The sequence below is a fragment of the Desulfovibrio sp. JY genome, assembly GCA_021730285.1.
Taxonomy (GTDB): Bacteria; Desulfobacterota; Desulfovibrionia; order Desulfovibrionales; family Desulfovibrionaceae; genus Solidesulfovibrio.
Map to the genome: position 1 here is coordinate 4,385,600 of CP082962.1, position 115,343 is coordinate 4,500,942.

At 62.2% G+C, this 115,343-nt stretch carries 96 protein-coding genes and 2 tRNA genes; 63 read left to right on the plus strand and 35 right to left on the minus strand.

Annotation, left to right across the window (positions count from 1 at the left end; translation table 11 throughout):
* Positions 1-310: 310 nt before the first annotated feature.
* From K9F62_19695 to K9F62_19790, 20 genes are all read left to right on the plus strand, one after another.
* Positions 311-667, plus strand: a complete 357-nt coding sequence (locus K9F62_19695; protein ID UJX40882.1) for a phage GP46 family protein — start codon at positions 311-313, stop codon at positions 665-667.
* A 2-nt stretch (positions 668-669) separates the two neighbouring features.
* The gene (locus K9F62_19700) at positions 670-1,734 is read left to right on the plus strand and encodes a baseplate J/gp47 family protein (protein UJX40883.1); all 1,065 of its coding nucleotides are present in this window, start codon (positions 670-672) and stop codon (positions 1,732-1,734) included.
* On the plus strand, positions 1,734-2,354 hold the full coding sequence (locus K9F62_19705; protein ID UJX40884.1) for a DUF2313 domain-containing protein: 621 nt from the start codon (positions 1,734-1,736) through the stop codon (positions 2,352-2,354). Before K9F62_19700 ends, K9F62_19705 begins: the two co-directional genes overlap by 1 nt.
* Positions 2,355-2,359: 5 nt before the next feature.
* Complete coding sequence (locus K9F62_19710; protein ID UJX40885.1) at positions 2,360-3,064, plus strand: phage tail protein; 705 nt, start codon at positions 2,360-2,362, stop codon at positions 3,062-3,064.
* A gap of 3 nt (positions 3,065-3,067) precedes the next feature.
* Complete coding sequence (locus K9F62_19715; protein ID UJX40886.1) at positions 3,068-3,793, plus strand: hypothetical protein; 726 nt, start codon at positions 3,068-3,070, stop codon at positions 3,791-3,793.
* Between the two features lie 257 nt (positions 3,794-4,050).
* Positions 4,051-4,248, plus strand: a complete 198-nt coding sequence (locus K9F62_19720; protein UJX43259.1) for a hypothetical protein — start codon at positions 4,051-4,053, stop codon at positions 4,246-4,248.
* A gap of 12 nt (positions 4,249-4,260) precedes the next feature.
* Positions 4,261-4,584 (plus strand): amidohydrolase, encoded by a 324-nt coding sequence (locus K9F62_19725; GenBank protein ID UJX40887.1) that lies wholly within the window; start codon positions 4,261-4,263, stop codon positions 4,582-4,584.
* Between the two features lie 2 nt (positions 4,585-4,586).
* Positions 4,587-5,597: a hypothetical protein gene (locus K9F62_19730; GenBank protein UJX40888.1), complete on the plus strand. Its 1,011-nt coding sequence runs from the start codon at positions 4,587-4,589 to the stop codon at positions 5,595-5,597.
* 100 nt (positions 5,598-5,697) lie between these two features.
* On the plus strand, positions 5,698-6,129 hold the full coding sequence (locus K9F62_19735; protein ID UJX43260.1) for a hypothetical protein: 432 nt from the start codon (positions 5,698-5,700) through the stop codon (positions 6,127-6,129).
* 9 nt (positions 6,130-6,138) lie between these two features.
* Positions 6,139-6,366: a hypothetical protein gene (locus K9F62_19740; protein ID UJX40889.1), complete on the plus strand. Its 228-nt coding sequence runs from the start codon at positions 6,139-6,141 to the stop codon at positions 6,364-6,366.
* A gap of 137 nt (positions 6,367-6,503) precedes the next feature.
* Positions 6,504-6,677, plus strand: coding sequence for a Com family DNA-binding transcriptional regulator (locus K9F62_19745; protein UJX40890.1), 174 nt, complete (start codon positions 6,504-6,506; stop codon positions 6,675-6,677).
* Between the two features lie 67 nt (positions 6,678-6,744).
* Entirely contained in the window at positions 6,745-7,395 is a 651-nt protein-coding gene (locus K9F62_19750) for a site-specific DNA-methyltransferase (protein UJX43261.1), read from the plus strand.
* 419 nt (positions 7,396-7,814) lie between these two features.
* Positions 7,815-9,038, plus strand: a complete 1,224-nt coding sequence (locus K9F62_19755) for a site-specific integrase (GenBank protein UJX43262.1) — start codon at positions 7,815-7,817, stop codon at positions 9,036-9,038.
* 91 nt (positions 9,039-9,129) lie between these two features.
* Complete coding sequence (locus K9F62_19760; GenBank protein ID UJX40891.1) at positions 9,130-10,029, plus strand: hypothetical protein; 900 nt, start codon at positions 9,130-9,132, stop codon at positions 10,027-10,029.
* Positions 10,030-10,100: 71 nt separating this feature from the next.
* A complete protein-coding gene (locus K9F62_19765; GenBank protein ID UJX40892.1) occupies positions 10,101-10,343 on the plus strand; it encodes a hypothetical protein in 243 nt (80 codons plus the stop codon).
* A gap of 593 nt (positions 10,344-10,936) precedes the next feature.
* The gene (locus K9F62_19770; GenBank protein ID UJX40893.1) at positions 10,937-12,061 is read left to right on the plus strand and encodes a hypothetical protein; all 1,125 of its coding nucleotides are present in this window, start codon (positions 10,937-10,939) and stop codon (positions 12,059-12,061) included.
* Positions 12,062-12,137: 76 nt separating this feature from the next.
* A complete protein-coding gene (locus K9F62_19775) occupies positions 12,138-14,408 on the plus strand; it encodes an AAA family ATPase (GenBank protein UJX40894.1) in 2,271 nt (756 codons plus the stop codon).
* Between the two features lie 11 nt (positions 14,409-14,419).
* On the plus strand, positions 14,420-14,959 hold the full coding sequence (locus K9F62_19780) for a conjugal transfer protein TraD (GenBank protein ID UJX40895.1): 540 nt from the start codon (positions 14,420-14,422) through the stop codon (positions 14,957-14,959).
* Positions 14,959-15,756: a hypothetical protein gene (locus tag K9F62_19785; protein ID UJX40896.1), complete on the plus strand. Its 798-nt coding sequence runs from the start codon at positions 14,959-14,961 to the stop codon at positions 15,754-15,756. The genes K9F62_19780 and K9F62_19785 overlap by 1 nt, the downstream gene beginning before the upstream one ends.
* Positions 15,753-16,430, plus strand: a complete 678-nt coding sequence (locus K9F62_19790; GenBank protein UJX40897.1) for a hypothetical protein — start codon at positions 15,753-15,755, stop codon at positions 16,428-16,430. The genes K9F62_19785 and K9F62_19790 overlap by 4 nt, the downstream gene beginning before the upstream one ends.
* Positions 16,431-16,546: 116 nt before the next feature.
* Here K9F62_19790 and K9F62_19795 read toward each other — a convergent pair whose 3' ends face one another.
* The 7 genes from K9F62_19795 to K9F62_19825 form a co-directional block, all read right to left on the minus strand.
* Positions 16,547-17,566 (minus strand): restriction endonuclease, encoded by a 1,020-nt coding sequence (locus K9F62_19795; GenBank protein UJX40898.1) that lies wholly within the window; start codon positions 17,564-17,566, stop codon positions 16,547-16,549.
* A gap of 2 nt (positions 17,567-17,568) precedes the next feature.
* Positions 17,569-19,029, minus strand: coding sequence for a type I restriction-modification system subunit M (locus K9F62_19800; protein ID UJX40899.1), 1,461 nt, complete (start codon positions 19,027-19,029; stop codon positions 17,569-17,571).
* A gap of 301 nt (positions 19,030-19,330) precedes the next feature.
* Positions 19,331-21,127 carry a helix-turn-helix domain-containing protein gene (locus K9F62_19805; GenBank protein ID UJX40900.1) on the minus strand — a complete coding sequence of 599 codons (1,797 nt, stop codon included), beginning with the start codon at positions 21,125-21,127 and terminating at the stop codon, positions 19,331-19,333.
* A 48-nt stretch (positions 21,128-21,175) separates the two neighbouring features.
* On the minus strand, positions 21,176-23,953 hold the full coding sequence (locus K9F62_19810; GenBank protein ID UJX40901.1) for a DEAD/DEAH box helicase family protein: 2,778 nt from the start codon (positions 23,951-23,953) through the stop codon (positions 21,176-21,178).
* A 17-nt stretch (positions 23,954-23,970) separates the two neighbouring features.
* A complete protein-coding gene (locus tag K9F62_19815) occupies positions 23,971-26,490 on the minus strand; it encodes a hypothetical protein (protein ID UJX40902.1) in 2,520 nt (839 codons plus the stop codon).
* 2 nt (positions 26,491-26,492) lie between these two features.
* Positions 26,493-29,663, minus strand: a complete 3,171-nt coding sequence (locus tag K9F62_19820) for a hypothetical protein (protein ID UJX40903.1) — start codon at positions 29,661-29,663, stop codon at positions 26,493-26,495.
* 229 nt (positions 29,664-29,892) lie between these two features.
* Positions 29,893-29,969 (minus strand) — tRNA-Arg (locus tag K9F62_19825).
* Between the two features lie 418 nt (positions 29,970-30,387).
* On the opposite strand from K9F62_19825, the gene K9F62_19830 reads away from it, so the two are divergent.
* The 9 genes from K9F62_19830 (at position 30,388) to K9F62_19870 (ending at position 39,306) form a co-directional block, all read left to right on the plus strand.
* The gene (locus tag K9F62_19830) at positions 30,388-31,848 is read left to right on the plus strand and encodes a DegQ family serine endoprotease (GenBank protein ID UJX40904.1); all 1,461 of its coding nucleotides are present in this window, start codon (positions 30,388-30,390) and stop codon (positions 31,846-31,848) included.
* Positions 31,849-31,907: 59 nt separating this feature from the next.
* A complete protein-coding gene (gene ispE / locus K9F62_19835; protein ID UJX40905.1) occupies positions 31,908-32,798 on the plus strand; it encodes a 4-(cytidine 5'-diphospho)-2-C-methyl-D-erythritol kinase in 891 nt (296 codons plus the stop codon).
* A 59-nt stretch (positions 32,799-32,857) separates the two neighbouring features.
* Positions 32,858-32,933, plus strand: a tRNA-Gln gene (locus tag K9F62_19840).
* A gap of 85 nt (positions 32,934-33,018) precedes the next feature.
* Positions 33,019-33,963, plus strand: coding sequence for a ribose-phosphate pyrophosphokinase (locus tag K9F62_19845; GenBank protein UJX40906.1), 945 nt, complete (start codon positions 33,019-33,021; stop codon positions 33,961-33,963).
* Positions 33,964-34,029: 66 nt separating this feature from the next.
* Entirely contained in the window at positions 34,030-34,662 is a 633-nt protein-coding gene (locus tag K9F62_19850) for a 50S ribosomal protein L25/general stress protein Ctc (GenBank protein ID UJX40907.1), read from the plus strand.
* 111 nt (positions 34,663-34,773) lie between these two features.
* Positions 34,774-35,397, plus strand: coding sequence for an aminoacyl-tRNA hydrolase (gene pth, locus K9F62_19855; GenBank protein UJX40908.1), 624 nt, complete (start codon positions 34,774-34,776; stop codon positions 35,395-35,397).
* 156 nt (positions 35,398-35,553) lie between these two features.
* Positions 35,554-36,066, plus strand: a complete 513-nt coding sequence (locus tag K9F62_19860; protein ID UJX40909.1) for a CarD family transcriptional regulator — start codon at positions 35,554-35,556, stop codon at positions 36,064-36,066.
* Positions 36,067-36,422: 356 nt separating this feature from the next.
* Positions 36,423-37,670 (plus strand): transcription termination factor Rho, encoded by a 1,248-nt coding sequence (gene rho, locus K9F62_19865; GenBank protein UJX40910.1) that lies wholly within the window; start codon positions 36,423-36,425, stop codon positions 37,668-37,670.
* A 166-nt stretch (positions 37,671-37,836) separates the two neighbouring features.
* On the plus strand, positions 37,837-39,306 hold the full coding sequence (locus K9F62_19870) for a M48 family metalloprotease (protein ID UJX40911.1): 1,470 nt from the start codon (positions 37,837-37,839) through the stop codon (positions 39,304-39,306).
* Between the two features lie 100 nt (positions 39,307-39,406).
* Here the strand turns inward: K9F62_19870 and K9F62_19875 are convergent, their stop codons facing one another.
* From K9F62_19875 to K9F62_19910, 8 genes are all read right to left on the minus strand, one after another.
* Positions 39,407-40,063, minus strand: a complete 657-nt coding sequence (locus K9F62_19875) for a CBS and ACT domain-containing protein (GenBank protein UJX40912.1) — start codon at positions 40,061-40,063, stop codon at positions 39,407-39,409.
* A 67-nt stretch (positions 40,064-40,130) separates the two neighbouring features.
* Positions 40,131-40,841 (minus strand): ABC transporter ATP-binding protein, encoded by a 711-nt coding sequence (locus tag K9F62_19880; protein ID UJX40913.1) that lies wholly within the window; start codon positions 40,839-40,841, stop codon positions 40,131-40,133.
* Positions 40,828-41,556 (minus strand): ABC transporter ATP-binding protein, encoded by a 729-nt coding sequence (locus K9F62_19885; protein ID UJX40914.1) that lies wholly within the window; start codon positions 41,554-41,556, stop codon positions 40,828-40,830. The genes K9F62_19880 and K9F62_19885 overlap by 14 nt, the downstream gene beginning before the upstream one ends.
* Positions 41,553-42,569: a branched-chain amino acid ABC transporter permease gene (locus K9F62_19890; GenBank protein ID UJX40915.1), complete on the minus strand. Its 1,017-nt coding sequence runs from the start codon at positions 42,567-42,569 to the stop codon at positions 41,553-41,555. The genes K9F62_19885 and K9F62_19890 overlap by 4 nt, the downstream gene beginning before the upstream one ends.
* Before the next feature lie 11 nt (positions 42,570-42,580).
* On the minus strand, positions 42,581-43,465 hold the full coding sequence (locus tag K9F62_19895; protein ID UJX40916.1) for a branched-chain amino acid ABC transporter permease: 885 nt from the start codon (positions 43,463-43,465) through the stop codon (positions 42,581-42,583).
* 72 nt (positions 43,466-43,537) lie between these two features.
* Entirely contained in the window at positions 43,538-44,785 is a 1,248-nt protein-coding gene (locus tag K9F62_19900; protein UJX40917.1) for an ABC transporter substrate-binding protein, read from the minus strand.
* Positions 44,786-44,827: 42 nt separating this feature from the next.
* Complete coding sequence (gene gabT, locus K9F62_19905) at positions 44,828-46,153, minus strand: 4-aminobutyrate--2-oxoglutarate transaminase (protein UJX40918.1); 1,326 nt, start codon at positions 46,151-46,153, stop codon at positions 44,828-44,830.
* 426 nt (positions 46,154-46,579) lie between these two features.
* A complete protein-coding gene (locus tag K9F62_19910) occupies positions 46,580-48,283 on the minus strand; it encodes a sigma 54-interacting transcriptional regulator (GenBank protein ID UJX40919.1) in 1,704 nt (567 codons plus the stop codon).
* A 335-nt stretch (positions 48,284-48,618) separates the two neighbouring features.
* Between K9F62_19910 and K9F62_19915 the strand changes: the two genes are divergently transcribed.
* Complete coding sequence (locus K9F62_19915; protein UJX43263.1) at positions 48,619-50,070, plus strand: NAD-dependent succinate-semialdehyde dehydrogenase; 1,452 nt, start codon at positions 48,619-48,621, stop codon at positions 50,068-50,070.
* Positions 50,071-50,280: 210 nt separating this feature from the next.
* On the opposite strand, the gene K9F62_19920 is transcribed toward K9F62_19915, so the two are convergent.
* Genes K9F62_19920 through K9F62_19930 form a run of 3 tightly spaced genes read right to left on the minus strand, consistent with a single transcriptional unit; the run spans position 50,281 to position 53,740 of the window.
* Positions 50,281-51,366 (minus strand): HlyD family secretion protein, encoded by a 1,086-nt coding sequence (locus K9F62_19920; protein ID UJX40920.1) that lies wholly within the window; start codon positions 51,364-51,366, stop codon positions 50,281-50,283.
* A 5-nt stretch (positions 51,367-51,371) separates the two neighbouring features.
* The gene (locus tag K9F62_19925) at positions 51,372-51,584 is read right to left on the minus strand and encodes a DUF1656 domain-containing protein (protein ID UJX40921.1); all 213 of its coding nucleotides are present in this window, start codon (positions 51,582-51,584) and stop codon (positions 51,372-51,374) included.
* 20 nt (positions 51,585-51,604) lie between these two features.
* Complete coding sequence (locus tag K9F62_19930; GenBank protein ID UJX40922.1) at positions 51,605-53,740, minus strand: FUSC family protein; 2,136 nt, start codon at positions 53,738-53,740, stop codon at positions 51,605-51,607.
* Positions 53,741-54,202: 462 nt separating this feature from the next.
* On the opposite strand from K9F62_19930, the gene K9F62_19935 reads away from it, so the two are divergent.
* Positions 54,203-54,817 (plus strand): TetR/AcrR family transcriptional regulator, encoded by a 615-nt coding sequence (locus K9F62_19935; protein ID UJX40923.1) that lies wholly within the window; start codon positions 54,203-54,205, stop codon positions 54,815-54,817.
* A 154-nt stretch (positions 54,818-54,971) separates the two neighbouring features.
* Here the strand turns inward: K9F62_19935 and K9F62_19940 are convergent, their stop codons facing one another.
* From K9F62_19940 to K9F62_19950, 3 genes are all read right to left on the minus strand, one after another.
* Positions 54,972-56,432, minus strand: coding sequence for an O-antigen ligase family protein (locus tag K9F62_19940; protein ID UJX43264.1), 1,461 nt, complete (start codon positions 56,430-56,432; stop codon positions 54,972-54,974).
* Positions 56,433-56,598: 166 nt separating this feature from the next.
* Complete coding sequence (locus tag K9F62_19945; protein ID UJX40924.1) at positions 56,599-58,797, minus strand: family 14 glycosylhydrolase; 2,199 nt, start codon at positions 58,795-58,797, stop codon at positions 56,599-56,601.
* A gap of 126 nt (positions 58,798-58,923) precedes the next feature.
* Entirely contained in the window at positions 58,924-60,378 is a 1,455-nt protein-coding gene (locus tag K9F62_19950; protein ID UJX40925.1) for an aryl-sulfate sulfotransferase, read from the minus strand.
* A 217-nt stretch (positions 60,379-60,595) separates the two neighbouring features.
* Between K9F62_19950 and K9F62_19955 the strand changes: the two genes are divergently transcribed.
* From K9F62_19955 to K9F62_19980, 6 genes are all read left to right on the plus strand, one after another.
* The gene (locus K9F62_19955; GenBank protein ID UJX40926.1) at positions 60,596-62,794 is read left to right on the plus strand and encodes a polysaccharide biosynthesis protein; all 2,199 of its coding nucleotides are present in this window, start codon (positions 60,596-60,598) and stop codon (positions 62,792-62,794) included.
* A 188-nt stretch (positions 62,795-62,982) separates the two neighbouring features.
* Positions 62,983-65,256: a PAS domain-containing protein gene (locus K9F62_19960; protein UJX40927.1), complete on the plus strand. Its 2,274-nt coding sequence runs from the start codon at positions 62,983-62,985 to the stop codon at positions 65,254-65,256.
* Positions 65,253-65,630 (plus strand): response regulator, encoded by a 378-nt coding sequence (locus tag K9F62_19965; protein ID UJX40928.1) that lies wholly within the window; start codon positions 65,253-65,255, stop codon positions 65,628-65,630. Before K9F62_19960 ends, K9F62_19965 begins: the two co-directional genes overlap by 4 nt.
* A 12-nt stretch (positions 65,631-65,642) precedes the next feature.
* Positions 65,643-66,764, plus strand: coding sequence for a response regulator (locus tag K9F62_19970; GenBank protein ID UJX40929.1), 1,122 nt, complete (start codon positions 65,643-65,645; stop codon positions 66,762-66,764).
* The gene (locus K9F62_19975; GenBank protein UJX40930.1) at positions 66,761-69,145 is read left to right on the plus strand and encodes a PAS domain S-box protein; all 2,385 of its coding nucleotides are present in this window, start codon (positions 66,761-66,763) and stop codon (positions 69,143-69,145) included. Before K9F62_19970 ends, K9F62_19975 begins: the two co-directional genes overlap by 4 nt.
* A complete protein-coding gene (locus K9F62_19980; protein UJX40931.1) occupies positions 69,142-70,644 on the plus strand; it encodes a response regulator in 1,503 nt (500 codons plus the stop codon). Before K9F62_19975 ends, K9F62_19980 begins: the two co-directional genes overlap by 4 nt.
* A gap of 115 nt (positions 70,645-70,759) precedes the next feature.
* Here K9F62_19980 and queC read toward each other — a convergent pair whose 3' ends face one another.
* From queC to queD, 3 genes are read right to left on the minus strand one after another with little or no spacing between them, the layout of a single operon-like run.
* The gene (gene queC / locus K9F62_19985) at positions 70,760-71,455 is read right to left on the minus strand and encodes a 7-cyano-7-deazaguanine synthase QueC (protein UJX40932.1); all 696 of its coding nucleotides are present in this window, start codon (positions 71,453-71,455) and stop codon (positions 70,760-70,762) included.
* Between the two features lie 10 nt (positions 71,456-71,465).
* Positions 71,466-72,098 carry a radical SAM protein gene (locus K9F62_19990; protein UJX40933.1) on the minus strand — a complete coding sequence of 211 codons (633 nt, stop codon included), beginning with the start codon at positions 72,096-72,098 and terminating at the stop codon, positions 71,466-71,468.
* Positions 72,098-72,472, minus strand: coding sequence for a 6-carboxytetrahydropterin synthase QueD (gene queD / locus K9F62_19995; GenBank protein ID UJX40934.1), 375 nt, complete (start codon positions 72,470-72,472; stop codon positions 72,098-72,100). Before queD ends, K9F62_19990 begins: the two co-directional genes overlap by 1 nt.
* A 116-nt stretch (positions 72,473-72,588) precedes the next feature.
* Here queD and queF point away from each other — a divergent pair, with 116 nt between their 5' ends.
* Positions 72,589-73,008, plus strand: coding sequence for a preQ(1) synthase (gene queF / locus K9F62_20000; protein UJX40935.1), 420 nt, complete (start codon positions 72,589-72,591; stop codon positions 73,006-73,008).
* A gap of 18 nt (positions 73,009-73,026) precedes the next feature.
* On the opposite strand, the gene K9F62_20005 is transcribed toward queF, so the two are convergent.
* Entirely contained in the window at positions 73,027-73,956 is a 930-nt protein-coding gene (locus tag K9F62_20005; GenBank protein UJX40936.1) for a hypothetical protein, read from the minus strand.
* A 94-nt stretch (positions 73,957-74,050) separates the two neighbouring features.
* On the opposite strand from K9F62_20005, the gene K9F62_20010 reads away from it, so the two are divergent.
* Together K9F62_20010 and K9F62_20015 are read left to right on the plus strand one after the other, a co-directional pair.
* The gene (locus tag K9F62_20010; GenBank protein UJX43280.1) at positions 74,051-74,215 is read left to right on the plus strand and encodes a hypothetical protein; all 165 of its coding nucleotides are present in this window, start codon (positions 74,051-74,053) and stop codon (positions 74,213-74,215) included.
* A gap of 123 nt (positions 74,216-74,338) precedes the next feature.
* Positions 74,339-74,494, plus strand: a complete 156-nt coding sequence (locus K9F62_20015; protein ID UJX40937.1) for a hypothetical protein — start codon at positions 74,339-74,341, stop codon at positions 74,492-74,494.
* Between the two features lie 84 nt (positions 74,495-74,578).
* Here the strand turns inward: K9F62_20015 and K9F62_20020 are convergent, their stop codons facing one another.
* Positions 74,579-75,529, minus strand: a complete 951-nt coding sequence (locus K9F62_20020) for an IS1595 family transposase (GenBank protein ID UJX40938.1) — start codon at positions 75,527-75,529, stop codon at positions 74,579-74,581.
* 185 nt (positions 75,530-75,714) lie between these two features.
* Positions 75,715-76,776, minus strand: a complete 1,062-nt coding sequence (locus tag K9F62_20025) for a hypothetical protein (protein ID UJX40939.1) — start codon at positions 76,774-76,776, stop codon at positions 75,715-75,717.
* Between the two features lie 340 nt (positions 76,777-77,116).
* On the opposite strand from K9F62_20025, the gene uvrA reads away from it, so the two are divergent.
* On the plus strand, positions 77,117-79,882 hold the full coding sequence (gene uvrA / locus K9F62_20030) for an excinuclease ABC subunit UvrA (protein ID UJX40940.1): 2,766 nt from the start codon (positions 77,117-77,119) through the stop codon (positions 79,880-79,882).
* Between the two features lie 168 nt (positions 79,883-80,050).
* Here the strand turns inward: uvrA and K9F62_20035 are convergent, their stop codons facing one another.
* Positions 80,051-80,851 carry a 4Fe-4S binding protein gene (locus tag K9F62_20035; GenBank protein ID UJX40941.1) on the minus strand — a complete coding sequence of 267 codons (801 nt, stop codon included), beginning with the start codon at positions 80,849-80,851 and terminating at the stop codon, positions 80,051-80,053.
* A gap of 77 nt (positions 80,852-80,928) precedes the next feature.
* Positions 80,929-81,105 (minus strand): nucleoside transporter, encoded by a 177-nt coding sequence (locus tag K9F62_20040; protein ID UJX40942.1) that lies wholly within the window; start codon positions 81,103-81,105, stop codon positions 80,929-80,931.
* 506 nt (positions 81,106-81,611) lie between these two features.
* Between K9F62_20040 and K9F62_20045 the strand changes: the two genes are divergently transcribed.
* The 4 genes from K9F62_20045 (at position 81,612) to purE (ending at position 88,598) form a co-directional block, all read left to right on the plus strand.
* Positions 81,612-83,945 (plus strand): PAS domain-containing protein, encoded by a 2,334-nt coding sequence (locus K9F62_20045; GenBank protein ID UJX40943.1) that lies wholly within the window; start codon positions 81,612-81,614, stop codon positions 83,943-83,945.
* Between the two features lie 245 nt (positions 83,946-84,190).
* Positions 84,191-86,527 carry a PAS domain-containing protein gene (locus K9F62_20050; GenBank protein ID UJX40944.1) on the plus strand — a complete coding sequence of 779 codons (2,337 nt, stop codon included), beginning with the start codon at positions 84,191-84,193 and terminating at the stop codon, positions 86,525-86,527.
* Between the two features lie 301 nt (positions 86,528-86,828).
* Positions 86,829-88,109 carry a phosphoribosylamine--glycine ligase gene (purD, locus tag K9F62_20055; protein ID UJX40945.1) on the plus strand — a complete coding sequence of 427 codons (1,281 nt, stop codon included), beginning with the start codon at positions 86,829-86,831 and terminating at the stop codon, positions 88,107-88,109.
* Positions 88,110-88,598, plus strand: a complete 489-nt coding sequence (purE, locus tag K9F62_20060) for a 5-(carboxyamino)imidazole ribonucleotide mutase (protein UJX40946.1) — start codon at positions 88,110-88,112, stop codon at positions 88,596-88,598.
* A gap of 169 nt (positions 88,599-88,767) precedes the next feature.
* Here the strand turns inward: purE and K9F62_20065 are convergent, their stop codons facing one another.
* The 3 genes from K9F62_20065 to K9F62_20075 form a co-directional block, all read right to left on the minus strand.
* Positions 88,768-89,175 carry a MucR family transcriptional regulator gene (locus K9F62_20065; GenBank protein ID UJX40947.1) on the minus strand — a complete coding sequence of 136 codons (408 nt, stop codon included), beginning with the start codon at positions 89,173-89,175 and terminating at the stop codon, positions 88,768-88,770.
* Between the two features lie 324 nt (positions 89,176-89,499).
* A complete protein-coding gene (locus K9F62_20070) occupies positions 89,500-90,216 on the minus strand; it encodes an EAL domain-containing protein (protein ID UJX40948.1) in 717 nt (238 codons plus the stop codon).
* Between the two features lie 159 nt (positions 90,217-90,375).
* Positions 90,376-90,534 (minus strand): hypothetical protein, encoded by a 159-nt coding sequence (locus K9F62_20075; GenBank protein UJX40949.1) that lies wholly within the window; start codon positions 90,532-90,534, stop codon positions 90,376-90,378.
* A gap of 91 nt (positions 90,535-90,625) precedes the next feature.
* Here K9F62_20075 and K9F62_20080 point away from each other — a divergent pair, with 91 nt between their 5' ends.
* The 13 genes from K9F62_20080 to K9F62_20140 all read left to right on the plus strand — a co-directional run bounded on the left by K9F62_20080 (position 90,626) and on the right by K9F62_20140 (position 106,799).
* Positions 90,626-91,969 carry a MiaB/RimO family radical SAM methylthiotransferase gene (locus K9F62_20080; GenBank protein ID UJX40950.1) on the plus strand — a complete coding sequence of 448 codons (1,344 nt, stop codon included), beginning with the start codon at positions 90,626-90,628 and terminating at the stop codon, positions 91,967-91,969.
* Complete coding sequence (locus tag K9F62_20085; GenBank protein UJX40951.1) at positions 91,966-92,535, plus strand: DUF4416 family protein; 570 nt, start codon at positions 91,966-91,968, stop codon at positions 92,533-92,535. Before K9F62_20080 ends, K9F62_20085 begins: the two co-directional genes overlap by 4 nt.
* A gap of 60 nt (positions 92,536-92,595) precedes the next feature.
* Positions 92,596-93,477: a YicC family protein gene (locus K9F62_20090; GenBank protein ID UJX40952.1), complete on the plus strand. Its 882-nt coding sequence runs from the start codon at positions 92,596-92,598 to the stop codon at positions 93,475-93,477.
* A 91-nt stretch (positions 93,478-93,568) separates the two neighbouring features.
* Positions 93,569-93,829, plus strand: coding sequence for a DUF370 domain-containing protein (locus K9F62_20095; GenBank protein UJX40953.1), 261 nt, complete (start codon positions 93,569-93,571; stop codon positions 93,827-93,829).
* Positions 93,819-94,448, plus strand: coding sequence for a guanylate kinase (gene gmk, locus K9F62_20100; GenBank protein UJX40954.1), 630 nt, complete (start codon positions 93,819-93,821; stop codon positions 94,446-94,448). The genes K9F62_20095 and gmk overlap by 11 nt, the downstream gene beginning before the upstream one ends.
* A gap of 86 nt (positions 94,449-94,534) precedes the next feature.
* Entirely contained in the window at positions 94,535-95,431 is an 897-nt protein-coding gene (locus K9F62_20105) for a tetratricopeptide repeat protein (GenBank protein ID UJX40955.1), read from the plus strand.
* Complete coding sequence (locus K9F62_20110; protein ID UJX40956.1) at positions 95,428-96,288, plus strand: HDOD domain-containing protein; 861 nt, start codon at positions 95,428-95,430, stop codon at positions 96,286-96,288. The genes K9F62_20105 and K9F62_20110 overlap by 4 nt, the downstream gene beginning before the upstream one ends.
* Positions 96,289-96,346: 58 nt before the next feature.
* Positions 96,347-98,071 carry a single-stranded-DNA-specific exonuclease RecJ gene (gene recJ / locus K9F62_20115; protein UJX40957.1) on the plus strand — a complete coding sequence of 575 codons (1,725 nt, stop codon included), beginning with the start codon at positions 96,347-96,349 and terminating at the stop codon, positions 98,069-98,071.
* A gap of 165 nt (positions 98,072-98,236) precedes the next feature.
* Positions 98,237-99,715, plus strand: a complete 1,479-nt coding sequence (locus K9F62_20120; protein UJX40958.1) for an outer membrane homotrimeric porin — start codon at positions 98,237-98,239, stop codon at positions 99,713-99,715.
* Between the two features lie 256 nt (positions 99,716-99,971).
* On the plus strand, positions 99,972-101,387 hold the full coding sequence (locus K9F62_20125; protein ID UJX40959.1) for an outer membrane homotrimeric porin: 1,416 nt from the start codon (positions 99,972-99,974) through the stop codon (positions 101,385-101,387).
* A gap of 271 nt (positions 101,388-101,658) precedes the next feature.
* Complete coding sequence (locus tag K9F62_20130) at positions 101,659-103,065, plus strand: outer membrane homotrimeric porin (protein UJX40960.1); 1,407 nt, start codon at positions 101,659-101,661, stop codon at positions 103,063-103,065.
* A 254-nt stretch (positions 103,066-103,319) separates the two neighbouring features.
* Positions 103,320-104,780, plus strand: coding sequence for an outer membrane homotrimeric porin (locus tag K9F62_20135; GenBank protein ID UJX40961.1), 1,461 nt, complete (start codon positions 103,320-103,322; stop codon positions 104,778-104,780).
* 537 nt (positions 104,781-105,317) lie between these two features.
* Positions 105,318-106,799 (plus strand): outer membrane homotrimeric porin, encoded by a 1,482-nt coding sequence (locus K9F62_20140; GenBank protein UJX40962.1) that lies wholly within the window; start codon positions 105,318-105,320, stop codon positions 106,797-106,799.
* A 110-nt stretch (positions 106,800-106,909) separates the two neighbouring features.
* Here K9F62_20140 and K9F62_20145 read toward each other — a convergent pair whose 3' ends face one another.
* Genes K9F62_20145 through K9F62_20155 form a run of 3 tightly spaced genes read right to left on the minus strand, consistent with a single transcriptional unit; the run spans position 106,910 to position 109,313 of the window.
* Complete coding sequence (locus tag K9F62_20145) at positions 106,910-107,365, minus strand: nuclear transport factor 2 family protein (GenBank protein UJX40963.1); 456 nt, start codon at positions 107,363-107,365, stop codon at positions 106,910-106,912.
* Positions 107,366-107,406: 41 nt separating this feature from the next.
* Positions 107,407-108,780 carry a trypsin-like peptidase domain-containing protein gene (locus K9F62_20150; GenBank protein ID UJX40964.1) on the minus strand — a complete coding sequence of 458 codons (1,374 nt, stop codon included), beginning with the start codon at positions 108,778-108,780 and terminating at the stop codon, positions 107,407-107,409.
* Positions 108,777-109,313, minus strand: coding sequence for a hypothetical protein (locus K9F62_20155; GenBank protein ID UJX40965.1), 537 nt, complete (start codon positions 109,311-109,313; stop codon positions 108,777-108,779). Before K9F62_20155 ends, K9F62_20150 begins: the two co-directional genes overlap by 4 nt.
* 213 nt (positions 109,314-109,526) lie before the next feature.
* On the opposite strand from K9F62_20155, the gene K9F62_20160 reads away from it, so the two are divergent.
* From K9F62_20160 to K9F62_20180, 5 genes are all read left to right on the plus strand, one after another.
* The gene (locus K9F62_20160; GenBank protein UJX40966.1) at positions 109,527-109,832 is read left to right on the plus strand and encodes a hypothetical protein; all 306 of its coding nucleotides are present in this window, start codon (positions 109,527-109,529) and stop codon (positions 109,830-109,832) included.
* 101 nt (positions 109,833-109,933) lie between these two features.
* Entirely contained in the window at positions 109,934-110,671 is a 738-nt protein-coding gene (locus tag K9F62_20165) for an EI24 domain-containing protein (protein UJX40967.1), read from the plus strand.
* A 227-nt stretch (positions 110,672-110,898) separates the two neighbouring features.
* Complete coding sequence (locus K9F62_20170) at positions 110,899-112,794, plus strand: KUP/HAK/KT family potassium transporter (protein UJX40968.1); 1,896 nt, start codon at positions 110,899-110,901, stop codon at positions 112,792-112,794.
* A gap of 304 nt (positions 112,795-113,098) precedes the next feature.
* A complete protein-coding gene (gene tatC / locus K9F62_20175) occupies positions 113,099-114,223 on the plus strand; it encodes a twin-arginine translocase subunit TatC (protein ID UJX40969.1) in 1,125 nt (374 codons plus the stop codon).
* Between the two features lie 441 nt (positions 114,224-114,664).
* Positions 114,665-115,198, plus strand: coding sequence for a 3D domain-containing protein (locus tag K9F62_20180; GenBank protein ID UJX40970.1), 534 nt, complete (start codon positions 114,665-114,667; stop codon positions 115,196-115,198).
* Positions 115,199-115,343: the final 145 nt, after the last annotated feature.

A 115,343-nucleotide genomic window follows, 5' to 3' on the forward strand; every position in this document is an offset into this window, starting at 1 on the left:
CGTTGTGGTGACGACTAGCCTAATGCACAACATCGACGGCGTCAAGTCTGCTCGTCAAACGAGGAGGTCCAAACATGGGCAACCTGGTTTGGAGGAACGGACGCCTTTACCGCGCGGTGGCTAGCTTTTACCACTGGCGGGCGAAGAAAGTCCTGTACGCCGCCGATTACGGGAAGAAGTGTTTTTTGATCCCCGTACGCTAGGCTGATTCTGCCAAAACATGGGCCGCTTCGTCGAGCGGCCCTTTTATTTCGTCTCCTGAACCCCTTCACCTATCCCACCACCCCGCACCGCCACTAAGGTGGCGGCCATGGGCATCGACCGAGGCATTGATCCATATACCGGCGAATATTTGCAAACCAGGATAAACCACCTGGGCAACGCCGTCTATATTCGTTTGGCGACACCGCTCAGCTCCTGGTGGGCGGACCCGTCGATCGGGTCGCGTTTGCATGAGCTGGCGCGCTCCAAGGACCTGCCCCGCATCGGCGTATTGGCCCGCCAATATGCCGCCGCAGCCCTGCAACCGCTCCTGGACGACGGCCGGGCGCGCTCCATCGACGTAGCCAGTGAACAGCCGCATGACGGCCGCTGTCTGCTCCGCATCACCGTTGTGGACGCCCTGGGCCGCCAAGCCACCTTTCAACATCCGGTGCGGGTGGCCTGACCATGTACGCCATCCCCAGCTTCGAGGACATCCGCGCCGCGTATCTGCGCGACATCAAGAACCAGCTTCCCGACGCGGCCACGGACGCGGACAGCGACTATGCCATCCGGGCCACGGCCGTGGCCGCCGCCGTGGACGGCCTCTATCAGCACCAGCTGTGGATCGCCCGGCAGGTGCTGCCCGACACCGCCGACCCGGAATACCTGGAGCGCCATGCCGCGCTTCGCGGCATCACCCGCAAGCCGGCCATCGCCGCCGGCGGCGACTTGGTTGTCCAAGGCACGCCCGGCGCGGTCATCGCCTCGGGCGAATCCGTGCGCCATGTGGCCACGGGCCTGACGTTTTTAACGACCGCCCAGGCCGTCATCGGCGCGGACGGCCGCGTGGTCGTTGCGGTCGCCGCCGCCAAGGCCGGCGTCATGCCCACCTTTGCCGGCGAGCCGGTGCTGTTCGTCCAGGCCCCGGAAGGCGTGCTGTCCCAGGCCGGGCTCACCCTTTCCGGCGGCTTGGCCGCCGAGACCGACGCCGAGCTGCTGGCCCGGCTGCTGGACTACATGCGGCACCCGCCAGGCGGCGGCAACGCCTACGATTACCGGCGTTGGGCGCTGACCGTGGCCGGCATCTCCCGGGCCTGGACCTTTCCGAACAGGCGCGACCTGGGTTCGGTGGACGTGGCTGTGCTCGGCCCGGACGGCCCGGCCACGCCCTCGGCCATCGCCGCCGCCCAGGCCGTGGTGGACGAAAAGCGGCCGGCCGCCTGCAAGGACGCCTGGGTGCTGTCGCCAACGCCCGTCAATGTCACCGTGAAGGTGGCCGTGCGCCTGGACGCATCGGTCACCACCCTGGCCCTGTATACCGCCCAGCTTCAGGACGCGCTGGAGGCCGCCCTGGCCGATCTTTCCCCCGGCGGCGTGGTCTACCGCTCCAAGATCGAGGCCGTGTCCTCCAGCCTGCCCGGCGTCATCGACCGACAGGTGAAGGTGCCGCAGGCCAACTTCGTGGCCGTGGTGGACGCCACGCGCCTGGAATGGCCGCGCCTGGGCCTGGTCGAAGCGGAGGCGCTGTGATGGCTGGGCATGCGGCGCTCCTCCAGGCGCTTTTGCCGGAAAGCTACGCCCCGACCGGGCTCATCGAGCCGGAATTGGCGGCCGAGGGCGTGGCGCTGGATACGGCCTTGCTGGTCAGTCTCGACCCGTTGCGGGGGCTTACGCCGCTGGCGGCGCTGGAATGGCTGGAGGATTACGAGCGCGTCTATGGCCTGCCCGGCGACTGCCGCCAACAGGGGTTGCTCCTGCAAGAGCGCCTGGCCTTGCTGGCCATCGCCCTGACCGAGCGGGCGGCCATCAACCGGGCCTATTTCATCTGGCTGGCCGACCAGCTCGGCTATGCCGTCACCATTGAGGAGTTCGACCAGTTTCGGGCCGGCTTCTCCCGCGCCGGGGAGCGCATCAGCAACTACGAGGCGCTTTTCGCCGCCGGTTGGCGCGCCGGGCAGTCGCTGGCCCAGGGCGCGCCCTGGCAATTCGTCTGGATGGTCCACGCCTCGGGCGAGCCGACAACGCTTTTTCGCGCCGGCGTCAGCGGCGCGGGCGAGCCGTTGGTCAGCTGGAGCAACCAGCTCCTGGAATGCGCCATCCGCAACGCCGCCCCGGCCCACACCATGGTCCACTTTGCCTACGGAGGATAACCGCGATGCACCGCATAGACGGCCCCGGAGCCGTGAACAGTCTTTTCACCGAGGGCGACCCCACCGTCCCGCAGATGGCCACGGTCGTTTCCGCCGCCTGGCTCAACGACGTCCAGGAGAACCTGACGCGCACCATCGAGGCCGCTGGCATCGCGCCGGTCAAGGGCGACTTCGACCAGCTGCGCCAAGCCATAAACCTGCTGTCCGGCGCGGGCGAGGTGGGCGAGATACGGGTCTGGCCCAGCGAAACCTTGCCGGCCAGCGGCGACTGGCTGGAATGCGACGGCCCGTCGCTGCTCATCGTCGATTACCCGGCCCTCTACGCCGTCCTCGGCACCGCCTGGGGCACGGCTCCCACCGGCTATTTCAGGGGGCCGGATTTGCGTGGCCTAGCCCTTCGCGGCTGGGACCACGGACGTGGCCTGGACCCGGACGCGGGTCTTCGCACCGGCGGCGACCATGTCGGTTCCACCCAGGACGACGCCGTCAAAAAACACAACCACCCCTTGGGCGGCGCGGTCGGCACGGCCGCCGGCCAGACCGGCGTGGTGGACGTGCAGGCCTGGGATAACGGCCCGTACAACTACTATTCCAAGGATTTTCAGGTGACGAGCGACAAAAACGGCGCGTCGGCCCTGGCCAACGTGCCCACCGCGTCGGAAACCCGCATGAAAAACGCGAACGTCATGTTCATCATACGCTGGAGGTAGGCCGTGAAACTGTATCTGTGCGACGCCCGGGGCGTGCTCCTGGGCGAAACCGAGGCCCGCGTGTCCCCGGCCCGGCCGCAAAACCCGGACGGCAGCCCCAATTACCTGTTCCCGGCCGGGAGCACGGCCACGCCGCCGCCCGCGACCGGCGACGGCCAGGTGGCGGTCTTCGACGGCCAGACCTGGCGCGTGGAAGAGGATCACCGGGGACAAACCGCCTACGCCACCGCCGATGGCAGCGCCCTGGCCATCCGGGCCGTGGGGCCGATTCCCGATGGCTACACACTCACGCCGCCGCCCGGCCGGGCCTACAATTGGGACGCCGCCTCGGCTTCCTGGCAACCGGACATGGCCGCGATCCGCGCCGCCGCCGAGGACGCCATCGACGCCCAGGCCGATGCGCTCCTTGCCCCCTACATGAGCCTCACCCCGGGCCGGGCCATGACCTACCTGGCCAAGGAGGAACAGGCCCGGCAGTTCCTGGCGGCGGAAAGTCCCGACCCGGCCGCCTATCCGCTCATTTCCGGCGAGGTGGGTATCACCGCCGACACGGGGCAAGCCGTGGCCGAGACGATCCTGGCCATGTCGCAAGCCTGGCATGCCATGGGCGCGGCCATCGAATCCGCGCGCCTGGCCGCCAAGAAAAAGGTCCGGGAGGCCGCGACGCCCGAAGCCGTCCAGGCCGTGTGCGACGCCATCGTCTGGCCCAAGGCCGAGGCCACGGCATGAGCGCCATCCCCACCGTGCCTGTCACGGTCCATTATCAGGACACAAAAGGCCAGGGCGTGCCCGGCGCGGCGGTCAAGGCCGTCCTGACCTGCCAGGAACGCTACCAGGGCCAGGACGTGGCCCTCGGCCCGGCCGAGGCCGCAACCGACGCCCAGGGCGAAGCGGTCCTGGAGCTGTTCCCCAACACGCTCGGCAGCGAGGGCAGCGCCTACAGCCTGACCGTGACCGACCCCTACGGCGGCAGCATTGTGCGCTTCGTGGCCATCCCCAATTCGCCTTGCGACGTGGTCCTCGGCCTGCGCGTGGCCACGGCCGTGACCGGCCCGCAAGGGGCCACCGGCCAGAAAGGCGAAAAGGGAGACAAGGGCGACAAAGGGGACAAAGGCGACCGGGGCGAGGCCGGCCCGGCCGGCGATATGTCCAAGGCCAGGCGGCTGGCCATCATTTTCGGGTAGGAGGATGGGAGTATGGCGCTGAAACCCTGGCCGTTAGCGAGCGTGGAGGCCGGCGTGGCCACCGACCTGGTCGTGCCGACGCCAAGCCTTGAGGTGGCCGTGATCGGCCTGATCGTCTGCAACACCGACCCGGCGGCAACCGCCGACGTGGTCGTGACGCTCACCGATGCCGCAGACGCGATCCTGGCCACCATCCTCATGGCGTCGCTGGCTCCCGGCGAATCCATCCATATCGACACCAAGGTCTGCATCGCCGCGAGCGTTGCCCCGGACAAGCTGCGGGCGCTCTCCAACGTGGCGGCGGTGTCGTTTCTGGCCTCGGGAGACGAGGGGTAGCCATGGGCGTCACCAGAATCACCGCGCCGACGTCCTGGACCCGGCGCATGCCCGTCGCGCCGGCCGGCGACGGGTTGCGAACACTCTACGGCATGTACGACGTGCGCCCCGAAACGGACATAGCCGGGACGCTGACCCTGCCGACCGAGCAAAACGGTCCCATGAAGGTCTTTGCCTTCGGCGACGTGACCTTAGATGGAGCCACCATTGTTCCGGCCTACGCCTGCCGCACGCTCATCTTGCTTTTTAAATCCCTGACCGTGGCCGGGGCGGCCAGCACGATCAGCATGGCCGGGATGGGAGCCATCGAGTCAACGAGCTGGCCGGTCTACGACCTTTCCTTTCCGCAAAGCGTCGACCTGGCTTCCGAGGCCATGACGTACAGGGAGATACAGCGCCAAATACGGGCGAACGGCTTTTTCCCGGGCGACCCAGTGCTGTGGCGGGAATGGCGCTCGCTGGTCGCCGCCGACATCAATCCCGGGACGGCCATCATCACCGCCGCCGGCTGCGGTGCCGCCGGCTCACGTCCCCATGCGCGGGATAACGACATAGGGAGCTATCCCGGCGGGGCGGGAGCGAAGGGGCCGGGTGGCGGCGCGAGCGGCAGCGCCACTCACGGCTACATGACGGACAGTTGGGGCGGCCTGGGGGAAAAAGGTTTCCCCTGGCGTGGAGGGTTCGGGGGCCAGTCCGCAGGCGCTGGGGCTGCCGGTTTAAGCGCCCAGGCGCTCAAGGCGACAACCAGCGATCCCACGCTTTTGTTGGGGCATCCCGGTGGGGTGCTCATCGTGGGGGGGCTGGGCGACGTGGTCGTCGGGCCTGGCCTGACAATAACCGCCAGCGCGGACGCCACCGGCCTCGCTGGCGGCTACGGCGGTCCCGGGGGCGGCCGGGCCGCACTCTATTACGGCGGGGCGCTGACCGGCACGCCGACACTGGCGGCGGCCGGCGTCAGCAATGGCGGGGCGGGCTACTGCGACGTGGCGACGTTCGCCGCGATGGGGTTGTAGTATGAGCAATATCACCATCCTGCATTCAATCTTTTCCCCGACTTCCCGGGCGTTCGTGGCCTCCCTTGGCGTGGAGGTCCCGGCGGGCGACGACGTGACCGTGGCCGTGGGCGACGACACTGTTCGGATCATCTCTGACCACGCCAAAGCGGTGGCCGTCTGCCCGGCATTCCCCGGTTATCCAACGGCCGTTGTCGGCGAAGGGGACGCGCAACGCATCTTACCTTTTCCGGCTGCGTGGGAAGAGGTGGCGACCTGGGCCGCTACGCCGCCGGCGGTGGCCGATGCGCCGAACCGTTTCACCGAAGCTGGGTTCATGCGCCTGTTTACCCAGGAGGAGTTTGACGCGCTCTTGGCTGTCGAAACCACGGACGCCGACGTGCGCCGCATGTGGGCCTTCATCCGGGCCGTCGGCTACGCGGACATGCACGATTCCCTGACCGTCAACTCCCTCGCCATCCTGCGCGCGAAAAACTTCATCCCCACAGACGAACGCCTCCAGGAAATCAAAGCCGGCGTGGCCAAGATGTAGGAGTATCCCATGAAACAATACATTTGGAACGTCCTGCTCGGCCTGGATCAATTTCTTTCCGTCCTGACCGGCGGCGATCCCGACGAAACGGTTTCCAGCCGGGTGGGCAAGGCATCCGCCGCCGGCAGCCGCATAGGACGCATGTTGGAAATCTGCCTGGACGCCGTCTTCGGAGCCGGCCATTGCCGGAGGTCCATCGAGGCGGACGAAGGAGGGCAACGGGTCGCACGTTATTAGAAGAGGAGCGGCAGGGCGGCAGCAACCGCCCCACCGACGCGATGTGGGGACATCGCGCCACGGCCGAAGCCGCGCTCCAAGCTCGTGCACGAGCGTTAGAGGGCTACAGCTTCCGGCCCAACCTTGTAAAGGCAAGCATGGAGATACGTTGCGGCAAATGCGGACGTCTTTTGGCCAAGGGCACTGGGACCATCGAAATCAAATGTCCCCGTTGCCATACCCTCAACCACGTGAGGGCCGCGAGCCCCGACAAAGAGAGCCTGAGAGCCCCGAAAAAGGAGCACTTGGGTGTCACCTCAAACGGTCTTTGACAACGGCGTCCTCTACACAGGCGACGCCCTGGCGGTTTTGAAAGAGCTTCCGGCGGATTCGGTGGACATGGTGCTCACCGACCCGCCGTATTCGAGCGGCGGGCTGCACTTGTCCGCGCGCCAGGCGACCCCGGCCTCAAAGTACCAACGCAGTGGGACCAAGAAGGTCTATCCACCGATGCTCGGCGACCTGAAGGACCAACGCTCTTTCGTCATGTGGGCGGCGCTGTGGCTGGGGGAATGTTGGCGGCTGGCCAAGTCGGGCGCGTCCTGCCTGGTCTTTTGCGACTGGCGGCAACTGCCGGCTATGACCGACGCGATCCAGGCCGCCGGCTGGCTCTGGAAGGGGATAGTGGTCTGGCACAAACCGAACGCCCGGCCGACCATGGGGGCTTTCCGACACGACGCGGAGTTCGTGATCCACGCCGTGAAGGAAAAGATGCGGACGCACACGCGACAATGCTTCCCCGGCGTGTTCCATTGTGGCGTGGACCCGAGGAAAAAGGTCCACCTCACAGGGAAGCCCGTGGCCCTGGTCAAGGACCTGCTGGCGGTGGCCGCTACGGGGGCAAACGTGCTCGACCCGTTCCTCGGTGGCGGCACCACCGCCCTGGCATGTGTGGAGACCGGCAGGCGCTTCATCGGCGTGGAGCTTTCGCCCGAATATGCAGCTCTGGCCGCCGAGCGCATCCATGCCGCCGAGGCCGCGTTAAAGTAGATTCCAACCACATGGCGGCGTGCCAAACCGCGCGCAAATCAGTGCCAAATCGCGCGCCGCCTTACATCACGCTCCTTTAATCCAACCACTATCCGCCTAACCGCTTCAACTGCCGCTAATGAACGCTCACAACCTTGGACCGGGGACCCATAGCGGACCCAAGCACCCCTCCAACGCAAAAGGGGTTGGACCGTATTAGTCCAACCCCTTAATTTTTATGGTGCTCCCGATGCGATTCGAACGCATGGCCTATCGCTTAGGAGGCGATTTTTTATCTTTCAGCTAATTTCAGAAGACTTCACAACTTCATTGACTTTCAGTATGTTAAGCCATATCCATCTTCACAACTCTTCACGCTTTTGCCCCTTGCTTCAGACTAAAAGGATGGACAGGGGATGGACAAAATCCGGGAGATGGACATGGCAACAAAATGGATTGGCACGAATTATCCTGGAGTTCGGTACAGAGAACACCCCTCCCGGAAGCACGGCATCCAAAAGGACCGCTATTTTTCCATCTACTATAAGGTCGGCGGCAAACGCCGCGAGGAAGCCCTTGGCTGGGCCTCGGAAGGTTGGACCGCCGCCAAGGCCGCTCAGACTTTGGCAGAACTCAAAAAGGCCCATACCATCGGGGAAGGACCATGCTCCCTGGCGGAAAAGCGCAAGCTAGCCGAGGAGAAGCGTCAGGCCGAGGAGACGGCACGCGTTATCGAGGCACGCGAAAACATCACCCTCTCCCAAGTCTGGAAGAAATACCTTCCTGTGGCCCAGGCCAACAAGGCCACCCATACGGCCTATGCTGAAGAAGCCGCTTACCGGCTCTGGCTCTCCCCTACCCTGGCCGACAAACCTCTACGTGACATCAAGCCCATACACTTAGAGCGCATTAAGAAGACCATGACCGAAGCCGGCCGTTCCGCTCAAACAGTCCGGCATGTCCTGGCCGCCTTGCGGCAGGTATTCAACTTCGCCAAGCGCCATGGCCTCTATGCCGGCGACAACCCGGTTTCTTTGGTAAAGAAGCCCATGACCGATTCCCGCCGTCTCCGCTTCCTGACCCACGACGAAGCCGACCGATTGCTTGCCGCCCTGGCCGAACGGGAATCCAACGTCCATGACATGGCCCTGCTCGCCCTGCATTGCGGCCTGAGGGCCGGTGAAATCTTTTCCCTGACCTGGGGCGACGTGGACATGGAACGTGGCGTCCTCATCCTGCGCGACACCAAAAGCGGCAAGACCCGGGCGGCCTACATGACCGAGGCCGTGGCAGCAATGCTCGCGGACATGGAACGCCGAGGTCCCGACGATCTCGTGTTTCCCTCCGCCAATGGTGGCCGTATCGTCCAAATTTCCGAGACGTTCAACCGCGTGGTTGCCGCCCAGGGGCTCAACAATGGTGTTACCGATCCACGCCAGAAGGTCGTCTTCCATACCCTGCGCCACACCTTCGCCTCTTGGTTGGTCGAGCAAGGCATCGATTTGTATTCGGTCAAAGAGCTTATGGGACATGGCACACTGGCCATGACGGAGCGCTACAGCCACCTTTCCCCGGACAAACTGCGCCGGGCGGTCAAAACTCTTGAAACCAGCATGAATACGATAAAGAGAGACGAACGCATTATGCACATGAGGGATAACTAGCCGAACAAATGCAGATTCCCTCATATCCACAACGTATATTTGACACACAACACAAGCAACAAAAAAATAAAAAACAAAGCAGAGCTTGCGCATGTCAAAAAACAAAAAACCACAAAAGCGACATAAAGAGCAACCCAAATCATCATTTAATCAGCACAATGAATTACTATACCCTGACAACGAAGAATCCAACCCGATAACATCATTTATAAACATGATATTATTTGAAACCTCGGCTGTAAATGCAAGATCAGCTGCAACCAATCTTTTTCCAATAGGAACAGACGCAACAATTAAATCATTAAAAATTTTCCAACAAGAAATTATAAATTGCATATCGACAAACAACGTATTGTCTTTTGAGCTTTGCCTCCTTTGTTGTGGACACAATAAAGATTTTATTAAAAATAGACAGTCTGGCTATATGTTAGATTACGATTCTCTAAAGAATCTAAACACAGAGACTGAAGAAGCATTTATCGATATGGCATCAGACGGAGAAGACCTTATACGCCGGTACAAGATTTTAGCATTCGCCGAGGCAATAAACGGAATTGATAGAATCATATGCGCATTAAATGGAAACAATCCCTCTGTAATCGTTTACGAAACCTTGCTATTCGCGAGAAACTTAGTACAATTTTCTAATGAGATAAAATTTTATAGATCATTTAAAACTTTAGCAGGCGCAAAAGACGGGGGAGGGAAGCACACTCCGAGAAAAGAATTAATAGCAATTTTCATTGATTCACTAAGCAAAAACAAAGAAATTACGTTCAAAGAAGAGTGGAAACGCATATCACACTATAATGAATCAAACAAACTTTGCCATGGAAAATATTCTTTCTACATAGACGAAGCAACCGAATCACTTATATACTCTTGGACTATACATAACAAATCCGGGGGTAGAGAGAAAGAAGAAAAGGAATCCTCAATCCTAAAAGCAACTGCCCAAATTTATTTTTCCGAAGCGAAAAAAACACTTTAAACAACCCCCTTGCTTTAAACTCTGGTCTGCTACTTCTTCGCAACTTCACTTAGTACGAGGAGGTAGCTCTTATGTCTTTTTCTAAAAAAAACGCCCGCCCTGTTGATCTCTCCACCCTCCGGGAAACTCTCCCGCCGATCTTGGCCCGTAAAAAGATTGACCGTTATCTCGGCGGCATCATCTCACAGGGATATTTAGCCAACCTCGATAGCGAAGGAACTGGGCCGAGGCGGGTACGCGTCGGTGGGACGGTCGGCTACCTTCGTGAGGATCTCATTGCCTGGCTTGAAGAAAGATCCTCCATGATTGACTAGGGCTGGGATTGCCATGAGTAACCCAGTTCTCGAATTTCAGGATGTGCTTAAACGTACTGGTCTCGATCCTGACGAGATTATCGCCGGAGGCAATCTCCATCAGTGCGGGCTCACTACTTGTAAGGAGCGTGGAGAAGATGGAGCGTATACGTTCCATCCTGCCCCGCCTGCTTCCGGTTGGTGGCAAAACTTCCAAACAAGCCAGGAAGACACCTGGACCGCACGTTCGTACCCAAAACTGCCCCCCAAAGAACGACACAAGCTCGACAAGTCAAAGCACAAAACAGAAGAGACTCTTCGTTCTGCCAATGGTCGTAACATAGCTGAACGCATAGTCTTTGTCTGTCTGCCTGCAGCAATGCCCCCCCTTACCGAGTGCAACTCCTTTCTCTCGGTTTACATCTTGCCCCAGGCGGCAAGGACAACAATCATCTTCATAGGTTTCTTTCTTTGCCGCGACCTAAGGCATGAACGCGTTGTGTCTTCAGGATTGGCTGATTCGGCGCGCGATTCGTCTTACTCGAAGCAACGATAGACAACGACCAAGGCGAGGAAATTCACTTTTCTGCTTCAGGTTAGCCACGAGAGCTCAAATGAACATAAAAAGAAAGGCAACAAAACTAGCAGGCCGCTTGGCAGCCAAGCCAACATCCGCCTCAACAGCCTCCACCTCAACCTCCCAAGCAGACAGGCGGCAAAGCAGGCGAGTAAACATCCTGCCCAACACCCAAGCACAAAATACCAAGAAGGCACGGAACCATCAACAGCCTGATATCTCAGAACTATCAACGAGCGACCTCCTGGCAGGCCTCAACAGCAACCAAATCTTAGTACTGAAGTTCATCATTATGAACTTGAAAAGGATAATTTCATATGACCAAATATCTATCCAAGTAAAAATCCCAAGAGGAACAGTAAGGGGAAACGTAAAAACGCTCTCACATCTTGGATTTATTAGGCCATATCCGAAAAGAACAGGGAAGATACAGGGATTGTCCTTCAAATTTAACATTAAACTTTGCACATTATTCTGCGAAGTTCATGGATTAGAATTCCCCCTTTCGCTCATCGACACTCCGCATGTCCAGACGATCTCGACACCCACCCCATCACCCTGTGACCAGATAGAAAGAAGTACATACACTATCAAAGAAAAAATCATGACCTTAACGCCTGATGACATTTCTCGCAGATATCCAAAACTAGCGGCGCACGGACTTTGTCCAAATCAAATCCGACAATTCGTCTCGACTCTTGAGAAACATGACTTCCCTTTGACCAATCTTCTTCTATCACTTGACCATCTCAATTGGGAACTTGAGCACGGGACTCTTATTGATGGAACTGGGAAAATTGTCGCGAAACCTCTTGGATATTTTTATAATTCTATTGCACAAAATGGATACTATCGCTCTCCCAATGGGTATGTCTCATCGGAAGATCAAATCATATTTGACCAAAAACACTCGGCTCACGCAGCCAAACAAGCCTACGACTCTGCTGCCAACGATTTATTCCAATTATGGGTGAACTCTCTTGAGCCATCAGAAAAAGAAAAACTTCTCGAGAAGAAGTTTGGTCCCGAAGTGCAATATCTAAGACACTATTGGAATGAAAACCACAAAGAGTCGATGCTGTTGAACCACAAAAAAATCCTCTCTAAAATTATTTCGGAATTTTCGGAACTAAAACGAAAGGCAGAAACACCCAAGACGTAGCGGCAGCAGACGCAATATACATTTTATCCTTCGGAAAAATGATTGCGCTCTGCGAGGCAGAAAGGGGAAACGGAAAATGGCGATAGCCTTTGCCAGAATGGAGATCATTTCCACCCGCAACGGCGGATCGGCGGTTGGGCTTTCCTCGTACCTGAACCGGGATCGAAAAATACAAAACTCAACCGGCAGGCAATTCGACTTCACGGAAAAGCTCGCTGACGAGCCCAACGAGTTTGTTCATTCTGAACTTCTTGTCCCTGAACAACTCAAGGAGAAATGGGTTTCAAGTGAAACGCTCTGGAACGCCGCTGAGGCGGCTGACCTGAAAAAGGACGGAACGATCAAGACAAACGCTCAGCTCGCCAAGCACATGGTTTTGGCCCTTCCAGCGGATGAGGGCCTCTCACGTGAACACGTGCTTGAACTGGCCCGGCAATTCGCCCGCGAGCATTTCACTAAACATGGCTTGGTCGTCGAGATGGTCTTCCACGACAAAGGGGACGGCAACCCACACGCCCATCTTCTCATCTCGACCCGAACTCTTGGCGAAAGCGGCTTTGGCCCCAAGGCGAGGCACCTGAACCCTGGCTTCGCCAAAGGAAAGTTTGTCCTCCAGAAGGACGATTGGGGCCAGGAATGGGCAAATTTTCAGAATGGTTATTTCAAGTCCCATGGTCTGGATCTCGAAGTGGATTCGATCGGCAAGATCAGCCAGAAGCATGTTGGCCCAGCCTGGCATCAAAAAGGCGGGCAGGCGGTCAAGCGGGAAATCAATGAAGGCATCCAGGCGGAAAACGCCGAACTCCCCCCCGAGGAAATGCTTACCCAACTGACCCGGAACAAATCCATCTTTAGCGAACGCGACATCTCCCGTCTGGTTTCCAAGGTCACCAGCACGCCCGAAGGCAACGCCAATCTCAAGAAAGAGATCCTTTCCCAGGAGAACCTCATCCGGCTCTACGACCATGATCCCGGCAAATTCGTGGGATTCACCACTCGGGACGTACTTGAACAAGAAAAGCGGGTCATGGACATGGCCAGGTGCAGGAATCAGGACGCCGCGCCTATGCCTCAGCCGAGAGCCATCCAACGCGCCTTGCACTCTAGAACCATGGACCCAGAGCAGGAACAGGCCTTCCGCCATGCCATAGCACCTGGGGGGCTAAAAATCATCGAAGGCCGAGCCGGAGCCGGCAAGTCCTACACCATGGGTGCCATCCGTGAGGCCTACGAGAAGTCCGGCTTTCGTGTCGTGGGGCTCTCCCCAACCAACACCGTGGCCCAGGACATGAAAACAGATGGCTTTGCCGAGGCCAGTACCGCCCATTCTGCCGTCTGGCATCAGGAGAATAACGCCAGATCGCAAAAGTGGGACCAGAGGACCGTCCTTCTCGTTGACGAGGCGGCCATGCTCGACACGGAAATCATGGAGAAAATTTTTAGCAACGCCACAAGAGCAGACTCCAAGGTGATCCTGATTGGCGACGACAGGCAGCTTGCCTCCGTTGCCAGAGGCGGCATGTTCACAGAATTTCGCCACAGATTCGGTTCGGCAGAGATCACCAAAGTTCGCAGGCAAGAGTCCGACTGGCAGAAAGAGGCCAGCGCCAACTTCTCCGAAGGCCGGTTCCTCGATGGCCTCAAGCGATACCAGGAACGCAAAGGCTTCCTTCATTGGCTACCAAATGCCTCAAGCCAGAAAGAAGCCCTCGTCAGGGAATGGACCAAGGACATGTCATGCGATCCGACCCAGGCGAGATTTGTCTACGCGGGGACCAACGCCGAGGTGAACGAGTTGAACATGCACCTGCGGGACATCCTGGCGAAGCGTGGCGACATCGTCGGCAACCATGAATTCGAGACCTGCAAGGGCACGCAGACCTTCGGCATCGGCGACAGAATTCAATTCCATGGAACGGACAAAAAGGCTGACATCTTTAACGGCTCACTTGGGACGATCAAATGGATCGACGGCGACAAAGTCAACGTACTCACCGACGCCGGCCAGGAAGTCGCCTTCAATGCCAAGGAGTTCCGGGACTTCGCCCTAGGCTACGCCGGAACGGTTTATCGTGGCCAAGGAAAGACCCAGACGACCGTCTACTGCCTGCATGGCCGCAACTGGGAATCCCGCACGAGCTATGTCGGCCTGACCCGCCACAAGGAACAGCTCAAATTCTTCATCGACCAATCCAACACCAGGGACTTACGTGCCTTGGCGATCCAGATGGGCCAAAAACGAGTTGCCAGGGCCAGCATCGGTTTTAGACCTGAGTTTTCAATGAAACGAGCTCCCAATCACGAACGCGTGAGGACCAAAGGACGAGAGTTTGATTTAGGCCGTTAAGGAGGAAGAATATGGAGAAAAACAAACTCACACCAGAAGAACAGCTCAAGCGCGCCTTGGAGCGGAAAAATCGCGCCATAGCGGCGGAAAACAGAGCAAAGGCCCAACTTCGCAAAGCGGAACAGCGAATCAAATACGAGCTTGGCGGATTGGCTGTCAAAGCAGGCTTCAAAGGCCTTTCCCTCAAGACGGTCTTTGGCTCTCTGTGCTTTGCCAGCGCAATGCTTCGTGTCCATTCCGCCGGAAAGGAAGTCGAAGACTATTTCCAGCGCCTTGGCTTGGCCGCATGGGAGCGGTTTGAAGTGGCGAAGGACCTCAAGTTTTTGAAAGATCTTTCGGAACAGGAACGTACGACAATTCTGTCAGAGCTGTTTGAGCTGATCCAGAGGCATCCTTTCCCCGGCAACGACCACACAGCCAGGCCAATGCCCGCGAGACCTTCTCTTCAGCCCCAGACGCAGAACCAGACGCCGGAGGTCGAATACAAGCAACCGGCAGGTCCTCCACTCACCCCTTCGGCAACACACGCCGGATTCGACGAGGAGACGTAATGCGACGCGCAATCTTCGTACTCAGCCAGAAAGGCGGCCCCGGCAAGTCCACCTTCTCCCGTGCCCTTCTCGATGTGCTCAGGTTTGACCGGAATATGACCGTTGGCGCCTTCGATGCAGATGGAAACGTCGGCCAACTTCTCCAATATTATGGAGAGCGAGGCGAGAATGGCAGGCTCATTCCGGATCAAGACCCCGTCCGAGGCGTTTTCCCCTTCGACATCCGGGACAAGGTGGGGCGAGATAACGTTGTCAACGCCCTGGACCTTGATGCCGACGTCCTCCTTTTCGACCTGCCGGGCGGCGCGGTTGATACTCTCACGACTATCATCAGGGCTGAAAATGGCATTCAGGCACTCGTCCAGGAATACCGGAACGCAGGCGTTGCCATCACTGTCGTCATCGTCATGTCCATCGTACACGCCTCGGCGAGCAATGTTGTCAAGACTATCAACATGTTCGGACCGGATGTCGATTATGTGGCCGTGAAAAACCTCTTCTTCGGCGCGCCAGAGGACTTCCTTTTCTTCGATGGTTTTACCGACGTTCAAGGGAACACGGTAGGTGGTCGAGGCAAGGCACTGCTCCATCAACATCAGGGTGCGCTTATAGCCATGCCGCAGCTACGTGGTCGGGAATACGCCCTCCTGGACCTTTACAACCTCGGATTTACCCCGGCCTTGAAATCCTCTCTGCTTCGCCGGGCAGAACGAAGCAACATCTTCCACTTTCTTGAAGGATTCAAACATGCCGTGACAACCGCTGGTATTTCTCTGGGCGTGGAGGAGAGCATATGACTTTACTGGATAAGCTGCTTCAAGGGCTCCCTGATGACGTGAAGAATCATGTCCAGCGCGTTGTCATCAATTACGAGCTCGACCCGAACAACCCAGAAATTCTGTTGGCCGTCCTATGCGGACATATTGAGTCCCTCGCTGGCAAAATTCCCGGCAAAATCGCCGAGCAAATCAACCGCTCAGCCAAGATCGCGGGCGACATTGCGGAGAAAAATATCGAACAACGCGAACGGGAGATTCAAGCACGGCTTGTCGATTTCGTGGTCGAAAACTCTGAGAAAGTCTTGAACGCAAGGATTCAAACGAGCCGTTTCAGATGGTTCTGCGTCGCTTGCGTCTTCACCGTTATCCTCGCGATAGGATCTCTCTATGGCGGGTACAAATGGGGGTTCGAGATTCGCGACGCGGATTATCGAGTTGAGCTTGAAAGACTCCCGGAAGTTGCATCCTGGACTGCTAAGGCTATTAAATCTCCAAGTGACATGGCCCTGGTCAAATGGTCCTTGTCGGAGGATGGGAAACTTGCCAATCGCTTTTCAAGGCTTAATGGCGGCATCAATAAATTCTTCGACTGCTATTCAGATGGGTCTACTGAGTGGAGAAGTAATCGCAAATTCTGCTTCCCTCAAGACAAAAAAGGAAGCATTTATGGATGGATTATTGACGAAAAATAGATTAATAGCATTATATAAAATCAAAAACAACGCCTGTCACACAAATTCACAACGCCAAATCTACACAAAACAAATAAATTTACTTTACACAAAGCATTAGACAGGCTATACGACGGTTATCCCTCGCCGCCGCCATCAATGGCTTCCGGCACGTAGACGCGCTTCAACGGGAATAGCCCTTTATACCTGGAATCGAATTGGTCGTAGTGTTGCAAGATCAAATCAACGAGTTCGTTCCCGTCAATGAGACGAAAGTTGCTTTTGGCCTTGGCAAAATTCCGCGCCTGATTCGTAAATCCGCCGAGCGTGACAAGGAGTCCGAATTCGCCTTGTGCGACCTTGCCATAGAGCGCTGACACGATGGGGTCGCCGATATTGCCCTCGGTGCTTTTCACTTGCACTTTGATGATAGGCGGTTCGAAGCCCAGTTCGTCCTTGTGGGCAACTATGTCCACGCCGCCGTCAGGCCCCTCGGGTGATACACGTGTGCGGTACCCCATCGTACCAAGCAGGTGGCCGACAAATTTCGCCAGTGGATGCCCCTTCAACTCCTGGGCAAGACGTTTGAGGATAAAGTCACGAGTGGTCTGCTCGATCTCTTCGGCCACCACTGCCACACTCTCGTCCTGATCGACCGGCGGGGAAGCGGTCTTGCCTTCCAGGGCGGCACGGAATTCCTCGGCGTAGTTTTTGATCTGAAAGAGACTCATGGCCGAGCCGATCTCGTAGAGCGCCCCCTGGCTGAAGCTCGTGCGGGGAACGGCCTTGAGCCATTTGACCGGGCGTAGATTGGGATATCCCGGCTCCAGTTTGGCGTCGAAGCGGTACTCCCCTTCCACGCGGCCAAGGTGAATCTGGCGGTCGCGCTTGGAGGGATAGGCCACCAAATCCCCGGTCTTCATCTCGTGGACAAAACGAAAAAGCTGCCCGGCATTGTTCGGGATGGCCCCGGGCTTTTTTTCCGGGTATGCCTTGGCCACGGCCGCCTTGTAGGCTTCACGATCCGGCGGGAGTTTGGCCAAATCGCCCAGATGGTGCCAGCCGATGGCGATGACGTTTTTCTTGAGAAAAAGCGTGTCGGCATCACCCGTCTTGCCAGCATGTATGCCCCACAACGTAATTTCGCCGTTGGCCATGGCTACACATCCTCTTGTTGATTCAACTCTTCCGCCACTGCCCGAAACTGCTCCAGAGCCGCTTCCAGATTTTCGACGATTTCGGCCGCGAGGATGGCCGGCGCGGGCAGGTTGTCCAGGTCTTCCAGGCCTTCATCCTTGAGCCAAAAGATGTCAAGATTCAGCTTGTCCCGGCTGACAAGCTCCTCATACGCGACGCACTTGAAGCGTTCCGTTTCTTTACGGGCGGCACGGTTATCGGTGCTGTAGCTGTCGATGAAATCGACCATGTCCGCGAGCTTCAAGGGGCGTTCGACCAACGTGAAATGGATGTTGGTACGGAAGTCGTAAATCCAAAGATTCTTGGTCCAAGGCACTTTGGCAGCGGGCTTCTTGTCGAAAAATAGCACGTTCGCTTTGACGCCCTGCTTGTAGAAAATACCCGTTGGCAGACGCAGCAGTGTGTGAAAATCAAAGGCGTCGAGGAGGCGTTTGCGCAAGCCTTCTCCGGCGCTGCCGGCCTCGAAAAGCACATTGTCCGGCAACACCACGGCCGCCTTTCCGTTTATGGCAAGGATGCTCATGACGTGCTGCAAAAAATTGAGCTGTTTGTTCGAGGTGGTGAATTTGAAGTCGTCGCGCTCGTAGCTGTCCTTTTGGGTCTTGATGTTCCCGTCTTCACCGACGATCTTGTAACTTGATTTCTTGCCGAAGGGCGGGTTGGTCAGGACCATATCATAGGACATGTTCGGCTTGCTTGCCAGAGCGTCGCCCTGATGGACGGGGCTTTCCCCATTGCCTATGCCATGCAGATACAGGTTCATGGCGCACAGGCGCACGACCTCGCCCACGATGTCCACACCGAAAAAAGTGTCTTCCCGAAGCTTGCGTTGCATCCCTTTGTCCCGGGATTGCTCCTTCATGTGCTCATAAGCGGCGAGCAGAAAGCCGCCCGTGCCGCAAGCGGGATCGCACAGGGTCTGCCCAATTTTCGGGCGCATGACCTCGACCATGGCCTGTATGACCGGGCGCGGCGTGAAGTACTGCCCTGCCCCGGATTTGACCTCGGCGGCATTGCGCTCCAACAGTCCTTCGTAGATCGCGCCTTTCACGTCCATTTGCATGCCGATCCAGGTCTCCTCGTTTATGAGGGAGACAACGCGCTTGAGCTTTGAGGGATCGGTCAGCTTGTTTTGGGCCTTGTGAAAAATCGTGCCGATGATGCCGTTTTTTTTCGCCAGACTTTCCAGTACATGCCGGTAATGCAATTCCAGTTCGTCGCCATCCTTGACGATGAGCGTCCCCCAGCGCAAATCTGTGGGTATGATCGACGGCTCATCCAGATAGTCGAAGCGTTCCTGATCCATTTTGAGGAACAGGAGATAGGTGATCTGCTCGACGTAATCGCCGTAGGATATGCCCTGGTCGCGCAATACATGGGCATAGCTCCAGACTTTGGAAACAAGGGAAGAATTCTCGGCCATGGCTATTTCGTCGTCCTAGATGCCGCTTGCGGCTCACAGCAGGCGTTCACGGATTGTATGGGCTGGGTTTCCACAACGCGGCCATCCTCCCACAAGACGAGGGGAGTTCTCATCTCGCGGGCGATTTTCTCGGCGCGGCCGGAGGCGCGCGTCAGGGCGATTTTGATATTGCGCCTGTGTTGATCGGATTCGGAGCCGTTAGGCTGCATGTGTTCGTCCCTCGTTGGGCAGATATTCCCGGGCGAAGGTGGTCTTGCCCGCGCCATCGGGGCCGGTGATGATGCATATGGACGGCATAGCGTTACAGCAGAGCATCCGGGCCGACGCCGAGCGCCTTGGCCAGGGCCTGCCGCTGCTCCTCGGTCACGGCGCGTTTTCCGGTTTCCATCTGCGATATATAGGCTTGGTTGAGGCCGACCGCCTTGGCAAGGGCCGCCTGGGACAGGCTGGCGGCCTTACGAAGTTGGGCCAAAGTCTGAATGGACCTTTTCGGGACAGCCGGAACAGGAGCAAAGGGCGTTGCCGGCACTGCCGCCGGGGCTGCTACTTGCACTGTCGGCTTGGACTGGGTTGTTTTCTTCCAGGGGCCGGTTGCACGGCGCGGGCGGGAATCCGCCTGGGCGGCCTTTTGCGCCGCTATACGCTTGAGCAGCTCCGAGGCAGGCTCGTCATTGGGGTCTTGCGGGACGAGTTTGCCGGTGAAAGCGGATTTGAGGATGGATTGGCGAAGAGAATCATTAATCCTCAAAATGCTACTAAATTCATTCGCGCTACGAACGCTCAACTCGTTTGACATTACAATCCGCTGAGCGATCACTTTCTGTTCATCAAGAGGTGGGATTGGGATAACAATAGACATGACTTGCGCTTGAGAAATTTTATATATACCCGCAGTCGTTTTAGCCATTAATTTTATCTGTTTTCTGACAAACATGCTTTCCCAAATATTTTGCACAAACTGACTAGAATTTGCAGCACTCAAAAATCTTAATCGTATCATAATATCTGGATATATAAAAAAACCATTCACATTTTGCGCCGTCGCACCTCTCCCCACAAGATCAACAGAACCATTCCCCCTCGCTATAAAGAAATCACCTTCTCGTACCTGAATATCCAAGACAGTATCTTCTGGGACTTGTAAATACTTTACTTTTGAAAAATCAATTCTACTATCACCAATAGCGTTTAACTTTAACGAAGGGACTCCGGGTGGAACAGTTGTCCCCTTAATTGAAAATCCCGTTTTCAATGGCTCTGAAAGTAACTGCCCCAAGCTTGCCCACGTCCACCCCTCCGGCAACTCCGGCAACCCCGCCGCAACCGGCCCCGCCGGCTCCACATACCGGGCCTCCCACGAGTCGTCTTTGGGCTTTTTCCCCTTGGCCTTCATCTTCGCCAACTCGGCCTTTTCCCAGGCCTCGCGGCGAGCTTTCAAGATACGCTTAAGAAGGGCTTCCCCACTCTCCAGGCGGTCCTTATTCTTCTCGCGCCATTCGCGGGTCAGTTCGCCCGTCACTGCCGCCTTGAGAACGGACTGACGGTACTTCTTGAGCAACGCCTGCGCTCGGCGCAAGGACTCTTCGCCCTTGTCCAGGTCGGTAAAGAGTTCTTTTATTTTGGAGACGATGCGGACTTGTTCGTTCGCTGGCGCTATCGGGACTGGCAGGGCCTTAAGCTTTGAGAGACTAATTGAAGCAAGATTCGTTGTTTGCTTTCCTTCATCAAAAAAATACTTCTTACCAAACGCATTTGTGTAAAACGATAAAAATTTAGAAGACAAATCCCCTAAAAAAGGCCGCGCACGAAATACATGATTTTGATGAATGCACACGGGCAACTGCCCTTGCCATACCCATCCTCTCCCGAGCTTATCTCTATCCCCGCCTTCATTCAAAAGAATGTCTCCAGGCATCAACTTTAATCTATCAACGATATCCGTTGTGACAACAATGCTTTTAACCTCACCAAGGTCAATATAGCCATCTTGAACATTAGCGACTCGAAGATAAGGGACTTCAACACCACCAACAACCGACCTTTTCTTATCAACCGTCACGCCACCTTTGATATCTACTACTTGTGCAAGCGACGCCACAATCCATCCTGGAGGCAAAGCACCTCCATCATTTAATTCCCAAATCACTTAAGCAACCAAAGCATCAGTCAAATCGTTCAAAATCCCCTCCAGCTCACCATCGAACGCTCGCCGCGCCGCCACCAGCCCGCCCTGGCCGTTGAGGCTCGGCGATTCCAGGAAATCCCGAGGCGCTATCTCCACGTTGGCGGACAGGTGGTCGCGGATCAGCCGCAGCCATCCCATCTGCTCCTCGGAGTATTCCTTGCCGGCCTTTTTCTGGCGGCCGATCCACAGATTGAAGCGCTGCTCCACCTTGACGCCGAAGGGCTCCAGCTCGGTGTCGCGGCCGAGGGCGAACCTGACGAGGGAAATGATATCCGTCAAGACCTTATCCGACGGCGCGCCCCGGACCCGGCTGGCCTCCAGCCGCTTATAGGCCTGCCAGACGTCGGCCGTGGTCAGATGAAACGGGCGGTCGCTGATCCGGTCGGCCAACTCCTTGACCGAGGCATAGGTCAACTGGCGCTTGGCATAGGGCTGATTGTAAAGCACTTGTAGGGCGAGCAGCTCGTCCTTGCGCTGCTCCATGAACTCCCGGAAACTCGTGATCTTTCCCCGGGCGATGTTGAGGTCATAGCCGGCCGACAAGACCTCGTCCGTAGCCGTCTCATGAATGATGAGCTGCGATTTCTGCCACAGGTCGATCAGCAGATTGCGCACCGTCGGATTATCGAAAACCGCGCAAGCCTCGTCCTTGAGCTGCTCCTCAATCTCCTGCCGCTGTGCTTCGGTCGCCTGGGCCGGGTCGCCATGCGTGTCCCGAACTGCTTGTTCAAGCCTGTCCGGGTCGATGGCACTCAAAAGGCCGGCCGCCATGCCGTGCAGCGAAAGCCCGCCCGTGGCGGCGGCAACACGCTGCGCGTCCTCAGGGTCGATCTTACGCTCCAACTGCGCCAGCCGCCCGACCAGACTCGAAATCCCGTCCGCATCGCGCCGCCCCTGGGCAACTTGGGTCAGGAGTTTGTCGAAGGCGACGGCCCGGACGCGTTCCAACGGCTGGGAAGCGGTCTTCTCGCTTTCCGTGACGCCGACTGCATCCACAAGCACAAAGCGCGTCTTGGTCCGGGCGTCCGGGGTCACGGCCTGCAAATCCGCAGCCTCAATGGAGCGCACGCCCCGGCCCTTCATCTGCTCGAAATAGCCAAGGGAGCGCACGTCGCGCATGAAAAGCAAAACCTCAATGGGTTTGACGTCTGTGCCCGTGGCGATCATGTCCACGGTCACGGCGATTCTGGGCATGGGATCGACCCGGAAGCCTTTAATCAACGCCTTAGGCTTGTCCGAGGTGTTCCGATAGGTGATCTTGCGGCAAAACTCGTTGCCCTCGCCAAAGACCTCCCGGACGATATGCACGATCTCTTCGGCGTGGTTGTCGTCCTTGGCGAAAATGAGCGTCTTGGGAACCCATTCCCCAGACCGGTCCGGGAAAAGCTCGGTAAACAGGGCATCCTTGAAGCTCCGAATGACGGTGCGAATCTGGTTCGGGACAGTGACCGACCGATCCAGCTCCTGCCCGGAGTAATCCATGTCCTCGTCAAGCTGCCGGTAACGAAGCGCCCGGGTCCGCTTGTCGCGCACAGGCACGGCATACCCCGCCTCCACCGTGTCGCCCTGCTCGGTAATCCGGGTTCTAATCCGAAAGACCTCGTAGCCGACGTTGACCCCGTCCACCACCGACCGCTCATACGGATATTCGGACACAAGATTTTGATTGAAAAAACCCAGCGTTTGCCGTGAAGGCGTGGCCGTCAGACCGATGATGTACGCATCGAAATATTCCAACACCTGCCGCCAAAGCCCATAAATCGAGCGGTGGCATTCGTCAGTTATGATAAAATCAAAAGTCTCAATAGGGATGTCGGGATTATATCTGACCGGAGGAATGCCCCCCTCCTGGCCGTTCCACGTCTCGAACGCCGACCCCTCCTCGGCCTCGTCGTCCAATTCCTTTCCCTGAAGCAGGGAGTACAGCCGCTGAATGGTCGTAATGACCACTTTGGCGTCCGGGTCGATACGATTGGAGTGCAAGTGCTGGACGATGTACGTGTCCGTAAAGCGGTTGGCAGCCCCGACAGGATGGTAATCCTGATATTCGCGCAACGTCTGGTCGCCCAGGTTCTTGCGGTCCACCAGAAAGAGAATGCGCCGCGCCCCAGCGTGCTTGATGAGCCGATAACTGAACGTGCAGGCGGTAAACGTCTTGCCCGCCCCCGTGGCCATCTGGATGAGCGAGCGGGGTTCGTCCCTGGCCAGGGACCGTTCCAGACCGTCTATAGCCTCTATCTGACAGTCCCGAAGCCGGGCCGGTTCAATCGGCGGCAGCGAAGCAAGTTTAGCCCGTAACGATGCGTCCTGCCGCAGCCAGGCAAGCAGGATTTCGGGGGTATGAAAGGCAAAAATGCGCCGGGAACGTGGCCTGGGGTCGCGCATGTCCTTGAATTGGACTTCCTCGCCGTTAGACTCGTAATCAAAAACGAGGGTGTCGGACCACTTGGCAAAATGTGATGGAACAGACCCCATATACCGATCAGACTGCTCGGCCACGCCGCTGAGCGTCGCGCCGGCCGCCTTGGCCTCAACAACGCCAGCCGCCTTGCCATCTACAAAGAGAAGATAGTCGCAAGGACCGGAAGAAAGCTGCACCTCGCGAACGGCAACACCAAGCGAAGCCTTGCGGTTCATATCCCCGGCATTCTGGATGACCCAACCCGCCGACGCCAGAAGCGCATCGATTTTTATCCGGGCAAGCTGCTCCGGTGTCTGGGCCGAGGCGGTGTTGGTCATAGTGGTGGCTTCACGAGTTAAATTTTCCTGGGAAGGCCCAGCCCGAAACGGTACCTGCGAGCGGTATCGTGGAGATCTTGAAGGATGTTGTTGGCCCTGGTCTCGTCCAGGCCTTCCATCTGACACAGCCCCTTGTGGATGAGTCCCATTTCGTTGCGCAGGTTGGTGGCGAAAATGCCCGGGTCGTCGGAGGCGATGACGACCGTAGGGACAGGGCGTCCACCCTTATTGTTGAGCCAACGGAATACGTGATGATCGTAGATGTGTTCATAGTCGCTGATGCGTAAATTACTGGTAGGCATCACCTCCACGGCGATGCATTTCTGGCATGTCATCTTTATCACAGCATCCTGGAGCACCTGTAGCACGGGGACGGTGAAAGGATGCTTGGAAACCGGTATGATTTCATTCCATTTTTTCTGCGGTTTGGTGTGGTAACGCTTGAAGATGTCGAAAGCCTCGGGGAGATTTCTCTTGCTTTGCCGAACCCTGTCGGCCTCGACATCCCAGCCGCCCAAGGACGGCATGTCTCCATCCAGACTGAGCGCAGCCAGGGGATCAAGGTGACGCAATTGCCAAGCTTCGATCAGCAGATCCACATCAGGGGCTGCCGTACCCCAGAGTTCGCGATACCCGGCTCGTATATCGTCGCGCAGTTGTTGGCAGGCGGACAAACAGTGCCCCTTGTACCGAAGGAGGCCGTAGGCCCAGATCAAATTGTCGAGCCACTCGCCCCGGGCGCAGTGGAGGGTATTGTTACGGCATCTCAACCAGTATCCAGGGTCCATGCCCAAGGCTGTGCCATGACCGATGCGATCGCCTGCTTGGAGTTCCAGAAAGTCGATGGCCTCATGCACGGCCCGTAGGCCCGAGGGAAGCGTGATGAAATCCTCCCCCACGTGGTAGGTGAACTTGCAGAGCCCCCCCCGGCGCAGCAGGCGGAACAGCGGAGCAAAGACTTCTGGAGGTGCGTCTAGTTCATTGTTGGCAGCGTCCGCACCGACGAGGCGTTTGGCGAACTCAGGGTGAAGTTGGCGCGTACGCAACAACGCTCTCCCCTTTTTCATTAAGCTTTGGCGGAGCTTATAGTGACGGCAAACTCCATCATCCTTTCCAGATTGCTGAGTTTTGATGAAATGTGCCACAAGGGCCAGATCGAAGGGTCGAGACGGAGTGCGCTCGGATAGCACCGTAACGGGTGGGCGGCATCGCGGACAAGAGGACGACCTTTCAGGAGTACGGAAGGCCTTGTCATATCCCTCACGAATGCCCTTCAACAAAAGAAAATTGCTTTTCCGTGTATCCTTTGGAGCAAATCGTCCCTCAACATAGCCCATAGTCGGGCCATGCATACCATGTAACTGGTGGAAACGGTCTTCGTATCTTTGTTCTACGCCACAACGTAGGTCATTTTCCGGTATTTTTTGAAACTGATCGAATCCGAATTGCTCGGCCTGCTGCACAATGAGCCGTTGGCAACGACTCTGTAAAAGCAGATAGATATGCAGCGCCCGATCAAACACATCATGGCCCCGGCCCAGATGGCGAAAGGCCCGGGCCAACATCAAAGCTTCAAGACGGACCAGCCGAACGGATTTACCCCCGCCGCAGGGAAACTGACAAGGGTAGGCCACAGCCATTGGATGATCCATGCCGCCCAACAAGGCGATCCAGGACGAGTCCATCGCGCCGGCTGCCGTAAGGGCATACTTGAGTGCTGCCCGACTGGAATAGCTATGTTCCGAATCGTCGCTCTGCCGCTCCTGGCCTTGACCGTTGCGGTACCTCCCTGGCCGATTGAGCAGGATACGGACGATAAAGTCGCGCAGACGACGGGCTTTCAACAATAGAAGGTAGTAGTCCCAGACACTGGTCAACTGGTGTTGGGCCAGAAATTCCTGAACGCGAAACTTTCCGTTGGCTGCCTTCCTGAGGTTCCAGGCCATCAGCTTGGGGCGGCTCAAGGCGAATTGCCATACGAAGTCGGCCTCGGTGGTGCCGTTGAGGTGCATATGCAGTTCGACAAGCCCCTCCCGGACGGCAAGGTCTTCCAAAAACGCGTTTTGCCCAGGGGGCAAAGTGGCATGAGAGAACGTCTGTAGCAGCATCTGTTCCCAGGTCGCGTATTCGCCGTCCCAGCGGGCACGAGGCCTCACTGTGTCGCTGGCAGCCTGAGAGACTCCAAATTGCAGCCAAGCGGCCACGCTGGCCAAAACTACTGGGGACATTGTCGTCAGCAAATTTTGCCAGTCAGCGAGACGCTCCTCGCGGACATACAGCTTGTCCCCACGAAACCTGAGATGGCCCTCGGCCAAATTCTGCAGACTGACGCGCACGGCCTGCCCTACGGAAGGGACATCATCCAGGGCAGCTTGCAAGCGATGCCTAATGGCGTGATCAGGCTGCCGTGTCTCAATGCGGCGTTCCGCCAGCAAGACACTGGTCTTAAACGCATCCAGGCGAGAGAATACATTCCGAAGGTAGATCGCCAGAATGTATTGATCAGTCAAGAAAATGCGATGAATACGTTCCGGCATGGCTACGCAGGAAGCTGATTGGGTTCTCGATTCATCTTAGGAAGAATGATGCTAGCGAAATTCGGAAGCAACTGTTTCACAAACCGGGAAGATGTGGGCTTAAGCCTGCTACTAGGATAATACAATTTTTCCAAAGGCATCCATAAATCATATATTTTATACTTATCGACCTCCGACTCAATGCCCTTTACGTCGAGTATTTTCGCGTATGCACATATGTCTGTGCTATAGTCCTTCAACATCTTTTTGTATGTGTCAGACCAAGAATTTTCCTCAAAGTAACTCAATTGCGCAGTAGATGGCCCGGCATATGAGTATGACAAGATACCCCCCCTCATAGTTGTATCTGACAAACCATCTCCCTCAACCGCACGACCACACATCATGTTCAAAGGCTTGTACATATTAATAGATCGGCATCTATCTTTCGACGAGTCCGCATAAACAACTTCAAGAGACTTGATGCATTTAACGTATGGTAGCTTTCCACCACAGCACTGACTTGAATGGATAATGTGTTGATTAAAAACATTGTAAGTATATCCATGCATGATTTTAGTGGGAGCCCGCAAAAACAGCCCCCACAGGGGACAACTAAAAAGCATTCTAAACAACCTAAAATCCTCTGAGTATTCAGTTGTGCCCTCTCTTATTTCCTCATTCTGCTCTTGCTCATAGGGATCTTCATTTTCGTCATAAGCAATGTCACAAGTAATTATGGGATCTTCCGACTCAAATTCAAAAGGCTTAGCCAAACCAAGCACGGCAAGATTTCGGGAAAAAATTCGATCAGAAGTAACTGGATTAGCCAGAGTCACACGCTCGGTCCCGGTGTCAACGCCCAGATGAAGATATTCCTCAACTAGCACGGCATTAAAAAAAGCAATTATACATCTATGCAGATATCGGCCAACAGGCGCTTTATCTATCGGGATGGCATTGTCGATGGACACTAGGGTGTAACAAAATCGAGTCATCGCCTTGGACCAAACTGCGACTGGCACCGGTCGCACCTGCTTTTTCCAATAGTTACCCCACAAAACTAAGTTCTTAATGAAATTTTCTGCCTCCTCGGCATATCCCATATCATAAAATATATCATCAACATCTTCTGCGACGATTGCACTAAGCGTTTGTTTTATTCTTGCCGATTTCTCTCCAGAAACTGGAGCGAAACCGAATACAGGATAAGATCGCAGCTGAGCCATATCTTCTATTTTATTACGAAATACCTTCACTTGTTCGTCAAACGACAAAGGTCCTGAACCACCAAGCGACAACAACTCAACCACTGCACCTATAATACTAAATATAGACACAAAAGTAAATTCACCACCGGAAGCAACAACCTTAGAGAATGGCAATCTTGCGTATTTTTTTTGCCATGATTTTATATAGTTCCTATAAGAAGAAGTACCTAGCGTCCCAAACTTCATCTTTTTCGCTGAACTATCACTTGGATTTTGTTGAATGTAACTGACGGAAAATCGAGCCACTTTAAGACTGTTAGCAATATCGGTCAGTCCGACATGCTTGACGTACTCCAGGACATCATCCTTGCCGCTCCAGCTCATCAACTCCTTAGTAAGGCTTACCTTCAGCATATATTCCAACCACAAAGCTGGATTGCTGGTCATCGCTTCTGCCCAGCAAGCTCCGAGAGCCAGCATGGCGTCGTTGGCCGCCTGTTCCGTAAACTCAGGAAGCAGACGAACTCCATGCTGAAACATACCATGCTTATGTAAATTCGTGATCAGGTCGCCAAACGATTGGGCTGAACCGATGCCTTGAATCTGATGAGTGGTAAAGCCAAGACGATGCAACGGGACATAGAAAATCTTTGCCAGTCCGGCATGAAAGGACTTCCTGGCAGGACTGGCCACCTTGGCTGGACTGATACCCTCGGCTGGGCCTAGCTTATCACCTCCCTTGGCGGCATCCGGCTTCACTTCCCATGAATCATCCGCAATCGAGCTATAGCACCTAAGAATCTCCACAACCGTACGAGCGGGATGGTCGGCAAGTACTCTGGCATAAACTTCAACTTCCGCTGACGAGCGATAGAACAGGCACTCTTTGACAATATATTTCAACACCATCAAGACATCTATGGCGACCTCTTTAGGGCCAACACTCTTGTTAACAAGAATACTTGTATCGACTCCACGCAGGTATTCTCCAAAGTTCAAGATATCTACCATGTTGCTTGGTTTAGCAACTTTCATAAGATACTGTCCGGTCAATTGATCTACTATACCTATGAGCTCATTTTCTCTCTCAGTATTACGGACATCATCCTTAGAATACTTTAGATTCAAATCAAATTGCTTCATCTGCTCTTTACGAACTACTGTTTCGTAAAGTCCAATATCTCCTGAAAGGAGCACAATCAACTCAGGTGTCGTCAAGTATTTTCTGATAACTTCAAGCACTTTCCACCCAGAGTCTATACGAGTATCAATATCATCAAACACTAGAACAAATACATCTCTTCCTATTAATGCCAAGCTATCATGTATAATATTACGAAAATCGCGTTCAAAATCACGTCCATGCTTGGCCTTGCTGATGCCCTCATGCAGCAGGAACTGCTCGTCCTCCCAAGAAACATCGGGGTTTTTCCCATTTCCGTTGTCGAATTCACCGACAACCTGCAGTCCCTTGGCCAGTCTGCGTAACTTTTCCTGCCATGACTCGTACCGTTGGTCGGAATGTTCCTCTAAAGAGGAGCAACGCTTCTTTCTGTGATCATCGACGGCCTGATAAATTCGCTGCAGAATTGTCAGCAACACCACTTCCCTGTCCCCCAGAAACGTGGGATCTATGACATCCAAGCAGTGAAAATTCTCCTTGGGAGCTAAGCCGTAATCACCTTTGGGCAAGAGTCCCTTGACCCCCTCGCTGTCTAATATTTTTAAAACACTAAGCACGAACGTAGATTTCCCCACACCTCGCTGCCCGTTGATGGTGATCACGTCGTGAGTGCGTACAGGGAGCCCCTTGTTATTACTATTAAGTGCTCTGACGTAATCTTCGCGGCGCTTTAGGATGTCGCCAATAAGCCGGGCAATGGTGCGCAGGGCCGGCTGATGAATAAGCTCTTCGGCTTTTAGGGCATTGGCTTCTCTGGATTGGGCAAGATCGATGACGACTTCACCATTTGCGCTGGACATGAGGGGCTCCTGAAGTTGAACAGGCTATTTCGGCAACCAGTTTATCGCCCAAACGAAACAATTCAAAGAGAAATTTATCAGTCGATATATGGGCAAAAGAACCACCAACAGTACCCGCAAATTCTGCAGAAGCACTATCCTCTTTCCCAAAAGGATGGACAGGAGATGGACAGAATCTCCCCCAAACGCAAAAAGGGTTGGACCCATTCAGTCCAACCCCTTGAAATTATGGTGCTCCCGATGCGATTCGAACGCATGGCCTATCGCTTAGGAGGCGATCGCTCTATCCAACTGAGCTACGGGAGCAGGGCAAGCGCATGAAACGATGTTCATGCAGCTTTCAGCTTGACCCGGACACGGGCCTGTCGCCACCAGCTAACATGGCGAAATTCAAAACTTATCTTTTCTGACCAATTCTTGCGAAGGCCGCTGTTTCGCGCCTCGGCACCAATTGACGCGCGCCGAACAAATTTTATTATTTGCCGAAGCGAAACTTGTCAATAAATCGGCATGCCAGACAAACGACAAGACGACATCGGGACACGGGCCCAACCGATGCCCCGAAACGGAAAAGTCCACGGACCCGGTTTACAACAACCTCGTACGGCGTATAACGAATAGCATCGCCACAAACCCCGAAACCTTCCGGTACGCGCCGGAAATCGCATCACCGCCCGGACCGGCTCCACAAGGAGAGCCCCCGGCAATGACGCAGGAGTCCACCATGGCCAAACGCATCCTCGCTCCCCTCACCGCCGCCCTGCTCTTTCTGGCCTGGGCCAGCCTGGCCGCGGCGCGCATCCCCCTGCCGGACATCACCGAACTGGTCGAGAAGGCCGGGCCGGCAGTCGTGAACATCTCCACCACCAAGACCATCAAGGCCCAGGAAAACATGCGCGACCTCTTCGAGCAGTTTCATAAGCGCGGTGGCGGGCCTATGGACGATTTCTTCGACCAGTTCCAAAAATTCTTCGGCCCCCAGGGACGCGGCGGCGGGCACCCCTACAAGCAGCGCTCGCTGGGCTCCGGTTTCGTCATCTCCGCCGACGGCTACATCGTGACCAACAACCACGTCATCGACAATGCCGACGAGGTGAAGGTCCAGTTCAAGGATAACGAAACCCCGGTCAAGGCCAAGATCGTCGGCCGCGACCCGGAAACCGACCTGGCCCTGCTCAAGGTCGACGGCAAGTCGAACCTGCCCTACCTGGAGTTCGGCGACTCCTCCAAGCTCAAGGTCGGCGCCTGGGTGCTGGCCATCGGCAACCCCTTCGGCCTGGAAAACACCGTCACCCTGGGCATCGTCAGCGCCAAGGGCCGCATCATCGGCGCCGGGCCCTTCGACAACTTCATCCAGACCGACGCCTCCATCAACCCCGGCAACTCCGGCGGTCCGCTGATCGACCTCGACGGCAAGGTCGTGGGCATCAACACCGCCATCGTGGCCTCGGGCCAGGGCATCGGCTTCGCCATCCCGTCCGACATGGCCAAAAACGTCATCGAACAGCTGCGCCAGGGCAAGTCCGTCAAGCGCGGCTGGCTCGGCGTCACCATCCAGGACATCGACGCGAATACGGCCAAGGCCCTCGGCATGGACAACACCAAGGGCGCCCTGGTCACCTCGGTCATCGAAGGACAGCCCGCCGCCAAGGCCGGCCTGAAAAGCGGCGACGTCATCACCGCCATCGCCGGCGAGAAGGTGGACAATTCCAACGAGCTGCTGCGCCGCGTGGCCGCGCTGAAGCCCGGCGAATCGACGGAAATGACGCTCCTGCGCAAGGGCTCGCCGGTCACCGTCTCCGTCACCCTGGGCCAGCGCGATGCCAAGAAACTGGCCGAACAGCGCGGCCAGGGCATGGAAGGCGACGAGTCCGGACCGGAAAACGCCACCACTGTCATCGGCATGTCCCTGCGCCCCGTCAGCGGCAAGGAGGCCAAGGCCCTCGGCATGGACAAGGCGCGCGGCCTGCTGATAACGGATGTCGCGGACGGTTCCGAGGCCGAGCAATCCGACGTGCGCCCGGGCGACGTGGTGCTCGAAGTCAACCAGCAGCCGGTTTCCACCCCCGAGGAATTCAAGAAGGTGGTGGACACCGACGGCAAGAAGAAGGGCGTCGTCATGCTGCAGATCAAGCGGCAGCGCCAGACCATCTTCCGGACCGTGCCCCTGAAGGAATCCAAATAACCAATCGCCCGCAGGCGCGGGGGACCTCCCCCGCGCCCGCGGCATGACAGGCTCGCCCCATGGCCTTGCTCCCCCACTGCGCCGAAGAAACCGCCCTCCCCGTTCCCTGCAAGGTCAATTTGCGCCTTGCCGTCGGCCCGCGTCGCGCCGACGGATACCACGACATCGAAACTTTTTTCCTGCCCCTGCCCGAACCGTGCGACGCCTTTTTCATCCGGCGCTTCGACGAGCCGGGCGACATTGATTTCTCCTGCTCCGACCCGGATCTGGAAACCGACGACAACCTGGTGGTGCGGGCCTACCGCGCCTTTGCCGCGGCCACGGGTTTTTCCCCGCGGCTCGAAGCGGGACTCAAGAAACGCATTCCCCACGGCGCGGGCCTTGGCGGCGGCTCCTCGGACGCGGCCGTCATGCTGCGCTACCTAAACGACCGGGCCGGCGACGACGCCCTGGCCGAACCCGACCTTTCCGCCCTGGCCCTGACCCTTGGCGCCGATATCCCCTTTTTCCTCCTCGGCGCGCCGGCCGTGGCCACCGGCGTCGGGGAACGCCTCGTTCCCACCGACCCGGGGCTGACCGGCTGGCACGCGGCCGTGGTCTGCGCCCACTGCCGGGTTCCCACGGCCTGGGCCTATGCCGCACTGGACGCCGCCAGAACTTTCCCCGTCAAACCCGGGGCCAAGCTCTTGACAAGCGTTTTTGACACTAATAGAAGGGCGTTTTGCGTGACCGGAGCGCCACTGCGAAACGATTTTGAACCCGTCGTATTCGCCGCCCACCCGGAACTCGGGCGGGTCAAGGAACGCCTGCTGGCCCTCGGGGCGGCGGGCGCCCTTCTTTCCGGCACGGGTTCCGCGGTGTTCGGACTCTTCAGGCAGCGCCAATCGGCCGTTTTGGCCCTGGCCGATCTGTCCGGAAGCGGTCCCCGCACCTTTCTCGCGTCGCTGTAGGCGGCGCGGCACGGATCACCGCGAATGAATGTATCCGCCCCCTGGGCGGAACGGCATGCTGGGGCGTCGCCAAGTAGGTAAGGCACGGGGTTTTGGTCCCCGCATTCGTGGGTTCGAGTCCTACCGCCCCAGCCATATTCCAGAAGCAACCCGGCCCGTCGGCGACGGCGGTCCCGCCGCCCGGCCATCCCGGCGGCCCATACCTTCCCAGAGGCCCGGCATGGCGCAAGGCGATCTGAAAATACTGACCGGAACATCCAATCCCGTCCTGGCCGCAGCCATCTGCGACCACCTCGGCTGCACCCTGCTCCCGGCCAAAGTCGGCACGTTCAGCGACGGCGAGATCCGCGTCGAGATCGGCGCCAACGTCCGTGGCTGCGATATCTTCGTGGTTCAGTCCACCTCCTATCCGGTCAACTACAACCTGATGGAGCTGTGCCTGATCCTCGACGCCTTAAAGCGCGCCAGCGCCCAGCGCGTCACCGCCGTGGTCCCCTACTACGGCTACGCCCGCCAGGACCGCAAAGTGGCCCCGCGCGCGCCGATTTCCGCCAAGCTCGTGGCCGATTTCCTCACCATCGCCGGCATGAACCGCCTGCTCACCATCGACCTGCACGCCGGCCAGATCCAGGGCTTTTTCAACCTGCCCGTGGACAATCTTTTTTCCGCTCCGATCATGGCCGAATATTTCAAGGAATTTTCCGGGGAAAACGTCTGCGTGGTGTCCCCCGACGCCGGCGGCGTGGAGCGGGCCCGGGCCTTCGCCAAGCGCCTGGGCGGTAGCCTCGCCATCATCGACAAGCGCCGCGACGCCCCCAACCAGGCCCAGGCCATGCACGTCATCGGCGACGTCACCGACAAGCTGTGCGTGGTGCTCGACGACATGATCGACACCGCCGGCACCATGTGCCAGGCCGGCACCGTGCTGCTCGAAAACGGCGCCCGCGAAGTCATGGCCGCCGCCACCCACGCCGTGCTCTCCGGCCCGGCCATCGAGCGCCTGGAGGCCTCGCCCTTTACCCAGATCGTCACCACCAACACCATTCCGCTCAATGAAACGGCCAAGGCCTGTTCCAAGATCAAGGTCCTGTCCATCGCCGGACTGCTGGCCAAAGCCATCCACAACATCCACACCGAATCCTCGGTGAGTGTGCTTTTCACGTAGATGCCGGCCATACGCCGCCTGACCCAAAATCATATTTCGCCCACGGGCGCAAAGGAGATACCCGCCATGAAAGAGACCCTTTCCCTCGCCGTCAAGACCCGCTCGGGCTTTGGCAAGGGGGCCAACCGGAAGCTGCGTGCCACGGGCATGGTCCCCGGTATCTATTACGACGACACCGGAGCCAACATCCCGGTCATGGTCGATCACCTTCCGCTGCAAAAGCTCTACGCCAAGACCGCTTCCTCCCACGTCTTCGAGCTCAAGATCGCTTCCGACGCCGGTGAGGAGACCAAGCCGTCCCTGCTGTGGAAGGTCGAGCACCACCCGACCAAGCCCCGCATCACCCACGTGGACTTCTACGGCGTGGATCTGACCAAGGCCATCCGCGTGCACATTCCCGTGGTCGTGACCGGCAAGGCCAAGGGCCAGGTCGCGGGCGGCGCCCTGGAAGTCTACCGCGAATCCATCGAGGTCATCTGTCTGCCCCTGGCCATTCCGGACAAGGTGGTCATCGACATCACCGACCTCGGCGTCAACGAAAGCGTCCAGATCGCCGATGTGGCCCTGCCCGAGGGCGTCAAGGCGGTTTACGAGGACAACTTCTCGCTGCTGGCCGTTGTCACGCCCGAGGCCGAGGATGAAGGGGAGGAAGAAGCCGCGGAAACGCCGGCTGCCGCCCCGGCCGCTGAAGAGGCCTAACCAGACGCACGCCAACGGCATCGCGCCTTTCGGGCGGGACGCGCCACCGGAATTCCGGGTGCGTCCCGCCCTTTTTGACGCCGCTGCCACTACCCGGGAAAAAAGCGACCCATGGCTGTTTCCGCCCTTATCGTTGGCCTTGGCAATCCCGGCCCCCGCTATGCCGCCACGCGGCACAATTTCGGCTTCATGGCCGTCGACGCCCTGATCGCCCGGGCGCGCGAACTCGGCGGCGCGCCCAAGGCGGCCATGACCTCCCACAAGGACATGGACGCCGTCGCCATCGCCCTGCCCGTGCTGCCGGGCGGCGCGTTCGCCCAGTTCGTGTGCGTCAAGCCCCTGACCTACATGAACTTAAGCGGCCGGGCCGTGCGTGCGGCCATGGCCTTTTACAAGCTCGCTCCAACCGACGTCCTGGCCATCCACGACGAACTCGACCTGCCGCTCGGGCGCATGCGGGCCAAGCGCGGCGGCGGCAACGCCGGGCACAACGGCCTCAAATCCCTGACCCAGGAGCTCGGCAGTCCGGATTTCGTCCGGCTGCGCCTGGGCATCGGCCGGCCCGAGCCGGGACGCGACGTGGCCGGTTACGTGCTCGAGCCCTTTCGCAGCGAGGAAATGGCCGTGGTGCGCCAGATCCTGCCGGCCGCCGTGGACGCCGTTTTCACCTATTTCGAGGATGGCCTGGAGACGGCGATGAGCCGGGCCGGGGCTTTTACCGCCGTATCCGGCTGAAAAGAAGGCCCGATTTCCCGCCCGGCGAGCCATATTCCCCCCCAGGCTTCGAGCTTCACGACCGAATGCGTGGACACATGGCGGCAAGTGCGCTATTTTGGCTCCTAGACGGCAATCGTGCATGCATGATGCGCGATTTCCGAAAGGAGTCGAACGGTGTTTTCCGAGGAACAACTTGTCGTGTATCCGGCCCAGGGAGTGGGCAGGGTCGAACGTATCGAGACCCAGGTAATCGGCGGGACCTCGGCTGATTTCTTTATCGTTCGTATCCTCAGCAACAACGTCACGCTCATGGTGCCGGTGGCCAACGCCGAAAACGTGGGCCTGCGTCCGCTCTGTACGGCCGAGCAAGGACTGGCCATTATCGAGTCCCTCAAAGACCGGTCGGATTTTACCGGCTATACCGGTCAAAACTGGAATCGCCGTTACCGCGAATATTCCGAAAAACTGAAAAGCGGCGACCTGGCCGACGTGGCCTATGTGCTCAAGGAACTGCTTTTGATCGGCCAGAACAAGGAACTCTCCTTTGGCGAGCGCCGATTGCTCGAACAGGCCACGAGCCTTTTGACCCTGGAGCTGGCCCTGGCCCTGGACAAGGACCAGCAGGAAATCAAGGACGTCATCAACGAAATCTTCGCCGACGTGCTGGCTCCGAAACCCGAGGAATGATCCGGGAGGACGGCTCTTTTCGAACAAGGGCCGCCCGTACGCTTGACAGACCCCGGAAAATGTATATGGATCGTTCCAGGCCGTTGTCGGTCTGTCCCCCACTGCCCTGGTCCCCGTAAAAAAGCGAGTTTATGCCGTTTCCCCTGTGGAGCGGCCCCACTGAACTCACGCTGCATCGGGTTTTTTCTTTCACTTCAATACGCGCCTCTTTGCGCCGGGCTATTTCTGTGAGCAACGCACCAAAACGCCGTGGACGTCCGCCCCAGTCCCCACCCCCTCCTGCACCTTCCGATCCCGTCGAAAGCGACGACATCCTGCAACCACCTTCAGCGAAACCGGGCCTGATGGAGACGTCTATGAACCTCTCCGAACTGAAGCTTAAGAGCATGCCCGAGTTGATGGACCTGGCCGTCCAATACAACGTCGAAAATCCCAACGGCATGCGCAAGCAGGAGCTGATCTTCGCCCTGCTGCAAAGCTGCGCCTCGCAAAACGGGGCCATTTTCGGCGAAGGCGTGCTGGAAATCCTGCCCGACGGCTTCGGATTTCTGCGTTCGCCCATGTACAGCTACATGCCGGGTCCCGACGACATCTACGTCTCGCCCTCCCAGATCCGCCGCTTCGGCCTGCGCAAGGGCGACGTGGTCTCCGGCCAGATCCGCCCGCCCAAGGAAGGCGAACGCTACTTCGCCCTCCTGCGCGTGGGCGAGATCGGCTTCGCCCCGCCCGAGGCCTCGCGAAACCTGGTGCTCTTCGACAACCTGACGCCGCTTTACCCCGACAAGCGCTACGTCATGGAAAACGGGGCGGAAAACTATTCGTCCCGGGTCATCGATCTCCTGACCCCCATCGGCCATGGCCAGCGCGGCATCATCGTCGCCCCGCCCCGCACCGGCAAGACCATGCTGCTGCAGACCATCGCCAACTCCATCAACGCCAACCGCCCCGACGTCTTCCTCATCGTCCTCCTGATCGACGAACGCCCCGAGGAAGTCACGGACATGGAACGCACGGTCAAGGCCGAGGTCGTCTCCTCCACCTTCGACGAACCGCCCCAGCGCCATGTGCAGGTCGCCGAGATGGTCATCGAAAAGGCCAAGCGGCTCGTCGAGCGCAAGATCGACGTGGTCATCCTGCTCGACAGCATCACCCGCCTCGGCCGCGCCTACAACGCCGTGACCCCCTCGTCCGGACGCGTGCTTTCCGGCGGCCTGGACGCCAACGCCCTGCAGCGGCCCAAGCGCTTTTTCGGCGCGGCCCGCAATATCGAGGGCGGCGGATCGCTGACCATCATCGCCACGGCGCTCATCGACACCGGCTCCCGCATGGACGAAGTCATTTTCGAGGAGTTCAAGGGCACCGGCAACATGGAAATCTATCTGGACCGTCATTTGGCCGAAAAGCGCGTCTTCCCGGCCATCGACATCAACCGGTCCGGCACGCGCAAGGAAGAACTGCTGCTCGAAACCGACGTGCTCAACCGCGTCTGGATCCTGCGCAAGCTGCTCGCCCCCATGAGCCCCATCGACTCCATGGAGTTCTTGCTCGACAAGATGCGCGGCAGCAAGACCAACCGCGAATTCCTCGACCTCATGAACAGATGACCGGGGAAGGCCCCGGTTTTTCACCCGCCCGGGGAGCGGCCGGCCCGCCGGCCGTTCCCCCCTCGCCGGGATTTTGCGCCCGCCTGCTCGAAAGCCGTATATTAAACATGGGTTAGGGAAACGCCTCCGACTTTCCTTCCCGCCTGTATCGGGATATGTACCGGCCATGTCCGTCCAACGCTTCCGCTTCGTGCCGGGCGGGTCCCGGCGTCTGGCCGCAGCCCTGGCCGCCGTCTTTTTCTTTGTGACCGCGGTCCTTGTCCCTGCGGCCCAGGCCAGCTTTTTCTCCTTTGACCTCAAGGACGAGCGCGAACTCGGTGAGAAGTTCAATGCGCTGATCCGCGCCCGGATGCCGCTGATCGAAGACACCGAGGTCAACGACTACATCCAGGGCATCATCAACCGGCTGGTGCGGGTCAAGCCGCCCATGGCCTTTCCCATCACCCTCGGCGTCATCAACAACAACGCCGTCAACGCCTTTGCCGGCCCGGCCGGCTACGTCTTCGTCTACACCGGCCTGCTGCTCCAGATGGATCACGAATCCGAGGTGGCCGGCGTCCTGGCCCACGAACTGGGCCACGTCAGCCAGCAGCACATCGCCAAGCGCATGGGCGAAATGCAGGCCCTGTCCATCGGCCAACTCGTCGGCGTCCTGGCCGGCGTGATCCTCGGCCAGACCACCGGCAACCGCGACCTCGGCAGCGCCGTGGCCATAGGCAGCCAGGCGGCCTCGGCCCATGCCTACCTGAAATATTCCCGCGACGACGAGCGCGAGGCCGACCAGGTCGGCATGAACACCCTCGTCGCCGCCGGCTACCGGCCCCAGGGGCTCGTCGACGCCTTCGAAACCATGCGCCGGCTGCGCTTCATGCAGGGCGGCGGCATCATTCCCACCTACTTAAGCACCCACCCCGGCCTCGAGGAACGCATGGGCTACCTGAGGGACCGGCTGAAGCTGCTGCCCAAAAACGTGCTCGACCGCAAGGACGACGACGTGGCCTTCAAGCGGGCCCAGATGCTGGTGCGCGCCCGCTACACCGATCCCAAGAACGCGGTGGCCTATTTCCGCAAGCTCGGGGACAAGGCCACCTGCCTGGACAAGCTCGGGCTGGCCATCGCCCTGTCCCGGTCCCTGGCCGACATGAGCCAGGCCAAACCGGCCTTCGAGACGGCGCTGGCCTGCGGCGGCAACGATGCGCTGGTGCTGCGCGAGTCGGGCCGGTATTTCCTGAAGATTCGCGATTTCGCCCGGGCCAAAAGCCTGCTCCAGGCGGCCCTGCGGCAAAATCCCCGGGATATCGACGCCAACTACGAATACGGCCGCATGCTGGCCCAGGAAGGCAACTACAAGGAGGCCGTGCGCTACCTGGACCAGGTGCGCATGCGCGTGCCGGAGAACCCGGAAATCCGCGCCCTCTACGGACAAATTCTCGGCCAGGCCGGCGACATCTTCCACGCCTACCTCAACCTCACCTACGCCGCCATCTACGAGAACAACCCCCGCCAGGCCAAATTCCAGATGGACAAGGCCAAGGCCGCGGCCAAAAGCGACGACGACCGCCGCGAACTGGCCCGGCTCGAACAGACCATGAAAAAACGTTCGGCCTACTGGAAGAAATCGCTTTTGGGAAATTAGCGCCGGAGCCCGAGGGGAAAGGCCTTTCAAACGCGAGCGGGGACGCCCTTCATAGGACGTCCCCGCTCGCGTTTCGACGTTCTTCCGTCCTCTCCCGGCCCTAGTCCCTCGTCCAGGAAAGCACCTGACAGTTTTTTTCCAGAAGCGTGTGCAGTTCGCGTTCGCGGGTTTCCGGCAGGCCCTGGATGCGGATGGAGACGTCGCGGCGCGAGGGGTCGGCCCGGTCGTAGGAGGACAGGATGCTGATGATGCGGGCCTCGTGGCCGCGCAGGGCGTCGAGCACGGGCTTGAGGCTCCCCTCGGCCGTGCCCAGGCGCAGCCCGATCTGAATCCCGCCCTGGTCGATGCCGGTGATGGACACGAGCAGCCGGAAGATGTCGGTGTCCGTGATGATGCCCACCACCTTGCTGTCGGCGTCGATGACAGGGAGGCTGCCTATCTTGAGGTCGCGCATGATCAGCGCCGCCCGCTCCACCGTGTCCGTGGGCCGGAGGAAGCGCGGCGATTTGGTCATGATGTTTTTGACCTTCATCTCCGAGAGCAGATAGGTCAGTTCGTACATGTCCAGGGAGGTGGCGTCCGAAGGCGAGGCCGCCTTGAGGTCGCGCTCGGCCACGATGCCGATGAGCTTGCCGTCCTTGTCCACGACGGGCAGGCGGCGGATTTTGCGTTCGCGCATCATTCGCCCGGCCTTGATCATGGACACGTCCCCGGTCGCCGTAACGACGTTTCGCGACATCCAATCCCCGACGAGCATGCTGTCTGGCTCCTTGCGCTAAAGGTGAGGCGGACCGGACCGCGCGGCCCGGCCCGCCGGGATATCGTCAAATGCCCAGATAGGCCGTCTTGATGTGCGGGTTTTCGAGCAGCTGCGCGGCCTCGCCGGCAAGGGCCACCCGGCCGTGCTCCAGCACGTAGCCCCGGTCGGACAGCTTCAGCGAATGATTCACGTCCTGTTCGACCAGAAGCACGGTGGTGCCGGTGTCGGCGATCTTGCGCAGCGTTTCGAAGATGGACTTGACCAGGATCGGGGCCAGGCCGAGCGACGGCTCGTCGAGCATGAGCAACCCCGGCAGGGCCATCAGCCCCCGGCCGATGGCCACCATCTGTTGTTCGCCGCCGGAAAGGGTCATGGCCATCTGTTCCTGGCGCTCGAGCAGGCGCGGCAGAAGCGCATGCACCTGGCGCAAGGTTTTCTCGCGCTCCTTGTAGGCCCGTGGCGTATAGGCGCCGATGGCCAGGTTTTCGGCCACGGTCATGAGCGAAAAAAGCCGCCGCCCCTCGGGCACCTGGACGATGCCGCGCTCGACGATGCGTTCGGGGGGCAGGTTCTGGATGGGCTCGCCCTTGAAGCGAATAATGCCCGAAGTTGGGGAAAGCAGGCCGGAGATGGTCTTGAGCAAGGTGGACTTGCCCGCGCCGTTGCCGCCGATGATGCTGACGACCTCGCCCTCCTCCACGGTCAGGGACAGGTCGTTTATGACCTGGACGTCGCCGTAGGCCACGTCGATATGTTCCACGCTAAGCAGCGTCATAGTCGCCTCCCAGGTAGGCCTTGATGACGTTCTCGTCCCTGGTCACCTCTTCGGGGGTGCCCTCGGCGATCTTCTGGCCGAACTGGACCACGGCCACCCGGTCGGACAGGGCCATGACGGCGCGCATGATGTGCTCGATGACGAAGACCGTCACGCCCCGGTCGCGCAGCCCCCTAATGACGGCGATCATGTCGTCGACCTCGGTCGGGCGCAGGCCGGCCATGACCTCGTCGAGCAGCAGCAGCTCGGGGTCGGTGGCCAGGGCCTTGCCGATCTCCAGGCGCTTGCGGTCGGCGATGGTAAGGTTGCCGGCCAGACGGTCGCGCAGGTGGTCGAGCCCCAGGATGGCCATGACCTCCTCGGCCTTCTCGCGGGCCTTGTGGGTCGTTTCGTTATGCAGGAAGGCGCCGACCATGACATTATAGAGGACCGTCTTGGAGCCGAAGGGCTTGACGATCTGGAAGGTGCGGGCCAGCCCCATCTTGCACAAGTCCCAGGGCTTGCGGCCGTTTATGACCTCCCCCTTGAAGCGGATGGTCCCCTCGGTCGGCGCGTAGACGCCGGCCACGAGGTTAAATACCGTGGACTTGCCCGCCCCGTTTGGGCCGATAAGGGCCATGATCTCGCCTTTGGCGATATGCAGGTCCAGGGCGCTGACCGCCGTCAGGCCGCCGAAGTTCTTGGTCAGGGCCGTTATTTCCAGGATGTTGCTCATGCGGCTTCTCCCTTGGGGGCGTCGTCGCGGGTGATCTTGCGGGCTATTTTGTCGTAGGCGGCGGCCAGCGGCGCGGTCAGGCCCTGCGGCTTGTAGAGCATGACCAGGATGAGGATGAGGCCGAAGATGACCAGGTGCAGGCCCGGCAGCATGTCGCTTAGGTAGATGCGGGTGAACTCGTTTAAGGGCCGCAGCACCAGCGCGCCGATGACCGGGCCGGCGATGGTGCCCCGGCCGCCGATGAGCGCGATAAAGGCGATCTCGAAGGAGAGGTCCAGGCCCATGAGCCCCTTGGGATAGAAGTAGAGCATGAGCTGGGCGTAGAAGGTGCCGGCCAGGGCGGTGAAAAAGCAGGACAGGGCCATGGCCAGCAGCTTGTAGTTGGCCACGTTGACGCCGAGCGCCCCGGCCGCTTCCGGCTCCTCGCCGCCGGCGGCCAGGTAGTAGCCGATCTTGGACCGGGAGATGACCCAGGTCAGCGCCAGGACGAGGACGAGCATGACGAGGATGATGTAATAATAGGGCAGCTTGGACATGAACTGGTAGCTCCAGAACGAGCCCTGCTTGAGCGGAATGAGAAGTCCCCGGGGACCGTTTATGTGCAGCGGTCCGAGGTAGTTGATGTTTTCGACGATGACCCGGATGCCCTCGGCAAAGGCGATGGTGCACAGGCAGAAATAGGCCCCGCGCAGCCGGAAGGTGGGGAGTCCCATGATGATGCCGACGATGGCGGCCAGCACCCCGCCGACCAGCATGCCGAGCCAGGGCGAAACGCCGTATTGCAGGGTCAGGATGGTCGAGGTGTAGGCCCCGATGCCGACGAAGACGGAATGCCCGAGAGGCAGCACGCCGGCAAAGCCGCCGACCAGGTTCCACGACGTGGTCAGGTAGGCGTAGAAAAAGAGCAAAATGAGAATTTGCAGGTAGGTTGGCGAGGTGACCACCAGCGGCAGCCCGAAGGCGACCAGGGCGGCCAGGCCCAGAAGCGACGTGTCGAGTTGTTTTCGGCTCACGATGTCCCCTCCTACCAATCCTGTTTGTTGCCGAAAAAACCCGAGGGTTTTACGAACAAAATAATAAGGAAAATTGCGTAGATGATTGCTTCGGTCCAGGTCGAGGCCATAAACTGGGAAAAGACCGATTCGACAAGACCGATCACCAGGCCGCCGAGCAGCGCCCCGGGAATGCTGCCGAGCCCGCCGAGCACCACGATGATGAACGCCCGGATGTCGAAGACCACGCCCACCGAGGGATAGACGTAGTAAAACGGGATGAGCACGCAGCCGGCGATGCCGGCGATGGCCGTGCCGAGGCCAAAGGCGATGTTGTAGACCTTGTACTGGTCGATGCCCATAAGGTTGGCCGCCTCGCGGTCAAGGGCGGTGGCCCGAAGCGCCATGCCGATCTTGGTCTTGCGCATGAAAAGGGCCAGCCCCACGGCGGTCAGGATCGCCACCACGAAGCCGGAAAATTTCGGGATCGAGACGATATACGGCCCCAGCGCCATGGACTTGTTGGAAATGGCCGTGCGCACGGTGCGGTACTCGGCGCCGAAGCACATGAGCGCCAGGTTGTCGAGGACGTACCAGACGCCGGTGGTGACGATGATGACCGTCGCCGGCTCGCGCACTTCCCGCTCGGACTTGAACACGGGCTTTATCACCACGTCCTGGAGATAGTAGCCGAAGAAATAGAGGATTGGTGGAACGATAATAAGGGCCAGGTACGGGTGGATGCCCGTGAGCTTGATCAGCCAGTAGGCGCTGAACATGCCGACCATCAGCAGGGAGCCGTGGGCGAAGTTGATCACCTTCATCACCCCGAAGATCAGGGTGAGTCCGAGGGCGGTCAGCCCGTACATGGCGCCCATCATGAGGCCGTTTATGATTGACTGTATCACCTCGGTCATGAGGCCTTCTCTCCGGACGTTTGCTCCGGACCGCCGGGAGGCGGCGATCCGGAGCGTTTGCGGCTTGCGGGGTTACTTGTTGGCCGGGAAGACCGGGGTGTAGCCAGCACGACGGGCGGACTTCGGCCACACGGTCACGCGCTGGGGCTTGCCGTCGACCTTGGCCACCTGGACGATGACGATGCCGGCATTCTTGTTCTGGCCGTTCTTGTCGAACTCGACGCCGTCGTAGGAGACAATCATGGCCGGGCCGGTGGTCAGCTTGGTGGTGGCCAGGGCCTCGCGAAGCTTGGCCGGGTCGGTGGAGGCGGCGCGTTCCAGGGAGTCGGCGATGACGTACATGGAGGCGTAGGCGTCCACGGATTCGCCGGTCATGTCATAGCCGTACTTCTTCTTGAACTTGGCGTTGGTTTCCTTGGCCCCGGGCTTGTTGACGTCGGTGTTCCACTCGACCTCGTCGAAAAAGCCCATGGCGTTGTCGCCGGTATTCTCCAGGAACTTGGGATCGGCATGGCCGCCGCCGCTGGTCAGCACGACCTTGGGCTTGAGCTGCATTTCGGCCATGGTGTTGGTGAGAAGGATGGCGTCGGCGGCGTTGGAGACGAGCATCACGATGTCGGGATTGGCGGCCTTAAGCTTGGTCACGACCGGGGTCAGGTCCGTGGCCGTGGACGGATAGGGCTCGTCGAGCACGACCTTGTAGCCGTCCTTTTCGGCCAGCTTGCGCCACTTCTCGGCAAAGCCGGTGCCCCAGTCGCCGTTTTCGAAGACAAAGGCGATGGTATTGAGCTTGGTGCCGGTTTCCGCCTGCATGTCCTTGAGGAAACGGAACTGGTCGCGCACCCACCAGGAATCCTTGGCGGCCACGCGGAAGATGTTCTTGAAACCGCGCTCGGTGATGGTGTCGCGAACGGCCACGGGCACGACAAAGGGGATGCCGTAACGCTCGGCGACCTGGGTGGCCGGATAGGTGACGGCGGAGTTCCAGCAGCCGGTCAGGATGTTGACCTTCTCGGTGTTGATGAGCCGCTCGGTCTCGCTGACGCCAACCGTGGGGTCGGACTTGCTGTCGGCATAGACGAGGTCGAGCTTGGCCCCGCCTAAGGACTTGATGCCGCCGGCAGCATTTATTTCCTCGATGGCCATTTCCCGGGCCTGCTTGCCCTGGACGCCGACCGAGGCCGACGGGCCGGACATGGGCTCGACGTTGCCGATCTTGATCACCTTGTCAGCGGCAGCGGCCGGCGATGCGGCCAGGAAAAGCCCCAGCGCCGCGGCCAGGCAGCAGGCTACCAGCGATCGTTTACCCTGCGATTTCATGCAATACCCCTTGGTTGACGGTTGCTGTCGGTCGGGCCTCGTCTATTTGCCGAGGTTTTTTGAAACCTCGCGGATGCCGCGTTCCATGATGTCCAGGCCGCGCGCGAGCTGCTCATCGGTGATGACCAGCGGCATGAGCACGCGGATGCAGTTGCCGAAGTTGCCGCAGGAAAGCACGAGCAGGCCATTGTCCTGGCAGTACTTGACCACGCCCTTGGCCGCTTCGGGACAGGGCGTCTTGGTCGCCCGGTCGGAGACGAACTCCAGGGCGCGCATGGCCCCAAGGCCCCGGGCGTCGCCGATGACGGGGAATTCGTCCTTCCAGGCCTCGAACCGGGTTTTGAGCGTGTCGCCCAGGCGCACGGCCGCGCCCAGGAGGTCGTCCTGCTCGAAGGCGTCCATGACGGCGAGGCCGGCCCGGCAGGCCAGCGGGTTGCCGCCGTAGGTGCCGCCGATGCCGCCGACATGGACGGAATCCATGATGTCCGCCTTGCCGATGACGCCGGCCAGGGGCAGGCCGCCGCCCATGCTCTTGGCCACGCTCATGAGGTCGGGCTCCACGCCGAAGTGCTCCATGGCGAAAAGCTTGGAGGTGCGGCCGAAGCCGGACTGGACCTCGTCGGCCACGAACACGATGCCGAACTCGTCGCAGATGGCCCGAAGCTTCACGAAGAATTCCGCCGGCGGCACGACGAAGCCGCCCTCGCCCTGGACCGGTTCGGCGATGATGCAGGCGATCTGTTCGGCGGCGGCGGTGCCGATGAAAAATTCGCGCATCTTGTCGGCGCAGGCCACGCCGCAGTCGGGATAGGAAAGTCCCAGCGGGCAGCGGTAGCAGTAGGCGTAGTACGGGTACTGGTAGACTTCCGCAGCCATGGGGCCGAAGGCGTACTTGTAGGGCTTGACCTTGCTGGTGAGGCTCATGGCCAGAAGCGTGCGGCCGTGGAAGGCGTTCTTCATGGACACAGCGCCGGGGCGGCCGGTGTGGCAGCGGGCGATTTTAACCGTGTTTTCCACGGCTTCGGAACCGCTATTGACAAAAAGGGCTTTTTTCGGGGCATCGCCGGCGGCGGCCTCGCACACCCGACGGGCCAGCTCCACGTACGGCTCGTACATGGTGATCATGGAGCAGGTGTGGAGGTACTTGTCGGCCTGATCCTTGATGGCGGCCACGACGCGCGGGTGGCAGTGGCCGACGTTTAAGACGCCGATGCCGCCGACGAAATCGATGAATTCGCGGCCGGCGACATCCCGCAGCAAGGCGCCCTGGGCGGATTCGACGTAGAAGGGCGTGCCGTTGGGGTGGCCCTTGGGAACATAACGTTCACGCAACGCTTGCAGTTGGCTCGCCTTGTCAGTGGTGTTCACGGAGCATCCTCGAAGTTGACGGTTGGGGGCAAAATCGCCGGTCTGCCATGAAGACCTAAACGTCAACTCGTTCTCGGAGCAAAAAACACGCCAGCCGATTCTTTTTAAAAAGATATTTAATTTTAGTATGTTATAAAACAGCCTTCCCGTTCAGGTTCCACGTCTGATTCGTTAATGAATCGCCAAATTTGTTAAAACAATTACAGAACAGGAAGTTACCCTTGATTCAATTATAAATCAAAAGAAACCCGCCCACCGGCCGCAGCCAAGGGACGCCCGGAAAACACCAGGCACCGGGCCGGCGGGCCAGATTGCAACGAAAACGGCAAACGTAGCGGGATGGTTGTGGAAAGACGCCTGCTGCACGATCGAAAGAGGTATCCCGCCGGAGGCGCGGCGGCGGGAAGAAGCTGATTCAGAAGTGAATCAATCCCGATTCAGGGCGTACCGTTTGAGCTTGCGTACCACGGTTGCCTGGCTCACGCCAAGATAGGCGGCCATCTCCCGGGTCGTGCGACAGGCGGTCATGGCTTCGCGCAGCCGGCGCAGGTTCGTCTGGTCCGTGGACTCGGCCAGACTGCGCGGCGCGGCGTCCGCCCCGCCCTCCCCGGCGTCTCCGGCGAGCGCCTCCTCCAGGGCGTCGGTGAGGTCGTCGTCCTCGCTCATGACGAAGGCCTTCTGGATCAGGCTCACCAGCTCGCGCACGTTGCCCGGAAAATCGTGGGCCTCGAGCAGGCGCATGGCCTTGGCCGAAAGGCGCTTGGCCTTGCCGTGGCGGACGTTTTGCTGGGCCAGGTAGAATTCGGCCAGGCCGAAGATATCCTCGCGGCGCTCGCGCAAAGGCAGGATGCGCACCACGAAGGTGTTGAGCCGGTAGTAGAGATCCTTGCGGAAAAGCCGCCGCTCCACCAGGGACTCCATGTCGCAGTTGGTGGCCGCCACCACCCGGCATTCCACCACCCGGGACTCGGCCCCGCCCAGGCGGCGCAACTCGTGGTCGTCGAGGTACTTGAGCAGCTTGGCCTGGACCGAGAGCGGAATGTCGCCCACCTCGTCGAGAAAAAGCGTGCCGCCCATGGCCAGCTCGATAAGCCCCGCCTTGCCGCTTTCCCGGGCTCCGGTGAAGGCCCCCCTCTCGTAGCCGAAGATCTCCGCCTCGAAGAGGTTTTCCGGCACCGCCGGGCAGTTGATCTGGATAAAGGGCTTCTTGGCCCGGGGGCTGACCTGATGCAGGAATTTGGCGAGCAGCCCCTTGCCCGTGCCGGATTCGCCAAGGAGCAGGATGCGCGTCACGTCCATCTGGGCGAGCTTCAAAAGCGTGCGCAAGGTCCGCTGCATCTGCGGACTGCGGGCCACGATGTCCTTCTGGGACAGCTCGTAGAGAGAGAGTTCGGCCAACTCGCTGCGGTAGCGCTCCTCCACCTTGCGGGCGTGCTGCAAGCCCTGGCGCAGGTTGTTGAGCTCGGTCACGTCGCGCTCGTTGACCACCACCAGGGCCACATGGCCGTCGGCGTCGAGCACGGGCGAGGCCGTGACCAGCAATTGTTTGCCCGTGCGGGTGATGTGCTGGATCATGCTGGCCTGCTTCTTGGTGGCCATGACCTCCACCGTGGCCGAGCGGTCCACCATGCCGTCGGCCACGATGCAGGCGACGTCCTTGCCGATGTAGGCGGCGGCCTCGATGGAATTGAGCCGCTCCGAGGCGGCGTTGATCTCCAGGATCACGCCCTCGCCCGTACAGATCCAGATGCCGTCGGACACCGAATCGAGCACCGAACGCAGCTGGTCGTCCACCACCGGGCCGCAGCCGCCCTGCGGGTCGCCGCACAGGATCGACGCACCGACGACGCGGCCATCCGGGCCGGCGATGGGCGTGATGCGGGCCGTGCGGACGTTGCCGGCCACGGCGAACGTGGCGCAGGCACCGTGCCCGCTGGCCAGGCAGCCGGCCGCGGCCTGCCACAGGTCGGGACGCACCAGGGGCAAGGCGACGCCCGGGGCGGCCGTCTCCGGCCCAAGCAGGTTTCTGGCCGCCGGATTGGCCATGACCACCCGGCCGTCGGCGTCCACGGCGAGCAGAGCGCCGGTCAGCGCGCGCAGGATGTCGGCGTCGGTGAAGGGGGCTGGCATGGAAGGTCCGCGAAAAATTTTTTTTCGGGGCGCGGCAAACGCGCCGTATCCCTGGCCGTAAACTGGCACACAAGCGCCTTCGGAGGCAACCGCGACATCTCCGTCACAGCCGTTGCAGCGGGGTGAAAAAGACTGCGCGACTCTTGCGCGCCGGACGTGTCCGGGCTTATACGCCTGGACCCAATGGCCCCCCGGGGCTGTCGCGCGCCGCTGCCTGACGCACGAAGTATACACTATCTTATTGATTTTTTTATTATTACGGCAGCAGTTACATCTCTGCACGCGACGAACCCGGGCGTCAAACGCGTCAACGCACCAACAGGGGGAAGATCATGTTGCAGCTTTCCAATCCGCACCTTTTCCGCGAAGCCTGCCTTGTCAACGGCCAATGGGTCGCGGCGGCCGGCGGCGAGACCATGGACGTGACCAACCCCGCCGACGGGTCCTTGGTCGGCCGTGTGCCCAAGCTTTCCGAGAAGGAGATCGAGGGCGTCATCGCGGCGGCGAGTGCGGCCTTTCGGCCCTGGGCGGCCCTGGCCGCGCCCCAGCGCGCGGCGGTTCTGGAAAAATGGCACGGCCTGATTCTGGAGGCCGCCGACGATCTGGCGACCATCCTCACCACCGAGCAGGGAAAGCCGCTCGCCGAGGCCAAGGGCGAGATCATGTACGCGGCGTCTTTCATCAAGTGGTTCGCCGAGGAAGCCCGCCGGGTCTACGGCGACGTGATCCCCGCGCCCACGGCCGACAAGCGCCTCATTGTGCTCAAGCAACCGGTCGGCGTCACCGCCGCCATCACGCCCTGGAACTTCCCGGCCGCCATGATCACGAGAAAGGCCGGACCGGCGCTGGCCGCCGGCTGCACCATGATCGTGCGCCCGGCCGCCCAGACGCCCTTCACCGCCCTGGCCCTGGCCGAACTGGCCGTGCAGGCCGGCGTGCCGGCCGGCGTGTTCCAGGTCGTCACCGGCTCCTCGCGCGCCATCGGCGCAGTGCTGACGGCCAGCGACACCGTGCGCAAGCTGTCTTTCACCGGCTCGACAGAGGTCGGCCGCCTGCTCATGGCCCAGTGCGCCCCGACCATCAAGCGCATCTCCCTGGAGCTTGGCGGCAACGCCCCCTTCATCGTCTTCGACGACGCCGACCTCGACGCCGCCGTGGCCGGGGCCATCGCCTCGAAATACCGCAATGCCGGCCAAACCTGCGTGTGCGCCAACCGGCTCTACGTCCAGTCCGGGGTCTACGACGCCTTCGCCAAAAAGCTCGCCGCCGCCGTGGCCGCCATGCCCATCGGCCGGGGCGACGCGCCGGGCGTCCAGATCGGCCCCATGATCGACGCCAAGGCTGTGGAAAAAGTGGAAAGCCACATCGCCGACGCCGTCTCCAAAGGCGCGAAAGTGGCCCTTGGCGGCAAGCGCCATGCCCTCGGCGGCAGCTTTTTCGAGCCCACCATCCTGACCGGCGTGACGCGCGAGATGCGCGTGGCCCGCGAGGAGACCTTCGGCCCCCTGGCCCCGCTTTTCCGCTTCGAGACCGAAGAGGAAGTCCTCGCCGCGGCCAACGACACGGAGTACGGCCTGGCCGCCTACTTCTACACGGAAAACGCCGGCCGGGTCTGGCGGGTGGCCGAGGGCCTGGAATACGGCCTGGTCGGCCACAACACCGGACTGGTCTCCAACGAAGTCGCCCCCTTCGGCGGCGTCAAACAGTCCGGCATAGGCCGCGAAGGCTCCAAGTACGGCATCGACGAATACCTGGAGATCAAATACGTCTGCAGCTGTATTGGGTAAGAGGGAAAGAAATGATGATGCGAGAGGGGAAACCCTTTGAAAAGGGTTCTCCCCTCTCGCGCTCTCCCTTTCCTAAACTTTTTTCTTTTTTATCAATGGGATAATAGCGTATCCTGCCTGCGGTTCAATCGGCACGAAAAAGGGCTGCGCCAACGTGACGCAACCCTTCGCGTCTCCTGTGGCGTCCGCGTGATCGCGGAGAAAAGCGGCTTATTTGGTCAGCACGAGGACCGAGGCGGTCGTACCGACCCGAAGCGCCACTTCCTGCGGTTTTTTCGTGATATGCACCCGCACCGGCACGCGTTGGGCCAGCCGGATCCATTCGAATGTCGGGCTGATGGAAGGCAGCAAGTCCTGTCCGGTCGAACCGTCCTCCTGGGCGATGCCCTGGCCGATGCTCTCCACCACCCCGGTAAGCGGCGTTTCCGGGTAGGACATGAGCGTCACCACGGCCTTGTCGCCTTTTCGGATATTGTTGATGACGGTTTCCCGAAAATAGCCGGCGACCCAGAAGCTTGACGCGTCGACCAGGGCCAGAAGCGGCTGGTTGGCCACGGCCTGGCTTCCCAGGCGCAGATTCAGATTCGTGACATACCCGTTAACCGGCGCCCTGACCTTGGTGAATTCGAGATTCAGCTTGGCCTGCTCCCACTGGGCGACCGCCTCCCGCAAATGCGGATTGTTTTCGCCCGGCGCGCCCAGGGCCGCCTTGGCCTGCGCCAGTTCCGCGCTGGCCTGGAGCTTGGCCGCGCCCGCCTTGTCGAGCTGGGTTTCGGCCTGATTCAGGGACGCCTGAGCGGTGATGGCGCTTTCCTGACTCAGATCGAAATCCCGTCTGGCGATAGTGCCGTTGTCCACAAGGGTTTTGTTGCGGCCCAGGTCCTTGTGCACTTCCTCGGAATGCGCCTTGGCGCTGGTCACGCCGAAGGAGGCGTTGCGCACCGTGGTGCGACTTTGCTCCAACGCCGCCTCCGCGCTTTTGACCTGGGCTTCCAGGTTCCTGATCTCGTCGCGGGTCTTGTCCAGATTGGCCCGGGCCTGATCCAACGCCGCCTGGTACGTCCGAGGATCGATCTCGAAGAGCACATCCCCCTTGTGGACGAACTGGTTGTCGATGACGGGCAGGTTCACGAGGGGCCCTGAGACCCGCGGCGCGATTTGGACGATGTTGGCCCGGACCTTTCCGTCCCGTGTCCAGGGATCGAGCATGTACTGGCGGTACTTGAAGACGACCATGCCCAGGGCGGCCATAACGACCACCGTGGTGAGAAGCACTTTCCAGGAACGCAATTTCATGGATGTCACCTTATAAAAAGCAGGGATTCTATCGCCCCGGTCAAAATGACGACCAGGGAGAGAAACACGAGGGGGGGCGCGGCAAAAAACCGGGAAAGCCGGTATCGGGTCAGGGCCCGGGTCAACCAATAGGACAGCAGCAGGCCAAGACCGCCCGCCACCAGCATGGGCGGCAGAAAAACCCCGGCCAGATTGACTTCATACGGTGAGGACAACATTTCCTTCTCCTTCGTCCGGTTCAAAAACGGGCTTCGCGCCACAAGCCCCAATCGATGTCCGCCGCCAGGCCGGCATGGGTGACGAGCGCCTTGTACAGCCTTCGGTAACTGCCGAGCAGCCGGTAGGCGCTGGCGTACTCATCCTCCGAGAACCCTTCCGGGATGGCGCGCAAGGTCCATTCCAGTTGCGTTTCCATGGCCGCCAGCCGCAACCGCAGCATGCCCGGGGAATCGACGTCGAAAAGCCCACGCGCCCAGGGCCCGAGCAATTCCGTAATGGCCGAGGCCCATTGCCCCACTTCGTCGGCGCAATACCGCCAGAGCGGTTGGGGGCGCTTTCCGGCATCGGCAAGCATCTTGAAGCGATAGGTGATGGTATTGAGGCTCGCCACCAAAGCGACGACCTTTTCCGGCGGATTGGCGGCCATCAACTCGTAATCGATGCCCGCGGCCCAACCGCCGACCTTGCCAACCGAGGTCTGCATGGCCCCGAGCAAAGGCGAAACGCTCCGCTTCCCGGCATCACGACCGGGGGATGGCCCGAAAATGGAGGCGACACGCTCGGCCTGGCGGAAGAAACGGGTCGTGACGCGCATGAACATCTTCTCCGGCCGCAGGGAAAAGGGAATGACGGACACCGCCCCGGCAAAAATCATGCTGCCAAGCATCGCCATGGCGTTATTGGCAAAGACGGCAAAATCGTACTGCTGCTGCGACTGCATATTGGTAAGCATGATAAACGGAATAATGGCGGCCATCTTCAGCATGGTCGCACGTGGGTCCCAAAAGACGTAATAAATGATGACCGTAAAAATAAAGAGCAGTATGGAGAGTTCGAAATAGCCGGAGAGACGCGGCATAACGAAGACGTAAAGCAAACTGGCCAATATGACGCCTACGCTGTTGGCAAAAATGAACTTCGGCCAGTTCATTTGCGGCGTCATCAACCCGATTAAAGCGTGCACGCCAACAAATACGACAAACATCATATCACCCGGTGGATCGATATAGATCCAGGCCAGCGCGCCCAGCCAGAGGCTGGCCATGATGCGTATGGCGGCCGCGAAGCTGTCGCCGTCGGCGCGGCGCGCGACGGCCGCGGGGAGCTGCGGCGGCTTGATGCGTTCGCGCGGCGGCAGCCGGATGATCCGCAGGCAATCGCCGATGTCGAAGCTGAGGCGCTCGACCCGCGCCAGGGTATGGACGACATCGCGCAGGGCCGTCTGCTGGAAATGCGGCAAGGCCGCGAACAAGCCCTTGTCGATGACCAGTTCCACCCGGGGAGGAACCGCCGGCGGATTTTCGTTTTCCTCGAACACGGTCAGTTTCGCCAGACGTTGCCGCAGCGCCTGGCGAAACGTCGGCAGGGCCGGCACCAGGGCGACGATGTCGCACCCGGCCAGTTCGGGCAGCTCCTCCCGCCAAAGCTCCAGGGTCTCCATCATGTCCTGGCACAAGGCGACCAGTTGCCACCACCACCCCTTGGCCTCGTGGATTTCGAATTGCTCCGTCTCGGCCGCATAGAGCCGCCGCTTCCATTGACTGAGAAGCTGCGCCTCCAGGCTGTACCAGTTCTCCGCGCCGTTCGGGGCATCCGGATGCAACATTCTGGAAAAATGGTGGTCCGCTATTTTCGCCTGGACGCCAAAAAGGCTTTTGACCAGGCGCTCGACATCGGAGGCACACTGTTGCGGCCAGATAAAAACCGAGACGATCGCATACACGATGATGCCGAGCGCCGTCTCCTCCATGCGGACAGTAGCCGTATAAAAGACCTGCTGCGAGCCGCCCGCCACATTGGCTCCGATAAGAATGGCGACATAGCTGGTGATGAACCAGAAATACACATAACGGGATATGGTGATTCGGTAGGCGCAAAACCCCATGACCAACGACAGGAATCCGATGAACGCCCAGCGCTCTTGGGGAAACAGGCTTACGCACAGTATGCCGAGAATGCCGCCGAGCAGGGTCCCGAGCAAACGGTGCGCGCCCTTGTTGATGGATTCGCCGACAGTCGGCATACTGACCACCGCCACGGCGAGGCCGGCCCAATACGGATTGGTCCACCCCATGCCCATGGCCAGGCCGCAGGCGATGCTGAGCGCCAGACCTGTTTTGACGGCTTCCCGAAACGGAAGCGAAAGCTGCGACATACGTCTTCGTGCCTCAACCGGCGGATGGCTTTGTCCGGACGCCACCCTGCCGGGTTGACTGTTCATGCCAAGGACCTGGCGGGCCGGGCCGCCGCATGTCCCCGGGAACGCCCCCGGGATGGCAACACGCGCACACGATGCACGCGCGCCCCACGGCGTGTTCCCTTTTTGCCCTTGTGGCCTTTTCCTTTGTAAAATCGGTAGGTCTGGTCAGATATTCCGAGATCGATTCCGAATGGTATAAGGCTGTGGGTCAACTTCTTCTACGGGTGTAGACCTCTTTTGACGGAATGTCTACGTTCGTATACATTAAAAATCTGCTACGCAACCGGGTACCAACGCACGGGGCCGCACCGCGAGAACCGCACACCGCCAAGGCTCTCGGGCGGCAAGACCAGAAGCCCCGCGCACACCACAGCCAGCGGGACGGCCCAGGCCGTTTCCAGGCTGCCGGAAAAAGTCGTGGAAAACACAATAAAGGCCGCACCGAAACAATCGCCCCAACGGCATCGCAACGCCCAGGCCACGCGTCAGGCGATTTTGGACTCGGCGCGCCTGGCCTTTACGCGTTTCGGCTACGACGGCGTCGGGGTGCGGGAAATCGCCAAGGACGCCGGCGTGACGGCGATGCTCGTCAATCGCTATTTCGGCTCGAAGGAATTGCTGTTCCAGGAGGTCGTCGAGGTGACGCTGTCCGGGCCCGGCGTCTTAAGCGAGATCATCAAGCCCGGGGACGATCCCGCGACATTGAGCCGGAATGTGGCCGCCCGCCTCATCGCCAAATCCGTGCCCGGCCTGACCCCGGACGGCATCCTGATCCTGCTGCGCTCGGCGGCGAACAAGCAGGCGGCGACGATCCTGCGGGAAAACGCCTTGCGCTACCTCAAACCGGTGGCCGACCAGTTCCAGGGAGCCATGCCCGAGATGCGGACCGCCATGCTGCTGTCGATCATCGCCGGCTTCCAGCTCATGCGCCAGATCATCGCCCTGCCGGGGCTGGCCGAGGCAAACCCCGACGACCTGACGGCCCAGCTCGAAGCCCTGATCCGCTGCCTTGCCGAGGCCAGGGAGAAATAGCCCGGCGCCATCCAGGCCGCCTCCCGATTCCGGCAGAGCGGCCGCTGCGAACGCCTTTTGGGGCGGCTTCGAAAACGAAATAGCGTCTTCTTCGTGGCCGCCATCCCCAGTGCGCCGTCCGGGAACCGAGACAAGCCTTCGGTCCCAGGCGACGCTACGCCATGTCTTTCCCCAAACGCCCTTCGGACGGAAGCCGACTGCCAACGGAGCCGTCCTGCGCCTCGGCCAGCCGCAAGACCACATCGTAGGCCGCCAGATACAAAAAGGCATAGCGGGAGACGAAGGACGTCAGGTCGTAGTCCACCAGACCGTGGATGGCCAACTCCGACACCACGGCCGTCAGCGTGGCGAAGAACATGACCAGGGTGAAATCCCTGGAGGCGCGAAAACCGTCGGGCGGCCGCAACAGCCAGATTTCATAGCGGTCAAACACCGGCCTGCCCCGCCAGATGAAGGTAACGATCCAAAAGGCGAGCAGAAACAGGCCGAAGATGCCCATGTCGAAGAAAAAGGCCAGATAGAGGTTGTGCACCTCGAAGACCTTGACGTGATAGGTGAATCCGCCCGCGCCAAGTCCGCCCAGAAGCGTGCCCGGCTCCTCGCCCATGTCGCGAAACCCCGCCTTCCAGATCTTGAAGCGCGTGGACAGGCCGGTGGCGTCGCTATCGCTGCTCGACGAGGCCTTCTTCTTGCTGAAAAGCAGTTCGCCGGTATAGCCGAAGCCCACCATGAGCCGGTCGATGTACTCGGGCGTGGTCACGAGAATGCCGACCACCAGCACCACGACAAAGAGCGTCGTTTTCTTGAGGAACCGCCGCCGGGTCAGGGGATGGACCAGCAAAAAAAGCACCGCCGCGCCGAGAAAGCCGAGCAGCGCCCCGCGACTGGCCGGCAGCAGCATGGTGCAGAAAAAATACATCGCGGCCAGGGCCCACACGATGCGGCGCCCCACGGTCCGGGCCAGCACGGCATAGCCGGCGGCCAGGATGCTGGCCACGGCGAGAAGGCCCGCGCTCTGGTTCCAGGATTCGATACCCCCGGCCCGGATCGTGTAGAAATGCAGTTCCAGGGCCAACTTCGAGGTGAAGTAGCGGTGCAGGTCATAGCTGTAGGTCGTTGCGGCGATGACGCCCGCCGAGGTCATCAGGGCGCTGGCCATGACCGTCTTGAAAAGAATGTCGGCCTTGCGCTCGCTATCCACGAGCAGGACCACGCAATAGTACAGGGCGACATTGAGAACGAGCCGGAACACGTTGGCCACGCCCCAGTAGAAATGCGGCGTCCACAGCAAGGTCAGGACCTCGACGCAGAAAATGAGCAAGATGACCGGCAGAAACGATGAAGCCACCTTCAGTCGCTGCCTGTGCAGGGCCGCCTGGCCCAGTATCCCCAGGCAGGTGCAGCCAAGCGGTATGTAGTAGGGATAAAAATGGATCTGTAGGGTGTTGACCACCAGGTAAAAGGCGTTGGCGGTCGCGATGATCAGGGTGAACACCGTCACCATCAGCCCGAAGACAGGGCTGACCATGGAGGACACACCCAGGGCCAGCACGGCCAGACCGGAAAGGCTGGCCCACCAGGGGACCTCCCACAGCACCGCCGCGACAAGCAGCAGCAGCGCCGCAGCCAGCACAATGCACGTCCGTTGGATCGATGTTTGCGGGTATGTTGCCAATATTGTAATGCAAAGGGGATGCGAGAGGGGAAACCCTTTAAAAAAGGATTCTCCCCTCCCGCGCGCTCCCCTTCCTCACATTTTTACCGGTGCGGCCATGCCATCACTACGGGGTCGTCGCGCCCGGAGCGGTCCCTCCGCAGTCCTGCGGACACACACCCTTGGAACGCTCGAAATCATCACACACGCCGTCGCCGCATTTGCCGGCCGGCTTGCCGGACAGGCCAGCCCCGCCGCCGGACGCGCTCATGGGGGCAGCGGGCGCATACGAACTTCCCCCGGATGGTTGGCCCGTCGTACTCCCGCAGTCCTGCGGGCACACGCCATGGGAGCGTTCGAAGTCGTCGCAGATCCCGTCGCCGCACTTGCCGGCCGGCTTGCCGGACAGGCCGGCCCCGCCGCCGGACGCGCCCATGGGGGCCGCGGGCGCATACGCGCTTCCCCCGGACGGTTGCCCCGTCGTAGTCCCACAATCCTGCGGGCACACGCCATGGGAACGCTCGAAATCATCACACACGCCGTCGCCGCATTTGCCGGTCGGCGCGCCGGAAACGCCCGGCCGAGACGACGTGGAAGGGGGCAGCGGCGAGGCTCCGGACGGCGCCAGGGGAGCGGCGGGCGCGCCTTGGGGCGCGTGTCCCCGGCAGGCGGCCAGCTCCTCGGGGGTCACCGTGCCGTCGCCGTTGGCGTCGCATTCGCGGCCGGTATGGCAATAGTTGAAATAGGCCAGGTCGATCAGGCCGCAGCCCTCAGGCCGGGACTGTCCGGCGTCGCAGCGATTTTGCCGGCGCAGTTCGCGGATCGGGTCGCAGGGGCCAGCCCCGGGCGCGGGTTTGTAGGCCGCGATGGCCCGCTCGGCCGCCTTGGCCTCGTTCGAAAACCAGGTGGGCAGCCAGTGATCGCTTGTGTCCGGGTCAAGCAGGTCCACGGCGTAACCCATGATGCCGCCCAGGCTTTTGACGCCATAGCCCAGGGCGGTGATGTAGTTGATTTGCTCGGGAGTCTCCCAGCGGCCGTTTACCGGCGTGCGCTGGGGACTGTTTTCCGCCGCCACCAGGGCCAGCTTGCCCTGCCGGACGATGCCCTCCACGGAATGGAGAATGGTGTAGAACTGGTTGACCTCGTGAAAAAGCGGCCTTCCGAAGAGCGGATGCGGGTTGAAAAAGATGCCGTCGATGTCCGGCTGTTGCCGGGCGCTGGCCCGGGCCCGGGCATTGAAAAGGAGCACATGGCGCGCATCGAGCTTTTTGATCAGCCCGGCGTAATAGGCCGTGTCCGATTCCCTTGCCTGGACGCGGAAGGCGTAGAAATCCATTCCCTTGGCCGTCAGCACCGTGGCCGGATCGATGCCGCGATCGATGGCCGGGTCCGGAAAAGGCGCCCGGGAAAAGGCGGCCGGGTCGCGCACAAGCTCTTGCGGAGGCGGCGTGCGGAACTTGGCCAGGGACACGCCGGGATCGTTCCAGGCCCGGCGCAGGGCCGCGTCGGAGCCGTATTTGCGCCGCAACCAGTCCCGGAAACGGGTAGTGAAATCCGACGAATAATCGGTGAACATCATGGGCTTGCGGCCAAGGCCACGGCCGCCGCCGGGCGCGTCCACAACGATGTAGTTGGGACCGTAGGCATCCTCGCCGGTGGGTCCCAGGCCAAAGGCCCAGCCGACAAGGGCCGGATGCGTCCGGTAGCGCGCGACCAGGGCCGAAAGAAACGGCGTGTAATCGCGGCGCACGGCCAGACTGCCCATGCTGGGGTTGCCATAGGCCGTGCCATAGGCGTCGGTCTCGCACAGGGCGCAGCGGGAATGCTCCTGATAGCCCGCGTTGGCGGGAAATCCCTGTTCGGCCAGCCACCACCCGGGCAGAAAGTGGTTGAGGGAGGTCTTGACCACCACCCCGACCCCGCGCGACCGGGCGTAGTCCATGAAGGCATCGAAGGGAGCGAAATCGTAGACCTTGGCGGGATTGGCCGGACGCCTGGCCGCGCCGTCCACATCGCCCCACCAGATGCTCGCCATGACCACCCGCACCCCTTGGGCAACGGCCGTATCGACCACGCGCCGCATGGCCGCGACCCAGCGGGGGTCCCGGTAATCCGGCTGGTTGGGTATCGGACGCCCCTTGGAGGGATAGTAGTAGACCTCGTAAAATCCCGTGGCGGGAGCCTCCCGGCCGTCCACGACAAGCCGGGGCAGGCCGTTTACGATACGCACGGCGCTGTCCGCCGCCAGACTCTCGCCGGGCGCGCCAGGCCCCAGGCAGGACAACGCCGCCACGGCCAACAGGATATGAAAAAGCTTCGTGCGCATCACGCTCCTCCGAACCGGCCCCATGGACGGTTCCCGACTGGCGTCATGTCCTCGAACGCCATCCCGGGAGATTGCGAGGACAACACGTTCGTGTCTTGCAAGGGGCGCGGCCCCTGATACGGCTCTCTAGCCCACGGCAACGGCGAGCTGCCGTTCCAGAGGGGCCGAGGTCGAAAAATCCAGCGAGCCCGGAAAGCCGCTCGAAACGAGTTCCCGCCCCGCCGTCAGGTCCTTGCCCAGAAAGCCGGTAAAATCGTAGCCGTACCACACGGCCCGAAACACGTTGTTGGCCCTGCCCTGCCCGTCGCCCGGGACCGCCTGCCCCTGGCCGAGCAGGCCTCTGTCGGTGTCGGGGTTGACGTATTTCCAGACCACGTTGCCGGCCGTATCCACCTCTTCGAAGGTGCCGGATGCGCCGAGGGTGACAAGCGTATTGCCGCTCGGCAGGCGCTGGGCTCCGGAAACGTAGGCGGAATAGAACTCCGGATCGTCGTATTGGGGATAGGTCCAGACGATTTCCGGGTCGGCAAAGGAGCCGTCCGCCTTCTTCAGGTAATTCCCCTCCTCGTCCACGGGCAGGCGCAGCTCGAGCACGTGGGAATATTCGCCGTCCGGGTTCTGCCAGCCATTGTCGAACACCAGGATGTCGCCGGCCCCGGGCAGGCCCTCGGCGATCCACTGGGCGTCGTGCTGGCCGTGGAAAAGCTGGTCCGAGGCGTCGCCGGCACCGGCGGCCTGGGGATTGCCGAAACGGTAGAGCAGGTCGCCGCCGTGGCCGGAATTCCCGCCGCTATGCCCGGCGGCTTCGGCCGTGGTGGTGCTGTGGTCGATGACCCAGACCTCGTTTAAGGTGTGCACGCTGATGAGGATCCGGTCGGTTTGCGCATCGTAGTCCACGGCGTTGACGTGGGTCCAGTCCGGGTCGGCCTCGCCGGTGCCCTTGACCGGCGTGCCGGTGTAATTGATGTCTATGCGCTCGGGATGGTCCGCGACCACGCCGTAGTTGGGCAGGCCGGGATTGATGTCCTGGATGAGGTGGTCGAAGGCATGCCATTCCCACACCTTCACGCCGGAGGTGGGGCCCGTCTTCTGGATCTCCGCGATGCTGTCGACGAGCAGCCCGCCCGAGGAGAGCGTCGCCGGGTCGCGCCCGGCGGCCATGGCCTCGGCGCTCGATTTGTGCTTCCAGGAAACGATCAGGATGTTGCCGCCCGGCATGACGCAGACGTCATGATGCTGGCTGTAGTCGTCGCCGATGTATTCGTAGCTCCAGACGAGATTGCCGGCCCAGTCGTACTCCTCGATCATGCCTCCCGAAGAGGCGTGGAGCGACAGGCTGTATTGGTTGAGATAGGCGATGCCGGTGCGCAACAGGTCGCCGTTGGCCAAGAGATAGGCCGGCCCGGCCGAGGTATAGTCGCTGGTCCAGGAATTGACGACCCGTCCCTGGTTGTCGAGCAGATACGTGCCATAGCCGAGCATGGTGTCATACAGGGTCAGCCCGGCGTCGGAAAAGGCGCTGTTCGTGAAGAGCCCGACAGTCTGGGCACCCACGTTCACGTTGGTTTTCGTATCAGGCATGCTCGTTTTTTAAAGCCAAAACGAGGTCGTGTCACGGGAAAACTGGCTTGACCGGGATCGCCTGACAACGCGGGGACAGGCACCGTCGGCACGTCCCCCGCCGGAGCCTCGCCTTGCCTAACCCGCTCGAATTCCCTAAAGACGCGTTATGCGCATCGGCCCGAGACGGACATGCCCGCCAGCAAACGCCCGACGCGGCATCCCGGCGGGCTGACCCATGGAACTGCGCCACTTTCTGCGCCTGCTCTGGCGACGTCGGCGGCCGATGTTTTGGGCCTTCGCGCCCGTCTTCCTCACCCTGGCCATCCTCGCCCTGCTCGCCGAACCCCAATACGTCGCCACGGCCAAGGTCTTCCTCGGCCATTCCCCCAACAAGGCCAGCCTGCTGGCCCAGTTGACCCTGAGTTCGACGACGCAAAACGCCGCCTCCCTCACCGCCACCGAGCGCGACAGCTACGAAACGTTGGCCAATACCGCGCTGGTGTTGCGGCCGCTGATCGACGAAGAGCACCTGACCCGCAAGCGCAAGTCCTTACAGGTTCTCGAACTCGTGCCCTTCGTGCGCGGGTTCATCGACCGCTTCTGGCCCCGGCTCGGCCGGCGCGACCTGACCTATGAGGAACTGGCCAACAAGTCGCTCGTCCACATGCTCTTCCCCCGGCCCTACGTCGCGGCGGCCATGGTGGAGGATGCCGACATCCTGGAATTTACCGCCTCGGCCGGGTCCATGGAGCGCTCCATCGCCCTGGCCAACGCCGCCGCCCGGTCATTCATGGCCCGCGAAAACGCCATGCGCCAGGAAGAATGCCGCGCCCTGGCCCAGGCGGCGGCAAACGCCCTGCCCCGGGCCCGGGCCGAGTACGCGAAACGCCTGGCCGCGGAAAGCGCGATACGCCGCCAGGAAAAGGCCGTGGACCTGTCCCAGGAAGCCAAACAGATCGTCACCCGCTCCTTCCTCCTGACCGGCGACCGCGACGCCAACCGCCTCGCCCTGCTCAAGGCCCGGGCCATGGCGGAGAGTGCGGCCGCGCAGCTGGCCGGCCAGCCGCAGCTTAAAAAGGCCACGACCGTCAGCCAGCGCTCGGAGACCGTCGACAGCATCAAGACGACCCTGCGCGACCTGTACCTGGACAGGGCCTCGGCCCTGACGCGGCTGACCGCCGCCCATCCCGCCGTCAAGGAGATCGAGGCCAAGATCGCCGAAGCCAAGCGCCGGCTCAAAAACGAGGCGTTGCGGGTTTTCGGCTCCGAAACCGCGTCCCAGAGCCAGACATCCCGCTTTCTGCACGAGCGTCTGGCCGCATACACGGCCGAACTCGCCGGTTGCGAGTCCCAGGACGCGGCCTATGCCACGCTCCTGGCCGAACTGGACAAAACCGTCCGGGCCTATCCCGGCCGTGCGGCCGCCGTGGCCCTGGCCGGCAGCCAGGTCAAGGCGGCCCAGACCTTTCTGTCGAACCTCAGCCAGTTGCACGCGGCGGCCGTCCTCGGCCAGCACCTGAACCTGTCCCTGGCCCGCATGGCCGAACCGGCCGCCATGCCGGACAAGATCGACGAGCACATACGGCCGAGGCTGTCGTTCATGCTGGCCCTGGGCCTTGCCCTGGGCGTGTTTCTGGCCCTGGCCACGGCGCTTGTGGCCGAGTACGTCGATGCGGCCGTGACGCGTCCGAAGTCCCTGGTCATGGCCGAATGCTTCGGCCTCCCCGCCATGCCCCGGGGCGACCGTGGGCTTCGGACCCAGGCATTTCGCCGCCTGCGCGAGGCCCTTTTTCCCGGGAAAGGCACCGACCCGCGTTGCCTCCTGGTCACCGCGCCGGCCCAGACGGACGGCGAATCGTCCCTGGAACTGGCCCTGGGGCTGGCCACGGCCCTGGCCCGAAGCGGCCGGCGGACCGTGCTGGCGGATACCCGCCTGGGCAACGACGCCTCGGGACGGCTGGCCGGCGTCGGCCCGGGGCCGGGACTGGCCGGCGCGCTGGCCGGGGAAACGTCTATCGAGGAAGCCCTCGTGCCCCAGGCCCAAAAGGACCTGTTCGTGCTGCCGTCCGGCAGGCCGCCGTCCTCCCCCCAAGACGCCGACCGTCTCTTCGATGGCCCGCGACTGGACACGGCGCTTTCCCGGCTGGCCGAAACCTTCGAGGCCGTGGTCCTTTGCGCCGCGCCTGTGGCGGGCTCGGGCGACGCCTTGCGTCTGGCCCGGTCGGCCGACGCCGTGCTTCTGGTCGTCACCCGGGGCCGGACGCCGCGCTGCGCCCTGGCCGATGCCGTCGCCCGGATGCAGGCCGCCTCGGCCAGGACGCCCCGGATCGTCTTTTTCGACGCGCAACAGGACGCGCCCACGATCCGCCAGGGATGGAAGGCGCTTCGAAACCGCTTTTTTCAAAAGTGGCTGCGGGAGGGGAAAACCATATAAGCCCCGTCACATGGACAACTTCCTTGCCGGTATGGTATTTCCCGTATCCTCCCCCCTGGTTGCTTCTCCTTGGAGGATGCAAGGATGGATGGCGCTCCCGGCGCCTTCCGTCGCCCGGAAGCGATGGGCATGCGGAGAGACCATAAATGCGCCCAAATCCTGGGCTCGGGCCGTAATGAGGATTACCCATGAAAGCCTTCTTCTCCGGCTCCATTCACAAAAACCTGACCTTCCTCGTCCTGCTGGTCGCCCTGCCGGCCATGGCGCTTGGCGCCTACACCATGCTCGAAAGCCGCCTGCACGCCGAGCGGGACGCCAGGCAAAACACGATGAACCTCCTGCGCAGCCTGACGTCCATGCAGACCGGCATCGTCAGCGAAGCCAGGCTGCTGCTCACGACACTAGGACATCTCCCCGAAGTGAAAATCGGCTACCGGGCGGCCTGCAACCAGCGTTTCACCGTGCTGCTCGGCGAGCATCCCGAGTTGTCCAACATCTTTCTGACCGACAAATCCGGCATCGTCATCGCTTCGGGCCTGCCGGCCTTTCTCGGCAAGGACCTCTCGGACCGGTTTTATTTCAAGGAGGCCATGGCCAGTCGGAAATTCAGCGCGGGAGTTTTCAATGTCGGACGGGCCTCGGGCCTGCCCATCCAGGTCTTCGCCCTCCCCGTCGGGGACGGGGAATCGCGGTATGTCGGCGTCATCGGCGATTCCTTCAAGCTGCAATTCTATCACAAGTTCCTCGACAAGCTGGATGTGCCGCCCCAGGCCTGGGTGGGCCTCTACGACCGCAACGGCCTGCGCATGCTGTCCTATCCGTCGGATACGACACGTCCCCTGGGCGAACCCCTGGAGGCGGCCTTGTGGCGGCGCATCGACGAAGCCCCGGCGGACGAAGGAATGCTCGACGACCACCGACAGGACGGAAAGCGTTACCTGCTGGCCTATGCCCGGCTGCGTCTGCGACCGACGGAGCCGCCCTACGCGACCCTCGTCGTTTCCATGGACTGGCAGGATACCTTCCGGGAGGCCCGCAATCGGTTTATCCGCTCCATGGCGCTGATGGCCCTGGTGGTGGCGGTGACGCTGCTTGTCGCCCGGCGCATGGGCCGGGTGGCGGTTCTGGCCGGCCTCGACAGCCTCATGGACGCGTCGGACCGCCTGGGCAAAGGGGACCTGGCCGCCCGGGCCCAGGCCGATTCCGGCAGCCTGGAAATCCGGCGGCTTGCCGCGACGTTTAACGACATGGCCCAGGGCCTCGAGACGCGGGACGCGGCGTTGCGGCTGCGGGACCGGGAACTGGCCAAAATACAAAATCTGCTCAACAACATCCTCGAATCCATGCCCTCGGCCATCATCGCCCTGGACGAAGACGGGCTTGTGACCCATTTCAACGGCAGCGCCCAGGCCATGTGCGCCCTGTCGCCGGAAAAGGCCATGGGCCGACCGCCGGCCGATGTCCTGCCGCTGCTGTCGGCCCATCTGGACAAGCTGCAACTGGCCCTGCGCCAGCGGCAGGTCCAGCGCGTGGAGCACGAGCACCTGCGTCTTAACGGTATGGAGCACCTTTTCGACCTCCAGTTCTATCCGCTGGTGGCCAATGGCGTAAACGGCGCGGTCATCCGCCTCGACGACGTCACGGAACGCGAGCGCCTGCGCGAAATGATGATCCAATCGGAAAAGATGGCCTCGGTCGGGGGACTGGCCGCCGGCATGGCCCACGAGATCAACAACCCGCTCAGTTCCATCCTCCAGGCGGCCCAGGTCTGCCTCATGCAGTGCGACCCGGCCATCGAGGCCAACCGCACGGCCGCATTGGAGTGCGACTGCACCATCGAGGCCGTGGGGTGCTACATGGAGCGGCGGCGCATCGTGAAATTCCTGGAAGGCATCCGGGACGCGGGCAAGCGGGCGGCCCAGATCGTGTCCAGCATGCTGGAGTTCTCCCGCAAAAGCGACTCGCGCCGGGCCCCCGCGGACATAAACGCGGTCCTCGAGCACAGCCTGGCCCTGGCCGCCACGGATTACGATCTGAAAAAGAAGTACGACTTCCGACACATCGACATCGTCCGGGACTATGCCCCCGACCTCCCGGAAATCCAATGCATCCGGACCGAAGTCGAGCAGGTCCTGCTCAACCTGTTCAAAAACGCCGCCCAGGCCATGTCCGCCAGCCCCGCTCCCGGCCGCAAGCCGGCCATCACCGTGCGGACCCGGCTGCGGGACGACCATGTGCGCATCGAGGTGGGCGACAACGGCCCGGGCATGGAGGAACTCGTCCGCACCCGGGTGTTCGAACCCTTCTTCACCACCAAGGAGCCTGGCGAAGGCACGGGGCTCGGACTGTCCGTTTCCTATTTCATCATCACCACCAACCACGGCGGCACGATCCGGGTGGACTCCCAACCGGGGCAGGGAGCCACCTTCATCATCGAACTGCCGCTTGCGGGGCGCGCATGACCGGCCATCCCATCACCATTCTCGTCGTCGACGACGAGGAGACCATCCGCGAAAGCCTGCAGATTTTCCTGGAGGCCCGGGGATGGGACGTGCTGACGGCGGCAAGCGCCGAGCAGGCCCTGGAGGTCCTGGCCAGCCGGCCCCTGGACGGAGCCATCGTGGACATCCGCCTGCCGGGCCAAAGCGGCGACGCCATGATCCTCACCGCCGCCCCGCGCTATCCCGCCGTGAAATGGGTCATCTGCACCGGCTCCATGGAATTCGCCCCCGGGCCCGAACTGACCGCCGTCGGCGTGACGGCGCAGGACGTTTTCACCAAACCCGTCGCCGATATGGGGCTGCTCGCGGACCGGCTCGAGCAGCTTCTGCGATAAAGGACCTCGCCCATGACCGCTGCCTCCGTCCGCATCCTGACCATCGACGACGAGGACATGATCCGGGAAACTATCGCCGTCTACCTGGAGAACAGGGGGTTTGCCGTCTTCGAGGCCGCCAACGGCCGGGAAGGGCTGGAACGGTTTCTCGCCGAGCGCCCCGATCTGGTCCTGGTGGATTTGCGCATGCCGGAAATGGACGGCCTGGACGTCCTGGCCAGGATACGGGACGTCTCCCCGGACACCCCCACCATCGTGGTCTCCGGCACGGGGGTCTTGCAGGACGCCATCGAGGCCATCAAGCGCGGCGCCTGGGACTATGTGACCAAACCCATCCAGGACATGGCGGTCCTGGGCCTGTCCGTGGACAAGGCCCTGGAACGGGCCAGGCTGTTGCGCGAAAACAAGGCCTACCAGGAAAATCTCGAGGCCCTGGTGCACGAGCGAACGGCCGAGGTGGAAAACACCCGCCGCCAGATCATGCAGCGCTTAAGCCGCGCCGCCGAGTTCAAGGACAACGAGACCGGCCGGCATGTCGTTCGCGTGGGCGAGATCAGCGCCCTGATCGGGCGGGCCGTGGGCCTGTCCCCGGAAGAATGCGACATGCTGCGGGAATGCGCCCCCCTGCACGACCTCGGCAAGATCGGCATCCCCGACGCCATCCTGCTCAAGCCCGGCCCGCTGACGTCCGAGGAGTGGGAAGTCATGAAACGCCACTGCCTGTTCGGCTGCGAAATTCTCGGTCCGCTCGGCAGCCTCAAGGATGCCAAGGCCTGGTGCTCGGACCCCCTGGCGCCGACGCGCGGCATGGACCACAATCCGCTGCTCAACCTGGCCAGGACCCTGGCCCTGCTGCATCACGAACGCTGGGACGGCCAGGGCTATCCCTTTGGCCTGCGCGGGGAGGACATCCCCCTCGAAGCACGCATTGTGGCCGTGGTGGACGTCTACGATGCCCTGCGGAGCTCCCGGGCCTACAAGAAAGCCTTTTCGGTGGAGGCAAGCCTGGGAATTCTGCGCCAAGGGGCCGGGACCCAGTTCGATCCGCAGATCGTGGAGGTCTTTTTCGCGCATCTCGATGCCATCCGGGACATCCGCAACAAGTGGAAGGACGAGGAGGAGAAGGGATCATGAGCGAAAAAAAAGACGCCGGCCCACCGCAGCCCCCCGGTGTCCCGTCCGGCCGGGAAACGGGCGCGCCCGCCGCGTCGCCCCCCTACGTTCGGGACGAACTGGCGCTTTTCCACGCCCTGCTGGACCGCGCCAACGATCCCATCTTCCTGGTGGATACCCATTCCGGGGTGTTGCTCGAGGCCAACCAGGCCGCCATCGACCTGCTGGGGCTCAGCAAGGTGGACCAGGCCTGGAGATCCCTGCTGCAAAATTTCAGCGTGGTCCGGCATGCCCCGCTGTCCCAGGGCCTCGACGACGTTCCCGAGGGGGAAACCCACGAAGTCGCCTACACCGACCGGTCGGGCGTCGGGCGGTTGTTCGAGCTGACGCTCAGCACCATGCGCATCGACGGCCATCGCTACACCGTGGGCGTGGCCCGCGACATCACCACGCGCAAGGAGACCGAATGCGCCCTGCGCCACCGGGAACAACAGCTGCGGACGTTTTTCGAGACCGCGCCGGTCGGCATCTTCACCACCACGACGTCGGGACGCCACCTGTTTTCCAATGCGGCCAACGCGCGCATCCATGGCTACGCTTCCCCGGAGGCGTTCCAGCAGGCCGTCGGAGAGGAGGTCGTCAGCCTCTATGTCGATCCCGACGAGCGCAAGGAATTCCTGGAACGGCTCAAGCGCGACGGCGCGGTGGAAAGCTTCGAAACCCGACACAGGAAAAAAGACGGCTCCATCATCTGGATCGCCGTCTGGGCCAAGCTGGGCCAGATTTCGGATGACGGGGAAGGCCACATCGAAGGATTTTGCATCGACATCACCGAACGCAAGAAAGCCGTGCAGGAAATCCGGGAGGCCAGGGAATACCTCAACAGCATCGTCAACACCATCGGCGATCCGATATTCGTGAAAAACGAGCAGCATCGTTTCATGCTGGCCAACGACGCCCTGTGCGCGCTCATGGGGCGGCCCCGGGAGGAAATCCTGGGCCGCACGGACATGAATTTTTTCCCCCATGACCAGGTGAACGCGTTCTGGAAGGTGGACGATTTGCTGCTCGCCACCGGCCTGCAAAACGTCAGCGAAGAGAGCCTGACCGACGGGCGTGGGGTACTGCGTACCATTGTCACCAAGAAAACCCGCTATGTCGATGCACTGGGCCAAAGAAGCGTGGTCGGCGTCATCCGCGACATCACCGAACGCAAGCGGATGGAGCGCAGCCTCGAAGCCTCGGAGGAGAAGTTTCGCAGCATCGTGGAATCCTCGCCCACGGCCATGTTTTTTTATCACCTGGAGCCGGACGACAGGCTGCTGCTGACCGGGGCCAACCCGGCGGCCGACGCGCTTATGGGCCTGCGGCACCAGACCTTTATCGGCAAGCCTCTGGAAGACGTGTTTCCAGGCCTCGCCCGCACGCCCTACCCCGCCCTGTACCGGCAAGTGGCCCGGGGGGACGTCGGCGCCCAGTCCTACGAGGCCCCCTACCAGGACGAGCGCCTGTCGGGGCACCATGACGTCCGCGTCTTTCGCACCGGGCCGGACGCCATCGTCGTGGACATCCTCGACGTCACCGAACGCCTGCGGCTCCAGGAGATGATGGTCCAGTCGGAAAAGATGGCCTCGGTGGGGGGGCTGGCCGCCGGCATGGCCCACGAGATCAACAACCCCCTCAGTTCCATCCTCCAGGCGGCCCAGGTCTGCCTCATGCAGCTCGATCCCGCCCTGCCCGCCAACCAGGACGGCGCGATTTCGTGCGGGTGCAGCATCGAGGCCGTGCGCTGTTACCTTGAGAAACGCCGCGTGTTCAAATTCCTCGCGGGCATCCAGGAGGCGGGCAAACGCGCGGCAACCATCGTCGCCAGCATGCTGGAGTTCTCCCGCAAAAGCGAATCCCGGCGGGCCCCGGCCGACATCAACGCCGTCCTGGAGCGCGGCGTGGAGCTGGCCTCCACGGATTACGATCTGAAAAAGAACTACGATTTCCGCCACATCAACATCATACGCCGCTACGCCGAGGATCTGCCCGAGGTCACCTGCACGCGCACCGAGATCGAGCAGGTGGTCCTGAACCTCTTAAAAAACGCCGCCCAGGCCATGGACGGCCATCCGCCGGCCGAGGGCGAGCCGACCATCGTTCTCGAGACATCGCGGACCGATACGGGAGTGCGCATCGAGGTGACCGACAACGGCCCGGGCATGGCCGATCCGGTGCGTCGTCGGGTGTTCGAGCCGTTTTTCACCACCAAGGAACCGGGACTCGGCACCGGGCTCGGGCTGGCCGTGTCCTACTTCATCATCACCGCCAATCACGGCGGGGCCATCCGCGTGGAATCCGAGCCGGGCAAGGGCGCGACCTTCATCATCGAACTGCCTGCGGAGCGGTGGCCATGAGCGCCCGGCGGCCGACGCTTCTGACCATCGACGACGAGGACATGATCCGCGAGACGATCGCCGTCTATATGGAGAACCGGGGGTTCACCGTGTTCGAGGCCCCGGACGGCCGACGCGGACTGGAGCTGTTTCTGGAAAAACGGCCCGATCTGGTCCTGGTCGATCTGCGCATGCCGGAAATGGACGGGCTGGAAGTCCTGGCCAGACTCCGGGACATCGCTCCGGGCACGCCGACCATCGTGGTCTCCGGCACCGGGGTCCTCTCCGACGCCGTCGAGGCCGTCAAACGCGGGGCCTGGGATTACATCATCAAACCCATCCAGGACATGGCCATCCTGGGGCTGGCCGTGGACAAGGCCCTGGAGCGGGCCGACCTGAAGCGGGCCGTGCGCCAGGCCGAACAGCGCTACTCCTCTCTGGTGCAAAACATCCCGCTGCTCATCTTCGGTCTGACCGAGGGGCTGCGCCTGGAATTCGTCAACCAGGGCTGCCGGACGCTTTTGGGCTACACCCGGGCGGAGGCCCTGGCCGAACCGGACTGGCTGCTGCGGCGCATCGATCCCGAACAGCGCGACTGGGTGCGCGGCAAGCTCGAGGAATGTCTGGGCGATTGTTCCCGGTCCTTTTCCCGCCAGTGCAAGCTGCTCCACAAAAGCGGCCGGACCGTGCACGGCGTGCTCAAATCCATCCCGGTTTCCAGTTGCACCGGCCACGAGCCCCGGTTGCGGGTCGAAGGCTGCATCATGGACATCGGCGACCGTATGCTTCTGGAGAAGGTGCTCGTCCAAAAAGAAAAGATCCACACCCTGGGGGCCATTTCCGCCGAAGTGGCCCATGAGATTCGCAATCCCCTCATGGCCATCGGCGGGTTCGCCAAGCGGCTGACGCGAAAAATGCCGGAGCTCGAGGAAGCCGCCATCATCCTGGAGGAAGCAGGCCGGCTGGAGCGCTTCGTCAATCGCATCCGGGACTATCTCAATCCGGTGCGCCAGCATCCGGTGCCGGTGGTCGTGGCCGATGTGGTGCGCGACTGTCTGGCGCTGCTGGCGCCGGAACTGACCGGGGCTGGCGTGACGCCCCGTCTCGACCTGGAGGCGGCGGCCGTCGTGGTCCGGGAGGACCCGGACATCCTGTCCCAGGTGGTGATAAACCTCATCCGCTGCACTTTGACAGCCCTGCCGCCCCGGGGGGGCATGTGGCTGACGGCCCGTGGCGGCGAGGGGTTCGTCCATCTGGAGATCGGCGGGGATCAGGCCCATCCCGTGGCGGATGCGGAAAAGGTCTTTTTGCCGTTCGACGCGGGCGGGGAGACGATCGGGCTTCCGGTCTGCTTCCGTCTCATGCGCAGCATGGGCGGGGCGTTGCGGTTCGAGCAGCAAGACGGCAGGGGCTGGTTCATCATGTCGGTGATGACGGCCGAGACCCGGCAGACAACGAACGGCGCCGAGATGGCAGGCGGGGATGCGGCGGTTCAAACGCCAGGCACGGAAGCGCAATAGCCGCATGCGATCGGCGCCAACAACGTCGATCGCATGCGCCCGGCTCTGACACGCCCCCCCGGTTTTTCAGCCGGCAGAGGCTGCCATGTCCGAGAGACCCGGGTTCGTTCCCCGCTCACCGATATCGGGTGGGGTCGGGAATGCCGGCCTCGGCAAAGCCCTTCTTGCGCAAAAGGCAGCTGTCGCAACGCCCGCAGGCAAGGCCCGAAGGATCGGGGTCGTAGCAGGAATGGGTGAGCCCGTAATCCACGCCGAGCCGCGTGCCCAGGCGCACGATGTCGGCCTTGGTCAGGTGCAAAAGCGGCGTGTGGATGGTGATGTGCAAGTGCCCTTCCACCGCCTCCTTGACCGCCAGGTTGGCCATGGCCTCGAAGGCGGCCACGAACTCCGGCCGGCAGTCCGGATAGCCGGAATAATCCAGGGCGTTGACGCCGATGTAGATGTCCTGCGCGCCGAGCACCTCGGCCCAGCCAAGGGCCATGGACAGGAAGATGGTATTGCGCGCCGGCACGTAGGTGACCGGGATTTCCGCCTCCATGGCGGCCACGTCGCGGTCCTTGGGCACGGCGATGTCGGCCGTCAGCGCCGAGCCGCCAATGGCCCCGAGCGGCAGGGGCAAAATGAGATGGGCGGCAACGTCCATGGCCGCGGCCACGCGTTTTGCCGCCTCGAGTTCCACCTCGTGGCGCTGGCCGTAGGCAAAGCTTAGGGCGCAGGGCGAAAATCCCTGCTCGCGGGCCACGGCCAGGCAGGTCGTGGAATCGAGCCCGCCCGAAAAAAGCACCACCGCCTTTTTTCCCGGCATCGTCATATCGCGTTCCTCATACGCCCCGGGCCTCGGGGCTCCAGATGTATTTGTGCAGTTGCAAGGCCAGCCTGGCCCGGGACGCGTCGGCCACCATCCAGGCGGCCAGTTCGGCGGGATCGAGCCGGCCGGCAACGGGTGAAAAATGGACGATGTTTCCGGCCGGCACGCGGCGGGCCACCTCCCGGGCAAAACAGTAATCCTCGCGCCCGGCCAGCACGAACTTGACTTCGTCGCGGGGCCGCAGCCGGTCCAGGTTGGCGTAGTCGTTTTTTCCTTCCATGCCGCTGCCCGGGCATTTGACGTCCATGACCGCGATCACCCGGGGATCAAGGACACCGATGTCCAGGCTGCCGTTGGTCTCGACCAGCACGGTCGCCCCGGCGTCGGCCAGGGAGGCGGCCAGAGCCGGCGTTTGCGGGTCCAGCAGCGGCTCCCCGCCGGTCAGCTCCACGAGCGGCAGCCCGAGGGCCAGAAGTTTTTGCCGCGCCTCGTCCGGGGACATGGGCGCAAACGAGGCGGTCGCGTAGCGCGTGTCGCACCAGGAACAGTCCAGATTGCAGCCGGACAGGCGCAAAAAGGCGCAGGGATAGCCGGCGTAGCTCGACTCGCCCTGGATGCTGGCGAAAATTTCGTGGACCCTAAGCATCAGACGTCTTCCGTATAGCTGGCCACAAGCCCCTTGCTTTCCTCCACCGTCACCCGCGCCAGATGCACCCGGTCGTCTTCCAGCCGAGGGCGCACCTCGCCGAATATCCAGGCCGCGATGACCTCGGCCGTGGGCGGCGAGAGCTCGGGAATGTCGTTTAGGCAGGCATGGTCGAGCCGGGCGAAAACCGCGTCCAGGGCGGCGCGGATGTCCAGGAAATCGGCCACCATGCCGTGCTCGAGGCGTGTGGCGACAAGGTGGAGCGTGACCGCGAAGTTGTGGCCGTGCATGGACGCGCAGGGCCCGGGATGGCCGGGAAGCCTGTGGGCGGCGCTGAAGGAACCGGAAACGGTGACGGCGTAGGTACCGGGCATGGACGTTCTCCCCCAAGACGTTGAACATGAAGGGCAGGCACGTTAGGAAGGCCTTCTTTTCCTGTCAATCCCGCAATGACCGATCCCGGCCCGACCCGGCCGTCAAGGAGTCCCCAATGCCCACACCGAAAGACGACGTAAGCACGCTTAAGACCCTCGGCCAGGGAGCGACGCGCTACCCGCGCACCGTCACCCCGTCCCTGCTGGAGACCTTTCCCAACGCCTACCCCGACCGGCGCTACGAGGTGACCTTTTCCAGCGAGGAATTCACGAGCCTGTGCCCCAAGACCGGCCAGCCCGACTTCGGCCGCGTCAGCATCCGCTACGTGCCGGGGGCGCGCTGCATCGAGTCGAAATCGCTCAAGCTCTACCTTTTCAGCTACCGCGACGAGGGCACGTTCATGGAGACGCTGACCAACCGCATCCTGGACGATCTGGTTGCGGCCTGCGATCCGCTGGAGATGGAGGTCACGGGCGAATTCGCCGCCCGGGGCGGCATCACGATCACGGTCGCGGCCCACTACGTCCGGAAATGACCTCCCGCCGGCCGGTTTTCAGGGCTTGCCCCGGCCGGCCAGCCACGCCTGCCACAAAAGCGGCTGCGCCCCGGGATTGGCCCTGGCGTAGTCGTAAAACCGACGCAAGAAGGCCAGCCGGTCTTCGGCCAACCGCGCCTTTTCGTATTTGCCCGAAACGTCGGTTAGATCCGCACCCCCAAGGAGCCACTGCCGGCGCAGGATGTCCTCGAAGGAGACCTGCCCGGCATTGGCCAGCATGTCGTCCATGGCCATGAACGTCGTGGTGCGGCCCCGACCCGCCCGGCAATGGAAATGGAGCCATACGCCCGGCTCGAGCGTCCGGTAGAAGCGCAAGAACCGGTCCACGGCCGCATCGTCCGGCCGGGTGTGGTCGGAAACCGCCACCCGAAACGTGCCGATGCCCAGCGCCGCCAGGGCATCAGCCTCGCTTCGCGCCGCGGCCGGTCCCATCGTGACCGTGACAGGGGGCTTTTTTTTGCCCGTGGCCGGGTCCTTGCGATGATCCTCCACGGCCACGGCCGGCTTTTCGTCGATGCCGGCGAGCAGCGAAGCCTCAGCTGCGGCCACGGCCGGCGCGCGCTCGCCCGGATTGCCCTGATTTTGCGGCGCATACCAGGACACGGCCGCTTCGCCCAGCATGCCGTGGGATTCCCGACGCAAATCGACCACCGTCACCGGCCCCGGCAGATTGGCGGCCAGCACGCCCAGTTGGCCGGGGGAAAATTCGGCGCTGCCGGAAATGCGCAGGCCGTCCAGTCCGGTCCGGGACGGCGCGGGGCCGGACTCCCGGCGAAACGGAAACGCACAGGTGCGGAAATTACGCGGCAGAATTTTCCCGGCCGACGCGTCCAGACTGAGCACCGGTCCGGACGCGTCCCTGGCCGCCCAGACCGGCGCGGCGCAGGCGAGAACAAGGGCCAAAAGCAAGGAAAAACGGATTTTCATGGAGCCTCAATAGCCTGTATCGACACGTCTGCAAAGCGTGCGCGCCCTGTGGCATGAAAGCTGCTTTGAAAAAAAGCCATCAGGGAGGATGATCATGTTCGCACCAAGCATCCAGTTGGAATACGTCAGCTTTTATGTTCCGGACGAAGACGTGTGGCGTGAGGAGACCGTCAAGGTTCCGTCCCGCCCCGAGACCGGCCAGGAATGCACCTTCGCGGACGAGGATTTCGAGGCGTTCTGCCGGCGCTCGCTCCTCTAAAATATCCCGCTGGCGGAACAGGCCCGCGTGCCTTGGCAGGGAGGACGGCTTCCGGTTACAAGACGGAAAAAGCGCATCCGGCGTAACCCGGACGCGCTCGCAACGTCACCAGACGGAGGTCCCATGAAACGCCTGCTCTGCCTGCTGGCCCTTTTGGCCTTTGCCGTGACGGCCATGGGGTGTCCGCCCCACCGCCACCACCACCCGGTCCCGCCCACACCGCCGGGCGCGGTCATGCCCCATCCCGGCCCGGGCCACCCCGCCCCGCCGCATCCGTAGGACCTTTTTAGGAAGGAAACCTGGGGGGAAACCTTTCTGGAGAAAGGTTCTCCCCCCAGGCCCCCCTTCCAAAGACTTTCCTGGTTACGCACAATCCTCAGCCAGTTTGAGCAACCTGTAAGGCATGGGCGGTGTTCGCAAGGAGACCCAGGCCAACCGCGTGAGCATTGTCGCCAAGTCATAACGGCGATTGAATCGATATCCGAACGAGGCCAGATAGCGCGGCACGTGCTTGCCTCTCACGGCACGATATGTCCCCAATAATGCTGACTTCACATTGCCAAGCATGGTGTTGACCCACTTAAATACTGAGTCCTGCACAGCCTTGCGGCCACTGTCTTGAACGGGTTCGTGCCGACAGCCCGCAGCCTGGACCTCGGAAAAACATGGCAACCGGTCCGTCACCACCAATGTCCCGGAACGCAAGATTTTCTGAGATGCCCGCTGCACCTCATTGCGCCGAAATCCTTTGACTCGGCACAGCTTCATCTTGTGTGGTTGTCCACTCTTTGTCGTTTCAACTGCCGCTATAAACGGAATTTTTCCTGGGGCACCACGTCCACGTTTCCCACCGCGTCGTTTGCCGCCAAGGTAAGCATCGTCCATCTCTACGCGGCCGGTGAGACGTTGCTGGTGTTCACGTTCGAGCATGACCTGCATCAGCTTGTGAGAAATTTTCCAGGCCGTCGTTTGCGTGACACCAAGTCTGCGAGCTAATTCGACACTGGAGATGCCGCCCTTGCTCTGAGTGAGGTGATAAATGGCGCGGAACCACTTCTTGAGGGGAACTTTAGTGGAAGCGAAGATTGTGCCAGCGGTCACCGAAGTCTGCGTACGGCAATGTGAGCACTGAAAGAGCCGTCGCCTGCCAACAATAAGCAGCGAGTACTTATCCCTGCCGCAAATTGGACAAACGAAGCCTTCGGGCCAACGCCATTGCACGAGGTGGGCCCAACATTTATCCTCGGTGCCGAATTGCGCCTCAAAGGCATCTTCGCTCATACCCTTCTGGAATTGCACAATGTTTCTTGCCATATCCAGCGCCTCCAACCCCCAGAAAATACACAAAACAATGATCGCTGACAATTAGCTGATGATTGTATGTAAGCAGGAAGACTTTTACCGATAACAGCTTGTCACCGTAAAAGTTTTTCGGAGGGGAGAGCGCGAGAGGGGGACACTTTTTTCAAAAAGGGTCCCCCTCTCGCATCGCTTCTCCCTCAACACTTCCCATTCCCATAACGCGGCAGGGCCAGATCGCGCTCGGTGAGAAGCCGCGCGGCCAGTTCGCCGCAGTAACCGCATTCCCGGCACTGATGGCGGCAGCCGTTGGTGCGGTCGAAAAAATCCTCGGGCAAGGCGCTGTTGGGCAACTGGAACCGCCCCGAGAGCACTTCCTGGGTATCGAGCAGCCATAGCAGATTTCCGTCGAAACGGCCTTCCAGATAGGCCCGCACAATGGTGGCCAGATCCGCCGCCGGCCGGGTGCGACCACAAATCTTCAGATAATCGGCCACGCCCTCCACCTGATGCATATCCTCCGGCCGGACGAACGGCGAGGCGAGCAGGCGCTCCGGGTGCTCGAAAAAAGCGCGCAGGCAGCCGAGATTGCGGTTGAGGTCCGGCCCGACCGGGCAGGAAGCCAGCCGCGACAGGGCGATGTGGGCGTCGTGGGCATTTTTGTACGGGCAGGCGAAAAGGCAACCCTCGTTGGCCATAAGCCCGATGCGCAGGCCGGGATAGCGCTGCCGGGCCTCCCCGGCCACTTCGGCCAGACGCGCCGTATCGCGGTTGATGTCCCGGTCGAGGATCACCGTGTCGGTCGGGCGGAAGTGGGTATCCGCCGCGGCGTCGAGCACCGTGGCCAGCCGCTCGAACCGGTCCAGGCGGAAATTGATGCTCGGGATGGCGGTCAGCGCCCCGGCCACGTCAGGGGCCATGTCGGAAAGGGCCATAAGCAGGTACTGGTCGGCGTAGACGATGCCCGTGATGGCCCCGGCCGCCAGGTACCCTTCGAGCAGCATGACCAGATCGCGCAGCCCGTCGCCGGCCAAGAGCTCCGGCGCGTGGAAGCTGGCATTCAAAAGCCCCAGGCGCGGCACGTCGGGCAGCGCCCGCAGCCCTTCGGCCAGCTCCTCCGGCGTGACCTCCCCCGCCCCGGGCAGACGGGCATCCGGCGTATCCTGACCAAGACGAAAATAGACGGCGGAAATGGACGGCGCATTGGCGGCAAGCAGGGCCGCGTACGCCGGATCAGGCAAAAAGGGGACCTCGAAACGCATGGGGCACTCCTTGCCGCGCCTCATACCCCGCCCCGGACGCGACAATTTCGCTATAATGTGAACGGTCGTTAACGGCAACCCAATTCGTTATGAAAAGGACAAGCGAGAGGGAAAATCCGTAACAGAGAAGGCTCCCTCTCTCACGTACTCCTTTCCTCAATTTCGTAATCATTTAAAGTGATAATTAAGCAACAATTCATTTTCCCTCGGGAGGTTCTGGAAAGGGGGTCCGGGGGAGAACCTTTCTTAAGAAAGGTTTCCCTCCCGCGCCTCCCAGACCTTGCCTTTGTTCCATTCGGGCTTATGTTGCCTGTTTGCCGCGACGGCTTTTGGAGGCATGATGACCGAGGCTCCCCGTATCCACATTGAAGGCGCCCGCCAACACAATCTCAAGAACCTTACCCTCGATATCCCCCGCGACAAGCTGGTGGTGGTGTGCGGCCCGTCGGGGTCCGGCAAATCCACCCTGGCTTTCGACATCGTCTACGCCGAGGGCCAGCGGCGCTACGTGGAATCGCTTTCCGCCTACGCCCGGCAATTCCTGCCCCAGATGGACAAGCCGCAGGTGGACAAGATCGAGGGGCTGTCCCCGGCCATCTCGCTGGAGCAGCAGACCGCCACGCGCAATCCCCGCTCCACCGTGGGCACGGTAACAGAAATTTACGACTTTCTGCGCGTTTTTTTCGCGCGTCTGGGCAAGTCCCATTGCCCCAAGTGCGGCAAGCCCATCACCGCCCGCACCGCCGACGAGATCATAAGCGATGTGCTGGCCTTTCCCGAGGGCTCGAAAATTCTGCTTCTGGCCCCCCTGGTCGAGCACCAGAAAGGCACCCACGCCGATCGGCTGGGAAAGCTCAAGAGCCAGGGCTTCGCCCGGGTGCGCATCGGCGGCACGGTGGTGCCGCTGGAACCGTTGCCGGAGCTGGAGAAAAACAAGCGGCACACCATCGACCTTGTGGTGGACCGGCTGGTGGTGAAAGACGGCATCCGCTCCCGCCTGTCGGATTCGGTGGAGCTGGCCCTGGCCCAGGGCGACGGCCGGCTCATCGTGGCCGACCACGAGGGCAAGGCGGCCGACCGGATCTTTTCCACGGCCTCTTCCTGCGCGGACTGCAAGATCAGCGTGCCCAAGCCCTCGCCCCAGCTTTTTTCCTTCAACAGCCCCCAGGGCGCCTGCCCGGCCTGCTCGGGCCTCGGCACGGTGGACTATTTCGAGCCGGCCCTGCTCGCCCCCAACAAGGGCCTGTCCCTGGACGAAGGCGGCATCCTGCCCTGGAAAAGCGAACGCGCCCTGGCCCGCTACGCCCGCCGTCTGGAGAACCTGGGGGCGCGCCACGGATTTACCCTGCGAACCAAACTGGGCGAGTTCTCCCCCGAAGCCCGGCAGGCGCTTTTCTACGGCGACAAGGAATTCGGTTGGGACGGCGTGGTCCATCTGCTGGAGCACGGCCAGTCCTTCGGCTCGGTCTGGCGCGACGAGCTGGCCCGCTATCGCCAGTCCATGCCCTGCCCCACCTGCGCCGGAGCACGGCTGCGGCCGGAATCCCTGGCCGTGCGGGTGGACGAAAAAAACATCGCCGAATTCTGCGCCATGCCCATCGACCGGGCGCTACAGTGGCTGACGGGCCTGGCTTTTACCGGCTCGGAAGCGCTCATTGCCGAACCGCTGCTCAAGGAGCTCAACCATCGCTTGAAATTTCTTTCCGGCGTGGGGCTCGAGTACCTGTCGCTGTCGCGCAACATGGCCACGCTCTCCGGCGGCGAGGCCCAGCGCATCCGTCTGGCCGGCCAGCTCGGCTCGGGCCTCGTCGGCGTCACCTACGTCCTCGACGAACCGAGCATCGGGCTCCATCCCCGCGACAACGACCGGCTCCTCGGCACGCTGCGCCAGCTCCAAGGACGCGGCAACACCGTGCTCGTGGTGGAGCACGACGAGGCCACCATCCGGAGCGCCGACCACGTCATCGAGCTTGGCCCGGGATCGGGGCGGCTGGGCGGCGAGATCGTCTACCAGGGGTCCGTCGCCGGCATGCTGGCCGACAAGGAATCGCTTACCGGCAAGTACCTGCGCGGCGACGCCGTCTCGCCCCGGCCCGAGACGCGGCGCAAGGGCAAGGACGCCCTTGTCCTGCGCGGCGTGACCACCAACAACCTCAAGGGCATCGACGCGGAAATCCCGCTGGGCTGTCTGGTCTGCGTCACCGGCGTTTCGGGTTCGGGCAAAAGCTCGCTGGTCATGGACACGCTCTACAAGCACCTGGCCCTGGCCAAGGGCATCAAGGTGGACGCGCCCGGGAGCATCGGCGGCATCGAGGGGGCCGAGCTGGTGGAAAAGATCGTCAGCATCGACCAGACGCCCATCGGCCGCACGCCGCGTTCCAACCCTGCCACCTACACCAAGGTCTTCGACGAGATCCGCAACATCTTTTCCACCACCCCGGACGCCAAACGGCGTGGCTTCAAGCCCGGCCGGTTCAGCTTCAACGTCAAGGGCGGACGCTGCGAGGCCTGCGGCGGCGACGGCCAGATCCGGGTGGAAATGCACTTTCTGCCGGACATCTACGTCACCTGCGAGGTCTGCGGCGGCCTGCGCTACAACCGCGAGACCCTCGACGTGCGCTACAAGGGCCTCAACATCGCCGAGGTGCTGGACCTGACCGTGCGCCAGGCGCGGGAGTTCTTCGAAAACTATCCGGTGCTCGACCGGCGGCTGGCCGTGCTCGAAGAGGTGGGGCTGGAATACCTGCGCCTGGGCCAGCCGGCCACGACACTTTCCGGCGGCGAGGCCCAGCGCATCAAGATATCGCGCGAACTCGGCAAGCGCAGCCTGCCCGGGGCGCTCTACATCCTCGACGAGCCGACCACCGGCCTGCACATGCAGGAGGTGGGCAAGCTGATCCTGGTGCTGCACAAGCTGGTGGACAAAGGCGCGAGCGTGGTGGTCATCGAGCACAACACCGACGTCGTGGCGGCGGCGGACCACGTCATCGACCTCGGCCCCGGCGGCGGCGAGGCCGGCGGACGCATCGTCGCCCAGGGCACGCCCGAGGAACTCATGGCCAACCCGGACTCGGTGACCGGCAGATTCCTGCCGGGAGGAAAATAAGAAACTGGGGGGAAACCTTTCTGAAGAAAGGTTATCCCCCCAGGCCCCCTTTCCAAAGACTTTTAACGATAACAGCTTGTCACCGTTAAAAGTTTTTGGGAGGGGAGAGCGCGAGAGGGGAACCCTTTTTTCAAAAAGGGTTCCCCTCTCGCACCCTCTTTCCCCTTCCTAAACAAAATACTCCGGCGCTTTCCTGTCCTTGCAGTTGGCGGCCAGCCGCGTGGCGATGGCCTGTATGGATGCGTCGGTCATCACCCGGGCTCCGGTCGGGCAGCCCTTCACGCAGGCGCAGCAACGGATGCAGGCCGTCTTGTCCGTGACCACGCCGCTCTCTTCCAGGTGCACGCACCCCACGGGGCAGGCCGTGACGCACTGGCCGCAGCGCTCGCATTCGTCGGCCACGGTCTCCGGGGCAAGGCCGCCCGTTGTCGCGCCATCCCGGTACGGCATGTTTCCCGGCACGATCAGCGGGTCCATGGCCGCAGTCCCCGGCGAAGCGGCCAGCTTGGCGGCCACGGCCTGGCCGAATTCCCGGGCCAGGCGCAGATCGGCCGCATCCGGGCGTCCCACGGCAACCGGCGTGGCCGGAGTCGAGAAGGAATGTTCGCCAATGAACGCGCCGGCCCCGACCGGGAAAAAGCCGAGTTCCAGGGCCAGGTTGGACAACTCCAACAGCGCGTCCTCATAGGCCCTGTTGCCGTAGACAACGACCAACACGGCCGGGCCGCCCTTGCCCCGCAACGGGCGCAGACGCCGCACCGCCTCGGCCGGCAGCCGGCCGGCATAGACCGGCGAGCCGATGACGGTCAGCACGCCGCTGTCGCAGACGCCCTGCGCCTGGGCCTTCGGCCGCGTCAGATCAAATTTTTCGGCCTCGGGCCAGCTAAGACCCTGGGCAATACCCTCCAGGACCTTCTGGGTGGTCCCGGTCGGCGAGAAAGAAAAAAGCTTCGCCGCATCGATATGCATCGTTCCCTCCGCGCCTCCGTGGCGCACCCGCAAGGCTCCCCCGCCCTCAGATCGGACCGGGCAACCGATCCGCCGGGTTACAGATCGTCCTTGTCGTCCTTGTCGTCCTTGTCGATCTTTCCGGTCAGCCAATAGTCGATGGGATTGCTCTTGCCCGGATGGCGGTCCCTGTAGTTCTTGGCCCGTCTGTTGAAATACAGCAGAATGACGAAGCCGAGGGCGATAAAGACGAGCAGGAAAGCGCCGTTGCTCATGAGGGCCTCCTGGATGCTGGGACAGGTCGCGCGTGAGGCATGTGTTTGTCATTTTCTAGCGCAGCCCGCCCCCCCTGTACAGCCCGACGCCGGTTATGCGCCATACGGACGTTGCCGCCCTTTCCCAGAAGCCGGACGATCGAACTCTTCCCCGGGCCATCGCGCCAGTCCCCCCCGATGTGACATTTCTCTCTGCCGCAGGCGAAAATACTGTCATTTTTGTTCAATCGTTATTCTTTTGGTGTCTTACGCCACCATGGCAGCCCACTGGGGAAGAACCCATACGGAATTAGGGCTTTTATATTTGACGGACTTTCGGTAATCGGAAGGACATTCTCTATTCGAAGGTCTTCTCGCTGCAACAAAACCGGTTTTTACATATAAGCTACAACAATACGAGACACCAGATGAGGGTACCGGATATGTCCACCAGGTCCCCATAAGAATTTTTCCGTTGCAGCCGATAGCCAAGAATATCCCCCCCTGCATATCCAAGGAGGTAAGCCATGCGCCGCATAGGCATCAACGCTGTCCTGACCGTTGCCGTCATTCTCTCGCTTTTCGCCGGCATCGCCGCATTGATCGTGTACGTCTCCGTATCGACGTTTTCCATTTCGACAACATTGCAGAAGAACGCCCTCCAGCAATCGGCGAAAAGCACGGCCGATGTCCTCGGGATGTTTATCGAAAACACGAAGGATGCCACTGAGAATCTCGCCATCCTGCCCGTCATGATCGAGGCCCTGAACGGTTCTCCGGAACGCGCCAGCAATTTGTTTAAAATTTATATCAACAATTCCGATACGTTAAACGCGGCCATACTCATCGGAACCGACGGCAAGCCCGTGGCCGGCGAGATCAAGGGCGGCAGTGCCCTGGCCGCCTCGTATGCCGACAGAAACTACTTCAAGGCGATCATGGCGGGCCAGAAGGAGTTCGTCAGCGATAAGATCGTCAAGGGGAAGAGCAGCGAGGCCATGATCTTCGTTGTGGCCCAGGCCGTGAAGGATGCCGGCGGCAAGACCGTGGGTGTGGTCATCCTGTGCCCGGATTGGCTGAAATTCACCAAGAAATACATCGATCCCGTCCGATTCGGGGAAACCGGTTACGGATTCGTCTATGACACCGAGGGCTATACCATCGCCCATGCCCTGGACAAGTCACGGATTCTTTCCACGACAAACGATCGCACCCGGGGACAGCAGGCGGCGCGGCTCAAAAACGGCATCATCGATTACAGCTACAAGGGAGACACAAAGTACATGGCCGTGGCCGAGGTCCCCCAGACGGGTTGGACGGTCTGCATGTCCGCCGCGGAATCCGAGATGTCGAACCTGGCCGCCGGACAGCGCAACATCCTGATTCTGGTCGGCGCGATCGTGCTGCTTGTCGTCGCGGCCGTCATCATCGTCTTCAACAAGCTGGTGGTCATCTCGCCGCTGACGGCCATCGGCCGGTTCACCGAAAAGGTCGCCAAGGGCGACCTGACCGCGCGCCTGTCCGGGAACTTCCGGTTCGAGCTGGCCGAACTGGCCCGAAACCTCGAGAGCATGGTGGCGGAGCTCAAAAACAAACTCGGCTTCTCCGAGGGCGTCATGAAGGGCATCCCTACGCCCTGCGGCATCGTGGCCCCGGACTGCAACGTCCTCTGGGTCAACGACCACCTGTGCCGACTGCTGGAAAAAACCGGGACTCCCGAAAGCTACAAGGGACAGCGCTCGGGGTTGTTCTATTTAAACGACGACGCCAAGGAGACCTGCTCCGACAGGGCCATCCACGATCGCCGCGTCATCACCTCCGAAAACGAGTACGTCACCCCTTCGGGCAAAAAACTGCATATCAATGTCATCAGCACGCCCTTTTACGACATGGACGGCAACATGCTCGGCTCCATCTCCTTTTGGACCGACCAGACCGAAATCTACGAGCAGCAGCAGCGCATCGCCGCCCAAAACGCGTTGATGGCCGACGCCGCTTCCCGGGCGGCCGTCACCTCGGACCGCATGGCCTCGGCCTCCCAGGAGCTCTCGGCCCAGATCGAGCAGGCCAACCAGGGAGCCCAGGAACAAAACAACCGCGTCCAGGACACGGTCACGGCCGTGGAGGAAATGAACGCCACCATTCTGGAAGTGGCCAAAAACGCCGGCGACACCGCCCAGGGCGCCCAGACCGCCCGGGACAAGGCCCGCGAAGGCGCCGACCTCGTGGTCCAGGTGGTCGCGGCCGTGGGCACGGTCAGCGAAGCCTCGGCCAAGCTCAAGAACAACATGCGCGAGCTTGGCGAACAGGCCCACGGCATCGGCGCGGTGCTCGGCGTCATCTCCGACATCGCCGACCAGACGAACCTGCTGGCGCTCAATGCCGCCATCGAGGCCGCCCGAGCCGGCGAGGCCGGGCGCGGTTTCGCCGTGGTCGCCGACGAAGTGCGCAAGCTGGCCGAAAAGACCATGCACGCCACCAAGGAGGTCGGCGAGGCCATCACCGGCATCCAGCGCGGTACTTCCGAGACGGAACGCATGATGGACGAGGCGGCCGAGGCGGTCGGGCAGGCCACCGCCCTGGCCGAGCGCTCGGGCACGGCCCTGGCCGAGATCGTCTCCGTGGTCGAGTCCGCCGGTGATCAGGTCCGGGCCATCGCCACCGCCGCCGAACAGCAGTCGGCCACCTCGGAAGAGATCAACCGCTCCATCGAGGCCATAAGCCGCATCGCCGCGGAAACCGCCGACGCCATGGGACAGTCCGCCCAGGCCATCACCGAAATGGCCGCCCAGGCCGAAAGCTTAAGCGCCCTTGTGGCCGAGATCGGCGGTTCAAGCGAAACGGCCGCCCTGCCCAAATAACGCGACCAGACACCGCCAACGACGCCCGCCCGATCCGGTTCGCACGGATCGCGCGGGCGTTTTCCTTTCCCAGGCCGGGCTGGCGCACGCGCGCCTATTTTTCCGTGTCATTATTCCGTTTACCATTGCCCCCATTGCCACGCTTCAGTGTTTTCGGATACATTTCCATTCGTTTTGCAACGAGGAACAATCCCGTTTCAAGAACGTGGCACGAGTCCTCACGACTTCAGTTCCGGGAGGCATCCATGCGCAAGGGCAGCGTCAACACGGTCCTCACCTTGCTTGTGGCCGGCTTTGTGCTGGCCGCCGTTCTCATTCTGGTGATCTACGTTTCCCGTTCCTCCCACCGCATGGCCACCGACCTTGAGCAGGATTCCCTGATCCAGATGGCCAAGTCCTCGACCCGGACCCTGGAACTCTATCTCCAGGACGCGGCCGATGTGGCCAGAGCGCTAGCCACCCAGGACGCGGTGGTGGCCGGGCTGTCCGGCGATCCGAATCGCGCCAGGGAGCGCTTCCACAATTACATCGAAAGTTACGGCAACTATTGGGCCATCTTCGCCTTCGACGACAAGGGCATGATCGTGGCCGGCTTCAACGCCGCGGGCAAGGACATGACCGGCGGCAACCGGGCCGACCGCAGCTATGTGCGGGGCGTGCTCGGCGGCAAGGATATGGTCTTCACCGACAAGGTCCTAAGCGCCCGCAGCGGCGAAACCCTTATCTTCGTCGTGGCCAAGGCCGTGCGCTCCAAGGACGGAAAGCTCCTCGGCGGCGTGGCCGTGTGTCCCAAATGGAACTTTTTCACCAAGGATTTCATCGATCCCCTGCGCTTCGGGCATCGCGGCTACGGATTCGTCGTCGACGCCTCGGGCGTCATCATCGCCCATGCCACGGACAAGAGCGTCCTGCTGCAAAACCTGTCGGACCAGCCCTTCATCCGGCAGGCCCTGGAGCAAAAAAACGGCCTCGTCTCCTACGAATGGAAAGGCGAACGCAAATACATGGCCGTAAGCCAGGTGCCGGCGACGGGCTGGCTGGTGTGCATGACCGCCTACGAATCCGAAATGACGGCCCTGGCCACCAGCCAACGCAACATGCTGCTGCTTATCGGCGGCTTGGTCCTGGCGGCGGTGGTCATCGGCATCTCCCTGGCCAACCGGGCCCTGGTGCTGCGGCCGCTGGCCGCTGTGGAACGGTTCACGGAGGCGGTCACGGGGGGGAATCTGCAGGCCACTCTCGAGGGCACCTTCCGCTTCGAGCTGGCCCATCTGGCCGCCAATCTGCGCGGCATGGTGGCCGAGCTCAAAAACAAGCTCGGCTTCGCCGAAGGCGTCCTCAACAGTTTGCCCCTCCCGGCCACCATTCTCGATGGGGATCGCAAAATTCTCTGGGTCAACCAGCATTCCTGCGACCTGTTGGAAAAAAAAGATGCGCCGGAGTCATACGTGGGCATGACCTCGGGGCAATTTATTCTGGGCGACAGTCAAAAAAGTCCGATCGTCGACAAGGCCGTCACGGAAAAAATCAAGATCGCCACGACCACGGACCTAGCCGCCCCTTCCGGCAAGATCTATCACATCGCGGTGGACGCCTCGCCTATCTACGACATGGACGGAAACTTTCTCGGTGGCATGGTCTTTTGGACCGATATGACCGCCATAAAGCTCCAGCACCAACAGATCGAAGCGCAAAATGCCGCCATCTCCGACGCCGCTTCCCGGGCGGCCGTCACCTCGGACCGCATGGCCTCGGCCTCCCAGGAGCTCTCGGCCCAGATCGAGCAGGCCAACCAGGGAGCCCAGGAGCAAAACAACCGTGTCCAGGACACGGTCACGGCCGTGGAGGAAATGAACGCCACCATCCTGGAAGTGGCCAAAAACGCCGGCGACACCGCCCAGGGCGCCCAGACCGCCCGGGACAAGGCCCGCGAAGGCGCCGACCTCGTGGTCCAGGTGGTCGCGGCCGTGGGCACGGTCAGCGAGGCCTCGGCCAAGCTCAAGGTCAACATGCGCGAGCTTGGCGAACAGGCCCACGGCATCGGCGCCGTGCTCGGCGTCATCTCCGACATCGCCGACCAGACGAACCTGCTCGCCCTCAATGCCGCCATCGAGGCCGCCCGGGCCGGCGAGGCCGGACGCGGCTTCGCCGTGGTGGCCGATGAAGTGCGCAAGCTGGCCGAAAAGACCATGCACGCCACCAAGGAGGTCGGCGAGGCCATCATCGGCATCCAGCACGGTACTTCCGAGACGGAACGCATGATGGACGAGGCGGCCGAGGCGGTCGGGCAAGCCACCGCCCTGGCCGAACGCTCGGGCACGGCCCTGGCCGAGATCGTCTCCGTGGTCGAGTCCGCCGGTGATCAGGTCCGGGCCATCGCCACCGCCGCCGAACAGCAGTCGGCCACCTCGGAAGAGATCAACCGCTCCATCGAGGCCATAAGCCGCATCGCCGCGGAAACCGCCGACGCCATGGGACAGTCCGCGAAGGCCATCGCCGAAATGGCCGCCCAGGCCGAAAGCCTGAGCTCCCTGGTGGCCGAGATCAGCGGTTCAAGCGCCCAGACCGCCCTGCCGGCCTGACCGGCCCCCGCGCCGTAACGAAAACCGCCGCCGGGGATGCGACCATCCCTGGCGGCGGTTTGCATTTTACGGGCATTGCGGCTAGTTTTCCGCCGCCGGCCGCAGGCGTCGCGCAGACGGCAAGACGCCAACATTTTCCGCGACAACCCGGGAACGGATTCGCATTTTCCCGGCCTGGCGCGGCCTGAAAAGCGGCCGGACACAAGGGCATCGGGCCCCGGCAGGCGTATCCCGCGCGGGTGCGTCGCCCCTTGGGGCCGCCGGAGCCATCTTCCTTCCTCAGGCATCAAGGAGGCGCGGCATGCGCATACTGGTGGTCGGCTCGGGCGGGCGCGAGCACGCCCTGGCCCGCACGCTTGTCAAAAGTCCCGACGTTTCGGCGGTTCTGGCCGCTCCGGGCAACGGCGGCACGGCCGCCATCGGCGAAAACGTTCCGGTTGCCGACACGGACGTGCCGGGGCTGGTGGCCCTGGCCAGGGATCGGGGCGTGGATTTCGTGGTGACCGGGCCGGAAGCGCCGCTGGTGGCGGGCTTGCGGGAAGCCATGGAATCGGCCGGTGTGGCCTGCTTCGGTCCGGACGCCTACGCGGCCGGGCTCGAGGGCAGCAAGGCCTTTGCCAAGGAGATCATGGAGGCCGCCGGCGTCCCCACCGCCGCCTACGAGACCTTTACCGACGCCAAGGCCGCCAGGGCCTACATCGAGGGCCTGGGCCGGCCGGTGGTGGTCAAGGCCGACGGTCTGGCCGCCGGCAAGGGCGTCACCGTGGCCCGGGACACGGCCGAAGCCCTGGCCGCCGTGGACGAGGCCCTTGTCAAAGGCGCCTTCGGCCAGGCCGGAGCCAAGGTGGTGGTCGAGGAGCTGCTCGTCGGCGAGGAGGCCTCGTTTCTGGCCTTTTGCGACGGCAAGACGGCCGTGCCCATGACCGCCTGCCAGGACCACAAGGCCGTCTTCGACGGCGACCGCGGCCCCAATACCGGCGGCATGGGGGCCTACTGCCCGGCTCCGGTGCTGCCGGCGAAGGACTACGCCGCAACCTGCGAACTGGTCATCACCCCCATTTTGCGCGAGATGGAAAGGCGCGGCCATCCCTTCACCGGCATTCTCTATGCCGGGCTGATGATGACCGAGGCCGGCCCCAAGGTGCTCGAATACAACGTGCGCTTCGGCGATCCGGAATGCCAGCCGCTTCTGGCGCGTCTCGACAGCCCGCTGCAGCCCATCCTGGCCGCCTGCCGGGCCGGGACGCTGACGCCGGAACTCGTGCGCTGGTCGCGCCAAAGCGCCCTGTGCGTGGTCATGGCCGCACCGGGCTATCCCGGCAGCTACCCCAAGGGCATGGCCATCACCGGCATCGAGGCGGCCGAGGCCGACCCGGCCGTCACCGTCTACCAGGCCGGCACCAGACGCGAGGGGAATACCATCGTCACGTCCGGCGGCCGGGTGCTCGGCGTCACGGCCCTTGGCGACACCCTGGCCACAGCCAAGGACGCCGCCTACGCCGCCTGCGCCAAAATCGATTTCAAGGGAGCCTTTTACCGCCGCGACATCGGCGACAAGGGCCTCAAACGGGAGGAACGGTAAATGCGCGTGGCCATATTCATCGGCTCGATTTCCGACGAGGAAAAAATGCGTCCCTGTTCCAAGGTGCTCGATTCGTTGGGTATCGAGCACCGCTTCACCGTCACCTCGGCCCACCGCACCGTGGAGCGCACCGAGCGTCTCATCCGCGAATGCGAGGAAGCCGGCTGCCAGGTGTTCATCTGCGCCGCCGGACTGGCCGCCCATCTGGCCGGAGCCGTGGCGGCGCGCACGGTCAAGCCCGTCATCGGCGTGCCGCTTTCCGCCTCGGGCTCGGCCCTTGGCGGCATGGACGCCATGCTGTCCACGGTGCAGATGCCCCCGGGCTTTCCGGTGGCCACGGTCGCCCTCGACGGCGCCGGCGCGAAAAACGCCGCCTGGCTCGCCGCCTCCATTCTGGCCCTTGGCGATCCGACTCTGGTCGGCCGCATCACGGCCGCCCGCGAGGGATTCGCCAAGGACGTGGAAACCGCCGCGGCCAAACTGCGGTAACCCCCGCACACCAGCCAAGCCTGCCCCGGCCCGCCGCAATCGACACGGTGCGGCCGGGGCAGACACGTCAACGCCACACCGGCGTGGAGACGAAGCCGCACACCGCCGCTTGGGCAAAAAAAAAGCCCGGATGTTTTCCGGGCTGTTACGGATGCGGCATGGTGGAGCGCTATTTTTTCACGCGCTTTTCCCAAAGCTTCATCTCTTTCATCTTCTTGCGGCGTTCCCGTTGCAGCTCCTTGCACACAAGCGGCATGCCCTTGGGATATCCCCACTTCTCGCGGTAGGTGTCCGGCGTAAGCCCGAACTTGCCCAGATGCTTCTTGGTGAGGATCTTGAACGACTTGCCCGATTCCAGGCAAATGATGCTGCGCTCGCGCACGGCCTTTTTCGGATCGACGGGCGGCGTGGGGGCCTCGGCTTCGGTACCGCCCGGCAAGGCGGTGCCGGCGGAGACAATACCGCGAATATCATCAGAGAGCCGCCGCACCATGGAGGTGATCTCCTCCTCGGTCATGTTGCGAACACTGGCCTGAGCCTTGACGATCTCCAACGCTTCTTTCAAAAAGTCTTCCATAGCCTCTCCTTCATACGATATATGTTAACGGCATCTCCATGCCATTTCTCTATACATATAATACAACATCATGCAAGGCAAGTTAAAAAAAATACAGACTTTGTCACGACTTCTCCGTCGACACCACAGCCTCTGCAAAAAAACAAGACAGACGCTGAAACGTGCTTCAGCGACGCTTGCACAATACACTATGGCACGCGTCCGAAGACGCCTGCTACGGAATGGGTTGCCTCGGCCGGCAAGAACTTACAAGATAGCGTCTGGCTGGATGCGACGTTCGTGAGCCATCGCAGCCGATGAGGCAAAACGTTTGCGGCGCGTCGGTTATCGCCGGACAGACTCGGGTGTGCTGCCTGCAATATCCTTGCGCCAGCAGCCCTGGACATAGCGGACGCCAAGGCGCTTGTATTCCTGGCGCTGTCCGCCGGAACTCACGTCCTCGACCGCCACGTCCATCAGCAGGTTGTCGGCGAAGGACAGCACCGAGGCCAGCAACTCCCGACGCTTGGCCGTATCCCAGTGCCACGGCATGCGCCGGGGGGCCACGCGCAGGATATCGGCCGGCAGCATCTCCATGAAACGCGCCGGCGGGTTCTCGAGGTCGAAACCGTCGAGAAGAATGCGCGCCCCGGCCCGCTTGCAGTCGAGCAGCAGATTCAGGGCCCGGCCCGGATCGCCGTAAAGCCCGGCCACGTCGAACATCAAAATGGCCCGCCCGGGGTCGAGGCCAAGGGTGGCGGCGATCCGCTGCGGCTTTAGCGTCAGGTCGCAACGCACCAGGTAGGCGGCCGCGTCCTGAAGGTCGGTCAGGTCCGCGTCCCGGGAGGCCAGCCATTCGATCGGTCCGTCAAGGCGCCGGTCCAGCAGATCCTTCCAGGGATTTTGCGCCTCGACGGATTCAATGCCGGCAACGTCGCCGGTGCCGAGATCCACGAGGGTTCGGAAAAATGTGCCGGCCCCCCAGGACAGGGGAAGGGCGACGTCGCCTCCGGGGCGGACGGTCGGTGCAAAAAGCGCGGGGGTGTCGAAAGTGCGTGCCATGGCTTTTGTTTTTCCTTAGCCGCACGCCTTTTCAAAAAGCGGTCCAACTATTTTATCATGTAATTCAGGGTAATACGCAAAACAAATAGTCCTCTTTTCAAGACACAACCAGAATTGATGCCACTTTTATCCATTTTCCAGGACAATTCCTTCGTGAAACTATCCCGGCATGCCGGTCAACTGGGTCAAAAACCCCATCGAAACCGTAAAAAGCCGGTGGCGCAAGGCCTCCGGCAAGCGCCACACGGTCAGGGCCATATACGCGCCAAAACCGGCCAACACAAAGATATCATAGGCTATTATCAATCGCTTGCGCATGGCGTCCTCCCGGGGGAACGTTTTTCCCCTCGCCCCTCCCCGGAGCAAGAGCCGTTCCCCGGCGCCATGGACTGCGGCCACCGGCTTTGTTATGCGCCCGGGCATGCCGACGTTTCCTTCCGACAACACCAGATACTTCTCGCTTGCCACCTTGGGCTGCAAGGTGAACCAATACGAAAGCCGCGCCCTGGTCGAGGCCTGGGAAAAGGCGGGGCTGTCGCGCGTGGACGACCCCGCGGCGGCCGATGTGGCCGTGCTGGTCACCTGCGCCGTCACCGCCCGGGCCGAGGCCGAAAGCCGCCGGCTGGCCCGCAATCTCGCCCGCCAGATCAACCCGCAGGCGCGCCCCGGGGCCCGGGCCGTGGTCACCGGCTGCGCCGCCGTGGTCGCCCCGGACGCCTTTGCGGCGCTTGGCGTCATCGTCGTCCCGGACAAGGCCGGCCTGGCCCGACGTCCCTTTGGTCCGGACGACGCCGCCCCCCGGCCCGACGCGGTCTTTCCCGATCTGGCCGTCACCGGCTACGACCGGGCGCGCGGGCTGGTCAAAATCCAGGACGGCTGCTCCCACGGCTGTTCCTACTGCATCGTGCCTTCCGGCCGGGGAGCCTCGGTTTCCCGCCCCTTCCCCGACATCCGGGACGAGGTGTCGCGCCTGGTCGAAGCCGGGCACCGGGAAGTCGGCCTGACCGGCATCAACCTCGGCCACTATGGCCGCGACCTGGATGCGCCGGCGTCCTTCTGGGACCTGCTTGCCGCCCTGGACGAGGCCCTGGCCCCGCGCTTTGGCGACACGGTCCGGCTGCGCCTGGGGTCCCTCGACCCGGCCATGCTGACCGACGACGGGCTGGCCGTCCTTACCGCCTCACGCCTGGTCTGCCCGCACCTGCACATTTCCCTGCAAAGCGCCGATCCGGAGACTCTCGCCGCCATGGGCCGCCGGCCGGAGGATGCGGACCGGGTGTCCTCTTTTGTGGACGCGATCAGTATGAAATGGCCGACCTTCGGCCTGGGCTGCGACGTGCTGACCGGTTTTCCGGGAGAATCCGAGGCCGCCTTCGGCCGCACCAGGGACTATCTCGCCCGTTTGCCGCTGACCTACGCCCATGTCTTTCCCTATTCCCGACGGCCGGGCACCCGGGCGGCGGCCATGCCCGGACAGCTGCCCAAGCCGGTCAAGACCGAGCGGGCCAGGGAGTTGCGGGAACTGGCCGCCGGCAAAAAAGACGCCTTTCGCGCCCGGCTGGCCCGGGAAGACGCGGTCGTCGTGGCCCTGGAGCGCCAGGACCCGGCCGCCGGCACCTGCGGCCAGTATGTCGATTGCCGCTTCGAGGCGGCGGTCGCCGCCCCGCTCGGCGCCCTCGTGCGCGCCCGTCCGGTCGGCCGCGACGGCGACCTGCTGCTCGTGGCCCCGCTCGAGGCCGGGACCGGATCATGAGCACGCCCCACGAGCCCTTGCCGGGAAAGCTCGTCTGCTCGGTGCTGACAAGCGATCACGACGCCTTGTGGCCGCACTACGGGCCGGCCCTGGAAGCCCGCTTCGGCCCGGTGGAGATGGCCACGCCGGCGACCCCCTTCACCTTCACCGAATATTACGACGCCGAGATGGGCGGGCCGCTGTCGCGGCGCATGCTGGTCTTCGCCAACCTTCTCCCCCAGGGGGAGCTGCGCGCGGCCAAGCTTTTCACCAACGGCCTGGAACAGACGCTTTGTCGCGCCGACGGCACCCGCCGGGTCAACTTCGACCCGGGACTCGTGACCAACGAACGGCTGGTCCTGGCCACGGGCAAGAATTTCAGCCACCGCATCTATCTCGGGGACGGCATTTTCGGCGATCTGACCCTTGTCTTTCAGGCAGGGTCCTGGCAAACCCTGCCCTGGACATTTCCCGACTACGCTTCCCCGGAAATGCTGGCGCAACTGACCGACTTTCGACGCCGTTACCGCCGGGACCTCCGGGAAGGCCGTGCGGCCGCCCTCACGAACAAGACACTCTCCACATGATTTTTCTCTTGAAAAATGCCGCCGTATTTTCCAAGAGCACACCATAAGCAAGGAGCCTCCATGCCCAACAGCATGACCGGATATGGCAAGAGCCGTTTGGAGTCCGACGCCTTCACCCAGGTTTGGGAAGTGCGCGCCGTCAACAGCCGTTTTCTGGACCTCAAGTGGCGGCTGCCGCTTTTCCTGCGCCCGAGCGAACCGGCGCTGGAAAAAGTGGTGCGCGAGGCCGTGGCCCGGGGCCGGCTGGAAATCCATCTGGAATTCACGCCCAAGCGCACGGATATGTGGAAGGCCCGCCTCGACACGGGACTGGCCGGGGCCATGCTCGACGAACTGGCCGCCCTGGCCAAGGAACGCGAGGTGCCCTACGCGCCCGACCTCAACCGCCTGCTCTCCCTGTCCCATCTGTGGCAGGAAGAGACCGTGGACCCGGACCCGAACCTGTTCGTCACCCTGGCCGACGGCCTGCGTCTGGCCCTGGCCGATTTCAACGACGCCCGGGCCCGGGAGGGCGCGGCCCTGGCCGAGGATCTGCTCGCCCGGTTCGCCACGCTCAAATCCTGGCGCGAGTCCATCAACGCCCTGACCCCGGCGGTCAAGGCCGAGAAGCTGGACCAGCTCGTGGCCCGGATCACGGCCGTGCTGGAAAAAGCCGGCGTGGAGCCGACCCAGGACCGGCTCCTCCAGGAAACGGCCATTTTGGCCGACAAGCTCGACGTCTCCGAGGAGATGACGCGCCTGGCCGGCCATCTGGACCGGTTGGAGGGGCTCGTGCGCGAGGGCGGCGAGATCGGCAAGAAGCTCGATTTCCTGATCCAGGAGGCCTTCCGCGAGATCAACACCTGCGGCAACAAGGCCCAGAACCTGGACATCAGCCGGCTGGTGGTCGATTTCAAGGCCGAGCTGGAGAAGGTCCGCGAACAGGTGCAAAACCTGGAATAAGCCACGGGCTTTGGCATTGCCCGCGTTTTCCGGTATGCTCACCCGAACCGGCGGCGCCGTCGTCCGTCATCTCTGTGCCCGAGGGGAGGCCATGCGCCAAACGCTGCTCAATATCGGTTTCGGCAACTATGTCGCGGCGTCCCGCGTCACGGCCATCGTCAACCCCGCGTCCTCGCCCATGCGCCGCCTGCGCGAGGACGCCCGGGCCGAGAAACGACTCATCGACGCGACCCAGGGCCGCAAGACCCGCGCCATCATCATCACCGATTCCAACCACGTGATCCTCTCGGGCATCCAGGCCGAAACGCTCGGCGCCCGTTTCGCCGTGGAGGAGGACACCAATGCCGTCTAAGCGACTGGGACTTTTCATGGTCATCTGCGCCCCGTCCGGCGCGGGCAAATCCACGCTGATCAAAAAGCTGTGCGCCGAATTTCCCGTCCTGTCCTTTTCCGTGTCCGCCACCACCCGGCCGCCGCGCCATGGCGAGGTGGACGGGGTGCACTACCATTTCCTGTCCCGGGAGGACTTCGCCGCCTGGCGCGAGGCCGGGAAACTGGCCGAATGGGCCGAGGTCCACGGCAATTTCTACGGCACGCCCCTGGAACCGGTGCGGCAAGCCCTGGCCGCCGGCCGCGACGTGCTCTTCGACGTGGACGTCCAGGGCGCGGCCCAACTGCGCCAAAGCCTCGGGCAAGGGGCCTACGTCTTCATCCTGCCGCCCACCCGGGCCGAACTGGCCCGCCGCCTGTCCGGCCGGGGCACGGATTCGCCGGAAGTGGTGGCCGGCAGGCTGGCCGCCGCGTCCAAGGAAATCGCCCAGGCCCCGCTTTTCGACTACTGGGTGGAAAACGCCGAACTGGAGACGGCCTACGCCGACCTGCGAGCCGTTTACATGGCCGAACGCCGCCGGCCCCGCTGTCATCCGCACCTGATTCCCGAACTGCTGGCCCAATGGGATGCGGCCATTTGACGCCTGCTTTTTCGTATTGCGCGTTGACCAGGCGGGCTTTTTCCGGTTAAATCGAAAAAAATTTCAGCCGTATCGCCCCAAACGCCATGACCGAACAACGCCACAACGACCACACCCCGGGCGCCGCGCCGGCCGCCGATTCCGCCGGCAAGCCCCGCGAGCGCATCAAGGGCATCTTCTCCACCCAGGCCATCCAAAAGGTGGGCACGGGCACCACCACCCGCCGCACCATCCAGAAGATGTACTGGTTCGTGGAGGAGGACACGGCCGGCACCCTGGAAATCCAGCCACTCAACAAGAATTACGTCCCTTCCGGCCCCAAACGCCGCATCGGACTGGAAGAGCTGCTGGAAAAATTTTCCCCGGAGCCGGAATTCTACGTGTCCACGGTCTATCCGCGGCTGCGCGAACTCAACATGGTCATCCAGAAAGGGGAGCGACACCGGGAAAAGGGCGAGAACTTCAGCGCCGAGCTGGAATTCGGCCAGGCGCTGGCCGTGGACGAGGAGAACATCCGGGCCAATTTCGGCCTGGGGCTCACCTACCTCGACCGGGGCGAGGCCAACAAGGCCGACGACATCTTTCAGCGTCTGGTGCGCCTCGACGCCGCCTTCGACAAGGACCACAAGCACCTTTTCAACGAGTTCGGCATCAACCTGCGCAAGAACAAGATGCTCGACCAGGCGCTCACCTACTACCAGCGGGCCGAGGAACTGGCCATCCGCGACGACAACCTGATGTTCAACATCGCCCGGGCGTTCTTCGACAAGAAAGACTACGCCAGGACCATGGAGTACCTGCAAAAAGCCCTGGCCTTAAACCCCGACAACAGCGAATCGCGGCGCTTTGCCGCCTTTCTCGAGGAAAAGGGCCTGGCCAAGGTGGGTGACGTGCCGTCGCAACCCCTTCCCGAGGCTCCAGCCGCCAAAGCCTCCGCCCCCAAGGCCTCCGAGGCCGAGACCCCGGCGGACGACCTCCCATGAACCAGGAACGGGCGCAGCGTTTTTTACTCGAACTGCCCGCCGTCCGCGATGACCTGCCCTTCTCCCCCGCCCTGCTCACCCGGCTTTTCCGCCTGACCGAAGAAGACGGCGCTTCGCCCCTCGAAGCCATCGCCGAGGCCATCGCCGAGGACCAGGGGCTTTCGGCCCGGGTGCTGGGGCTCGCCAATTCCGCTTTTTACGGCTTGCAGGCCGAGGTCGGCAACGTCGCCCGGGCCGTGGCCGTGCTGGGGCTTCGCGAGGTGCGCGGGCTGGTGCTGGCCCTCGGCATGCGCGGGCTGGCCGCAGTCCGTCCCCTGCCCCCGGGTTTTGTGCTTTCCCCCTATCTCGAGCACCAGCTGTCCGTGGCCGTGGCGGCCATGGAACTGGCCCGGGAAACCGGGGTCATGGACCCGGACGATGCCTTCACCGCCGGCCTGCTCCATGACCTCGGCAAGCTCATCACCGCCCTGTACCGGCCGGACGACTGGCTGGCCGAGGCGCAGCTGGCCGCGGCCCAGGACCTGCCCTGGCACGAGGCCGAGGAGCGCCACTGGGGCCTGGACCATGGCCTGATCGGAGCCATGGTGCTCGCGTCCTGGAATCTGCCGCCACGCCTCACCGAACCCGTCAACTGGCACCATGCCCCGGACGCCGCCCCGGAGAACCCCGGGCCCTGCCGGCTGTTGGGGCTGGCCGACGCCTGCGTGCACGAACGCGCCGGCGAGCCCTTGCCCGACGGGGACGTGATTTCCCCCCTGGCTCCCGGCGTGGGGCTGCGGCCGGACACGGCCCGGGAGGCGACCGCCTCGGCCCTGGCCGCGCGAAACCCCGGACTGCTGGCCGCGGCCATCGGCTGAGTTCCCCCTTGCCTTGCCGGGTCCGCCCGGGCATCCTGTTTCTTTCTTCGGAGTGATCGTGCCCAAACGCTGGATTTTCCCCGCCGCCGATGTCGCGCCCCAGACGGCCGACCTCCTGGCCGACGCCCTCGGCGTCTCCCCGACCCTGGCCGCCCTGCTGTACACGCGCGGCCTGACCACGGCCGAAACCATGGACGCCTACCTGTCCCCGGGCCTGCGCCGCCTCATGCACCCCGGCACGATTCCGGGCATGGACGCGGCGGCCGCGCTTTTGGCCCAAAGCCTCGCCCAGGGCAAGAAAGTGGCCGTATGGGGCGATTACGACGTGGACGGCATCACGGCCACGGCCCTGCTCCTGGATTTCCTGCGCGGGCGCGGCCACGCCCCCTTGTGGCGGCTGCCCGAACGGGCGGCCGAAGGCTATGGCCTCAACATCCCCGGCATCGAGGAACTCGCCCGCGACGGCGCCCAGGTCCTCGTCACCGTGGACTGCGGCATCGGCGGCGTGGAGGCCGTGTCCCGGGCCAAGGAACTGGGCCTTGCCGTCATCGTCACCGACCACCACCTGCCCGGCCCCGAACTGCCGCCGGCCGACGCCGTGGTCGATCCCAAGCTGGCCGACTGCCCGGGCACCGACCTGGCCGGGGTGGGCGTGGCCTTTTTTCTGGCCGCCGCCGTGAACCGCCTTTTGCCCGGCGAACCAAGCGACGTGCGCCGCCTGCTCGACCTGGTGGCGCTTGGCACCCTGGCCGACGTGGTGCCCCTGCGCGGCCCCAACCGCATCCTGGCCAAAAACGGGCTGCTCCTTCTGGCCGAGGCGCGCCGTCCCGGCATCCATGCCCTAAAGGAAGTCAGCGGCCATAACCCCAAGGCGTCACTCGGCGCGTCCCAGGTGACCTTCGGCCTGGCCCCGCGCATCAACGCCGCCGGTCGCATGGGCCGCCCCGACACGGCCCTGGACCTGCTCCTCGCCCCGGACCTCGACGTCGCCCGGCCGCTGGCCGCCGACCTCGATGCGGAAAACACCCGACGCCGGGCCGAGGAGGACGCCATCCTGGCCGAGGCGCTGGCCCAGGCCGACGCCTGCCCGAACGGCCACGGCCTGACCCTGTTCGCCCCCCACTGGCACCAGGGCGTCATCGGCATCGTGGCCTCGCGGGTGGCCGAGCGCCGCTACCGCCCGACGCTGATCCTCACCGCCGACGAGGCCAAGGGCGTGCTCAAGGGCTCGGGCCGTTCCATCCCGGAGTGCGACCTGCATGGCCTCTTGACCGAAATCCAGGACGTGCTGCGCTCCTTCGGCGGCCACCGGCAGGCGGCGGGCCTGTCCATCGAACCGGACAATCTGGCGCTTTTGACCCGCCGCTTCGACGAGGCGGCGGCCAGGGCCCTTGGAGGGACCCCGCCGACGCCCTCGCTGACCGTTGACGCCGAGCTGGCCTTTGACGGCGTCACGGCCACCTTTATCCGGGAAATCGGGCTGATGGAGCCCTTCGGCTGCGGCAACCCCGAGCCGGTTTTCGCCTCGCCGCCGGTGTCGGTGGTCGCCAGGCGGCCCTTCGGGCAAAACCATGTCGCGCTGACCCTGCGCGACCCGGCGGCCGGCATCACCCTGCGCGGCAAGGGCTGGGGCATGGCCGGCGAGGTGGGAACGCAGTCGAAGGGCTCCACGGTGCGCGTCGCCTTCTCGCCGAAGATCACCTATTTTTCCGGCGTGCCCGAAATCGAGTTACGATTGCGTGACTTCGGCGGCGCACCTTCTGAACATGTTACCAATCTGTAATACTACACTTAATCATTTCAATAAGTTAACGACACCTCCTTTCTTGCACCCTTTTGTAACTTAGGCGTAGCCTCCAAAGCGCCACGCCAGGGCCGGCTTCGCCAGCCGGGTCCAGCGTGGCGGCCGTTCGGTGTGGACCGCATTTCCGCAAAGGAGGAAGGATTTATGAAACGTTTAGGTCTGTTGGCCATCGCGCTCGCCCTTGTGGCGGGCAGCGTCGTGGCCGCGTCCGCCGCCACCGAAGTCAAGATGACGGGCGACGCGTTCGTTTACGGCTCGTTTAACGCCAACCAGAACTTCACCGGCTGGAGCACCGGCTCCTGGGACAACAACTCCGGTGCCTACACCCCCGCCGGCACCCAGACCGAAGACCGGTTCCAGATCTGGGAACGCTTTCGCCTGCGTTCCGACTTCGTCGCCAACGAAGCCGTGAAATTCAGACTGGGCATCAAGATCCAGGACACCTGGGGTCATGGCACCTTCACCGCCGCCAACCCCGAAGTGGCCATCCAGGTCTACCAGGCCTACCTGCAGTTCAAGCTGCCGGGCTGCGCCGCCGAAGTGACCGCCGGCCTCCAGGACCTGTCCCTGCCTGAAAACGCCTTCTTCACGGATTCCGTGGTGTTCGGCGGCGACCGCGCCGCGGCCCTGGTGATCAACGCGCCGTTGATCGACAACACCCTGGCCGTCACCGCCGGCTTCGCCCGCATGCTGGATAAAAACCGGACCTACGACACCACCACCACCCAGGTGGCCGATGAGCTGGACGCCTATTTCCTGGCCCTGCCCATCACCGTGGACGGTTTCAAGGCCACCCCGTGGGGTGCCATCGCCGTGGCCGGTCGTGACGCCAACTACTTCACCGCCGGTTCCTACGGCCCCAACTCGACCTTCGCCGACAGCCTGCTGTCCGCCGGCACGTTCATGAACCCCGCCGGCTTCAAGAACGACCAGAACGCCTATTGGTGGGCCGGCGGCACCTTCGAGGTGACCGCGCTTGACCCGGTGAAGCTCTATGCCGACGTGATCTACGGCGCCGGCAACCAGTCCGACCGCAAGAAGAACCGGCGCGAAGGCTGGTTCATCGACGCCGGCGCGGAATACACCGGCCTCGACGTCGTGACCCCGCAGGTCTTCGCCTGGTGGTCCACCGGTGAGGACAAGTCCACCCGCAACGGCTCCGAGCGCATGCCTTCGATCCTGTCCAACTGGGGTCCGGGCAACAGCTTCCTGTTCGACTGCTCCCAGGACCTGGTCAAGCAGGGCAACATGGGCGTCAACCCCATCGGCTCCATGGGCCTCGGCGCTTCGCTCAACAACATCAGCTTCATCGAGAAGCTCAGCAACCGCCTGACCTTCGTGTACCTGCGCGGCAACAACTCGGCCAAGGCCATCCGCTACCTGAACACCTACATGGGCAGCAACCCCTACTTCACCATGGGGCGTGACCTGACCGACAACGAGTACATCGTCAGCGCCAACTTCGACACGACCTATCAGATCTACGAGAACTTGGCCGCCGTCATGGAGACCGGCTGGGCTCACGGCGAGTTCCAGAGCAGTGTCTGGGGCCACCGCCTGGCCGAGAAGTCCCGCGAAGGCGACGCCTGGAAGGTCGCTTTCGGCCTGACCTACAAGTTCTAGCGAAAGGCATCCCACCAACGGCCACAAAGCCGGGGTCTCGCGACCCCGGCTTTTTTTTATTTAAAAATTACAGTCGAGAGTGGCACTTCTGGCACGGCGCGTAAAAAAATTTAAACTTTCGTCCCAAAATCGCCTTTTCGTGGTTGCAATTTTGTAATTCTTTACTTAGTTGAAAAATCGAGACGGGACGCCACCCGTTTCACGGCGTCGGGAACGCGTAGCGTTTTACGCGCAACTTTGAGGAGGAAGGAATCTTATGAAGCGTTTTGCCATCCTGGCCACGCTGGCCGCCCTGATCCTGGGCCTTGCCAGTGTCGCCTCGGCCGCCACCGAGGTCAAAATGACCGGTGACGCCCGCGTCTACGGCGTTTTTTTCGCCAACCACAACTATACTGGCTGGAATGCTGCCGGCACCCAGACCGAAGACCGTTTCCAGATTTGGGAACGTTTTCGTCTGCGCTCCGACTTCGTGGCCAACGAGGCCGTGAAGTTCCGCCTGGGCATCAAGGTCGAGGACGTCTGGGGTCATGGCACCCTGACCGCCGCCAACCCGGCCGTCGCCATCTCCGTCTACCAGGCCTACCTGCAGTTCAAGCTGCCGGATTGCGATGTCCAGGTGACTGCCGGTCTGCAGGACCTGTCGTTCCCGACGAGCTCGTTTTTTAACGACTCCGTCGTGTTCGGCGGCGACCGCGCCGCGGCCCTGGTCGTGTCCGCCCCGCTGATCAAGGACACCCTGGCTGTGACCGCCGGCTTCGCCCGCATGATCGACACCAACCGCACCTACGACACCACCACCACCCAGGTGGCCGACGAGTTCGACGTCTACCTGCTGGCCCTGCCCATCACGGTGGATGGTTTCAAGGTGACCCCGTACGGCGTCATCGGTGTTGCCGGTAAGGACGCCAACTACGGTAGCGCCGGCTTCCTCGAGTACCTGGTTTCCGCCGGTTCCTACCTCAACGGCTGGAAGAACGACCAGAACGCCTACTGGTGGGCTGGCGGCACCTTCGAGGTGACCGCTCTTGATCCGATCAACTTCTACGCCGACGTGATCTACGGCGCCGGTGCCGAGAACGACCGCAAGTTCGCCAAGCGCCAGGGTTGGTTCCTCGACCTCGGCGTCGAGTACACCGGTTGGGACGTGCTGACCCCGCAGGTCTTCGGCTGGTGGTCCACCGGTGAGGACAAGTCCACCCGCAACGGTTCCGAGCGTATGCCCACCGTGCTGCCCAACTGGGGCCCGGGCAACAGCTTCCTGTTCGACGATTCGCAGGAGCTCGGCAAGGAATCCAACATGGGTGTCAACCCCGTCGGTGCCTGGGGCTTGGGCGCTTCTCTCAACAACATCTCGTTCATCGAGAAGATGACCCACATCCTCACCTTCACCTACCTGCATGGCAACAACAGCGCCAAGGCCCTCCGCACTCTCAACTACGCCCTTGGCACCAACTCCTACTACCAGATGGGTCGTGACCTGGCCATGGACGAGTACCTCGTCGCGGTCAACTTCGACACCAAGTACATGATCTACGAGAACTTGGCTGCCGTCATGGAGACCGGTTGGTCCCACGGCGAATTCAAGACCAGCATCTGGGGTCATCGCCTGGCCCAGCAGGCTCGCGAAGGCGATTCCTGGAAGGTTGCTTTCGGTCTGACCTACAAGTTCTAGTTCGAGCCACGCCGCGCTCCTCCCGACGCCTTGGCCGGGACCTTCGGGTCCCGGCCTTTTTTTTATTGAAAAACAAGGGGATCACCCGAAATACCGCGTCGGTGGAGGGGCGGTGCCTGTATAAGGAATTTTACTTTTACGTAAAAAGAAGAACCGAAGAGTTGCATTTTTGAAATTATTTACATATTTGACAACTCGACGGGATCGCCACCCGTCGACCGCGTCGGGAGCGCGCAGCGATTCCCACATAACCGAGGAGGAAGGAATTATTATGAAGCGTTTCGCTCTCCTGGCCGTCCTGATCCTGGGACTGGCCAGCGTCGCCTCGGCCGCCACCGAGGTCAAAATGACCGGTGACGCCCGCATCTACGGCGTGTTTTTCGCCAATCACAACTACACGGGCTGGAATGCCGACGCCACCAAGACCGAAGACCGTTTCCAGATCTGGGAACGGTTCCGCCTGCGTTCCGACTTCGTGGCCAACGAGGCCGTGAAGTTCCGTCTGGGCATCAAGGTGGAGGACGTCTGGGGTCATGGCACCCTGACCGCCGCCAACCCGGCCGTGGCCATCTCCGTCTACCAGGCCTACCTGCAGTTCAAGATGCCGGATTGCAACGTCGAGGTGAGCGCCGGCCTCCAGGATCTGTCCCTGCCGCAGAGCTCGTTCTTCTACGACTCCGTGGTGTTCGGCGGCGACCGCGCCGCAGCGTTGGTCGTGAACGCTCCGCTGATCAAGGACACCCTGGCCGTGACCGCCGGCTTCGCCCGCATGATCGATACCAACCGCACCTACGACACCACCACCACCCAGGTCGCTGACGAGTTCGACACCTATTTCCTGACGCTGCCGATCACGATCAACGGCTTCAAGGCCACCCCCTGGGGCGCCGTGGGCGTCGCCGGCAAGGACGCTGATTACAGCGACGCCGGCTTCGCGCAGAACCTGTTGTCCGCCGGTGATTACCTGACCCCCTGGAAGAACGACCAGAACGCCTACTGGTGGGCCGGCGGCGCTTTCGAAGTCACCGCCCTCGATCCGGTCAACTTCTACGCCGACGTGATCTACGGCGCCGGTGCCCAGTCCGACCGCAAGGCCGCCAAGCGCGAAGGCTGGTTCCTCGACCTCGGCGCCGAGTACACCGGCTGGGACATCCTGACCCCGCAGGTCTTCGGCTGGTGGTCCACCGGTGAAGACAGCTCCACCCGCAACGGTTCCGAGCGTATGCCCGCCATCCTGGTCGACTGGGGCCCGGGCGACAGCTTCCTGTTCGACTGCGCGCAGGAGCTCGGCAAGGAATCCAACATGGGCGTCAACCCCATCGGCGCCTGGGGTCTGGGCGCTTCTCTCAACAACATCTCGTTCATGGAGAAGCTGACCCACATCCTGACCTTCACCTACCTGCACGGCAACAACAGCGCCAAGGCCATCCGGTACCTCAACACGACGCTTGGCACCAACGACTACTATCAGATGGGTCGTGACCTGGCCAAGGACGAGTACCTCATGGCCGTCAACTTCGACACCAAGTACATGATCTACGAGAACCTGGCCGCCGTCCTCGAGACCGGCTGGTCCCACGGCGAGTTCAAGACCAGCATCTGGGGTCATCGCCTGACGTCCCAGGCCCGCGACGGCGACGCCTGGAAGGTCGCCTTCGGCCTGACCTACAAATTCTAGTTCAAACGGCGCGACATCCTCCCGATGCCTGGCCGGGACCTTCGGGTCCCGGCCTTTTTTTGCCTCCACGCTTTCGTGACACATGGACAACAGTCACGATTCGGCTTCTTCTTCGTGACATATGTGACAATACCTTGAAATAACAACCGATCCGTACATTTCAACTTTAAAATGAATTACACGGACGTCATGTTCCGCGCCGCCGGAACTGTCGCCGGATGTATTGCCAACGAATGAACGAAGAGGAAGGATTCATGAAGCGTCTTGTCTTGCTGGTGTGCTTCGCCACGCTGTTGCTCGGGGCCGCGGCTGCGGCCAACGCGGCGACGGAAGTCAAAATGACGGGCGACTCCCGTATCTACGGCGTGTATTTTGCCAATCACAACTTCACGGGCTGGAATACCGCCTCCTGGTCCGGATCCAATCCGGCCAGCTGGAGCAAATCCGGAACCAAAACCGAAGACCGTTTTCAGCTTTGGGAACGGTTCCGCCTGCGCTCCGACTTCGTGGCCAACGAGGCCGTGAAGTTCCGCCTGGGCATCAAGGTGGAGGACACCTGGGGTCACGGCACCCTGACCGCCGCCAACCCGGCCGTGGCCATCTCGGTCTACCAGGCCTACCTGCAGTTCAAGCTGCCGAACTGCGCCGTCGAGGTGACGGCCGGCCTGCAGGACCTCGACCTGCCCCACTCCTCGCTGTTTAACACCTCGCCGGTCTTCGGCGGCGACCGCATGGCCGCGCTGACCATCAAGGCCCCGCTGATCGACAACACCCTGGGGCTGCTCGTTGGTTTCGGCCGCGCCATCGACACCAACCGTACCTACGACACCACCACCACCCAGGTGGCCGACGAGTTCGACGCCTACTTCCTGGCTCTGCCCGTCACGGTCGACGGCTTCAAGGTCACCCCCTGGGGCATGGTGGGAGTTGCCGGCGCCGACGCCAACTACTGGAGCACCGGTTTCGGCCAGAACCTGTTTTCCGCCGGCGACTTCGTGACGACGGCCGGCTGGAAGAACGCCCAGAACGCCTACTGGTGGATCGGCGGCTCCTTCGAGGTGACCGCCCTCGATCCGGTCAAGCTCTACGCCGACGTGATCTACGGCGCCGGCGCCCAGTCCGACCGCAAGAAGAACAAGCGCCAGGGCTGGTTCATTGACGGCGGCCTCGAGTACACCGGCTGGGACGTCCTGACGCCCAAGGCCTTCGGCTGGTGGTCCACCGGCGAGGACGGCTCCACCCGCAACGGTTCCGAGCGCATGGCCTATATCCACTCCAGCTGGGGCGCGGGCAACAGCTTCCTGTTCGACGACACCCAGATCCTCGGCAAGGAATCCAACATGGGCGTCAGCCCCGTTGGCAACTGGGGCATCGGCGCGTCCCTCGACAACATTTCCTTCGTGGAAAAGCTGACCAGCCGCGTGACCTACTCCTACGTGCGCGGCACCAACTCGGCCAAGGCCATCCGCTACCTCAACACCTATCTCGGCGATAACCCCTACTTCCAGATGGGGCGTGACCTGACGGCCGAGGAATACGTCATGGGCGTCAACCTCGACTCCAAGTACATGATCTACGAAAACCTGGCCGCCGTTCTGGAGACCGGCTGGGCCCACGGCCAGTTCCAGACCAGCGTCTGGGGCCATCGCCTGGCCGAACGCGCCCGCAGCGCCGACACCTGGAAGGTCGCCTTCGGCTTGAACTACAAGTTCTAGCCCCCCCTGTCCGTGGCGTCCGGCGCGAAGGCCGGGACCTTTGGGTCCCGGCCTTTTCATTTCAATAATTGTGCTTTTTTACGGAATTTCCAGCGCTGCTACGCGGCACGACAAGCCGATCCCCCCCCAAATATCCGTCGCAGCATCTCACATGTCTTTTTGCATTGTTCCCGCCCGAAACGAAAATTTACGGGCTCTTTTTGAGACAATGCAACGGCATTGGAATCGATCCTGGCGGAATCTAAAGACGCAGCATTCCATTGTACCGACCTGTTGCATGACCATTTTCGAAGCCCACCTGCAAGACGTAGGTTCGGCTCATATTATTTCATTTGGAATATAATTTACACTATAACATTACTCTTTAGTAATTAGTAAAAATTCTTTAACTTTTCCCTGGGATATATGCGGAACCCCCATTGCACGGTCACAAAACACCCTGTAATGCGAAATCGTGATCGCCGGAGGACTCGCCCTCTTTCGGTCCACATGCGCTACGGTTTTCCGATAAAACCCGCTTTTCCGGAGGAAGGAATCATGAAACGCATTTGGATCATCGCACTTGTGGCGGTGTTCGCTCTGAGCGCCTTCGCCAGCGCCCAGGCGTCCACCGAGGTGAAAATGACCGGCGACGCCCGCATCTACGGCGTCTTCTTCGCCGAGCACAACTACACCGGCTGGAACAACGCGTCCTGGACGTCCAACACCCCGACCTACTCCCACGCCGGCACCAAGACCGAAGACCGCTTCGAGATCTGGGAACGCTTCCGCCTGCGCTCCGACTTCGTGGCCAACGAGGCCGTGAAATTCAGACTGGGCATCAAGGTGGAGGACACCTGGGGTCACGGCACCCTGACCGCCGCCAACCCGGCCGTGGCCATCGCCGTGTACCAGGCCTACCTGCAGTTCAAGTGGCCGGGCTGCGCCGTTGAGTTCACCGCCGGCCTCCAGGACATCGACCTGCCGATCAGCAACATGTTCTACGGCTCGCCGGTTTTCGGCGGCGACCGCATCGCCGCCCTGACCGTCAAGGCCCCGCTGATCGACAACACCCTGGCCGTCCTCGCCGGTTTCGGCCGTCTGATCGACACCAACCGCACCTACGACACCACCACCACCCAGGTGGCCGATGAGTTGGACGCCTACTTCCTGGCCCTGCCCATCACCCTCGACGGTTTCAAGGCCACGCCGTGGGGCGTGATCACCGTGGCCGGCAAGAACGCCGGCTACTTCACCGCCGGCAGCTCGACCTTCAGCTCGCAGAGCTTCGCCGAGAACCTGGTTTCCGCCGGCACCTTCATGACCCCGGCCCTGTGGAAGAACGACCAGAACGTCTACTGGTGGGCCGGCGGCGCGTTCGAGGTGACCGCCCTTGATCCGGTGAAGTTCTACGCCGACGTGATCTACGGCGCCGGCGCCCAGTCCGACCGCAAGAAGAGCAAGCGCCAGGGCTGGTTCCTCGATGCCGGCGTCGAGTACACCGGCTGGGACATGCTGACGCCCAAGGTCTTCGGCTGGTGGTCCACCGGCGAGGATCACTCCAACTACAACGGTTCCGAGCGCATGCCGCAGATCCGTTCCAACTGGGGTCCCGGCAACAGCTTCCTGTTCGACGACAGCCAGGTGCTGGCCAAGAACTCGAACATGGGCATGAACCCGGTCGGCGCCTACGGTCTCGGCGCTTCTCTGGACAACATCTCGTTTATCGAGAAGCTGACCCATCGCCTGACCTACACCTACATCCACGGCAACAACAACCCGGCGGCCATCCGCGCCGTCAACGTGGCCCTGGGCAGCAACCCCTACTTCGAGATGGGCCGCGACCTGACCTCCAACGAGTTCGCCATGGGTGTGAACTTCGACTCCAAGTACATGATCTATGAAAACCTGGCCGCCGTCCTCGAGACCGGCTGGGCCCACGGCCAGTTCCAGACCAGCGTCTGGGGTCACCGCCTGGCCGAAAAGTCCCGCTCGGGCGACGCCTGGAAAGTCGCCTTCGGCCTGACCTACAAGTTCTAAACGCGGTCGATCGGAAACCGGGCGCAGGCCGGGGCCTTCGGGCCCCGGCCTTTTTGGTTTCAGGCGTTAGGGGGGCGCCGCCTGAAACGGGACAGGCGGCAGGGTGACACTCAAGAAAACACTGCGGCTCTATACGTTTCAAGAAGCTGCGGGTCCTCGATGGATCCGTGATGATGGATTTGTTTCCAATCGTTTCCCCTCTTTTTATAAATCCGACTTGTGCGGATCGCCAATTCTATTTTAACGGTCCCTTTTTCAAATTCGCCACGTTCCCGTCCAGCCGCAAAAAACAAATCCCCGCCAATATGGATGGTATAGTCGAAAAATTCGACATACACTTTGGCAGGCCCGTTAAAGAGTCGCATATACAATGGTTCTATAGCACTCCACCCGCGAAGAACGCCGCCCAACGGATTAAAAAGCACGCATTCCCGTTGGTTCCAATTCTGACGCATCACATTCATATCACGACGATTAAAGGCGAAATAAAACTGTGACAAAGCCCCAATGGGACTATCCGTCCCCGACAACACACTTCCGGTAATGGGTTCCTGCATCGGTTCCATGCGTCACGCCTCCTTTGTCCATTGCCTGTTGGGAGCCATTGCTACCGACCAGCCGTCTGACAAAAAAGCGGCACCACCTTGCCGGAGACCGCTTCCGCGATCCCGGCCGCATCCAGGGTCCGCGCCGACGGGGCCGAGGCGATGGGCACCTGCCCCCGGGACAGAAACGCCTTGACCGCGGCCAGCGGCACCACGAATCCCATGTCGGGCGGCGCGTCCCCGGTGAGTCGCCGCGCGCCTTCGGTATCGCGCCGGGCCGCCACCACGCCGGCCACATGGCCGGCGGCGTCGAGGAGCGGACCGCCGCTGTTGCCGGGCAACACCTCGGCCGTCACGGCCTGCTCCCGGCCCGGCCCCGCGCCCCGGGCCAGTTCCCGGGTCCGACCGGCGGTGACCCGCAGGCGGCCGGACAGGGCCGCCCGCCCCGGATACCCGGCGGCATAGACGGGCGTGCCGGCCGGGAGTGCGTCGCCCTCGCGAAAAACCAGCGCCTCGGGCGGGGCTGCGGCCAGCCGCACCAAGGCCAGGTCATGCTCTGGATCGGCCCGCAACAGGCTCGCTCCCATGGGTTTTCCGTCCACAACGGCCATGAGGCGACGACAATGCGCGGCCACATGGGCGTTGGTCAGCACATGGCCGAGCCGGCTGACCACAAATCCCGTACCGGTGATCACAGGCCCTTTCGGCGCGGCCCCCGGTCCGTCGCCATGTCCCCGGTCCGTTCCCTGCTGCCCCCGGGCCTTGCCCTCGATGCGCAGGGCCACGGTCGGGTCGAGGGCCTTTCCGGCGCGCTCGGCCAAGGCGGTCAGACGATCCCGCGTGGCCGCAACGATCCGGTCCCCGGCCAGGGCATCCAAGGCCATGGCGTAGGCCGCGGCGGGATTTCTGACCACGCCCCGACCGGTCAGCAACAGCTCGCCGAGCACGGCCGCCGCCTCGGGCGAGCCGGCCCGCACCGCCCGGCGCAGATACCCCACCGCGTCCGCCGTCGGTCCGCCGCGCCCGGAAAGCCGCATCAGCCCCAGCAGGTACAGCGCCTGGGCCGATCCCTTGCCGGCCGCTTTCCGGAAATACGTCGACGCCATGGCGTCGCTTTGGGCAACGCCTTCCCCCCGATAGTAGAGCAGCCCCAGGGCGGTCATGGCGGGCGTGTTGCCGCCCTCGGCCGCCTGGCGATAGAGCCGAGCCGCGCCGGCCGGGTCCTTGGCCCCGCCGCGCCCCGCCTCGCGCATCGCCCCCAGGAGAAAAAGCGCCGAAGGACTGCCCGCCTTGACCAGGGGGGCCAGCTCGCGCAGGGCCACGGCATCCTGGCCGCGCTCGAAAGCGCGCAAGGCGTCGTCGTAATCGGCCAGCCCCGGCGAGGCCAGGGCGAGCAGACAGACGACAAGCAGCAGCGTCGCGCCGCGCCTGTTCATTTATGCGCCCCGTGCCCCTTGGCGGCGGGCGGCGGCGTCGGCGCGGGCGGCGGCGCATCGCTGGCCACCCGGCACAACCCGTAGCGCTGGGTCATCTGCGGCATGGTGGCCGCGCCGTGGTGCGAGGCCACCATGAGGAAATTGTCCGACGCCCCCGAATACAGGGGATAGACGGTCACCACGGTCATGCCGCCGTCGGGATAGCGCGCCATGGCGGTCAGGCCCGCGGGGCTCGTCATGTAGACGCCCGGCGTTTCCAGGGCGTCCTCCTCCAGCACCACCCGCTTGGCCTTGGGATCCACGATGTTGATGGTCAGGCCCGGGGTATTGGGATTGAGCGGCGGCTTGATGCTGACCGAACCCTGGGGCGTAAATCCCGCCACCACCCCATGGGTGAAGGCGCAGGCCAGCCGTTTGGCGGCAAAAAGCACCTCCCCGGCGGTTTCGTTTTTTTTCTCGGCCCCCCGGGCCGGCCCGGCCGCGAGGGCGATCACCAAAACATTAAAAAACAGCATCGCAACAATGCGTTTCATGCTATCCTCCCGTCACGGTTGCACCCGATCCGGCAGGCTAGTGGGGCGGACGCACCCAGGTCAAGCCGGCCGACCGCCGAGGCACGCCCCTGGAAGGGCTTGCCGCCACGAGCACTTTGGCGTAGTATAACGTTTGTTGGAAGCTCGGAATGAGCCTGAAAAAAGCAGGCAGTGACCGCCCTTATTCCGAGCGTTTTTGGAGATCCCCGCATCATGAAAAAATTCCGTGTCTACTTCGCCACCAAGGTCCATGTAACGAATAGCTGGTTTCGGCGTAAAAAAGACGTATCCGAAACGGATTACGTTGTCGTGTTGGCCCATAACGAGGCCCATGCCCATAAGGAAGCCAAAAGATATGTCGATATGGATTCCCTGGGCATGCCTTTTCAAGTTACGAATATCGCTCCCGCCGCAGACGACGAAGTCGAGGGACGCCATGGTTCCCTGGGCTTGGTGAATCCTGCCGCCAAGGAAACGCCGCAGGAAACCGACGAGATTGGGAACAATACACCCAACTGATTGTTTTCCATAGCGTACCGCAGCGTAACCGGTCGCGGCGCGACGTCTGGCCGAGACGTGCCCGGACCATACGCGATGCCGCCGACGGGGAGAACACAGCCATGCTCACCGCTTTTCCCAAGGGACTCTTCGCCCATGCCCGAGGCTTCCGGTTTGCCCTGGCCCACAAAGGCTACCTGGCCCTCACGGCCATCCCCTTCGGCCTGACCCTGGTCCTGTTCGCGGCCGGCGTCTGGGTTTTCGCGGCCAATGACGACAAGCTGCTTGCCCTGGTCTGGTCGCCCCGGGCGGTCGACGCCGGCCAGACGCTTGGCCTGCTGTACTGGCTGTACGTCCATGTGGCCAAGGCGGTGCTTTACGCCCTGGTCTTCGTCCTGTCCTATTTTCTCTTCATGGTCGTGGCCACCATCCTGGCCTCGCCCATCTACGACGCCATCGCCGGGAGCATGGTCCGCAAGCTGCGCGGCAACGGGGCCAGCCACGAAAACACCCTGCCCTGGTGGCGGGTGATGCTCGAGCAGGCCAAGCAGGCCGTGTTCGTGGCCGCCGTTCCCGTACTCCTGGTCTTCATACCCGTCATCGGACAGATCCTCGCCCCCCTGGTCGCGGCGGCCCTGCTGGCCTTCGAGTTCATCGATTTCGCCTACGCCCGCGACGAACCCCGCTTCGCCGTCCGGCTGCGGGCCATGGCCGCCCGCCCCCTGACCCTGCTCGGATTCGGGTTGCCGCTGCTCGTGCCGGTGCTCAACATCTTTCTTTTCCCCTGCGCCATCTGCGGCGCCACCCTGCTGTATCTGGACGGCCCCGGCCGGGACGGCATCCCTTCAAACCGGAAATGACATTCTTGCAACATCGGCGCGCCAGGGTGCACCAAGCGTCCTTTTTGCGGCATGATGATCCGCCCGCGCGCCGAACCAACCTTGCCGCCACGGCGGCTTGAGGTTACCCTCGGCGTACGCCCCCGAATTCGCGCCGCCGGACAATAGGCTGCGGCAACAAGGACCCCCAGTTCCATGCCATACGCGTTTTTCCCGCCGCCTGGCCGGCAACGACGAGGACCGGCCGCATGAGCCAGCACGGGCCGCAATCCGGCAAACCCTCCCTGTCCCATACCGCCGCCCTGGCTTTCGGGGCGCTCGGCGTGGTGTACGGCGACATCGGCACAAGTCCGCTGTACGCCATGAAAGAGTGCTTCTACGGCATGCATGCCATCGCCGTGACCCGGGAAAACATCTTCGGCGTGCTGTCCCTTTTCTTCTGGTCCCTGACCATGGTCATCACCATCAAGTACGTGCTCTTCATCCTGGCCGCCGACAACAAGGGCGAGGGCGGCATTTTCGCCCTGGGCGAGCTTCTGCCCAAGGAGCGGGGTCATCGTCAGGTGCGGGCCCTGCTGACATTTTTGGCCCTATGCGGCGCGGGGCTGCTCTACGGCGACGGCGTCATCACCCCGGCCATCTCCGTGCTGTCGGCCGTGGAGGGCTTGAACGTGGCCACAACGGCCGCCCAGCCCCTGGTCGTGCCCATCACCTGCGTGATCCTTTTCGGCCTGTTCATGGCCCAGCGCCACGGCACGGCCGGCATCGCCAAGATATTCGGCCCGGTCATGCTGGTGTGGTTCGCGGTCCTGGCCGTCCTCGGCTTCAAGGAAATCCTGAACGCGCCGGAAGTCCTGGCCGCCGTCAATCCCTGGCACGCCGTCCAATTTTTCGAGCGCAACCATCTCCACGGCGTTCTGGTCCTCGGCGCGGTGGTCCTTTGCATCACCGGCGGCGAGGCGCTCTACGCCGACCTCGGCCATTTCGGCCGCCGGCCAATCCAGCTGTCCTGGCTGATCATCGTCTTCCCCTGCCTGCTCATCAACTATTTCGGCCAGGGGGCCGGCCTGCTCCTCGATCCGGCCAACGCCGCCAACCCGTTCTACACCCTTGTGCCGGACATCCTGCTCTACCCCATGGCCGCGCTGTCCACGCTGGCCACGGTCATCGCCTCCCAGGCCCTTATTTCCGGCGTCTTTTCCCTGACTCGGCAGGCCATCCAGCTCGGCTGGTGCCCACGGCTTCGCATCGTGCACACCTCGAGCTCCATGGAAGGACAGATCTACATCCCCGAGGTCAATTTCGCCCTCATGTGGGCCTGCATCGGCCTGACCCTGGCCTTCGAGGAATCCAGCCGCCTGGCCGCCGCCTACGGCATCGCGGTCACGGCCACCATGGGCATCACCTCGGTCCTCTATTTCTTCGTGGCCCGGTGGACCTGGAACCAGCCCCTTTGGCGGGTCCTGCCGCCGGTCCTCGTCTTCCTGGTCTTCGACCTGGCCTTTTTCGGGGCCAACCTGCTCAAGGTGGCCGACGGCGGCTGGCTGCCCCTGGTCATCGCCGCTCTGGTGGTCATGTGCATGTCCACCTGGCGCGACGGCAGGCTGGCGCTGCGCCAGATATCCCTGGCCGCGACCGTGCCGTTGCGGACCTTCCTCGGCGAGGTGACGGCCAAGGAACCCCTGCGGGTGCCGGGAACCGCCGTGTTCATGTCGCTCTCGCCCCAGGGTACGCCCGTGACGCTGCTGCACCACTACAAGCACAACAAGGTCTTCCACCAAAGCGTGGTCATCCTGACCATCACCGCCTCCGACACGCCCTACGTGCCCGAGGACAACCGCCTGGAAATCCAGGAACTGGGCATGGGCTTTTTCCGCATCCTGGCCCGCTACGGCTTCATGGAAACCCCGAACGTCCCCAAGATCATGACCCGGGCCCGGGCCACGGGCCTTCCCATCGACCCGCCGTCGGACACCACGTTTTTCCTCGGCCGCGAAAGCCTGCTCACCACGGGCAAGGCCCGGATGGCGGATTTTCGCAAGTCGCTTTTCGCGCTCATGTCCCGCAACGCCCGACCGGCCACGGCCTACTTCGGCCTGCCGCCGGGACGCGTGGTGGAACTTGGCGTTCAGGTGGAGTTGTAGGAAAGGGAGGAGAAGAGGGTGCGAGAGGGGAAACCCTTTAAAAAGGGTTCTCCCCTCTCGCGCTCTCCCCTTCCTAAATTTTTCAATGGCTACGCTTTCACCGTAACAACTTAATTCTATTAAGAGTCTTTGGAAGGGGGGTCTGGGGGGAGAACCTTTCTGCAAGAAAGGTTCTCCCCCCAGCGCCTTTTGGGCAACCACGCGCAATCGCTGACGCCCTTGACCCGAATCGTTTCCTGCCGTAACCGCAAGGCGCGGCGCGGACCACCCGGCAATCCGCTTCCCGCCGCAAAATGAGGAGCGCATGACCGACACGCCTGAAAAAGACGCCATCGACAATATCCCAGCCACGACCGGCGACGCCGCTACGCCCGCCGAAACCGCTCCGGGCACGCCCGATGCCGGAGTCCCGGGCGGCAACCCGCCGCCGCCTCCGGCCGATCCCCCCGCCCCTGCCGGCGGCGCCGCCACCCCGCCGGCGACCACGCCGCCGCCTTCGGCCGAAAAGCATGGGGATATGAAGGAAGCGCCGCTTCTCGAACACCTGGTCGAATTGCGCACGCGCCTGGTGCGTTGTCTGATCGCCGTGGGCGTCGGCTTCGCCGCCTGCTACGCCTTCGCCGAAAAGCTGCTCGAAATCCTGCTGCTGCCGCTCATGAACGTCATGCCCGGCGGCAGCAAGCTTATCGCCACCAGCCTGCCGGAAACCTTTTTCACCGTCATGAAGCTGGCGCTGGTAGCCGGCGCGTTCGTGGCCAGCCCGTACATCTTCTATCAACTCTGGAAATTCGTCGCCCCGGGGCTCTACAAGGAAGAGCGCAAGATCATCATCCCCGTGGCCGTGGCCACGGCCGTGTTCTTCGTCGGCGGCGCGCTTTTCGGCTATTTCATCGTGTTTCCGTTCGGGTTCAAGTTCTTCGTGGACTACGCCTCGAACTACATCACGGTCATGCCGACCATCAGCGCCTACTTTTCGCTGGCCGTAACCCTGCTTTTCGCCTTCGGCATCATCTTCGAGCTGCCGGTCTTCATCTTCTTCCTGACCAGCCTCGGGCTCGTCACCACCAAGGCGCTGCGCAAGTTCCGCCGCTGGGCCATCCTGTTGAGCTTCATCGTGGCCGCCGTCCTCACCCCGACCCCGGACGCCGTGAACCAGCTGCTCATGGCGGGCCCCATGGTCGTCCTCTACGAACTGGGCATCTGGGTGTCCTGGTTCGTGGACAAGTCGCGCAAGGAGGAAAAGGCGCGCAAGCAGGCCGCGGCAGCCGAGGCCGCGCAGTCCGGTGCCACGAAGACCGCCCAGGCCGACGGCGCGGACGCCAAGGCCCAAACGGCCGAGGAAAAGGCCGCAACCAAGGGAAAAGCGGATCAGGCCGCTGCGGCAACGACGCCGAAAACCGACGGCCCTGACGACGGCTCCCAGGCCTGATAACAGCCCGCATTCACAGCCAGAAAGGGGGACGCACCGGCAGGTTGCCGGCGTCCCCCTTGACTTCGGCTCCAAGACACGGCATACGTAGACTACAAGCAACGGTTGTCGCCTTCCGGCAGATGCAAGACCGGGATCGCCGTTGCTGCCTGAAAAACCATCCGCATCGGGCAGCCTCAACGGCGACCGCGTCCCACCCGCGACCAACCAAATCCTTGTCGCAACGACCGCATCATGATGCCTCACGTCGTTGCTCCGCTCCGCGCCGGCTGTCGGCTCCGGGGCGAATCCTCTCGCTACGCGAGCCACTCCACCACGCGGACGAACCGAGACGGCCTGCCCTGTCGGCAGGCCCATAGGCCCTCCCCTCTCCAAGGCGTCCCGCCCACGCGGACGCCGGTGCGCATGGCCTCCTCGGCGTCTCGAAGCCATGGAGCGACGATGCGACATATTTATTTTACCATACTCACCCTGGCCCTGGCCGCGACACTGCTCGCCCAACCAGGCTGCGCCAGGACCCGCGACGCCAAGCAAAGCGCCCTGCAGGCATCCCAGGCTCCAAACGCCGCCAAAACACCACCCTCCCTCGCCCTGGGCCAAATCGTCGATCCCGGCTCCCTGTTTATCGCGACATCCTCCGCCCCCACCAAGACCCTGCGCGTCAAAGCCATGGCCTACACGGCCTGTTCGGTGGGGAAAAAGAAGTCCAAACGCAAGGCCCGCACAGCGCGCGGCGCCTGGGGCGACACCCTCACCCCCGGCATCAAGGCCGTGGCCGTCTCGCCCGACCTGCTGGAAATGGGCCTCGATCACGGCGACGTCATCACCATCGAAGGACTGCCCGGCCAGTACAAGGTGCTCGACGTCATGCACAGCCGCCACGACAAAAGCATCGACATCTTCTACGGAGACGATCAGTGCGGCGCCATCCAATGGGGCCGCCGCAGCCTGACCATCAGTTGGCAGGGAGATTAGGGAAGGGAAAGGAAAGAAGTGCGAGAGGGGAACCCTTTTTGAAAAAAGGGTTCCCCTCTCGCGCTCTCCCCTCCCCAAAACTTTCAACGGTCACGCTTGGTATAACGTCACCATGCCGTAACCTTTGAAAGTTTTTTGAAAGGGG

Bases quoted from the DNA above. Each gene is read 5' to 3' on its own strand.
- K9F62_19900 (UJX40917.1), bottom strand. From the start codon at position 44,785: ATGAAATCGCAGGGTAAACGATCGCTGGTAGCCTGCTGCCTGGCCGCG.
- K9F62_19780 (UJX40895.1), top strand. From the start codon at position 14,420: ATGGAGAAAAACAAACTCACACCAGAAGAACAGCTCAAGCGCGCCTTG.
- K9F62_19975 (UJX40930.1), top strand. From the start codon at position 66,761: ATGAGCGAAAAAAAAGACGCCGGCCCACCGCAGCCCCCCGGTGTCCCG.
- K9F62_20155 (UJX40965.1), bottom strand. From the start codon at position 109,313: ATGAAACGCATTGTTGCGATGCTGTTTTTTAATGTTTTGGTGATCGCC.
- K9F62_19870 (UJX40911.1), top strand. From the start codon at position 37,837: ATGTCCGTCCAACGCTTCCGCTTCGTGCCGGGCGGGTCCCGGCGTCTG.
- K9F62_19920 (UJX40920.1), bottom strand. From the start codon at position 51,366: ATGAAATTGCGTTCCTGGAAAGTGCTTCTCACCACGGTGGTCGTTATG.
- K9F62_20075 (UJX40949.1), bottom strand. From the start codon at position 90,534: ATGCGCAAGCGATTGATAATAGCCTATGATATCTTTGTGTTGGCCGGT.
- K9F62_19880 (UJX40913.1), bottom strand. From the start codon at position 40,841: ATGACGCTGCTTAGCGTGGAACATATCGACGTGGCCTACGGCGACGTC.
- K9F62_19910 (UJX40919.1), bottom strand. From the start codon at position 48,283: ATGCCAGCCCCCTTCACCGACGCCGACATCCTGCGCGCGCTGACCGGC.
- K9F62_19960 (UJX40927.1), top strand. From the start codon at position 62,983: ATGAAAGCCTTCTTCTCCGGCTCCATTCACAAAAACCTGACCTTCCTC.
- rho (UJX40910.1), top strand. From the start codon at position 36,423: ATGAACCTCTCCGAACTGAAGCTTAAGAGCATGCCCGAGTTGATGGAC.
- K9F62_19760 (UJX40891.1), top strand. From the start codon at position 9,130: ATGTCAAAAAACAAAAAACCACAAAAGCGACATAAAGAGCAACCCAAA.
- K9F62_19965 (UJX40928.1), top strand. From the start codon at position 65,253: ATGACCGGCCATCCCATCACCATTCTCGTCGTCGACGACGAGGAGACC.
- K9F62_20045 (UJX40943.1), top strand. From the start codon at position 81,612: ATGCGCCGCATAGGCATCAACGCTGTCCTGACCGTTGCCGTCATTCTC.
- K9F62_19800 (UJX40899.1), bottom strand. From the start codon at position 19,029: ATGGCCGAGAATTCTTCCCTTGTTTCCAAAGTCTGGAGCTATGCCCAT.
- K9F62_19770 (UJX40893.1), top strand. From the start codon at position 10,937: ATGAACATAAAAAGAAAGGCAACAAAACTAGCAGGCCGCTTGGCAGCC.
- K9F62_20140 (UJX40962.1), top strand. From the start codon at position 105,318: ATGAAACGCATTTGGATCATCGCACTTGTGGCGGTGTTCGCTCTGAGC.
- uvrA (UJX40940.1), top strand. From the start codon at position 77,117: ATGACCGAGGCTCCCCGTATCCACATTGAAGGCGCCCGCCAACACAAT.
- K9F62_20110 (UJX40956.1), top strand. From the start codon at position 95,428: ATGAACCAGGAACGGGCGCAGCGTTTTTTACTCGAACTGCCCGCCGTC.
- K9F62_19830 (UJX40904.1), top strand. From the start codon at position 30,388: ATGGCCAAACGCATCCTCGCTCCCCTCACCGCCGCCCTGCTCTTTCTG.
- K9F62_20085 (UJX40951.1), top strand. From the start codon at position 91,966: ATGAGCACGCCCCACGAGCCCTTGCCGGGAAAGCTCGTCTGCTCGGTG.
- K9F62_19810 (UJX40901.1), bottom strand. From the start codon at position 23,953: ATGACCAACACCGCCTCGGCCCAGACACCGGAGCAGCTTGCCCGGATA.
- K9F62_19930 (UJX40922.1), bottom strand. From the start codon at position 53,740: ATGTCGCAGCTTTCGCTTCCGTTTCGGGAAGCCGTCAAAACAGGTCTG.
- gmk (UJX40954.1), top strand. From the start codon at position 93,819: ATGCCGTCTAAGCGACTGGGACTTTTCATGGTCATCTGCGCCCCGTCC.
- K9F62_19885 (UJX40914.1), bottom strand. From the start codon at position 41,556: ATGAGCAACATCCTGGAAATAACGGCCCTGACCAAGAACTTCGGCGGC.
- purD (UJX40945.1), top strand. From the start codon at position 86,829: ATGCGCATACTGGTGGTCGGCTCGGGCGGGCGCGAGCACGCCCTGGCC.
- queD (UJX40934.1), bottom strand. From the start codon at position 72,472: ATGCCCGGTACCTACGCCGTCACCGTTTCCGGTTCCTTCAGCGCCGCC.
- K9F62_19775 (UJX40894.1), top strand. From the start codon at position 12,138: ATGGCGATAGCCTTTGCCAGAATGGAGATCATTTCCACCCGCAACGGC.
- K9F62_20180 (UJX40970.1), top strand. From the start codon at position 114,665: ATGCGACATATTTATTTTACCATACTCACCCTGGCCCTGGCCGCGACA.
- K9F62_19850 (UJX40907.1), top strand. From the start codon at position 34,030: ATGAAAGAGACCCTTTCCCTCGCCGTCAAGACCCGCTCGGGCTTTGGC.
- K9F62_20005 (UJX40936.1), bottom strand. From the start codon at position 73,956: ATGAAAATCCGTTTTTCCTTGCTTTTGGCCCTTGTTCTCGCCTGCGCC.
- K9F62_20125 (UJX40959.1), top strand. From the start codon at position 99,972: ATGAAGCGTTTTGCCATCCTGGCCACGCTGGCCGCCCTGATCCTGGGC.
- K9F62_20025 (UJX40939.1), bottom strand. From the start codon at position 76,776: ATGCGTTTCGAGGTCCCCTTTTTGCCTGATCCGGCGTACGCGGCCCTG.
- K9F62_20080 (UJX40950.1), top strand. From the start codon at position 90,626: ATGCGCCCGGGCATGCCGACGTTTCCTTCCGACAACACCAGATACTTC.
- K9F62_19990 (UJX40933.1), bottom strand. From the start codon at position 72,098: ATGCTTAGGGTCCACGAAATTTTCGCCAGCATCCAGGGCGAGTCGAGC.
- K9F62_19745 (UJX40890.1), top strand. From the start codon at position 6,504: ATGGAGATACGTTGCGGCAAATGCGGACGTCTTTTGGCCAAGGGCACT.
- ispE (UJX40905.1), top strand. From the start codon at position 31,908: ATGGCCTTGCTCCCCCACTGCGCCGAAGAAACCGCCCTCCCCGTTCCC.
- K9F62_20065 (UJX40947.1), bottom strand. From the start codon at position 89,175: ATGGAAGACTTTTTGAAAGAAGCGTTGGAGATCGTCAAGGCTCAGGCC.
- K9F62_20095 (UJX40953.1), top strand. From the start codon at position 93,569: ATGCGCCAAACGCTGCTCAATATCGGTTTCGGCAACTATGTCGCGGCG.
- K9F62_19815 (UJX40902.1), bottom strand. From the start codon at position 26,490: ATGCCGGAACGTATTCATCGCATTTTCTTGACTGATCAATACATTCTG.
- K9F62_19785 (UJX40896.1), top strand. From the start codon at position 14,959: ATGCGACGCGCAATCTTCGTACTCAGCCAGAAAGGCGGCCCCGGCAAG.
- K9F62_19945 (UJX40924.1), bottom strand. From the start codon at position 58,797: ATGCGCACGAAGCTTTTTCATATCCTGTTGGCCGTGGCGGCGTTGTCC.
- K9F62_20145 (UJX40963.1), bottom strand. From the start codon at position 107,365: ATGGAACCGATGCAGGAACCCATTACCGGAAGTGTGTTGTCGGGGACG.
- K9F62_19740 (UJX40889.1), top strand. From the start codon at position 6,139: ATGAAACAATACATTTGGAACGTCCTGCTCGGCCTGGATCAATTTCTT.
- K9F62_19820 (UJX40903.1), bottom strand. From the start codon at position 29,663: ATGTCCAGCGCAAATGGTGAAGTCGTCATCGATCTTGCCCAATCCAGA.
- K9F62_20090 (UJX40952.1), top strand. From the start codon at position 92,596: ATGCCCAACAGCATGACCGGATATGGCAAGAGCCGTTTGGAGTCCGAC.
- K9F62_20130 (UJX40960.1), top strand. From the start codon at position 101,659: ATGAAGCGTTTCGCTCTCCTGGCCGTCCTGATCCTGGGACTGGCCAGC.
- K9F62_19895 (UJX40916.1), bottom strand. From the start codon at position 43,465: ATGACCGAGGTGATACAGTCAATCATAAACGGCCTCATGATGGGCGCC.
- K9F62_20015 (UJX40937.1), top strand. From the start codon at position 74,339: ATGAAACGCCTGCTCTGCCTGCTGGCCCTTTTGGCCTTTGCCGTGACG.
- pth (UJX40908.1), top strand. From the start codon at position 34,774: ATGGCTGTTTCCGCCCTTATCGTTGGCCTTGGCAATCCCGGCCCCCGC.
- K9F62_20165 (UJX40967.1), top strand. From the start codon at position 109,934: ATGCTCACCGCTTTTCCCAAGGGACTCTTCGCCCATGCCCGAGGCTTC.
- K9F62_19795 (UJX40898.1), bottom strand. From the start codon at position 17,566: ATGGCCAACGGCGAAATTACGTTGTGGGGCATACATGCTGGCAAGACG.
- K9F62_19765 (UJX40892.1), top strand. From the start codon at position 10,101: ATGTCTTTTTCTAAAAAAAACGCCCGCCCTGTTGATCTCTCCACCCTC.
- K9F62_20160 (UJX40966.1), top strand. From the start codon at position 109,527: ATGAAAAAATTCCGTGTCTACTTCGCCACCAAGGTCCATGTAACGAAT.
- K9F62_19790 (UJX40897.1), top strand. From the start codon at position 15,753: ATGACTTTACTGGATAAGCTGCTTCAAGGGCTCCCTGATGACGTGAAG.
- K9F62_19725 (UJX40887.1), top strand. From the start codon at position 4,261: ATGGCGCTGAAACCCTGGCCGTTAGCGAGCGTGGAGGCCGGCGTGGCC.
- K9F62_19970 (UJX40929.1), top strand. From the start codon at position 65,643: ATGACCGCTGCCTCCGTCCGCATCCTGACCATCGACGACGAGGACATG.
- K9F62_20010 (UJX43280.1), top strand. From the start codon at position 74,051: ATGTTCGCACCAAGCATCCAGTTGGAATACGTCAGCTTTTATGTTCCG.
- K9F62_20020 (UJX40938.1), bottom strand. From the start codon at position 75,529: ATGGCAAGAAACATTGTGCAATTCCAGAAGGGTATGAGCGAAGATGCC.
- K9F62_19980 (UJX40931.1), top strand. From the start codon at position 69,142: ATGAGCGCCCGGCGGCCGACGCTTCTGACCATCGACGACGAGGACATG.
- K9F62_19955 (UJX40926.1), top strand. From the start codon at position 60,596: ATGGAACTGCGCCACTTTCTGCGCCTGCTCTGGCGACGTCGGCGGCCG.
- K9F62_19950 (UJX40925.1), bottom strand. From the start codon at position 60,378: ATGCCTGATACGAAAACCAACGTGAACGTGGGTGCCCAGACTGTCGGG.
- K9F62_19730 (UJX40888.1), top strand. From the start codon at position 4,587: ATGGGCGTCACCAGAATCACCGCGCCGACGTCCTGGACCCGGCGCATG.
- K9F62_20150 (UJX40964.1), bottom strand. From the start codon at position 108,780: ATGAACAGGCGCGGCGCGACGCTGCTGCTTGTCGTCTGTCTGCTCGCC.
- K9F62_20135 (UJX40961.1), top strand. From the start codon at position 103,320: ATGAAGCGTCTTGTCTTGCTGGTGTGCTTCGCCACGCTGTTGCTCGGG.
- K9F62_19700 (UJX40883.1), top strand. From the start codon at position 670: ATGTACGCCATCCCCAGCTTCGAGGACATCCGCGCCGCGTATCTGCGC.
- K9F62_20070 (UJX40948.1), bottom strand. From the start codon at position 90,216: ATGGCACGCACTTTCGACACCCCCGCGCTTTTTGCACCGACCGTCCGC.
- K9F62_20120 (UJX40958.1), top strand. From the start codon at position 98,237: ATGAAACGTTTAGGTCTGTTGGCCATCGCGCTCGCCCTTGTGGCGGGC.
- K9F62_19875 (UJX40912.1), bottom strand. From the start codon at position 40,063: ATGCTCGTCGGGGATTGGATGTCGCGAAACGTCGTTACGGCGACCGGG.
- K9F62_19710 (UJX40885.1), top strand. From the start codon at position 2,360: ATGCACCGCATAGACGGCCCCGGAGCCGTGAACAGTCTTTTCACCGAG.
- K9F62_19750 (UJX43261.1), top strand. From the start codon at position 6,745: ATGGTGCTCACCGACCCGCCGTATTCGAGCGGCGGGCTGCACTTGTCC.
- K9F62_20050 (UJX40944.1), top strand. From the start codon at position 84,191: ATGCGCAAGGGCAGCGTCAACACGGTCCTCACCTTGCTTGTGGCCGGC.
- K9F62_19695 (UJX40882.1), top strand. From the start codon at position 311: ATGGGCATCGACCGAGGCATTGATCCATATACCGGCGAATATTTGCAA.
- K9F62_19705 (UJX40884.1), top strand. From the start codon at position 1,734: ATGGCTGGGCATGCGGCGCTCCTCCAGGCGCTTTTGCCGGAAAGCTAC.
- K9F62_20040 (UJX40942.1), bottom strand. From the start codon at position 81,105: ATGAGCAACGGCGCTTTCCTGCTCGTCTTTATCGCCCTCGGCTTCGTC.
- queF (UJX40935.1), top strand. From the start codon at position 72,589: ATGCCCACACCGAAAGACGACGTAAGCACGCTTAAGACCCTCGGCCAG.
- K9F62_19925 (UJX40921.1), bottom strand. From the start codon at position 51,584: ATGTTGTCCTCACCGTATGAAGTCAATCTGGCCGGGGTTTTTCTGCCG.
- K9F62_20170 (UJX40968.1), top strand. From the start codon at position 110,899: ATGAGCCAGCACGGGCCGCAATCCGGCAAACCCTCCCTGTCCCATACC.
- K9F62_19845 (UJX40906.1), top strand. From the start codon at position 33,019: ATGGCGCAAGGCGATCTGAAAATACTGACCGGAACATCCAATCCCGTC.
- tatC (UJX40969.1), top strand. From the start codon at position 113,099: ATGACCGACACGCCTGAAAAAGACGCCATCGACAATATCCCAGCCACG.
- K9F62_20035 (UJX40941.1), bottom strand. From the start codon at position 80,851: ATGCATATCGATGCGGCGAAGCTTTTTTCTTTCTCGCCGACCGGGACC.
- K9F62_19755 (UJX43262.1), top strand. From the start codon at position 7,815: ATGGCAACAAAATGGATTGGCACGAATTATCCTGGAGTTCGGTACAGA.
- purE (UJX40946.1), top strand. From the start codon at position 88,110: ATGCGCGTGGCCATATTCATCGGCTCGATTTCCGACGAGGAAAAAATG.
- K9F62_20105 (UJX40955.1), top strand. From the start codon at position 94,535: ATGACCGAACAACGCCACAACGACCACACCCCGGGCGCCGCGCCGGCC.
- queC (UJX40932.1), bottom strand. From the start codon at position 71,455: ATGACGATGCCGGGAAAAAAGGCGGTGGTGCTTTTTTCGGGCGGGCTC.